This is a genomic window from Flammeovirga agarivorans (assembly GCF_012641475.1).
Classification (GTDB): domain Bacteria; phylum Bacteroidota; class Bacteroidia; order Cytophagales; family Flammeovirgaceae; genus Flammeovirga; species Flammeovirga agarivorans.
The window spans coordinates 197449-312791 of the sequence record NZ_JABAIL010000002.1 but is presented as its reverse complement, the minus strand read 5'-3'; the positions used below and the strand labels follow the sequence as shown (position 1 = coordinate 312791).

Here is a 115343-nt window from a genome sequence, read left to right as displayed (position 1 = left end):
ATGCCAAAGAAGACCCGTACGATGGGTTTGATTGTTCAGGATTTGTACTGTATGTATACAAACAATTTGGATTCGAGTTCCCTCATAATTCAAAGAGAATTGCCATGTTGGGAAAGTCAATTCCGTTAGGGCAAGTTCAAGAAGGGGATATTGTATGCTTTGGAGCAGAAAATGCCAATAATTATAAGGACGTGTATCATATAGGAATTATCTATCGCATAGAAAAGGAAGATGTGAAAATGATACATTGTGGTACAAGCACAGGGGTCGTTGTAGCAGACTTGAATAAAGGATATTGGAATGAGCAGTCTTTTTTTATTAAAAGACTAATGACTTTAGAACATGATATCTTTATAAAATAAAAAACTTACCGGATAAGTACCGGTAAGTTTAAGTAACTTTTCTACTGTGTTTTGAGGTATTAACCTCATTTGTGATATTGTGGTGTATATAAGTATTCTTTTGAATGTCATAAGAAGTCTCAACCAACGAATTGTTAATCAAAAAGCAACAAATAATTCGGTTAAATATTTTTCTCTATAGTAAGAGGATTGAGAATGGGGGAAAAGGGTCATAAGAAAACAAGAGCACAATGATTTGTAACTCGGGATGTGCCCTTGTTTTATGTAAATAGAGTAAAAGTTAGTAGGATAATTATACAATAAGAAATAGTAAAATTGGGGTTAGAATAAGGAGTCAACTATGCATCATATCAATGATGTTAAGTCTTCTGTTTACTTTGTCATACAAAATATGATTGTTAAAGAAGCTAGTCTAGTTGATGATCCTTTTTGATGTTTCTTTTAGTGTTTCAGGTTATGGTTTAAGTAACGAGAGGGGTTTTAAAAAGTTACAATTATTAACGATTCTCTAATATGATGTTAAAGAATTAGTAGTCTATTTGTTAATAAAAGGCGTTTTTAGAGCCAAAATCGATCAATTTTATTGTACTATTCTAAGATTGATGTTTTATTATTTTGTTAAATTGTATATTTCTAATAAAGTGTTGTAATAATTAAATAAAATAGAATTTTATCAAATTTCCTTAGTTCAATATTCTATTAACAGTGGTTTTCCTTTCGAGGATTTAATATATTGAATAACTATTCAATTATTTTCACGACTATGGAACGACTTATCGAATACTTTTCAACTATGCCATCAAGCCACAGAACTGTCTTATTAGTTGGTGGGATTACTTTTTTTTGGATGTTGGAAGGTTTATTCCCTCTTTTTAGATTCTCATATATCAAATGGAAACATGCTGCAACTAATATATTCTTTACGATAACTACAGCAATTGTAAATCTATCTTTGGCATTTGTAATGGTATGGACTTCAGACTGGGTAACAAATCATCAATTTGGTATCATGTCGTGGTTAGATTTCTTACCTACACCTATAGTAATATTAATTGGTTTGTTGTTTATGGACTTAATAGGTGCATATGGTATTCATTACCTTAATCACAAGGTAAAGTGGTTTTGGCTTTTTCACCTGATTCATCATACAGATACTAATGTGGATACTACCACTGCAAATAGGCATCATCCGGGAGAAAGCTTTCTTAGGTTGTTTGCGACAATATTAGCGGTATTTGTTGTTGGAGCTCCTATTTACATGATCTTTCTATATCAGTCTTTGTCTGTAATATTTTCTCAGTTTAATCATGCAAATATTATTTTGCCAGCAAAATTAAACGCAATAGTGGCTTGTTTTTTTGTCACTCCAAATATGCATCATGTACATCATCATTTTCAACAGCCTTTAACAGATACCAACTATGGTAATATATTTTCAGTTTGGGATCATGTATTTGGTACATATGCCAATGTAGATAATAAAATGTTGACATATGGAATTGATACTCATATGAGTCCACAAGAGAATGAACCCATCAAGAATCTATTACAGATTCCTTTTCAGGAGTACCGAGATATCAAAAAAATAGAAGAGGAAAAGGTAGACAACAGATCTTACTAATGCGAGTGTAATCACTTTGGTATGTTCAGTAATCTATTGTGTATTTTTAGAATGAAGTGAAATTTCCATTTCTAAGCAATCCAATAATTCGGTAATATAGATATCTTCTGGAGGTAGGTTAAATTCTTCCAAAACATGGTAGATCACTTTTTTCTTTGAAAGATTATCAATGTTCAGAATTCTTTCATGATCTCTGTAATCAACATTTCTAATCAATAGTACATTTTTAATCACTTCTTTCTGTGATTCCAATGTTAATTGATTTGAGAATGATGATATTAAATCTAAAATACTAATTGATGATAAAGTGTGTAACTTGTTGTTGCTCCCCTCATTCATAATGTAAACAATAGGTTGGAAATCGTTAATTGACAGTAGTTAGTATACGGTGTTTATTAGTATAAAGTCGCACACAATCAGTGGTTAAACTCGTTAATAAAATTTAGGTAACAATAGTTTGGTGAAAAGTTATTAAACTGATAGAATAAGTTGTGAGAAAATCCTAAAAATGAGAGAAAGAAAAAGCCTTGAAGGAAATATCCAACAAGGCTTCAAGATTATGAGAATGTTGATAATTAATTCCCAATTTATTTCTTTACATATTTTGTAAGTATCACAATCTGCTGACCGTTTACCTTACCTTCAATATGTTCGGGGTTGTCATGAACTAATGAGATATTGCGAACAGCTGTACCTCTCTTTGCTGTAAAGTTAGCACCTTTTACATTTAGATCCTTAATAAGAACAACTGAATCTCCATTTTCCAATGTAGCACCGTTGGCATCTTTGTGGATCACTTTGTCTTCATCAGAAATACCTTCACCTGTGGCTTCTGCCCATGCTTGAGTATCTTCGTCTAAATAAAGCATATCTAAAAGGTCTTGCGGCCAACCTTCACTTCTTAATCTTGTTAGCATTCTCCATGCAAGAACTTGAACAGCAGGATTTTCATTCCACATACTATCGTTAAGGCATCTCCAATGGTTCACATCCATCTGATCAGCATTATCAATTTGAGTTTGACAATTACTACATAAGTAAGCGTGGTCTGCTGTATCTTTAGATGACTTTGGTTCAACTAAGTAAGGAGATAAATTTTCAGTGGCACCACATAATTCACAGGTATTTCCACTTCTTTTTTCAAGTTCTTTATCTAAACTCATAATATATATTTGAATCTTTTTGAATGATAATCCGATCCTTTTTTAACAAAAGGTAAACAAATTTGCATAAAATTATTGAGGTAGCCTTTACTTGTAAACGATTATTAAAAAGACTATCTGAAGTAGTAGAACCATAAGTTATTTATTCATCCGTAAATGGGTTAGAAAACTTGGGGTCATTAAGGAAGGTTTCATCGGTTAACATTTTCAAGAAGCTTAATATAGCTTTCTTTTCTTTTTCTGTTAAATGCAATACGATTGGGTCTCCTGGAAAAATAGGCTCATTGCTTGCTTCTCTGATCAAAGGATCTAGTGTGGCACTCATCTCGATATGTTCATCGTAATGTTCTATAACTTCTTCAAGAGTCGAAAACCGTCCATCATGCATATATGGAGCTGTTACAGCAATATTTCTTAATGTTGGAGCTTTAAATTTGCCCTTGTCATAGATAGACCCACTTACCGTCATTAATCCATCTTTTAGTTCTTCATCATTGTCTAAACCATTATTGTGGAAACCACGAAATCCTTTGCCATCTCCAGAAGTTAGAATGTTTAGATGACAGTCACCACAGTTACCACCCCTTAAGTTCTGTGATGGTTCTGGGTGTGTGAAGAATAACTGTATACCCAATAATTCTTCTTCTGTAGGGGTATAGCTACCTTTTAGGTATTGATCATATTTTGAATTACTTGAGATTAATGTTCTTTCGAATTGAGCGATTGACATACCAATTCTTTCTTCTGTAATTTCTTCACTACCAAATACAATCTTAAATAGTTTAGGATATCTATCGTCAGAAGTTAAGCGTTCAATAACTTCTGGTAGTGTCATATCCATTTCCAAAGGATTTTCAATAGGTTCTAAGGCTTGTTGCTCTAAAGAGTTTGCTCTTCCATCCCAAAAGAATTTAGCTTGCCAAGGAGCATTTTGGATAGACATACTACTAAAAGTACCCACTCTACCGTGAATTCCTTCGGCTAATGCTTTTCCATCTGTAAATGCCAATTTTTGTTGATGACAAGTAGCACATGAAGTAGACTTATCTCTTGATAATTGGGTATCGTAAAATAACATACGTCCTAATTCAACACCAACAGTAGTTGTAGGGTTGTGATCTGGTAATGTATATTGTTTTCCAAAATGTGAAGGGAGTTCAAGAGGGTATGTTTCATTCTTGATCGCCTCTTTGTCTGATTCACAACTTGTAAGAAAAAGGAAAAGTATTAAAGAGTAACTACAGAATTTAATCGATTGCATGTTATTTAGGTTTGTAATCAATTTACAAAAAAATGCCGAAATATGATGATGAAGTTGAGCGTAATCATATTAATGGGTGAGACAGGAGTGTTAATGAATTGAAATTAATTGCTCGGAATAAATGTGTTTACTAAAATTGCACTGAAAACATCAAGAACCTTAAATGGTGCCAACCGAGCAAAGCAAGCCACGGTGGCAAAATCGATGTGGTCTGATTCTAAGACAAAATAAAAGCAGAATCCTCCCAATATCTTGATGTAGCTTGCAATTTAATACCACTTAAATGTGTAAACTAACATGCAAAAAGAACCTTTTGAATTGAATTTACAAGAATGCTATGCCATCTTAAAAGGAGGTTTTGTATCATCCTCTGAAGAAGTAAAGTTAAGAAGCTTAACGATGTTACAAGCTGAAAAACTATTAGGATTAAGAAATAAACAAGACCATTCTTCTCCTAAGTTTTATGGTAATTCACTTCTCTCTAAAATAGAAGAATACCTATCCAATAAGACTGAATAGGTATTTTTAGGTAAAGAAATATTTTTAAGTAGTCACACTATAGTATCTAATATTTTATTGGGTTTTTAAAACAAAAGTCTAATAGGCCGAAGATAGTCCTTTCGAACCTTACTGTCTGTTGACTGTGAGAATCGGTCGGATATATCTTGTGCAATAATTTGTATTTGATGGGACTTTCTCAGAAAAAGAATTCTTGTTTTAAAATACAAGGTTTTATTCTTACGCTTAAACCTTAATGTTGTATTCTGAGATAATCCTGTAGTTCTTGCTTTTTGGATTAAATCATAAAAAGAAGCATGATCCTCTTTTACAATTAAATCAGTGATCAATACTTTATTAGAGCCAAAGTATTGGGTCCAGACGATATTACTCAATTTAGTATTGTAAAAATCATCTATAGTGAGCATGATATCAAAAGCTGGAGATTCAGTATGTACAGAATAACTGTATACAGGTTGTGCTCTAGAAATATCTGTTTTATAGAAATTCTGTAGTATGATCTTTCTTAGTTCTCTGCATATAGGAGAAATTTCTAAAATAAAGTTCTTATCATAACCACTTTTTCTATCACATAAACCAATTAATCCAACTTGTCTGGAGTTATCATAGATAGGGATCAGTATATAAGAAAACCAAGACATTCCACTATTAAAACGTTCTTGATCGAAACTGAAAAATGGTACTCTTCTATGATACGATAATTTCAAATAACGATGTGCCTTTGATGGCGTTGATAATGGACCGTTCCCCATCATAGGGATACGGCCATGATTTTGGTTACATTCTATAAGTTGTTTATAGTTCGTTAAGTAATGTTGGTCTTCTACTAAACCTATGAAGCCATAACTACTCCCGGATAGCTTACAGAGTTGATGTATACTTTTGTGTAAGATCTCTAATTCGCCAACAGAATTGCTTCTGACCTGCTGAGAAATAGTATGTAGCATCTTCTTATACTGATCCTGAATAGTAGTGCTATAAGTCATAGATTGAATAGAATTTTAAAATTAGGTCTAACAGGAATTCACTTAAACAAACATCAATGTCTTATCAAAAGTTGATGGGGTAAAAAAAAGAGAAGTGAGGTTTCGTTACTTTTGTGATAATTTTAGACCAAATAATTATGACTTTTCATTTCATGTACTTTTTGAGTATGGTATTATTCTTATAGACAGTTGAATGATTTGTAATAAATAAAGAAAGTCACCCTTAGATTAGAGTGACTTTTGTGTTCTTGTCTAAATATTAAGACAAGGAAAATAATATGTATGATTCTTTTATATTATGAATTCAATCGTACGTTTTTAGGTCTGTTTGTTCCATCTTGTCCCATTCTTTTTTTCGATCTTTCAGCCCTTTTGAAACGAACTTCTTCAGATTCTTCTTGAGTCGATTTACTTACTGAAAGAATAATTCCGATGGTCATACCCGTAAATAATAAGGAAGTACCACCCATACTAATTAAAGGTAATGGAAGACCTGTTAATGGTAATAATCCAACGACTACGCCCATATGAACAAAAGATTGAAGTATTAAGCTAAAGGTGAGCCCCGATGCTAATAAACCACCGAATGCTTTTTGACTATTGGCAACGATAATCATTCCCCGATAAAGTAGAGTAAGATATAAACCAATGATGACTATAGCCCCAATCAATCCGTATTCTTCTACTACAATTGCAAAAACAAAATCAGAATAGGAGTGAGGTAGAAAGTTTCTTTGCGTACTATCACCAACACCTTTGCCCCATAATCCGCCTGTTGATATAGCTATATAAGATTGCTCAGCTTGATAAGGTACTTCTGTTTCACTCATAAATGAGGTAAGACGACTAACAGCAGTTCCACCTCTTTGACCAAATTGATAAACAAAAGCTCCTGCTAGAATACCGATACCTACTAACATCACTAAATACTTAACAGGTACACGTCCAATAAATAATTGAAGCATGATCGTTAGAAACAATAACGATGCAGTTGAAATATCTGAAACACCGATTAATCCACAGATAATACCTGTCCATACTAGTAGAGGTACTATGGCTTTATTGAACTCTCCAATATCTCGTTGCCTTTTCCATAGCATGGATGCCATATTGGTAATTAAGGCCAATCGAGCTAAATCAGAGGGTTGGAAAGTAAAGTTGATAAATGGAATACTGATCCAACGCGATGCACTGTTTATCTCAGAACCAAAGAACCATGTGAAAAGTAGAAGTGGAATAGAAAGAAGTAAGGCATATCTTGATAATCTAGAATAGAAAATATAATCTACCTTGTGGCATACGTAGGCACCAATCATCCCAATAAATACTAAAGTGGAATGTCTTAATAGGTAGTGTTCATTATCTCCATCGGCCTGCATGTATGCCAAAGAACCAGTTGCACTATAGACAACTAATATAGAGAACATGGATAATGAAATCATCACTGCCCATATTACTCGGTCTCCTTCTAATTTACTTAACAGTTTCTCCATCTGTTCTTATAGGTCAATATTTTTATAATTGATGAACAGCATTCATAAACTGTTCGCCTCTATCCATGTAATTTTTAAATAAATCAAAGCTGGCACAAGCAGGTGATAATAATATTACATCATCTTCATCTGCCATTTCCATAGCTAATTCTACTGCTTTATTAACATCAGTTGTTTCAGCAATTGGTTTATGCTCTTTAAATGCTTCAATTAATTTACTATTGTCAGTTCCTAAGCAGATCAAAGATTTTACTCTATGCTGAACTGTATCCTGAAGCATGGAGTAATCATTACCTTTATCTGTACCGCCAGCAATCCATATAATTGGTTTGTCAAAACTTTGTAAGGCAAAAAATGCTGCTTCAACATTGGTGGCCTTAGAGTCATTCACAAAAGTAACTTTGTTTACTACAGCCACTTCTTGTAAACGATGTGGTTCCCCAATGAACGATGGTAATGCTTTTTGAATTGAATCGGAACTACATCCTGCAGATAAAGCTGCTAGGATAGCAGCACTCATATTCCAAACGTTATGTGGTCCTTTTAAAGGAAGGTCAGTGAAAGTATAAGTATTTCCTTTAAAAGGTATTGCTAAGTGATCTTCCTTGAAAAATGTGTGATTAAATCCAATTGCCCATGGTACAATTTGATGCTTTTTCAATTGTAATTCCACCTGAGGATCGTCTTCTCCATAGATAAAAGTGCCTTCTTTATCCATGTTTTCAATAATCCTAAATTTCGATTGAGCATACTTATCAATATCGTAAGCATATCTATCTAAATGATCAGGAGTAATATTTAATAGTAAAGCGATATTAGGCTTGAAAGTCTCTATATCATCCAATTGGAAGCTGCTAATTTCAAGGACATACCAATCGTAGTCATTTTCAAGTACTTCTTTGGCATAACTAATCCCAATATTACCTGCTAAGCCAACGTTAAATCCAGACTTCTCTAATAAATGATGTATTAGTTTTGTCGTTGTTGTCTTACCATTAGTACCTGTAATAGCGATTACTTTTGCTTTTGAGTATTGGAAAGCAAACTCAATTTCAGAATATATTTTTGCTCTATTGGCTCTTAATTCTTGAACGATTGGTGCTTTATCAGGAATACCAGGAGATTTCACTACAACCTTAACTTCCCTTGGTGCTCGTTCATGAGTACCTTCTTCAAAAGGTATATTTTCAGCTTTTAAAACATCTTTCTGTGCTTGCGGAATAGTACCAAAGTCAGAAACAAAAACATCAAATCCTTTAGCTTTTGCCAATCGAGCAGCACCTACACCACTTTCTCCAGCACCAAGTATTAAGACTTTCTCCTGCATGACTATCTAATTTTAAGCGTTAGGATTGTAGAAATAGCTAATAGGATACTTACAATCCAGAATCTTGTGACAATTTTAGGTTCAGGAATATCTTTCTTCTGGTAATGGTGATGTAAAGGCGCCATTAAAAATACTCTACGTCCTTCTCCATATTTCTTTTTGGTGTATTTGAAATAGAATACTTGAATCATTACGGACAAGTTTTCTACTAAAAATACTCCACACAATAATGGTAGCATCAATTCTTTTCTCAATACAATAGCTAAACTTGCAATGACACCACCAAGTGCAAGGCTACCTGTGTCACCCATGAAAACTTGGGCAGGGTAGGCGTTGTACCATAAAAATCCGATACATGCACCCACTAAGGCAGTAGCAAAAATAGCTATTTCGCCAGAATATGGGATATACATAATATTTAGGTAATTCGAGAAAATAATGTTACCTGATAAATAGGCAAATATTGCCAACACAGTAGCTACAATAGCGGATGTACCAGCAGCAAGACCGTCTAATCCATCTGTGATATTTGTACCATTAGAAACTGCTGTAATAATAAATATGACTAATAGTACATATAATACATTAGATGCAGTTTCATTTGGAAGTAATTCGGAATAGTTGATTTCATTATCCTTTAAGAAAGGAATTGTAGTTTCTAAACTTTTAATATCCTGATAATTTTCAGTGCTCACTAGTTCAGAAACTGGTTTTGAAGAGGGTAAATTTGTATTGAACTTACGTACAGTTACACCTTCATTCACTAATAAAGTGAGACCAACAATAAGCCCTAAACCTACCTGACCTAAAATCTTAAATTTACCAGATAAACCATCTTTATTTTTTTTGATTCTCTTTAAGTAATCGTCTAAAAAGCCAATTGCTCCAGTCCAAAGTATTGTTGTAATCAATAATTGAATATAAACGTTTCTTAGATCAGCAAATAATAAAACAGGAAAAACGACTGCACCGATGATGATGATACCACCCATTGTAGGTGTGCCTGTCTTTTCCATCTGACCTGCTAGGCCTAAATTTCTAACAATCTCACCCATTTGCATTTTTTGCAATTGTTGGATTATGCGTTTGCCAAAAACAGCAATGAAAACCATAGAAAAAATGGTTGCAAGCATTGCTCTAAATGTAATGTATTGAAATAAGCCTGCTCCGGCTAAGTCGTATTCTTTGTCTAAGTAACTAAATAAATGATAGAGCATATTATTGTAGAAATATTATTGTCGTTATTAATGTAATTATTGTTGAAAAGCTTTATATAATTCCTCTTTGTCGTCAAAGTGTTCTCTGATACCATTTACTTCTTGGTAAGTTTCATGTCCTTTACCAGCGATTAAAATGATATCTCTTGGTTCTGCCATTTCTACGGCTTTTAGAATGGCTTCTTTACGATCAACAATAACTTGAGTCCTTCTAGCCTGTGTTGGTGATATTCCTTCTTGCATCTCATCAAGAATTTCATCAGGATCTTCAGTTCGAGGATTATCAGAGGTAAGTATGACTTCTTCACTAAGCATTGCAGCAGTTTTTGCCATAATAGGTCTCTTTGATTTATCACGATCACCGCCACAACCTACTACAGTGATGATTCTTTCACCATCTTCTTTAATATCCTTAATAGTTTCAAGAACATTTTCTAAAGCGTCTGGAGTATGGGCATAGTCAATAATTCCTCTAATGTTTTTGGGAGAAACTAACTGCTCAAAACGACCTCTGGCAGGCTTTAGCTCTGATAGAGCTTGTAAAGTACTGATCTCATCTTCACCAAGGCAAGATGCAGTGGCAAAAGCTGTCAGTACATTGTATGCGTTAAAAGAACCAATTAACTGAAACCATGCTTCATGTCCATTGACTTCCATCTGAATACCTTCAAATGTATTGTCAATAAGTTTGCCTTTAAAGTTGGCCATAGTATGTAAAGCAAACGAATAGTGTTTGGCATTACAATTCTGAAGCATCACAGGGCCTCTCTTATCATCAATATTTACAAGAGCAAAAGCACTCTTTGGAAGAGTATCAAACAATCGTTTTTTAGCGTTGATGTACTCTTTCATTGTTCCATGATAGTCTAAATGATCATGGCTTATATTTGAAAAAATAGCACCTGTTAGTTGAATGCCATGTAATCTACCTTGAACAATAGCATGAGAACTGGCTTCCATAAAACAAAAAGAACAGTTCTTTTTTACCATCTCTGATAATAAATACTGTAGAGTGACAGGGTCAGGTGTTGTTAATTTTGTTGGAATTACTTCATCATTGATTTTATTTTCAATGGTAGTAAGTGCACCAGTATTATATCCTAACTTGATAAATAAGTTTTGTAATAACGTAACTACAGTTGTTTTTCCGTTAGTACCAGTTATTGCAACAACCTTTATTTTATCAGAAGGATTATCGTAAAAATTGGCAGCAACTAAACCTGCAGCCTGTCCTGTATTATTTAATTTTATATAGGTGACCCCATCAACTAATGATTCAGGGATATCTTCAAGAAGAATTGTTTTTGCACCAAGTTCAATCGCTTTGGGGATGAAGCGGTGAGCATCTAGAGCATTACCTTTAATGGCAATAAAAAGGCTATTGTCTGTTAATTTTCTAGAGTCCAATTGAACATCAGATACTTCTTGTTGTAAGTTTCCTTGAACTAACTCAAATTCTAAGCCTTTTAAAAGTTGTGTGATATTTTTCTTTTCCATCACTGTAATTATTGTAATTTAAGGTAAACCTGAGTTTTACTATTGATTCTTCCGCCAGGTGTTATGGATTGTGTGACAACTCTTCCAGTTCCGTTTACAGTCACCTGAGCACCTTCGCTTTCGATCAAGTACATCGCATCCCTTAAAGTCATGCCTCGAACATCTGGCATAGTTCCTCTTCTAATTTTTGTGTCTACCCATGCAATTGTATCTCCTTTCACTCTTGTTCTAACCCATGGGGAAGTATTCTCAGATACCTGTTGGATGTCAAACGCATCTGAAAGGAGTAATAAATCGTTATAATTTCCTGCTTTTATATAAGGGAAAGCAGCTTCGTTTTCATTATTTACATAGTGAATATCTCTTTCTGTAGTTCTGTTGTAAACTACTTCTGCAATTTCTAAAAATACAGGAGCACAAACATCTCCACCATATTTAGCATTTCCTTTTGGTTCATCAATAGCTACAATCATTGAGTACCTTGGCTTATCGGCAGGGAAATACCCAACAAAAGAAGTAAAGTAATTTTTTGTATATCTACCTCCTTTAAGTTTTTGTGTTGTACCTGTTTTACCTGCAATACTAAAATCTGCTTTGTTGATTTTTCGAGCAGTACCACTATCTACCACTTTTTTCAACATCCCTTGAAGTGCTTTAATAGAACGTTCAGAAGCGATGCTTTTACGGATTACATTCGAATCATATTCTTTAATTACTTCATTTCCTTGTAAAATCTTTTTTACGATATATGGAGTAATCATTTTGCCCTCATTCGCGACAGCATTATAGAAAGTAAGTACTTGAAGAGGGGATACTTCTACCTCGTAACCAATAGAAATCCAAGGAAGAGAGCAACCACTCCAACTCGGGTCACCCGGTCTACTAATATTTGGTTTACCTTCACCTTCCATTTGGAACCCTATGGTTGACGTTAAATTATAACGGTCAAGGTATTTGAAAAACCTTTCAGGGTTCTCTCGGAAATTCTTAAAAACTAGTTTTGATATACCAATATTAGATGATTTTTCAATCACTTCCTCAACAGATAACATACCGAACCCATACTGGTGTGCATCTGTCATGATACACTCATCATAGAATTGGTATTTACCTTCACCAGTGTTGACAGAGTCTTTTATGTTAATATCAGATTCTTCCAAAACAGCCAACATTGAAGCTCCTTTAAAGGTAGACCCAGGTTCCATTACACCTTGAATAGCATAATTGAAATCCTCAACATAATTTCCTTCCTTATTTTGACCAAGGTTAACGATTGCTTTAATTTCACCTGTATGCACCTCCATCAATAGTACAGTACCAAAGTTTGCATCATGTTTAATAAGTGCATCTTTTAATACTTGATGTGCATGCTCTTCAAACTCCATATTTAGAGTAGTTTGAATATCGAAACCATTTTTTGCTCGAATCTGTGCACCATTATCAAGTGGTTTCCACTGGTTTCCTGATACTCTTTGGAATAAGGCTTCTCCGTCTGTACCTGCCAAATCTTGGTTAAAACTAAACTCTAAACCTCTACCAGTAAATTTTGCTTTGTCGTCTTTACGAATGAACCCAATTGTTCTTCTTCCTAGATCATCAAAAGGTTTGAAACGTTTTTCAACTTTATCGAAGATTACACCACCCTTGTGACGCCCTTCTCTAAAAATCGGCCAACGTTCGATATATTTCTTGTCTTGATGTTTTATCTGTTTATGGGATAAAACTAAATAACGTCTTTTCTTTTTTCGAGCAGTTCTTAAAAGTGAATCGTATTGACTTTTACTTTTTTCCTTGAAATATCTTGATAATTGGTAACTAAGAGAATCAACGCCCTTTAGGAAAACGCTGTCTGATGCTACCATTGGGTCAAATGCTAACTTGTAAAAAGGAATGGATGTGGCTAACAAACTGCCATCATCTGCTAAAATATTGCCTCTTGTTGCATCTACTCTTCTTATTTTAACACGGTTGGCAATACCTGCTTTTTCCCATCTGTCTTTTTCAACAAATTGTAAATCAGATATTCTAACAATAATTGCCACTGCGATGCCTAAAATAAAAAGGAATGCAATTCTAACTCTATTTAAAATGGAATGTCGAATTCCCATAATCTATGTCAGATATTTTTAGTTGTCTTCTAAATTTGGAACAGTAATAACAATAGGAGCATTCTCTAAAGGAACTAACCCCATATTCGCAGCCTTTTCTTCGATTTTACTTCTCTTACTTTCATTGATGAAATCATACTTTAGAGTACTATATTCTACTCTAAGCCGTTCTACAGATTTTTCCAGTTGATTGATACGTAAATGCGATTTTTCAGCTTGAAAACTATTTGCGATATATATGATTCCAAGAAAAGTTACGAAAACAACTTTTTGAATGTATTGGCTGTTCTCATCTTCCGCGTCATTAGATAAAAATTTCCATTTAGGTAAGTTGGCAAACCACTTTGAAAATGGGCTATCCTTCTTCACCTTTTTGGGTTCTTCTACTACAGTTTTATAAGTATTTGATCTCATCTAAAAACAAAAGTCTATTCATAAAAAAATGCGGAATGCGAATTTGCTAAAATTCTAGTATAATTTAGTTTATGATTCTTGAAAAAATAGAATTTTTAACCAAAAAATACGGATTATTGAATACTAAATTGGATTTTACCCAATTGATACCCTTCGCAAAAGACTTTTGCAGTATAAAGCCCCTTAGCAAGGAAAGATTTATTGCTGTATGTGATCTGTACTAATGACCCATCTTGATTGTCGTAATCAAAAGTAGAACGTACAGTATAAAATATTTTTTCTTCTGAATTAGCTAACGAAAATGATCTCGTTTCATTAATAGCATTATAAATTGTAGCACCGTCAGGATCGACTAAACACATGTAAGCAATTTTACGTTCACTTTCGGAAAGACTGTTTCTTGCTAATTTAAATTGTACCGTAATATCATTTACTTTTTTTGCTTTATAGGCGTCTCCCTTAATGATATTCCCTTTTTGATCTGTAATAAACGAAGTGAAATCATATGCGGTTAGAATCTTGGCAGCGTCCAACTCTTTTTCTAGTTCACCTTGCTGATTCCTTAGGTTATCAATTTTGCTTTTCAGATCTGTTTTTTCCTGTTTTAGGTGTGAGTTTTCAGAGATTAATGAATCGTTGACATGTTTTAGAGAAGTAATTTCGGTATTCTTTTCATTTAGAAATTCTTCATATACACTCACTTTAGATCGTATAGAGTGATACCTTTTCTCTTGAAGTAATTGTGCAGATCTTAATTCTTTCTTCTCACTTTCCAAACTATCTCTAACATGCTCTAATGAGGTAATGTCCTCATTCATATGAGTTAATATCTGGATCTGTTTGTTGAGTTCTGTTGAAATGGAATCTAGTTTAGCATAAGTAAGCACTAATTCGAAGTTTTTGCTTTGTACCCGGTCACTTAATCTGCTTTCTTCACCGGAACGCATAAATAATTGTAATAGGTTTAATGTCAGTAGTGTGATCACTAAACCTATTACAATTTTTCTTCTATTGCTTAAAGTATTGAAAAAGTTTTGACTGTTCATCATGTTTAGAATGTGCAAATTCCCTCTAATTTAATGTAAACAATCGATATTTTTCAATATTTTAAAATTGATTTTTCTCAATTATAGCTCCCATCCGAAACCGAATGTATACTGGAAATCGACTTCTTTGCCAGCTTCCGCAGGTTTACTATCGTAGTTCATATTGTAACCCATCTTGATGTAGAAGTCTAAAGGCAAATCATATTTGATATTTGCATTAACGTCAGCACGCCAACGGTCTTCGTTAGATAATGAACGATATCCTTTTGCTCCAGTGAAAAAGGATAGATCACCTGTATCAAAAAGGTTAACCTCAGTACCTAAATACCATTCTGCAGATGACCTAGGATCAGCAGTTGTACTTTGTCCAGTTGTTTCATCAGTAACCGGTGAAAAAGTTTCATTTAAGTACGATGCACCAGTAGAAAAACCCCAATAAGCTGTATTGGTATGAATAATATACTTACCAAAACCACCAGAGAATATTAAACGAAGATTGATGGATTGTTCTGTGTTGGTTAAGTAACCAGCAGATGCAGTAAAGTAGAAATCATGAGGTAAAAAGTAGTTACCGGTAAGGTTTCCTTCATTTCTTGCAATATCATCAGAATTATCTTGCGTTGATCTTAAGCTCGTACCTGTTAAGGTCGCACTCCAACGGTTCGAAGTATACCCTAGGAATGTTCCTAGGTTTAGTTGAGATAAGTTATTAGCTTTTGTATAACTATATCCTAAATCAATATTGGCGGATAACTTACTTAAGAATGATTGATTAACTGATTTTAAATAAACGATATCATTTGGCGTTACATCTACTGTGCCGTCTTCATCACTAATAATATGAAATGTTTCAGGGGTAGTAGAGGTGATATGTCCGTTATATCTTCGACCATCTGATAATGAAATTAGGAAGTTAGTATGACAGAACATTTTCTGGATACCACTCCATTCAATTTTAAAGTTGGAATCAGAGTAGTCTGTTTCAATTTCGACAACACCTCTATCCATACTTTTGATTTCACCAACTATAAGGTCACCATTGGTCATCACTAGGGAATCCAAATCCTGTGCGTTGGAAAATAAGGGTAGTGTAAACAAAAGCAGTAATGCTAGCCTTTTCATGTAATTAATTATTATTGAGTTATTAAAATTGTCTATGTAGTTTCAATTTGAGCGCCGCAAAGATATGAAAAATCTTTATTGATAAAACGCTTTTTTCTTACATGAATTTAACATTTTGTGGATAATGCAGCCTATTTTTAACGTTTTAGTGATATTTTATATAGGTATTATTCAATGAATTTTCACAGTGTTATTACATTATAGCTCAATAAAGCATATTGTGATAATTTTCAACAATTGCACCTGATTAAATTGCCAATTCATAAAATCAACATTGTTTAATATCTACCTATGTTCTTTTGTGAGAATTTAAATTTGATAAACTGAAGTTAAAGTATTGTTTCGTTTAAAATATTGTCTTTTACTTAAAATTTAAACATAAAATTTATAAATTTGTGATCATTGTAGACCCTAATGATTTAAGATGGAAAGCATATCACCAACTATTTTAGTGGTTATAACTCTATTAGTTATTTGTTTATCAGTGTTTATTACCTACTTCTTTTTAAGAAATAAGTATGCTAAAGCAATCTTACTTAATGAGCAATACCAGTTATCACAGCAAAAAATTGAGGAAGAACAAAATAATAGAAATAATCAGCTTCTTCAGTTGCAGTCGGAAAAACAACAATTGACTTCTTTACTAGCAGTAAAAGAATCAGAAGCAAATCAATTTCAAGAAAGATTAAATGAGGTAAGCCAAAAGAATAGGGTGTTAGATGATAAATATGCTCAATTAAACCAAGAGGCAGCAACCTTTAAAAATACAGCTTTCCATTCACAGAAAAGATTAGAACAGCTAGAACAGGATTTTGATGAGTTGAGAACTAAATATGCTGAAGAAATTAGAAAAGGAGTAGAATTATCAACTCTCAATCATACGTTGAATGAGAAAATTGAAAAGAGTTCTCATGAACTTACTCAATTACAGCAACAGTTTAAGACAGAGTTTGAAAATTTAGCAAATAGGATTTTCGAGGAAAAATCATCTAAGTTTGCAACCCAGAATAAATTGAATCTTGATGTGATATTGTCGCCTTTTAAAGATCAAATTGATGGATTTAAAAAGAAAATTGAAGACAATTATGGCAAAGAGTCCAACGAACGTCACTCTCTAAGAACAGAGATTGAGTTATTAAGAAAATTGAATGTAAAGATTGCTGAGGATGCTCAGAACTTAACGAAAGCATTAAAAGGAGATACAAAGAAACAAGGTGATTGGGGTGAAATGATTCTCGATTCTGTTTTAAGGAAATCAGGATTAAGAGAAGGATTTGAATACCTTGTGCAACCATCTTACAATAACGAGAACGGTGAAAGACAACGCCCTGATGTGGTTATCAATTATCCAGGAAATAAACAGGTAATTGTTGATTCTAAAGTTTCTTTGAATGCTTATGATAGATATGTTTCAGCTGTAGATCGCGAACAACAAGATAGAGAGTCTGCTTTACATGTAAATGCTATTAAAAAACATATTGATGATTTGTCATTTAGAGATTATCAGAATTTGCCAGCTATAAAATCACTGGACTATGTTCTAATGTTTATTCCAATAGAACCGGCCTTTTTATTAGCGTTACAACAAGATGAAACTCTTTGGGATTATGCGTATAAGAAGAAAGTGGTGATTGTTGGCCCAACAACGCTAATGTCAACTTTAAAAGTGATAGAAGAGTTATGGAGAAACGAAAATCAACAACAAAATATAGAAGAAGTTATTCGACAGGCTACAGCAATTTATAATAAGGCGAGAGGCTTTGTAGATACTTTATTGAACTTGCAGAGAAAAATAGGTGGAACAAAAGATGATGTCGATAAAGCCATCAAGCAATTGCACACAGGTAAAGGGAACTTAATCAAACTACTCTCTGATATGAAACTAAAAGGAGATATTAAAACATCCCAGTCTATCCCTGAAGAGTTAGAAGAATTATCAAACAAAAAAGGGGAGTTGACATAAAAATCAACTCCTCTTTTTTTAGAATAAATCCCAGTTTGCTTTACCATAATAGGTAGGGAGCACTGGATTATGAACGGTGTTTATTTCTACTTTGGTACTGTCAAAATCAATTAATGCTTTACCGAAAGTTGAGATAGAATATAACGCCTCTTTGTTTAGCCATTTCGTAGGTATATCATCTAAGTTGGCATGTCTGATTTTGCTTTTCATTTCATCTGATGACATATCTTTTCCTCCAACAATCCAACCCCATTCGCCTAAAGTAAGAATCTGATTATGCAAAGGCACAGTATTGAAATCAGCAGCTTGCATAGTCTTTTCAATACAATAAAAAGCTTTTGTTGCATAATAAGGACTTCCTGCTTGAGTGACTACAACACCATGTGGACGCAAATGCTTGTAACATTGTCTAAAGTTCTCAAGTGATTGTAGTCTTCCTAGTTCAATTGATTTTGGATCGGGAAAATCCAAAAGGATAACATCATAGAAATTGTTGTCTCTTTCTAAAAAAGTAAATGCGTCATCATTGATTACTTTTACTTTAGGGTTAGACAAAGAGTTATCATTCAATTTCCTGAATATTGGATGTTCTATGGCCAAGTTGGTTATCGCAGGGTCTAGATCAACTAATGTGATACTTTCTACAGAATTGAATTTTAAGACTTCCCTTGCTAAGCATCCATCTCCACCTCCAAGTATTAAAATATTCTTAGGTTGGTTATACAGCTTCATTGCCGGTATTGCCATGGGTTCGTGGTATAACCATTCATCAAATGTGCTTAATTGTAAGTGGCCATTAATATATAACCAATAATCTTCTTTCCATTGTGTAACTACAATTCGTTGGTAGGCAGTTTGCTCCTGAAAAACTACTTGATCTTTGTATAGCTTTTGTTCACCGTAGTTAATGACATCTTTTGCGTAATACATTCCTATGGCAATCACTGCGAATAAAGCAATACTAGCACTCTTTAGAGTTTTGACATACTTAGGGTGAATGATGTCGTCCAGTCTCCATAAAAGTAAAATAGCTACAAATAAATTGACAAATCCAAGGACAAAAGGAGTGTAGGTTAACCCTAGAAAAGGAAGACCTACAAATGCAAAGAATAAACCACCAAATAAGCTACCAAAGTAATCTTTCTCCATCACTGAAGAAATATTTACTTTAAGGCTTTCGAAAGAGTCATTTAATCTAGTGGCAAGAGGTATTTCAAGTCCAATCAGAAAACCAATTAGAATACTTGTGGTATAAATAACTACTCCATCAAGTGGTAATGGGAAAATCAATAAATGCTTTTTAAAACTAACATAGGCAGAAATCCCATAAGCGATTATTGAGCAAAATGATACTAAAAACGATAAAGTAAATTCTACCCAGATAAATTTTTCTAATAAATTTTTGTCGATGTACTTACTGTATCTACTTCCTAAACCCATAGCAAAAAGCATAAAGGATAGGGTTAGTGTCCACTGTAAAACGGAATTACCAAGAAAGTATGTAGCTAAAGTAGATAAAACATATTCTGCTACAATTCCTGATAGGCCTGTTGCAAATAATGCTAGTTTTAAAGTGTTAGATTTCGATAAAAACGAAGCCATGTTTGTCTATATAAAAAACAACCCCCAATAAAGATTGAGGGTTGATCATTTTAATTGTTCTTTTTTTTATTTGCCACCTCTAGATGAAGATCTTGAACGAGAAGAAGATCCGCTACTATATCTAGAGTTTGTACTCTTAGTCGTTGATGTTGATCTTGACCCTGCAGCATATTTTGCAGGAGATCTACTTACACTCTTGTTGACAGAGTTTCTGAAGCTACTGCTTTTGCTCATTCTGTTGGCAAAAGTAGGATTAGATTTCTTTACACCTGAGGAATAAGTTCCATATCTTGGAGATCCAGAACTACCACCATAATAATTTCTTCCACTTGAAGAGTATCTTCTATAATCAGTATATGATGATCTGTAAATCGGTCCATAATATGCCATATTAAATAAACTTCTCATCATAGCATATCTACCATAGAACTCCCAGAAACTTGTCCCTGTATTAGGGTTAGTTTTCCATTCACCGTACTGTGAGTTACCAACATAGCCTGAATAACCTGGAGGAGAAACTTGCTTGGAAACTTTTCCATTTACTTTTGAGGCGATTTCCATTCCAATGTCACCAGAGTGAAGCTGGAAAAACGAAGGAGAGACATCGTACCAATCCGTTTCCTTTGAAACAGGAATACTGTCAGCACCCATTGTTATAATTTTATATTTATGACGAAAGATATCTGCAGTAAATAGATGTTCTTCCGCATCCATATCTTGCAACAATATTGTGAAGTCGTTAACATCACTCATGTCGATAATAAATTGATCTACGGGATTCTTTTTGAAAGTTTCATTGGAGCTTGAGCAACCAATTAATATCAAAAAGGGTAGAAATATGGCTAATTTCTTCATTTTATTAGTATGGTAGTGTTTCTAATTAATTTGACTAAAATGTATTGTTTATAAATAAACGTAAATTTAGTCGTTTGTGTTTGGTAAAATATTAGTGAATTTATCAGGTTCTTCAACAACTCCTAAAGAAGCTTCAAATTCTTCATCATCGAATTGCTCAATGGTTAAGACGAACTTTTCAGAATCATCATAATATTCCCAACTCATATATTCTGAACTGTTATCACTTGAAGTGGTATGTACATTTCTCCAGAATCCAACGTTTTTGCTGTCCCTGTAATATGTCTTACCGTTGAAAGTAATCTTTTTAGGAGGTTTTCCTTTAGAAGTGATACCGTCTTCAACTTCGTCTGGTAATTTGCCCCACATAATTTTTTTATTGACAGTGCCTGTTAGAAAATCATCATCTTCAATACTTAAAAATACTGACTCAGTAGCACTTTGTAATTTATATTCCCAAGAGAATTCTCCGCCACCCCAATCGTATTCATATTCTTCTGTAACTTCCCAAGATTGTAAATCATAGTCTAATACATAACCTTTTCTTAGGTCGCGAATTGATATATTGGTAGGATCGTAATGAGGTTCCTCTTTTTTCTTTTTCTTGAAAAATCCGAATGGCATAATTATATAATTTATAGGATGAAAAGGGTCAGAAATTTAGATGACCTTGTACCCAATACGAATATACAATTATTTCATTTAGTCAGTTTCTATAATAGAAAATTTCTCACCTTCAATGGCTAATTGTGTATTCGGGAATTCCACTTGAGCTTCAGCTAATAATTCAGAGAGATCAGCGTATCGAGCTGAAAAGTGGCCAATAAGCAATTCGTTTACTTTGGCTTCTCTAGCGACTTCTCCAGCTTGTTTTGCTGTCGTGTGGAAAGTAACATTCGCTCTATCTAAGTGACGATTCATAAATGTTGATTCATGATATAATAAATCCACACCATATACTTTAGAAATTACGCTTTTACTGTATTTTGTGTCTGAACAAAATGCATATGAGCGAGATTTTCTAGGAGGCAACGTTACATCTTGATAATTAATTGGTTTTCCTTCAAACTCAATATTTTCACCTCTTTTTAGTGCTCTGAAAGCTTCAAAAGGAAGGCCTGAAGGAAGTTTTTCAGGGATAATACGATATTGCTTCTGTTTTTCTCTGAATAGAAACCCTGTACATGGTACTCTATGCGTCAGAGGGATGGTCTCGACAGTGATCTTATCATTCTCATAGATCACCTCAGGGAACATCGTTGGATTATCGTATAAAAAAACCTTGTAATTTAATTCGGTTTTAGAATGTTTGAAACTAGCTAACAATACCTCGTCTAATCCTCTTGGTCCGTGGATATATAAAGGTTCTGTTCTTCTTTGAAGGTGCATGGTTGATAATAACCCAGGTAACCCAAAGAAGTGATCGCCATGTAGATGACTAATGAAAATATGTTCAATCTTGTGAAGGCTTATACCTAAGTTTAAAAGCTGATGCTGTGTAGCCTCACCACAATCAATTAAAAATTGTTGATTACCAATACGAACATGTTGGGAAGTCATGTGCCTGCCTTTAGATGGAATGGCAGCACTAGAACCTAGTATAGTAATATCGAACGACAAGGGATAATACAGTGTTTGTAATCTAGTTTAACGGATAAAGCTCGAGTTCCAAAAGTTGAAACTCGAGCTCTAATTTATCTTTCAAAAAGAGATAAGAATTAATTATTTTCCTCGTCTCCTTCAATATCTTTTTCAATCTCGTGTAAGAATACAGAGTCAATCGCTTCTTGTACCGTTGGTAAAAGATTTAATACTGATTCTAATTTCGAAATTTTAATTAATTTCATTACATGCTCATTTAAGCCTGCTAATACTAAACGACCATTTACCTCGCTCGCTAATCTATTAGCAACAAGTATTGAGCTCAATCCAGATGAGTCTACATACTTTACGCTTGAAAGATCAATAATTAAATTTTCAGTACCTGATTGGAACATTGTAACTATCTCAGCTTTTAACTGAGGAGCCTTTAAAGAATCCAATTTTTCCTCTTCTGGAATAAGTACTGTATATTTTTCGCTTTTATTGACTGAAAATCTCATAATATCTTTATAGTCTTTTATTATTTTGGATGGCAATATAACAAAAATACTAGGGATCTTAGGTTTATCCTAATTGATTTTTGATTGATTTGAAAATTTCTTCTTCAATATCTTGATAAGAAGACTTTTCAAATTTTTCGCCAGTTATATTCTCAAAAAGTTCAATATATCTATCAGAAACAGATTTTACAAACTCATCTGACATAAAAGGTTGTTTTTGACCGTCTTTTCCTTGAAAGCCATTTTCGATTAACCACTGTCTTACAAATTCCTTAGATAATTGCTTTTGAGGTTCGTCTGCATCTTGTCTATCTTGGTAGCCGTCAGCATAGAAATATCTTGATGAATCTGGTGTATGAACTTCATCTATTAAGAAGATCTCATCATTGAATTTTCCAAATTCGTATTTCGTGTCAACAAGGATTAATCCTCTCTCGTTGGCAAACTCTTGACCTTTCGCAAACAATGCGTAAGTGTATTCTTCTAGTTTTTTATAATCTTCTTCAGAAACAATACCTTGCTTAAGAATTTCCTCTCTAGAGATATCTTCATCATGTCCTTCAGTAGCTTTTGTACTAGGTGTAATGATTGGGTGAGGAAGCTTGTCGTTTTCTTTTAAACCTTCAGGTAAAGGTACACCACAAAGCTCTCTTTTACCGTCACGATATTCTCTCCAAGCATGTCCAGCTAAATAGCCTCTGATAACCATCTCTACTGCAAATGCATCACACTTTTTACCGATGTGAACATTTGGGTGAGGAGCAGACTCAAACCAGTTAGGGACAATGTCGCTTGTCATTTTTAAGAACTTTTCTGCAATTTGATTCAATACTTGCCCTTTGTAAGGAATCGCTCTCTCAAGTATTACATCAAAAGCAGAAATTCTGTCCGACGCAACAATACCAATCTTGTCATCGAAGAAATATACATCTCTCACTTTACCTTTGTAGACATTTGTAGCATTCTCAAATGCTAAGTCTGTACTCTTAATTGCGTCCATATTTCAAAAAAATGATGTACTAAAATTATTGTTCTGTTAGAATAATGCTGCAAACATACATAGTATGTTGCATTTATTACAATTTTTTCAAAGAACAATTTTATTCAAAAACTGAGAAAGACGTAAATACAGGTATGCCATGTTGGTTTGATCATCGAAAAATCCAAGTTTATGAAAATAACTTGAAAAAATATAACAATTCGTTGAGTCGTAGGAGATTAGTTACTATATTTGTTAGGACTTTAATTTTCTCCTAGCAAATCAAATCAATACTTTACTAGAGGACTATTTTTATAAAGCTATTTTATTCTTATTAAACTACTTATCACAATAAATTATGGTAGAGCTTAAAGAGAACACACTATCAAAGGTAACTGGTTGTTATACTGGTAAACTTTTTAAAGTTGTCGATGATTTTAAGTATGAGGTGGATGCTCAAACATCAATTACCTTATCGGAAGGTAACACGCTGCATTTGGAAATTATTATGGATGGATGTGGAAGCGGTGAAATGAAATTACTTACTACACCTTTGGATGCAGACCTTTACGAACTTAATTGTTCTGAAGAGAATGAATCTTTATCAGGAAAACTTGATGTATTAAATAAAATGTTGAGTTTTAAAGTAGAAAGCCCTAGAAGCGGTGAAACCGAATTTGTTGGTTGCCTCTAGAACTTCCTTTCATTTTTTTACTTTATTCCAATTAATTCTTTTGCAGATTGAATTGCACCTTCACTAGGCTGCGATCCACCAATCATTTGAGCTATTTCTTGAACTCTACCTTCTTGGTTTAATGTTCTGATTTTACTCACTGTAGAACTTCCTTCATGGTCTTTGTAAACATAATAATGTTTAGAACCCAATGCAGCAATTTGTGGTAAATGGCTAATTGTAAATACCTGATGGTTTTTACCCATTTCTTCCATAATTGCCCCAACTTTAATGGCTATCTCTCCAGAAATACCCGTATCGATCTCATCGAATATGATAGTTGGTAAAGAAGTCTTACTTGCAAGAATATATTTAATGGCTAACATTAATCTAGAGAATTCACCTCCTGAGGCTACATCTCTTAGAGGTTGTGGCGCTCGTCCTTTGTTAGCTGTGAATAAAAGTTCAACTTCATCGATACCAATAACTGTTGGTTCAGTTTCTCGGTGTTCAATTACTATTTGACCGTTAGGCATTCCTAAATCGGCAAGTGTGCTGTTTAGTTCGTTAGCTAATGGTTCAATCGCTTTCTTACGGGCTTCCGATAATGTTCCAGCAATTTCCATCATTGCTTCATAAGCGGCTTTCTTTTCTGTTTCTGCAGCAAGAAGTGCTTCATCAAAGCTTTCAACTTTATCTACTTTAGAACGAATAGATTCTCGTTTCTCGATTAACTCCTGTAGATCATTTACTCTGTGTTTTTGTTGAAGTCCATAAACACCATCTAATGTTTCCTTGATCATAAAAATACGTTCTTGATCAAAGAAAAGATTATCTTCTTCACCTTCAACTTCAGTAATGATATCTCGGAGCTCAATATGACAGCTATCTAATCGGTCTCTAATCTCTTCTAACTTCTTAGAGTAATCGGTTAAACCATTTAATTCAGATATAGCTGAGTAGATCGATGTGTCTGCAGAAAAGTCTGAACGGGTAAGCGTTTCTAATACGGTATTTAGAGCTACTTTAATGTTTTCAGCATTTTCTAACATCTCAAGCTCTTTTTCTAACTCTTCCTGATTGACATCATCAAGGTTTGCATCATCTAGTTCTTTGAGTTGGAACTGATTGAACTCGAACTCTTCCTTGATTTGATTGTATTCGTCTAAAAGTTGTTGATAAGACTGAGCTGTCTTTCTGTATTCTTTATAAGCAACAAATACATGTTCAACTTTAGCCTCTAATTTACCATAAGAATCTACAAGGTTTAATTGATAGATATTAGAGCCTAATTGTAACGTATCATGTTGAGAGTGAATGTCCATCAGCTTCTCGCTCACCTTACGCATGACTTCTAAGCGTACAGGTGTATCGTTAATAAAAGCTCTTGATTTTCCACTCGGAGTGATCTCTCTTCTTAGAATGGTTACTTTTTCATAATCCAGCTCAAGATCTTTAAATGATTCTTTCAGCTTATATGATGAAATATCAAAGCTACCTTCAATTACACATTTTTTAGAGGTATCAAATAATGCTTTACTATCAGCTCTACCACCTTTAAGTAAACCTAATGCACCTAACATAATGGATTTACCTGCACCAGTTTCACCAGTAATAATATTTAAACCATTGTCAGGAGTAATTTCTGTGTGCTCAATTAGTGCGTAATTTTTTATCAGAAGATTCTTTAACATAACCTTTTGTGTTGTGTTTGAAGGTACGTACTTGTTTTAGTACGTTTGTACCGATTAATTCAAGAAAGAAAATCTATCATTTGGATCATTTTGTATGATCTAATGCCAAATTTAATAGAATTGTTTAAAAAATGAATAAAAAAATAATAGTTGCTTCAAAAAATCCTGTAAAAATTAATGCTTCACTAGAAGGAATGCAGAAAATTTTACCAAATGAGCAATTCGAAGTGATTGGGGTAGATGTTCCATCAGGTGTTTCTGATCAGCCAATGACATCTAAAGAAACTTGGCAAGGGGCATTAAATAGAGCAATGAATGCAAAGTCGGAAATTCCAGAAGCAGAGTATTGGGTCGGTATGGAAGGAGGTATCGATAAAGATGAAGATGGAAAAATGTATGCTTTTGCTTGGATGTGTGTGATAGATCAAAATGATGCGATAGGTAAAGGACAAACAGGAGTATTCTACCTTCCATCAAAAGTACAGCAACTTGTAGAAGAAGGTATTGAATTAGGATATGCAAACGATCAAGTATTTAATGAAAATGGATCAAAACGTAAAGGAGGGGCTGTCGGTTCCCTTACTTTTGGTGCTTTAGGCAGAACAGAATATTATGTCCAGGCATTAGTATTAGCCATGATCCCATTGGTAAACCCTAACCTTTATCCTAAGGAATAGAAAATAGACTTGTCAATGGTATATTCTCGAAGTAGCCCGAAGTACATGAGTTCATTTAATGTTCTTCTGGCTCTTCTTTCTGAAAAGTTGACCAATTTGCAATACCTTTTTAGTGTGATCTTTTCATTCTCATATAAATAAACCAATAACGACTTCTCTTGTCTTGATAATTTCCTTTTTAACTTAGCGAGTCTAGATGATGATTCTTTTTGAGCTAATTTTTGTGCCCGTTCAGACATTAATACACTATTGTCATTAAATCGAACATAGGTTCGCCATTCTCCTTTTTTGGATAAAGCTCTGTGGGGTTTGGTCGGACTATTAGGAATGGATAATTTAAGAACTGAACCGTTTTCTGTTTCAATGGTGTCGAAACGAACTTCGAGGGGAGGGTGAATATTAAACTTGATGATCTCTTCAGCGACGAACTGTTCTTCAAAAGGGTCAATTCCTTGTATGGAATGGTCATCATTTACCCCGACCAAGAGTATTCCACCTTTTGTATTAGCAATAGATGATACTGTTTTTGCGAAACGGTCAGGTTTTGTTACCCTCTGTTTAAATTCTAGGATGCGCGATTCTCCTTTTTTAATGAGCTGTTTTAACTGATATTCATTCATAACATATCATTTTAATAAGATTGTCACACTCTAATATATTCAAAACAAACGTTTTATGCTAAAATTAAAACAGGTTGAAAATGAATTTTGTTTAATATTTTCAATAAGTTCATCTCCCTTTACTTTTTGTTAATGATAGCATTGAGTGATTTTGATTTCTATACATATCACTTGATAAAACATCTAGTAAGTTTAAATTCTTTAATGACTTCTTGAAGGAGTTTCTTTTAAAAACAACTACCTTTGCCCTCAATATTTCAATATAAATTTTAAAAAATTGACTGAACGAGTTTTCTCAATGACCGCTAAAACCTTTTTTGGTTTAGAAGAGGTCTTGTATAATGAATTGATCAATATTGGTGCAAAAGATGTAAAAAAAGGCAGAAGAGCAGTTACCTTTAAAGGTGATTTGGAAGTTCTTTATAAGGCTAATTTACATTGTCGTACTGCTTTAAAAATTCTAATGCCGATTAAAGAATTTAAAGCAAGAAACGAACAAGACCTTTATGAGAAAGTAAAGAAAGTCAATTGGGCGAAATATATTGATAAAGACGGTACATTCGCTGTAGACTCTACCGTTTGGTCAGAAACATTTAGACATTCAAAATTTGTTGCTTTAAAAGTAAAGGATGCTATTGCAGACCATTTTATGGATGTGTTTAGGAGAAGACCTAACGTAGATGTAAAAAATCCAGATATACAGGTGCATATTCATGTAACTAAAAATGATTGTATTCTATCATTGGATAGTTCTGGAGAAGCATTGAATAGAAGAGGATATAGAACTGAACAAAAAGCAGCACCTTTAAATGAAGTGCTTGCAGCAGGGCTTCTGATTTTATCAGGATGGAAAGGTGATAGACCTTTCTTGGATCCAATGTGTGGTTCTGGTACAATTTTGATTGAAGCAGCTATGATTGCCTCGAATACACCTCCTGGTCTAAAGAGAAAGTTTGCTTTCATGAAATGGCCAAAATATGACCGTAGATTATGGAATCAGGTGTTTAGAGAAGGAAAGCGAGCAAGAAAAGAAATTGAGGTACCAATTGTAGGTTCTGATATTGATAGAGGAGCAATTGAAGTAGCGATGGCCAATGCGGGACGATCTGGATTAGATGAAGACCTAAGGATTTCTAAGCAAAGCTTCTTTGAGAGAAAAGCTATTGGAGACAATGGTGTAATCGTTTGTAACCCTCCATATGGTGAACGTATTGGTAGTGATATTGAAGAACTTTACAAAAAGATGGGAGACAAGCTAAAGCAAGATTTCACAGGGTATGATGCTTGGATCTTCAGTGGCAACATGAAAGCAATAAAATTTGTGGGGTTAAGACCAAGTCAGAAGATTGAACTATACAATGGTGCAATTGAATGTCGATTTGCTAAATATGAAATGTACAGAGGTGGTAAATAAAATTTAAGCCTTTAGTAATTGATAAATAAAAAGGGAAGCAGTTTGAAATGCTTCCCTTTTTTTATTTTCCTTCAATTTGAATCATTTTGACTTTTACAACTTCATCCTCGCCGCCCGTCATCTCTTCAGTTTTCTTTTTGATAGTTTTCTGAACGACTTGCCCATCAGATAGAAGGACTTCGGCATTGATTGTTGCTTCGTTGTTTTCAATGTCTACATTTATTGAATTAATGGATTTGATACCTTGTCCATATTCTTTCTTAATGATAGCAGACATTTCCTCTTCATATTCTTCAGATAGAAAAACACCATGTTCAAGTTCTTCTTCTGTGCCTTCTTGAGTTTTCCATAAGAACTGCTCACTATTGGCCACACTCTCAATATCAATTTCATTCTGAGCGTTTAATATAGCAAGTAACTTTTCTTTTGGTAATTCGATAGTTCTTAATGAGGTGCCTTCCGCATTTTTAACTTCTGCAGTAATACTCACATTTTCTCCTTTTGTAATGAAGTCTTTTACTTTTACTTCCACTACATCGTTGCCAAATTGTTTGTACAACCCATCATCTTTAGATTGTTTAAATTCTTTTCTAATGATGATCTTTTTCTCTACTTCTTTGTTTTGTTCTTGTTGACAAGAAAACAATGGTAGAAGTATTAACGTAGCCAATTTTAGTATGTGAGTATATTTCATAGCGAAATCTTTCGAATATGTCTATTGCAAAATATATGTAAAAAGTTGAAAGCGATAGCAAATAAATAATAATCGAAGTGATTTCAAAAGAATATTAGACTAGGGGTAAGGTCTTATGTTTTTTTGACAAAATTTCGGAACTACTAACACTTAACCAATTGTCTAACAGGTCAGCATAAACTGATCTAAAGTCTACCGAATGTATTAAGTCACCTCTATTTAAACTCTCCAGATTAGGGTTTTCATTCACAAATCCAGGTTGTTTTAAATTCTTACCAATTAAAAAGACATTGTTTGCAGCACCATGATCTGTACCGCCAGATGCATTTTGTTTCACTCTACGACCAAACTCTGAAAAAGTCATAATAACCGTATCTTTGAAATGGTCTGTTCTTTCTAATTCTTCAACAAAAGCACTTACAGAAGCAGAATAATCTTTAAGTAAAGAGTTTTGTTTTCCTTTTTGATAAGCATGAGTATCAAAACCACCTAAAGACGCATAATAAACTTTGCTATCCATTCCTGATTGAATCATCTCTGCAACGGATTTTAAATTTTTTCCGAGCTGACTTTTCGGGAAAGTAGATTTTGATTTGTAAATCTTACTATGTTCGTAGACATATTTGGCCGATTGATTTGCTTCAGCAAGTGTTTTATAAAGATACCCTTGGTTGTCTTCATTGAGCATGTCATCATCGGTGGATTTAGCTAGCGACTCGAATTGAGAAACATTTAGACTATTGTAAAAAGTCTGAGGGTTATCTACAGCAATTCCTTTTACCTTATTGCCTTTCATAGATAAGGACAGTGTATTGTCCATTTCAATTCCTTCTCTAGCAAAGGTGCAATAAGAATCTAAATATCTTCCAAGCCATCCTGTACTAATATATTCATCAGAATCACTTGCTGTATGCCAAATATCCATACTTCTGAAGTGCGATCGATTGGGGTTGGGATATCCTACATTATTAATAATGGAAACATAACCTTTATGAAACAGGTCAGCAAACCCTTTCATTTCCCCATTAATACCTAAGTCATTCGCAAGATTAATCACTTCTGCTTTCTTTAATGCTAAACTTGGTCGAGCATTATAATAGTTGTCATCCAAGAAAGGTACAATTGTATTCAATCCATCATTACCACCAGAAAATTGGATAATAACAACTCTTTTTCCTGTATATTCTTTGAAGTTTTTTCCTAATGTCTGTTGTAAAAACATTGGAGTAAACATTGTGCCTGCAGCAACTAATGAACTTCTTTTTAAAAATGATCTTCTTTTCATGATGTTAGCAAAGTTGGTATTCTGGAAGTGAAATAATTTGGATGATTCTTTCTTTGAAACTATCGTACTGATTGTCTTTCAAATATTGGGATGCTTGTTTTGACAATTCTCCTCGAACCATCATTTCTTCAAGTGTGCATTTTTTAGGATCTTCTTTAAAGTTATCTTCAATTTCAGACCAGCTTATGTTACACTTGAACTTTGCTATTTTTCTCATTTTTGTTCTGTCCTCATTAGGATCAACATCATAATCTTCTTTGAAGGCAAGAGGGATTTCTCCATTATTTAAAAGTAAAGATGGTAATCTTAACCTAAAGGCAAGGCGGCTACTGTCTATCCAGCTTTTGTCTCCGGGCCAACCTGCTACATTTGGTGGGATATATAATTCCTGATCGAGATTTCGTTGTAGAACAATCCAAGATTTCTTGTATAAAGGATCTAGTTGAAACGACTTTTTAAGGCCAACTAATAACTCTATTGGACTTTTAATTTTACAGCCAATGTTTTCATCTGAGTAAAACCATTTCGCGGAGAAAATATGATGCATTGTTTTTCCAATATCATAGTTATTGGCATACATCACTTCTGTTATCTCTTCGAGGTTTTTCTCGTTTATTGTTGGGTTTACAAATTCCTTATAGATTTTTGTTGAGATAAAACGAGCACATTGTTTCTTCTCGAGGATCATATTGATTACATCTTCACCTCCAAAGTTGCCTGTTTTTCCAAAAATTTCTTTTTCACCATTGTCGTGTTTCCTCTCATTGAAGTAAAAAGTAGTGGATTTTCGTTTAGTGGACCACCCTGTAAAACTTCTTGCAATTTCTTTTACATCTTGTTCTGTATATTCTTGATCTCTACCTAGAGTAAACAGTTCACAAAGTTCTCTGGCAAAATCTTCATTGGGTTTTCTTTTATTATTTTGTTTTAAGTGTAGATACTTGATCATCGCAGATGATTTGGAAACCCCCATGACAAGGTCCTTAAAATTACCCAAAGCATTTTCCCTAAGGGTATTTGTATACTGTATGGCATCGTACGGATTAACGATTCTGCAAGCGAAATGCCCATGCCAAAATAATGTCATTTTTTCTACTAAAGGATCTTTACCTTTACTCATTTGGTTGATCCACTCAATATTGATGTCTTTGGATAAAACACGCATTTGTTTACGCATCTCCATCTTTTTGTTTTCTTCCATCATGCCCATATTTCCTTCAGGGATTTCAGGTAGATCGAACTTTAGAAGCTCAACATCTTCAATATCAGTTAGTGGTGAGATCCAATTGTCAGTGTTGATGATACGGTCGGCGTCAGTTTTATTGATCCCAAACCCAGCTCTTGCATGGAGGTGGAATAATTTTTTATAATTTTTTTTCATGTGTTGGTGATATAAGTAATCTTAGTCTGTTCACTTTGAAAACTACTAATAAATGTTCTTTGCTGAAAATTTTTTACAGAAAAATAGTTCTGAATTTGGAGGCAAGTGTATATTTGCGGTTATCATTAGAATATAATTCAAAATCAGGCAATATGAGAAGGAACTTTACAGCTGCGGGCGAATCATTGGAAACATTACTTGCTGATACTGAAAAGCAATGCAATTATTTTAAACCCAAGGTTTCTTCAAGTAAACTTGAAATAGCAATACTAACTCCTCCAACAAAATCTCCATTAGGTGCTCTAGAAGTAGCTCAGGTGATGGAAATGGTAACAAAATTTTTCCCAGAAGCAGAAATGGATTTTGAATTTGCAGACTGCCAGGGAATGGACTATTGTGTTGAAGTAGCTTGGTAAAAAACTTATAAAACAATCTAAAAATTATAGGATGCCAAAGAAGATTCTTATCATTGATGATGAAAAAAGCATCCGCTATACTCTTCGTGAAATTTTGGAGTTTGAAAACTACGAAGTAGATGAAGCGAAAGACGGAGAGGAAGCGTTAGAGAAGCTTGTTGTGAATAACTATGATGTTGCTCTATGTGATGTGAAAATGCCAAAGAAAGATGGTATTGAAGTACTAACAAAAGCAATGGAAATGGGTAAAGCACCTCAGTTTATCATGATTTCTGCTCATGCAAACATTGATATTGCTGTAGATGCAACTAAAAAAGGTGCCTTTGACTTCATTTCAAAACCACCCGATTTAAATAGACTTTTATTAGCTGTTAGAAATGCTTTAGATAAAAACTCTTTAGTACAAGAAACTAAAGTATTAAAGAAGCAAGTAGCTAAGAAGTACGATATTATAGGTGAATCTGACTCAGTAGTAGCAATGAAAGATACTATTGAGAAAGTAGCACCAACTGAAGCTAGAGTATTGGTGACAGGACCAAACGGTGCTGGTAAAGAGCTTGTAGCTAGATGGATCCATGGTAAGAGCCCTCGTTCAAAACAACAATTAGTTGAAGTGAACTGTGCTGCAATTCCTTCTGAACTGATTGAATCAGAATTGTTTGGCCATGAAAAAGGATCGTTCACATCAGCCCACAAACAAAGAATTGGTAAATTCGAGCAAGCCAATGAAGGAACTTTATTTTTGGATGAGATTGGTGATATGAGCCTTTCTGCCCAAGCAAAAGTATTAAGAGCACTTCAGGAAAATCGTATTACTAGAGTAGGTGGAGATAAAGAAATTAAGGTAAATGTAAGAGTTGTTGCTGCAACCAATAAAGACCTTAAAGCAATGATTAAATCAGGTGATTTCAGAGAAGATTTGTATCACAGATTAAGTGTTATTGTTATTAAAGTTCCATCTCTTTCAGATAGAAAAGAAGATATTCCATTGTTAGTGAAGAAGTTCTTAAAGGATATTGCCGGTGAATACGGTAAACCTGAAACGAAGATCACAGAAGAGGCCCTTGAAAAAATGAAAGAGCCAGAATGGACAGGAAATATTCGTGAATTAAGAAATGTAGTGGAACGTCTGACGATTATGAGTCCGACAGAAATTACTAAAGAAGATGTAGAGCAATTTGCCTTCTTATAATCTTAATCGATTAAAATAAATAAAAGCCTTTAGGTCATAAATTTAGATCTAAAGGCTTTTTTGTTTTTAGTGTTGAAATTACACAATTATAATCCTGAGAGATGAATAATAGTGAATGTTGTTGACTAAATGTTAAATACTTTAATAACAATCCGTTGCAAACTAAAATAGGGACAAAAATCACCAAACTACACCATGAAATTACTTGTTCCGATACCTAGAAAGTGTAATTTTGTGGAATCTTTGGAGCCTATGATGAATGGGTTCCATTTTTTAAGATATGTAACTGAAATAATATTAATAATATCATGTTGAAACAAGTTAATCCTACATCAACAGCGGCTTGGAAAGCCCTAGAAGCACACTTCAACTCTATGAAAGATGTGCACATGAAGGATCTTTTTGATACAGACGCTTCGAGAGCAGAAAAATTCTCTCAAACTTTTGAAGATATATTTGTTGATTACTCTAAGAACATCATCAACGACGAAACAATGAAGTTGCTTTTGGATCTTGCAAAAGAGACAGGAGTTGCTGAAGGTATTCAAAGCATGTTCAATGGTGAGCACATCAATGAAACTGAAGATAGAGCCGTATTCCATGTTGCACTTCGTAACCAATCTAACCAACCAATGAAAGTGGATGGTGAAGATGTTATGGTAGAGGTGAACCATGTACTACGTCAAATGAAGGAATTTACTACTAAAGTAATTTCTGGTGAGTGGAAAGGTTACTCTGGAAAATCTATTACAGATGTAGTAAACATCGGTATTGGTGGATCAGACTTAGGTCCTTACATGGTAACTGAGGCATTAAAACCTTATGCTACTGATGTTAATATTCACTACGTTTCTAATGTAGATGGAACTCATATTTCTGAGACATTAAAAGGGTTAGATCCTGAAACTACAATGTTTATCATTGCTTCTAAGACGTTTACAACGCAGGAGACAATGACTAACGCTAACTCAGCTAGGGAGTGGTTCCTTAAAGCTGCAAAAAGCGAAAATCATATCATGATGCACTTCGTTGCTTTATCGACAAACGAAGAAAAAGTACGTGAGTTTGGTATTGCTCCAGAGAACATGTTCCGTTTCTGGGACTGGGTTGGTGGCCGTTACTCATTATGGTCAGCTATTGGTTTATCAATCGCATGTAATATCGGGTATGATAATTTCGAAGAAGTATTGAAAGGTGCTCATGCCATGGATAACCACTTTAAAACAGCAGAGTTTGAAGAAAACCTTCCTGTAATTCTTGCTGTCTTAGGAGTATGGTATAACAACTTCTTTGGTGCTGAATCTCATGCATTATTACCATATGATCAATACATGCACCGTTTTGCAGCATATTTCCAACAAGGTGATATGGAGTCGAATGGTAAGTATGTAGATAGATCAGGTAAGCCCGTAGATTACCAAACAGGTCCTATTATTTGGGGTGAACCAGGTACAAACGGTCAACATGCATTTTATCAGTTAATCCACCAAGGTACTAAATTGATTCCTGCAGACTTTATTGCTCCTGCAGTATCTCAAAACCCAATTGGTGATCACCATCCAAAATTATTATCTAACTTCTTCGCTCAGACTGAAGCATTAATGACAGGTAAGTCTGAAGAAGTAGTAGTCGCTGAGTTTAAAGCTGCAGGTAAATCAGATGCTGAAATTGAAAAGTTAAAGACTTTCAAAGTGTTTGAAGGAAACCGTCCAACAAACTCAATCTTGATGAAGAAACTAACACCGTTTACTTTAGGTGCATTGATCGCTATGTATGAGCATAAGATCTTTGTTCAAGGTGTAATGTGGAATATTTTCTCATTTGATCAATGGGGTGTAGAGTTAGGTAAGCAATTAGCTAACAAAATTCTTCCTGAATTGACTAATGAAGATAAAGTAGAATCACATGATTCTTCAACAAATCAGTTGATCAACAAATACAAAGAAATGAGATAATCTCATTGATTTATATATTGAACCCGGTTGCATAAATGCAGTCGGGTTTTTTTATGTCATACAATTTGTTTAGAAGTTCTTTATCTGCAATGAAACTTTTATATTGGGGCAAATTATTTTAATTTCACTAACCATATACCTCACTCAGGTAGTCCAAACGTACAAAACGATCATATCATTATGTTTAGAAAGATACAATCTAGTATATTTTCTTATTTTTTTACTATCGTCATTATTGCCTTATTTTTTCTAATTGTTGTGATCAATACGATCATTACAAAAACTGAAAAGAAGGCTGTAGAAAGCAGATTAGAAGTCGTAGCATTAGCTATCTCTGATTTTATAAAAACGAATTTTTCAGAAAAAGAAGCTGCAGCAGTAAGCTTATCTCAAACAATAACAGACAAAGAACTAAACGGATTAAAGAAACAACTACTAAAGGTTAAAGATGATATAGTTGCACCAAAAGCCTATCAGAAAAATTATGATAGAAACTATGCTCAATTTGGTAAAATCAATAATGGGAAATTTGATGCTAAAGCACTCTCTAAATTAATGGAAGATAGTGAGTTGGATAAGTCTGCCTACCTATACCAATTATGGCTCAATGATAAGCGTAATGAAAAAGATGTTGCCTATTGGAAATTCTACAAATTAAACAACACACTTCAAAAGTTCAATAAAATATTAAATGCCAAGGAGGCCTATATTATCGATACTGCAGATGGTAAAGTAATCGCCTCCTCAACCAACTTTGTAGAAATTGGTCAGTCTTTCTTTTCTACGTTGTTTACTACCAAGGATGGAGATAAGTTGGTTAGAATGTTGGCGGAAGGCAAGAGAAACCATTATTGGATAGATGTATCGCCAAGTAAACTGAATCTTGGTAAGTTAAGAGGTTACCTTCTGACTAAAACATCTGCTACAGGTAAGTATGTTATCGCATATAGTTATTCCCCTGGAGATTGGGAAATGATGTCTCCAATTGCTTCTAATAATACAGATATTTATCTAGTCGGTAGTGATGGAAGAATAAGAACAACAAGTAGGGAGTTTAAGGAAAACCCTTCTGCTGTGTTATTGAGAATGTCACAGGAAGGATACTCTTTAGATGATCTAGAAGTTGCTAAGAAAAACAACTCAGTGATTGGTCTTCAAAAGGTAGATAGTACACTGTGGAGAAATCTGGGTAAAGAAAATAAGATTTTAGAGGTGAGTTCTGTAAATGGTATCAACGCATTGGTTGATGTTGTTGCATTGAAAAGAGCTGGTTTGGATTGGTCTATCGTCGTAGAATGGGATAGAGATATTGCCTATTACGAATGGGATACGTTAAGAATTTATGTCAATGCCCTTTTGGCGATTATTGCTGCATTTTTCTTGTTAGGTGTAATTTATGGAGGGAGAAAGCTCGCTAAACCTATTTATGCCTTGAAAAGGGCATTGGAAGATTTGGTAGATCAGCCATTGACTTTCTTAGCTAAGAGTCATCAGAATAGTGGAATAACTGATGATATGTTGCAGAAGTTGGAAATTATCAGCGAGGAAGTGAAAACCCTAATGTCTGATAAAGAACACTTGCAAAAGCAATTGGAAGATTTGGCAGGGCAAATGGAGGTTTCAACAAAAACTATTGCACACCAAACGGAAGAACAAAAGAAACTACATGGAATAAAAGATGAACAGCATAAGGTCATTGAAAAGCAGGAGCATCAGTTGGATGATGAATTGAAGTCTGTGAAGAGAGTACTTAGGACTCCACTCTTTGATAACACAATGTTCAATTCGAGTGTTGAAGAATTTTTCCATATCCATAGTGCCAAAAATGATATATCAGGTGATTTTATTTGGTACCATGAAAGAGACAGTAGAGTATTTTTCTTTTTAGGTGATACAGGGAAGTCAGATATTGATGCTGCATTATTAAGAATGATATTAACGTCATTGATCAACGAAACTGTAAAGGTGAAAAAGATTTCTAGCCCAGATAGAATTCTTGAGTCATTGAACAAATCATTATTAGAGATTACAAAGAAAGGAGATAAAGTATTTGATAGTGCTGTCAATTTATCGATATGTGTTTGGGATCGTCAGAAACAAATGATGGAATTTGCAGGAGCGAATCACTCTGTCTTTGTAGTTAGAGATGATGTGTTGGATGAACTAAATGGAGATGCTTATGGTATTGGAGGTTTAGGTGCAGACACAACTCTTAAATATAATACTCATTATCTACCATTAAACAGAATAAAACAATGTCGTTTATACCTGTTTAGTGATGGCTTTATGAAGCAAAAGAACGTTGAAAATGAGATGTTCACTCATGAGAGATTTAAAGAACTATTAATTGATATGCAGATAGAGTCTATTGAAAATCAGAAAGATTATATTAATAGAACGTATATGGAGTGGAAAGGAGACGGTATTCAAGACGATGATACCACTATTTTGGGACTTAAAATACTGTAAGTTTTTAAACTAAGAAAAAAATCATATTTTTGAACATTCTCATTTATGTAAATCTGTAATTACTACCAACAGCCTAACTAACGTCAGAGGTATGAACAATGGAAGTTTAAGAGGGAGAATTCTTACCGCATTTATCTCTTTTTCAATATTATTTAGTTGTATATCTTTTATTACTTACAAATACATTCATAGAAGCGAAGAACTCGATCAAGTAAAAGCTTGGTTAATGAGTATGGAGGTGAGTGTTTTGGACTTAATAAAAGAAGACGCTACAGAACTGTCTGCTGAAAATCATCCATTTTCATCATTATCTTCTGATCGATTGGAAGACCTATTGATTAAGCGAGAAAATAAAGTGGAACTCATCACTGTAAGTATCGATAAGCTGATCAGCCATGAACAAATTCATGAGTGGAAGCTAGAAAATGATATTGTATTTATCGATAGCTTAATTAAGAAATACAACATTACTGTACAACAATTAATCAAAGCCAAGAAACAGTTGGGTTCTGAAACCTCAGGTTTGTATGGTGAACTTTACAAAAGCATAAAAACCTTATCGGGATTAAAAGAAGAAAGATATGTGAAGCTGTTTAACGAGATGCAGTTGAACGGAATGAAATATCTTTTAAACCCAAAAACATCCTATGTACTAAGAATAAATAAATCATCTGAGCAGTTACTTGATTTACTCCAAAAAAATAATGGATACAAAAAAGAAAGCGCTGCTGCAGAGAAGTATTTAGCTATTTTTAATGACATTGTTTTACTTCAATATAAGATTGGTAAGAATAATCAAGAAGGATTAAAAGGGAAGTTACATAATACGGCAGCGTATATAGAATCGGAGTTTGATTCACTAAGTACAGATGTCTCAAATAGGTTTGTTACCCTAATGTGGAAAATAAAACTTTCTTATTTGTTAATTAGCTTAGTAGCAGTACTATTTACCGTTTTAGTAGGTTATTATACAGCCTCAAGAGTTTCTTTCCCTATTACTGTTTTAGAAGATAGAACCAGAAGAGTCATTGAAAGTGGTTATATGCAATCGGGAACACCTATTGATTTTAAATCGCTAAAGAGACCTACAAAAGAAGTAGCCGCATTAGCCAATTCTTTCCAGGAGATGTACGATATGATTCAAAATCAATTTGAAGAATTAGAGCAGGGCAATGAAAAATTGATGAGTTCTAAGAAGAAATTGATGGAATCGAATAAGGTTAAGGATCAATTTTTTTCTATCATATCTCATGATTTAAAAGGCCCTATTAATACGCAAATAGGTTTCTTGAAGATACTGATGGAAAGATCAAATGCGTTTACAGCTGATGAAATCAAAATGTTAGCAAAAGATATGCATGCCTCTATGAAGAATATTATGGGGTTGATGGATAATCTATTGTCATGGTCAAGATCTGCCTCAAATTCTATCAAAATTGATCGCAAGAAAAATAGATTGAATACACTGGTTGAGAAAAATGTCAATCTTTTATCCGGAATAGCAAAAGAGAAAAATATTACATTAAGCTACCAATTAGAGGAAGACTATTATTGTTATATAGATAATAATAGTATGGATTGTGTTATAAGAAATCTAATGTCTAATGCAATGAAGTTTACAAAGAATGATGGCAACGGACAAATTAGGATTTCCACTAAAAGAATTGGAGATAAAGTAGAATTGTTGATCGAAGACAATGGTGTTGGGATGACAGAAGGAGAGTTGAAGAAACTATTAAACCCTTCTGTACAATATTCCACAAAAGGTACAAAAAGTGAGAAAGGTGTTGGTCTAGGAATGATCCTAGTACAAGACTTTATAAAAAGAAATAATGGACTATTAAAAGTAGAATCAGAAAAAGGATATGGTACAAAATGCTTTATCTTATTTGATCTTTTATTAGAAAATAACCAAAAGCAAAAAGAGCAGTTACCCTAAGGCAGCTGCTCTTTTTATTCTATCATTCATTGCTCTTCCAAGTCCTTCTTCAGGCATCCATTCACCAAGAATAAAGGATGGATTAAGCTTATCTATAGCTCTTAATGTTTTAAATAAGTTTCTTGCTGCTTCTGATAAATCACCGCTTTCTGATAACTTAAATTGTTTCTCTTCTGAAACAGTAGGAAAGCTTTTATTAAATGACATCGTAACAAAGTTTTCGTCTTTGTATTCCTCAATCATTTCATCAATATTCCCAAGTAATAATTTTGCATTGGGAGCATAGTGTCTATGTAACATTCCCGGAGCCTGTGGTTGTGAAGAAGATTGAGCATTCACTTTCACTTGACCGATTACTCTTTCGATTTCTTCAATAGGAATACCACCTTTTCTGTAAATAGTTGGAACTCCTTCTGGAAAACCAACGATAGTGGATTCCACACCAACCTGACATGGGCCTCCGTCTAAAACATACTCAATTTTATCCCCTAGTTTATCATTTACATGTTGAGCAGTAGTAGGGCTAATATATCCAAAAGGATTAGCACTAGGTGCTGCAACAGGGTAATCTAATTGAGAAAGTAAATCCAATGCCAAAGGATGATTAGGTACTCTTACTGCTACCGTATCTAATCCTGAAGTGATCAAATCGTGAATCTTTTCAGAACGAGGTAAAACCATAGTTAAAGAACCTGGCCAGAATTCGTCTGCTAATTTTTTTGCTTCTTCTGGTATGTCTTTGATAAATGGTGATAGTCTTTCAAGAGAGCTACTATGTACAATCAATGGGTCAAAGCTTGGTCTCGCTTTTACCTCAAAGATACTAGAAGCAGCTACTGGGTCTAGTGCATTTCCTGCAAGACCATAAACTGTTTCCGTTGGTAAACCGATTAGTCCACCCTTATCTAATATTTTTTTAGCTTCAGCTACTGATGTATCAACAATTGCCATAACTATATTATTTTCCTTCTTCTTTTTTCTCCTCTTCAAAACCTACTAATACTTCTTGCATCTCAAAACCAGTGAACTCTTTCACCCCTTTGATGAGATACATTAATGCTGCCATCATCACAATTGTAGAAGGAAGTGCAATGACAACCCAACTCCAAGCAGTCATTTGCCCTAGTTCTTTAGTGAATTCAATAGTATGTGATTCACTTTTGATAATAATTTTTGCTAGGATATAATTTAATGCAGAGGATAAGAAGAATGAACCGGCCAACATAAACGAAGTGTTTCTAAGTCTTTTGTTGAAAAGTTCTTTCGTATTTCTGAATTTTAATTGTGTTTCAATTTTATTGATATCAAGAAGTGTATCATTATAAAGTAGTTTCTCGACTAAAGGGTACTTTGTGAATGTAGAGATGAAAACAATAATACCAATAAGTCCAGGTACAGCAGCTTCTTTAATCGCAATAAGGTCAGAAGGAAGATGCAATAATTTAATACCTCCAGTTAGTGCTACATTGACAAGTCCAAGAACCGCGATAATACTTATTTCTTTACGGTCGAAGAAATCATAAATACCATAAACTATCGGGAATGCGATGGCAATAATTACTGAATTTACATCGCCAAGGTATTCAGGATCGCTTAATTTTGACATCACTAAAGAAGGGATGACAATGTTAAGTAATATACTTAAAATGGGTGATTCCTTTTTCTTTTGTTTTTTATCTACTTGCATTTGCATCTTTTGAGGTATGAAGTTTGTTACTTCTTAATTACTTTATAACTACATCTTTGCATGTCAAGAGCAATTTATTAGTTGTCTTGAGATACACAGACTTGCTTATAGAACGTGCAAAGATAAAGAATAATAAATCCCTTTAAAATTCGCAGTGTGAATAGACGTCAAATTTTTATTTTTTTCGTATTGATTTTGGCAACACTAACAGCCAACTCACAAACAATTTTCCCAGATGAATTTAATCAGGAAGGCAACGAACGTTTTCCTAGTATTACTTCGGATGGAAAGACATTACTCTTTGCTAGAGAAAATTCTGAAGGTTTTGACTTTTACTTATCCAATAAAGTCGATGGTAAATTTATGCCTCCAACTCAATTAGTTATCCCTAAGGATATGCCGTACCCTACAAGTCCAATGATCAGCTATGATGGTAGATGGATTTATTTCTCAGCCATTAATGGAGAAAATGGATCGGATTTGTATAGAATAAAGCGTTGGGGTAGAAGGTTGGGTAAGCCGGAGTTATTACCTGAAATAATCAATTCAGGTGGTTATGAAATGTTTCCTTCAATTACCAAAAATGGAGATGGCCTTTACTTTACTAGACTTAAAGAAGGATCAGATCCTATGAATTTACAATATGCTATCTACTATGCATCTATTGATAAAAAGGGAAATTTTGGAGAGCCTGTAAAACTTCCTGAACCAGTAAACCTTTACAGTGAGAAAGAACCGAGAATAATGCCTGATGGTAAAACGTTGGTTTTTTTATCTAAGATTAGTGATGAAAGCTTCGATTATGAAGTAATGTATGTGACTAAAAGTGATGATGGCTCTTGGTCTGATCCAATGCCAATGGTTGCTCTAAATAATGGAGGAAGCCCTCATTCTCCTTGTATTGATGGTATTGCGAAAAAGGCATATTATTCTAAAGATGGCTCTTTGGCATACATCGATATGTCTAAAGTATTTACTTCAGGGTTGAAGGAAGAGGATCAGATGGGTGAAGCACATGCATCCGTTGAAAAAAGTCGTAGTGGAGACCAAGCGGATGAAAGCAAGACTGCAGAGCAACAAAAGCAAGAAGATACACAGCCAAAAATCTCACCTTTCTCTGATTTAGGTTTTGATATTGTTGAATATAAACCACAGCCTGTATATAGAGCTGTTATCATAGGTATCAATCAATATCAGGATGAGAAAATAGCTAACTTAGATAAACCAGAAGGAGATGCTGCCTCTATAGAAGAAATATTAGTTTCAAACTATACTTTCCCAAGAGAAAATGTAATCTCTTTAAAGAGCCCTACGAGAGAGCAGATTATTGAAACATTAGATAATTTAATGGAGGTTTCTACTGAAAATGATCATATTCTTATCTTTTATGCGGGGCATGGTCATTGGGACCCAAGAAGAAAAGCAGGGTATTGGTTGCCATCTGATGCTAAGGCAAAAAGTACAGCAAATTGGGTAAGAAACTCAACAATTAAAGAATATATCGCTTCATATAGAGCCAAACATGTTTTGTTGGTTTCTGATGCTTGTTTCTCTGGAGGTATTTTTAAAACTAGGGCAGCTTTTGATGATGCAGAGAAATCGATAAAAAGTTTGGAGAAGTTGCCATCAAGAAAGGCGATGACCAGTGGAACCCTTAAAGAGGTACCGGATGAAAGTGTATTTGTAAAGTATCTACAAAAACGATTGCTAGAAAATACCGAGAAATATATCAGTGCAAGATCATTGTTTGATAGTTTCAGAGTAGCGGTAATGAATAACTCCGAAAATGTACCTCAATTTGGTGTCATTAATTCTACAGGGGATGAAGGTGGAGATTTTATCTTCATCAAAAAGTAAAACAAAAAAGGGTTAACTATCGCAATGATAGATAACCCTTTTTTAATTGTTAAAGGTAGTGAGACATCGTTAAATGTTTCACACTCCTAATTAACAAAATGCTTCACATATTAACAAATAATATATGACTATTTTTGATAATACTATGAAGATAAAAATATGTAATTCAATAAAAGAGAGTTAGTTAATAGAGCTCTCTACATTATGCTTTACCTTTTTGCCAAATTTTTCGATTCCAGACGGTTCAAATTTATTGTAGGCAATAGCCGCTAAGATTACGATAGCTGCAATTACTGCTAAACGAATGACTGCTTTGGCAACTTTAAACAATACAAATAGGATAGCTACAACAGCTATAATAAGTGTGTATTTCTGTTCTTCAGAAAGTACAGCGAAAAACTCTTGAATTTGGTCCATCGTCAAAAAAATGAGTATCAAACTCTTGTTTTAAAATTGATAATAATGTTCGATTCTAGCTTATTCAACTAAAATATAAGTATAGATACATTTAGTTTTTCAATAATCATACAAAATCGAGTGAAATTGTTATAAATCTAGTTATTGAATAGAATTAATATAGCTATTTATGATTATCTTATATACTTTAGCGTTGAACTATATATAATTTATAAAAACGATAGACTAAATATGTTATCCAAAAAGACAAAATATGCACTCAAGGCATTGCGATTTTTGGCTTCTAAATATGGTGACGGACCGATTCTGATCTCTGAAATTGCTAAGAAAGAACATATCTCTCAAAAGTTTCTAGAAAGTATCTTACTAGAACTAAGAAAAGGTAGAATCTTAAGCAGTAAGAAAGGAAAAGGTGGAGGATATTATCTAATTAAAGACCCGCAAGAGGTAACCCTTTGTGATATACATCGAATGATTGAAGGTCCAATTGCTCCTTTACCATGTGTAAGTCTAAATTATTATGAGCCTTGTGAAGACTGTGACGACGAAGTGAACTGTACGTTGAAAGCAGTAATGCTTGATGTTCGAGATGCTCAATTAGAAATTTTAAATCAGAAAACAATTCTCGATTTATTACCCGAGAATTATAATTCCGATATCAAAATAGATGCATAAAAAAATCCCTTACCATTTCAATCTGGTAAGGGATTTTTTTGTTAGCCTTCCATCGCTTCCATCCTTTTTAATAATGGTGGATGTGAGTAGTGCATTTTTACATAGCTTTCATGCGGTGTTAGATTACTAAGTGAATCTACAGATAGCTTTTTCAATGCCTCAATCAATGATGAACTCGAAGAAGTATCTTTAGCATATGCATCAGCCTCAAATTCATTCTTTCTTGAGAAGGCATTCACCACTAAGCCTGTAATCATTGAAATAGGGCTATAAAGCATAGAGAATGCGACCAAGTTTAATGGTGATAAGTAGCTTCCTGTTGTTCCTCTAAAAAAACTGCTTGCTTGAGCAAAAGTATCCGCTCCCATTGCAATTTGAAGCTCTTTAGAATCAATAAACAGACTTAATAACCATAAAGTCACAAACATATTTACAGCAGTGATCAAGAACATTTGTAAAGTGTGCTTTCTCTTATAGTGTCCAACCTCATGGGCTAAAACAGCAACAATCTCATCAGTAGATAATTTCTCTACTAGTGTATCATATAATACAATATTTTTATTTCCACCTAAACCACTAAAGAATGCATTTGCTTTAGTTGAACGTTTAGATCCATCCATAATCATAATTTTACCTAAAGGGAAATCTACTTTTTGTGCGTAGTTGTTGATCGCAGTAAGTAGTTCGCCTTCTTCTAAAGGAGTTAATTTATTGAATAATGGTAAGATAACGTTCGCATAGAACATTGTTGCGCCCAACGCAAAAAGCATAAAGACAACCCATGCAATTACCCAATAAGTATCAGGGAAGTTAGAGTAGAATGAAACAAAACCCCAGATCAATAAGCCTCCAATAGCCCCACCTAGAACATAACCCTTAAGTTTATCCATTATAAAGGTAGAAACCGTCATCTTATTGAATCCGAATTTTTCTTCAATCTTAAATGTATTGTATAATTCAAAAGGTATACTGATAACATCAGAGATCAATGCAATAATGGCAAAGAAGACCAATACTTCCATAGTATTTGATGAAAATGAGTCTCTTGCGAACTCATCAATCCATGCATATCCTCCTGATAGTAATAAAACCATTGTTAAAATATAGCTGGCAGCACTACTATATAAACCTAATCGATCTTTTTCAGCTTGATAATCTTGTGACTTTTTATATTCGGCAGCATCATACAAGCCTTCTAATTTAGAAGGGAGTTTGTTGCTCATTGCCTTGATATTGAGGTAACTTAGCGCTCTTTCTAATACAAATTCTCCTGTTAGAATTGCAACTATAATAATTTTAATAGTTTCTCCACTCATTGTTATAATGTAAAAAATTCTCACAAATCTAATAAATCAATGCAGATGATTGTAGAAATTGGGTTGAAAAGTTAACCGTTGTTTTAGATCTTAGTAGTTCTAATGATAGAAAGTCATTTTTTTCAAATGAAATAAAGACAAACAAAAGTTCCCTATTTACTTTTGTGATCGCATTGGATAACTCATTTTCTTTTTAAAGACTTTTCAGTAAATATTTAGGTTTTAACATGCAAAAAACTTACAACTGCTTAATTGTTGATGATGAACAATTAGCGAGAAACTTATTGTCGGTATATGTTCAGAAGATACCCTATCTTCATGAAGTAGCGAGTTGTAAATCTCCATTGGAAGCAATGGAAATAATGCAAAAAGAACAAATAGATATTTTGCTGTTGGATATTCAGATGCCAGAACTTTCTGGGCTCGATTTTGTAAAATCTTTACTAGTTAAACCTGTTGTGATTTTTACTACGGCATATTCTGAATATGCAGTGCAATCCTATGAATTGGATACAGTAGATTACCTGTTAAAGCCTTTTTCTTTAGATAGGTTTATTAAAGCTATCAATAAAGGAGTAGAAAGAATTGAGATGAAGTCCAGTCATCAGCAAGGAACTGCTGAAGTAGAACCGGCTCATTTGTTTGTTAAGGGGGACAGTAAGACACATAAGATATTACCAAATGATATTTTATATATCGAAGGACTAAAAGAGTATGTTTCTTACTTTTTGGAAGATCATTCAAGAATTATATCCCTTAACTCATTGACTAAACTAGAAAAGGAACTGAACCAATATGGTTTTATGAGAGTGCATCGCTCATATATTGTCAATGTCAGTAAAGTGACAGCATTTGAAAAACATATGCTTTGGATTGGAGAGCATGAGATTCCAGTCGGTAAAACATATAGAGAGATGGTGAATCAAAAAATGACGACCCAAAAATAATCATCACAAAGAGGATTCATTATTACGCAAAATGATAAGTAAGAACTTTAAGATATATAGATCTTCGGCAGGAGCTGGAAAGACATTTACATTAGCAAAAGAATACATTAAAATAGCTCTTCAAATCAATAAATTTGATGAAGAGTTTGACCCTGAATATTACAAACACATTCTTGCTGTAACCTTTACCAATCTGGCTACAGCGGAAATGAAAGAAAGGATCTTATCTCAACTGAAAAACTTTGCGAATGCCTTTGATAAAAATTCTGATGATATGCTTAGAGCCATTGTCAATGAATTTTATGGTGTAAAGGAAGATGATCCTAATCCAGAACAAGAGGCTCATCCGGATGAAAAAGTTCTGTTTAATAGAATTAAAAATAGATCCTCACAAGTACATCAAAGGATCCTTCATGGATACTCTAATTTTTCGGTAAGTACTATTGATGCATTTAGTCAGAAAATTGCACAGGCTTTCAAGCGAGATTTGAACTTCCCGTTTAATTATGAGCTAGTACTTGATGCCGATAGCTTATTAGAAGATGCTACTTATGTACTGATGGATAAGTTAGGGCAAGAAGAACACTTGTTGTTAACTGAGGCATTAGAAACTTTTTCTATCAAAAAAGCAGAAGAAGAATCGAGTTGGAATGTTGTTCCTCAGATTAAATCATTTGGTAAAGCATTATTCGATGAAGACCAAAGAGGGATTATCAATAAACTTGGAACCAATCCGGTGACAAAGACTGAAATGAATATTGAAGAATATTCTAAGCTTGCCAAACGTTTAAAAAAGATTATCTATGAGGATAATCAGACGAAGAAAGATGAACTTCTGGAAAAGCTAAAATTGGATCTGTCAAATGCAGGGGCACCTGTAGAAGACCTTGCAAAAAATGTTGGAGGCTTTTTAAAACGTTTTGAAGGAGATATTGCGAAAGTAAATACCAAACTTACAAATACAGTAATAAAAGCGCTTGAAGGAGATACCGGCAGGGCAATCGCTACAGCACCTAATTACAAGAAGGCACCCGCAGGATACGATGCAGCTTTGCCAATTTATCAGAATGGTATTGAAGAACTATTGAAATTAGTTGGAGATACTCAGTTGATTAAAAATGTTTACGATAAAATCTACCTTTTAATTACTGCCCAAGTATTGAAAGAGGAGATGGCAAACATGAAAGAAGAGCAGGGGTGGGTGCATATCTCTGAGATTGGTGAGAACATCAATAAAATTGTTGAAGAATCTCCGATGCCCTATTTGTATGAGCGCTTAGGTGAAAAGTATTTTCATATTTTGATAGATGAGTTTCAAGATACTTCAAAAACACAATGGCATAATTTGATACCATTAGTGGCCCATTCGTTATCAATGTATGAGGGTGAATGTTTGGTAGTAGGAGATGCAAAACAATCTATTTACCGTTGGAGGGGAGGAAAGGCTGAGATGTTGGTAGACCTTCCTGAAATACCCACCGCAAAAGGTACAGCTCTTGAAGAAGAGGAATATGTCTTAAAGCAAGATGGAGATCCCAAGAAACTAGGAAAGAACTATAGAAGTAGCCCCAATATCATTCGTTTTAATAACTCATTGTATGAATTTATTAGAACACAGAAAAATGATGAGCTTTTGTCTAAGTTTTATCTTGGGGGGGAGCAAGGAATTGTAAAGAAAGTTGGTGGTCAAGTAAGGTTGACAGCCTGTCAAAAAGATGGGAATAAAGATTTATATGAAGCCCCTTCATTACAAAGGATTACAGATGAAATTGAACACCTAGTCAATGAAAAAAACTACGACTATAAGGATATTGCTATTCTAGTACGTTTTAATAAACATGGTGCTGCGATTGCTGAAAAATTGGTTCAGGAAGGTATTGAAGTAATATCATCCGAATCGTTATTGGTGAATTCTGCTCCATCTGTACAATTTATTGTGAATATGATCCGACTTCTAGTTCGTAGAGCTGATAAGATTTTATTCATGAAAATTGCCAGATTCCTGTATGCTCATTACAATGATGTGAAATCACTGCGTTGGGAAACTGTGAATCAAGCGCCTACTCAAATTCATGGAGATGAATACGCTAGAATTGGAGAGGCGGTAGCTGAATGTGCAACACATCAGAACTTTGAAGAATTTATCAAAAAAGAGTTTGATGTTGAATTTTCGGTATCTACGTTTAGAAGGAAAACGTTATTCGATCAAATTGAATTTTTGATCAAAACTTTTAAGTTAAATAAAAGAACAACGGAGCAGGCGTATCAAATGAAATTTTTGGGGACTGTGCTTCAACATTCTACCAGAAATGGTAATAGTGCTCAAGAATTTCTAAGTAAATGGGAGTTGCTTAAGGAAAAAGAGGCACTAAGTGTTCCTGAAAATATAAATGCAGTACGAATATTTAGTATTCATAAATCGAAAGGTTTAGAGTTTCCAGTCGTCTTATTACCCTTTGCAGATTGGTCAACTACTCCACGTACTAATGATTCCAAGTGGTTCGATTGGGAAAATAATAATCTAGTACCTGAGTTGTCAGCGGTTCAGTTAGGTATATCTTCCAAATTAGAAGGGACAGATTTTGAAGAAGGTTACAATCAAGAAATAAGGGATGTATATATCGATGCTATCAATATGTTGTATGTTGCTACAACAAGAGCAAAAAACTATCTCCATATTTTCTTAAATGAAGACCTTAAGAAGAAAACAGCATCGTCAGTAGCCAATCCTATGATAGACTTTATATCGTTTGCAACAGGTCAAAGTGATTTTGATGTTCTAGAAGAGGCTTCTACCACGATAGATGAAATTGTATTCAAAGAATTTAGATTTTTTGAAGACGAAAAAGTTGTGAATAAGGAAAAAGCCGCTGTTGAACCTGAAAATCGTAGAGAAATTATCCATACTGATAATACGGATAAGCTTCGTATGAAAAGTGGATCACTTGAAATAGGTGAAAAAGTAATTTCTCTAGAGGATAGGTTGTTGGCAAAAGATAAAGGTATTTTACTTCATAAAGCATTCGAAAAAATCAGATTTGCTGAAGATGTAGAAGATGCCATCGCCTTCTTAAAGTCGAAAGGATATATTGACAAAGAAGATGTTACAGATTACCGAGATCACATACTACAGATTATCAATGATGAAGAAATAAAACAATATTTTGATGGTAATAGCGGGTATATTGTTTTAAATGAGTCAGAAATAGTTTCTCCAAAAAAAGAATTAATGAAAGCTTCTGTGATTGATCGCCCAGATAGACTATTGTTGAAAGGAGAGGAAGTAGTGGTGATTGATTATAAAACAGGTTCTTTTAATAAAGAGCATGAGGAACAAATTAAAAGATATGGTAGAACTTTAAAATCTATGGGATTTAAAGATATCAAACTTATATTGTTATATACTGAAAACATTAAATCACATCAAGTAGACCTATAACCTTATGAAAACTATTCAAACCATAATAATATTCTTATTGTTGACATTCACTGCTTTTGGGCAAAAAGGAAAAATGTTTCCTAAAATGGAAGGAGTTTCCTTGGTAGATAAAAATGTTATTTTACCAGATGCTGTAAAAGGAAAGATTTCTATTGTGGGAGTGGCTTACTCAAAAAAATCACAAGCCAACTTAGAGACATGGATGCAGCCATTTTACAATACGTTTATTAGTCCTCCTAGCTCAGATCTATTTGGAGGGTCAACAACATACGATATAAACCTTCAGTTTGTCGCTTTAGCGAGAGGTATTGCTAAAGCAGCGGAGAAAACTCTGAAATCTTCCATGAAAAAGAATATCGATAAGAAGTTGCATGATAATATTGTCATCATATTAGGAAGTGTAAAAGAATACAGAGAAAAATTGAAGTTAGGTGATAAAGATGATCCGTATTTTTTTATTCTTGATGCGAACGGAAAAATTCTTCATGTAACTAGTGGTAAATATTCTAGTTCTAAAATGGAGTCGATTGAAGATGTTTTATATGATTATACAGAATAAAAGGTTGTTAAAGTTTTAAAAATAATACAATAGGTAACTATTCATAATATAAAATAGTAAGCAGTTTTTTAGATTTGCGATACTCTTGAATATATCTTGGGTGTTGTAGAAATCACACAACAAAATATGAAGAAGCTAGATAAGCTATTATTAAAACAATACATAGGTCCATTTGCATTAACATCAGCAGTGGTACTTTTTATTTTTTGGTCACAGTATATGATCTCTAAATTTGTCTATTTTCTAGGCAAAGATTTAGGTTATGATGTGTATGCTGAGTTATTCTTTTGGTTTGCACTAGCGTTAGTTCCTGTATCATTACCGCTTGCTGTCTTATTAGCATCGTTAATGACTTATGGTAGTTTAGGGCAACATTCAGAGTTAACAGCAATTAAAGGGGCAGGTATATCATTACTTAGAGTACTTCGTCCAGTTTTCTTTTTCACTATTGTCGTTACGCTTTTCCAACTAATTTATAACGATACAGTAGTACCTCACGCCAACTTAAAGGCCTATAGCTTACTTTATGATATCAAACAGACAAAACCAACAATGAACCTTAAAGAAGGTGCATTCTATGATGGTTTGGATGGTTACAGTATCAAAGTAGCTAAAAAGGATGAAGATGGTATTGGTATTCATGATGTGATTATCTACAAACATGAAGGGCACCGCGGTAATAAAGAAGTTATCCTTGCCAATCATGGTAAAATGGAATTAATCAATAATGATTCTTATCTAATGCTGACACTATTTGAAGGTAACGCATACAGTGAGGTAGAGGATAAGAAATCAAAAGCAGATATTCAATACGTTCATTCAGAGTTTGATTCATCAATCTTCTATTTCAGTATGGATTCCTACGCAATGAATGAAACTAGAGAAGATTTATTTATGGGACATAACCTAATGAAAACAAGCTCTCAACTAAAAGTAGAGCAGGATTCATTAGAAAAAGCAATGGTGGATTATAGTTCTATGCTTGCCAAAAATGGGGAGACTCAGTTCTACTACCGTCATACATCTCATAAAAATGAGCACAATGCTGATAAGGTAACGAAGAAAAAATATGATCCAAATACAAAGGATAATAAGCTTCGTATTGCGTCTTCAGCTTACAACAGTGCTTCAAGTTTCTACAATGTTTTAAAATCAAATGCATCAAGACATAAGAATCAGATTAGAGAGGATGTTCGTTATACTATTGACGTTCAAAAGAAAATCTCTACAGCTGTAGCGATCTTATTGATGTTTATGATTGGAGCACCATTAGGAGCGATTATTAAGAAAGGTGGTTTAGGTGTTCCTGTATTGGTTTCAGTATTTTTCTTTGTGATTTACTATATCTTGACTATTACAGGAGAGAAAATGGCCAAAGAATTATTAATTGATCCAATTTTAGGTACTTGGTTGTCAAATATCTTCTTACTTGTGTTTGGTCTTTTCTTTACATTCCAAGCGAAGAATGATGTTAAGTTATTTGATACTGACTACTATACAGTAATGATCCAAAGACTGTTCAAGAAGAACTAGTTGAAAATATATTATTGCGAAAACCCTATACAGTCCACCTGTGTAGGGTTTTCTTTTGTATATTTATTTCTGATCTATTCATAGGTTACAAAGACAAAAAATCAAATGGAGAAAATTATTATAGCCCTTGACGGACATGCCGGTTGTGGAAAAAGCACAACAGCAAAGGCGGTAGCAAAAGAATTAAATTATGTTTTTATAGATACGGGTGCTATGTATCGAGCGGTAACTCATAACTTCCTAACTAACGAAGTAGACATCGCAGATATCAATGATGTAAACAAAGCCTTGTCAAAAATATCTTTGAAATTTGTATTGAACCCCTCTACAGGAATCGGCGAAGTACATGTAAATGGTCAAAATGTAGAGCCATTTATTCGTAACATGGAAATTACTAGTAGAGTGAGTGATGTTGCTGCGATAAAAGAAGTAAGAGTATTCTGTGTAAAGGAGCAACAAACGATGGGAAAGGATAAAGGAATAGTTATGGATGGTAGAGATATCGGTACTGTAGTTTTTCCAAATGCCGAGCTGAAAGTATTTATGACTGCAGATGTAAAGGTGAGAGCGAAGCGTCGTTTAAAAGAAATGGAGTCAAAAGGCGTATCAACTTCTTTAGAAGATGTTATTGCTGATATTGAGAATAGAGATCATATCGATTCGACAAGAAAAGAAAGCCCTTTGAAAAAAGCAGATGACGCTGTGGTAGTTGATACTTCAGGCTTAACGATAGAAGAACAGGTTGCAAGTATATTAAAGCTCGCAAAAGCTAAAATAGGAGCATAATACAAGCATTAATAAACAAAAAAGAGAGTGATTATTTAAAATCACTCTCTTTTTTTTTATTCTAGTAAGTGCTAGCTATTAGTTAGCCGCAACTTCTTTTTTCTTTGTTGTGAACAATGTAGGCTTGATTACTAAGCCCATCCAACCCCAGTTGTTAAACTTGTTAGGGTCACCAGCATTGTTTTGTGCTGTAGAGTAAACCATCGAGTCAGTAGCAAACATACCTGACCAACCACCTTGGATTGTGATATATTTGTTGAATTTATAATTGATGATCAAATCAATTTCACTACCTAAACCACTGTCAAGTTCATTTCCATTGTTATCTGCAATTGTTGCGGCTGAAGCAAAGTAGTGGTATCTACCATATACATTCCAATCTTTATCGAATTTATACGTAGCACCAACATATAAGTCAGTTAAACCACCTCTTGGCATTCTGCCACCTACATAGAAGTAATCCATGTGACCGTTGAATTTGTGGTTTGTACCATAGAATGGGTTAAATGTCATATATGTTTCAGTCTCATCATATGCAGTACCAGATAACATTTCACCACCTACGATAAATCCTAACTTTTCATTTGCATTGAATAATAACTCAAGTAATGCATTGTATGCTGAGATATCTTGTTTTGCAGCTCCAGTTTTACCGAATTGATAGTAGAATGATGCGTTTAAGCCAAATTTACCTGGTCTCCACTCACCATGAGCACCTAAAGTCTGAGAATATACTGTTTCGAAATCTGCAGGTTGAGGTGTAGCTGCGTTTGTAGTGTTTTGCTCTACACCATTATTAAGGAATAAACCTGATAACTTGAAGTTTTCAAAATCTTTATGGAACCATAAGTATTGCATTGCTTTGTAAGCATTGCCATCGTTTTCAATGTAGTAGTTAGACTCTCCAAAAGTAGAGATTGCAAAACCTGCATGAAGTTTAAAGCCTTTTTCATATTTGAAAATTGCAGCATCATGGCTTCTTGCTTGTTGCGCCCAATCCACAGCACCAAAAATCCTTTGATCATCATAAGAAATTTCTTGGCGACCTACCTTTACTGAAAAGGCGTCTGTGAATAATAACTCACCCCATGCTTCATGGATGTTGAAGTTACCATTGTCTTTAGAATCAAAGTTTCCGATCTCACCCCAAGTTCTTACATCTTGCATGGAGAAGCCCATTCTGAATTTTTCACTCTTATCGTTGAATAACATTCTGATTCTTGTTCTTTGGGAAACAAAATCGGCAGGACGATCGGCGTTATTGTCTGTAGGGCGTAATTGGCCAAAACCATTTCTATGTTCGTAACGAGGTTTTACTTGGGCGTCGATACTAAAGTCTTGTCCGTAAGTAGTACCATAGAAAGATAGTATGGCTAGAATTGCTAGTAATCTTTTTAACATAAGTAAATTAAAAATAAGTTAAATACGAATTTATTTAATATAAAATTATCCAAAAATTTATGACATGCAATATTAAATTTTAAAAACCGGACGAAGACTAATAAATATTACATTTCATAGGTGACTTATGTCATTAAAGACTATTTTTATTGTGTATAGTATTACAAATTGAATTGCAAAATTGTATTTTCAATTTGAGTTAGATAAAATAAATAAGAAAAGGAACTCATATTAATCGGAATTATTAAAAAACACTATTGTCAATGAGTGAGAAAAAAGATGACTTAAGACTCTCTAGACGAGATTTCCTGAAACTAACAGGTGGTACTGTAGCTGTAGGAGGAGCAGCATTAAGTGGATGGGGATTAACTGAATTAATCGTTGATGAGGGACCAGTAAAATCTTGGCATAAATCTGTTTGTCGTTATTGCGGTACAGGTTGTGGCGTGATGCTGGGTATGAATAAAGATAAATTAGTAAGGGTTAGAGGTGATCAGGAAGCTCATAATAAAGGAGTGATCTGTATCAAAGGCTCAATGCTTGATAAAGTAATGAAAAGCCCTGAAAGATTAAAAACCCCAAAAATTAAGAAAAACGGAAAATTTGTTGAAGCATCTTGGGATGAAGCAATGTCATTAATGACAAAGAAGTTCAAAGAAGCTATGGCTGAAAGTGGCCCAACAAGTGTCGGTTTCTATGGCTCTGGTCAACTATTAATAGAAGAATCTTATACAGCAAATAAGTTATTTAAAGCAGGTTTAGGTTCTAACAACGTCGATGGTAATCCAAGACTTTGTATGGCATCTGCAGCTGTAGGTTACACTCAGACTTTTGGTAAAGATGAGCCTCCAGGGGCTTATGTAGATATAGATCATGCAGAAACATTCTTTTTAATTGGTTCTAATGCGTACGAATGTCACCCACCATTATGGGAGCGTATTATGTTGCGTAAAAAGGCTGATAAGAATGTAAAGATCATTGTTGTTGATCCAAGAAAAACAAAAACAGCAGAACATGCAGACATATATGTACCTGTATTGCCAGGTAAAGATATGTTGTTAATCAACTCTATGTGTTGTGTAATTGCTGAGTTGGATTTAATGGACATGGACTTTGTTCAGAAGCATGTTAATTTCAATGATGGCAAAAACAAAATGTCATTAGAGGAATACAAGGAATTCCTGAAGGATTATAGACCTGAAAAGGTAGCTGACGAACTAGGGATTACTCCACGTCTTATTAGAGAAGTAGCTTATCAATTTGCTGCATCTAAAGCGACAATGTCACTTTGGACAATGGGTATCAACCAAAGAGTTCAAGGTGTATTCTTAAATAATACATTAAACTCTCTTCACCTTATTACAGGTCAGATCTGTAGACCGGGAGCAACTCCTTTATCTTTAACAGGTCAATCAAATGCTTGTGGTGGTGTTCGTGATACGGGTTCATTAGCTCACTTGTTGCCAAACGGTCGTTTGATAGCTAAAGAACAACATCGTAGAGAGATGGAAAAACTTTGGAAAGTTCCAGAGGGAACCATTGCGCCAAAACCAGGTCGACATGCATTAGCCATGTTTGATGGTATGGTGACAGGGGATGTGAAGGCAGCATTAATTATGTGTACTAACCCTGCACAGTCTCTACCAAACAATAGATACTATAGAGAAGGAATGGAAAAAGCTTTCTTGGTAGTTTCTGAAATTTTTGCTGATACTGAGACAGCAAAATATGCTGATATCTTATTACCTGCAGCTTTATACATCGAAAAAGAAGGTGTTTATGGTCAGACAGAAAGAAGATATCAATTAATTGAAAAATTAAGAGAACCAGTTGGTGAAGCTCGTTCAGATTTCGATATCCTAGTGGATTTTGCAAATCGTATGGGTAAAGGAGATCTAATTTCTTACAAAACATCTGCAGAATGCTGGGATGAGTATAGAACAATCTCTAAGGCTTCAAAATATAACTTCTATGGTATCACAAGAGAGAGGCTGAAAAAGGAGAGAGGTATTCAATGGCCTTGTCCTACAGTTGATCACCCTGGTACAGTAAGAAGATATATCCCAGGAGATCCATTCGTTCCGCAAGGAAAAGATGTTTACTTCTATGGTAAACCTGACGGTAAAGCGGTTGTTTTCGCAAGACCATACAAAGCAGGTAAAGAAGATGTGTCAGCAGAAAGACCACTATTCCTAACTACAGGTAGAGTTATTTCTCAGTGGCATACAGGTACAATGACATTTAGGGTTCCAGAATTAAAACATTCTGCAGGGCCAGGTAGATTTGTTTTCCACCCTCAAGATGCAGGATTACATGATCTTAAGAAAGGGGATAAAATTGAAGTGGATAGCTCAAGAGGTAAGATGCAAGGAATTGTAGATGTCTCTGAACATGAAACTCCGGGAGTTGTATTTGCAGCTTTCTACGATGCTAAGTTCATGGTGAACAATGTAGTATCTGATGATCATGATCCAATTTCAAAAGAACCTGACTATAAGGTGACAGCAATTAGTGTTAGAAAATTAAGTTAATCTTCATCGATAAATGGAAACAATATTAGATATTTTAGCAGTAGTGATCCTTATCGTTGAAGTGATCTTACTGTATAAACTCAGAGAAAACAGGTTCAACGATAACCTTACTGGCGCAGTTAGAGGAATGGTATTGGTTGGGATTGTGCTATTCCCAATCTTGGCAATTCTTCTTGGTAATTACCATGTATTTGTATCAACAAAAGAGTCTACCGCTTGTCAAAGTTGTCACGTAATGGCACCAATGGCAAATGACATGATGTTTGATCAAAAATCTCAAACATTAGCTGCTAGACACTATCAAAACGGTTGGATTGCAGAACATGAATGTTACAGCTGTCACGCAGATTATGGTTTTCAAGGAACCATGAAAGCAAAATTAGATGGTTACCGCCACCTAATGAGATATGTAACAAAGACATATGAGGAGCCTATCCGATACAGAGGTGAGTTTAACTCAATGAACTGTTATGGATGTCATGAAGGTTCAAGAACATTTGAGGCCGTAGATGAACATCAGCCGGTCGTTGAAAACTTGAAATCAGATGATCCATCAATTTCTTGTTTAAACTGTCATGGTAGAGCCCATCCAGAACCATCAAGAAGAACTCCTGGACACAAAGATTACAAATGGTTGGCAGATCCTAAAGTAAAAGAGGTGATGTCAGTAAGTAATCCAGAGGAAATTAAAGAATATATTTCAACTCTTGCAGTTTCAAAAAATTAATCTAGAAAGAAATGAGAAAAGTATTTATAGAAGCAATGCTTGTGATTGTGGGGTTAGCGATTTCAATTCCATATGTCATATTTCAAGGACCCTATTTAATGTTCTTGTTCGTATTTGTAGCTCAGCCTTGTATTGCTGTAGCTGTGATACTCGTTCTTTGGGAAGTTTATAAGGACCTTACAAAGTCCAATTTGTTATAATTGTTGAATCAATCAACTGAAAAAAGGCCTTGTAGATGATATCATTTACAAGGTTTTTTTATTATTAGTATCTTAGCGTTATCAAAACAAGAATATGCTAACAGATAAATTCGATAGAGATATAAAATACGTTCGTTTGGCCGTTACAGATAGATGTAACCTTAGGTGTACCTATTGTATGCCTGAGATGATGAAGTTCGTGAATAAAGATCGTCTACTTTCTTTTGAAGAGATGCTTCGAGTAGTACGAATTTTGGCTGAAAATGGAGTAGAAAAAGTTAGAATAACAGGTGGGGAACCATTTGTAAGAAAAGGCCTGATGGATTTTCTTACAGAATTAGTGAAAATCGAAGGCATCAAAAAAGTAGGTATCACTTCAAACGGAGTTTTATTAGAAGAATATCTTGATCAATTAATAAATATAGGTATTACAGATATAAATCTAAGTTTGGACGCCACAACTCAGCATAAATTTTTTGAAATAACAAGAAGAGATGATTTTGATAAAGTTTATTCTTCTTTAGAACAAATGATTACCAAAGGATTTAAAGTGAAAATCAATATGGTGGTCATGGAAGGAAAGAATACAGAGGAGATAGTACCATTGGCGAAATATGCCTTAAAATGGCCAGTAGAGGTGAGGTTTATTGAAGAAATGCCTTTCAATGGAACAGGTAAGGAGGTGTCTAAATCTTGGAATCACCTTGATATAGAAAAAGTACTTATAGATTCATTTATTGGGCTTGAAAAAGTAAATTCTCATAAATCGAATACTGCTCAAATTTATAAGAGTTCCATTTTAAAAGGGTCGCTAGGTATTATACCAGCCTTTAGTCGTACTTTTTGTGGTACTTGTGACCGTTTAAGAATTACCTCTCTTGGTGAAATTCGAAATTGCCTATATTCAGAGAGTGGATTAAATGTTCGAGATTTATTAAGGTCTGACTTGGGTGATCAAGACATTGCCGATAGTATTCAAGGGCATTTGCTCCTAAAGAAAAAATCTGGTTGGGAAGAAGAAAAGAAAAATAAAAATCTAGACTCTATGTCAATGATTGGAGGATAAATAAAATGCCGATAAACGTAAGCTTATCGGCATTTTTATTATTTACTGTTCAATAAAAGGTTTAATAGTTAATATTTTTAAGCCTTTCTTTATTCTAGCATTAGGAGAGTCTTGTTCTTCAAAAGGATCTTCTCCTAAAACAAAACGTTGACAAGATCCTGCTTCGATCGTTAATGAATAACCTTCTAAACCTGTAAACCAAGCACCTTGAGTGTCGTCAGAATCAGCTTCAACGGCATAAACATTATAGTTTCCAGCCGGTAGATCAATGGTAAAGACGTCATTGGCAGTTTCAAGTCCACAATCTGGGCTGTTTGCATATTGTCTTAATACTCCTCTAGTGACCTCATCATCATTTTTATCTGTTATAGTAATTGTGATAGGTTGTTTCGAAAAGCCAACAGAACTATTAGCAAAAAATGTAACGTTGCCATTTAAAATTTCCTGTTCAAAGTCGGCTTCTCCTAATGAAATCAAAGTACAATCATCTGTTGAAATGTTGAAGCTTGTACCATTTTCATTGCCAAAAATATAACTCTTATTATCCTTGTAAGCCACTAACTTGTAGCTGCCAGTTGGTAATTGAACTGAATACACACCGTTATTTGATGGAGTATTTTGACAATCAATTACTTCTGTTAATTGATTGATAGAGCCTGATTGTATTGTATCTTTATTTGATACGATTCTTAATTCTATTACCTCACCATCAGAATAACTTGTTAAATCACTTATATGAATTGTTACTGTACCTACAGTATTTGGCTCTTCTGTTGTTTCTGAACATGAATGAAGTATAAAAGTTAAGCCGATAAGACTTATAATAATAGATAATTTTGAAATGAACTTTCTCATGATTGTTTGAGATTAATTAAATTTGCTATCAATTAAACTTTATTAGTATTGTAAATCAATTATATATAGGTAATTGATGTTATTGTTGCATAGAATGATTTACATTCTGACAATTAATTTAAGAAATAGGACAAAATAAAATGACTTCGAACGCTAAGAATTTTGATGATTTAGTACAATCAAGAAGGTCTGTTAGAATTTATGATCAGGATGTAGAGTTCGATCACGGTGCTGTAAAACGTAGTTTAGAGAGAGCAACATTGTCTCCAAACAGTTCAAACATGCAGATGTGGGAATTCTATAGAATTAAATCTGACGATTTGAAAAAGGAAGTTGCTAACTTATGTATGAAACAGAAGGCAGCTTCAACAGCTCGTGAACTAGTTTTATTTGTAGTTAGACCAACTCTTTGGAAAGAAAGAGCTTCGTTTAATTTAGAAAAAATGAAGTCTTCTTTTGACGAAAAGCCTAGTATGGACGATAAGTCTAAGAAAAGAGCACTTAGTTATTATGAAAAATTAATTCCAACACTTTACAACAATGACAAGTTGGGTTTAAAAAGTGTAGGGAAGAAGATATTTGCTTGGGCAATCGGAACCAAAAGGCCAATGGTAAGACAAGTGACGAAGACTGATGTAAGAGTTACTCTACATAAAAGTGTTTCTTTGGCGGCCATGACCTTTATTTATTCTATGAAAGCAGAAGGTTATGACACTTGTCCTATGGAAGGCTTCGATAGTAAACGAGTGAAGAAGTTATTGAAGCTTCCAAAAGATGCGGAAATAAGTATGATTATCGGTTGTGGGCCTGCTGCTGAAGGTGGGATCTACAATGAAAGGGTAAGAGTACCCAATGATGATGTGATCTTTGAGCTATAAAAAATAAAGGGAGTTTATACTCCCTTTTTTATTGACTAATTATTCAGCAACTACTTCTTTATCTGCTGTAAATGGAAGGTACTTTACCTCCAATTTTTGCTGCTGATGTGCAGGATGGAATAAAGTTTTCAAATCAATTGTCCTACCATCGTTATTTAGTAAGATTCTAAATAAGGCGTGGTTGCTTGGATTGTCGTTGACCACCCATAAATATTTGAAGTCTTTTAGGTTGATTGGCTCATCGTCCACAGTGTTAACGTAGGGTACTTCAGAAATACAAACTTCTCTGTTGTCGAAATCCCAAGTAATTAGATGAGGGTTTTGTAAAGATTGGTCTAAAACCTTGACAAAGTGAAGGTTGTGTATAGTTATGACATCTTTTCTATGCTTGATCTGATCCCAGATAGCAGCAATCTCAGTATTATTCACCGTTTGCATATTTAGTTAGGTTTGATGACTGTTTTTTATATATAACGTAACAAGATACCTTTTTTCGTATAACAAAAACTACAAATATTTTGTTAAAGTAATCAATCTTATCAATGTTATTCAGTAATTTTTAGAATTTCATATAAAATCCGTGCCGTTTTAAGTTTCATGGCAAATTTGAATTTAGTAAGTTTGCGAAGAAAATTATAGGAGCGTTTACTCTGTCACTCGATAATATCCGATGTCTAATAACGTGAGATTAAAACAAGGGTTTGATATCAACTTAGTGGGCAAAGCTACTGAAAGCATTGCCAAAAACGTTGATGCACCCAAAAAGTACGCCTTAAAACCAGAAGACTTTCCGGGCATGATTCGTCCGAAAGCTGTGGTTAAGGTAGGCGCAAAAGTTAAGGCAGGTGACCCAATCTTAATTGATGGGAAACTAGATTCAATAAAATATACTTCACCTGTAAGCGGCGAAATCGTTGAAATTCAACGAGGAGAACGTCGTAAGTTGCTTGCTGTAGTTGTGCAAGCTGACGGTCAAAATGAATACAAAGAATTCCCAGTGAAGCCTGTTGATCAAATCAGTGCTGACGAGGCGAAGGAAGTGATGTTAGAAAGCGGTGTTTGGCCACTTTTAGTTCGTCGTCCATACGCAATCGTTGCTGATCCTTCCGATCAACCAAGAGCAATCTTTGTATCTGCATTCGATAGCCATCCATTAGCACCAAATTATGAGTTTACTTTAAAAGGACAAGAAAGCTACATTCAAGTAGGTATCGATGTACTTAAGAAGTTTGCTTCTAAAGTTTATGTTGGTCAAAATGGAGCAAAACCATCTCAAATATTTGATGGTATTGTAGGTGTTGAGAAAAACAAATTTACTGGTCCTCACCCAGCAGGTAATGTAGGTGTTCAAATTCACCATACTGCACCAATTGCTAATGTGAACGACGTAGTTTGGACAATCTCACCTGAAGGTTTAGCTCAAATTGGTAAACTTTTCAAAGATGGAAAGTATGATGCAAAGAGAGTTGTCGCTGTTGCAGGACCAAAAGCTGATCAACCAGAGTATGTAGAAACATATGTAGGTGGATGCGTAGATACAATCGCAGCTGCGAAAATTAAGGGAGATAATGTTCGTGTAGTTTCAGGAAACATCTTAACTGGTTCTAAAATTACTAAAGATGGTTTCTTAGGTTTTTATTCGAACATGGTAACTGCTCTAGAAGAAGGTAACAAATCTCGTTTCTTCTTATCTGATGGGTGGTTAGCACCAATTACAAACCGTTTATCTTTCCACAAAGCATTTGGTTTATTAGGATCAACTAAAAAAGAATATGCTTTAGATACTAACACAAACGGTCAAGACAGACCATTTGCTGTTACTGGAGCATTTGAAAAAGTGGTTCCTATGGACATTTACCCAATGTATTTGTTGAAGGCCATCCTAGCTTACGATTATGAGAATATGGAAGCTTTAGGTATTTATGAAGTTGCAGAAGAGGATTTAGCTCTTTGCGAATTTATTGATGTATCTAAGCATGACATCCAATCAATCGTTCGTCAAGGTTTGGATACAATGCGTTTGGACTAATTTAGGTGCAAAATTATTAAGTATAAATAGCTTAAGAAGTAATGAAATTTTTACACGATCTCTTAGAAAAACAAAAGCCTTTATTCGAAAAGGGCGGTAAGCTTGAAAAGCTTTACTATGTTTTCGAAGCAGGTGAAACCTTTATGTTTACTCCTCCGGATGTAACAAAATCAAAAGGTGTTCAAGTTCGTGACGCTGTAGACTTAAAGCGTGTTATGTTTACAGTAGTTATCGCTCTTTTACCTGCAATTATTTTTGGTATTTGGAATGTAGGTTACCAGCATTCAATTGCCACTCAAGATCCTGAGACAGCATCATTTGTTTCTCAATTCTTATTTGGTTTGAAGTTGGCTTTACCTTTAATTATAGTTTCTTATGCTGCAGGTGGTGCTGTTGAATCAGCATTCGCAGTATTTAGAAATCACCCAATTACAGAGGGTTTCCTTGTAACAGGTATCTTAATTCCTCTAGTAGTTCCAGCTTCTTTACCTTTATGGCAAGTTGGTTTAGCATCTGCTTTTGCAGTGTTAATCGCTAAGGAAGTTTTTGGGGGTGTAGGTATGAACATCTTGAACGTAGCATTAACTGCTCGTGCATTCTTATACTTCGCTTATCCTGCTCAAATCTCTGGTGATAAAGTGTGGATCGAATTAGGCGAAGGTCTTTCAACTGTTGACGGTTATACTGGTGCAACTTTCCTAGGTTTAGCTGTAGAAGCTCAAAACACAGGTACTGCTGTTGCTGATTTTGTTGCGAATAATGCGCATTGGGTTCAATCTCCTGCAGAGTTGGCAATGACTTCATTCATCGGTTTAATCCCAGGTTCTATTGGTGAAACTTCTGCATTAATGTGTTTGATTGGTGCTTTAGTATTAATCTGGACTCGTGTTGCAGATTACAGAATTATCGTTTCTGGTATCTTAGGTGCGTTAGCAATGGGTGTTTTATTAAACGTTCTTGCTCCAGAAGGTGCTACTTACTTACAAATGCCTGCATACTATCACTTAATTGTTGGTGGTTTTGCTTTCGGTATCGTGTTTATGGCAACAGACCCAGTTTCTGCTTCTCAAACAAACACAGGTAAGTGGATTTATGGTGCGTTTATCGGTGTAATGACGGTAATTATCCGTGTGTTAAACCCGGCGTACCCAGAAGGCATCATGTTAGCTATTCTTCTTATGAACGTTTTAGCTCCATTGATTGACCATTATGTAGTAAATGCAAACAAAAAACGAAGATTAAAACGTGCAACAGTCTAACGGTTATGTCATCGGTTTTGCAGTAGCAATGACGATTATCCTTGGTGGTGTATTGTCTTTTACTGCAGTTTCTCTTAACGAGAAGCAAAAAGAAGAGATCGCTTTGGATACTAAAAAGCAAATTATGCTTTCAGTACTTCCAGAAATGAGTGAGTCTCCAAAGTCAGAAATTGCTCAAGTTTATGATAACCGTATCCAAGTGGTAGGTATCAACGGTAAAGCAATTGATGCAGCTGTTCTTCAGAAATTAGATATTTCAAAAGAATGGAAAAAATTAAAGAAAGGTCAAGACGCAATTTTACCTATTTACAAATTCATGAGTAAAGATGGTAAGAGTGTTGATAGCTATATTTTACCTATGTATGGTTACGGTCTTTGGAATGACATCTGGGGTTACTTCGCGTTAAACTCAGATCTTCAGACTGTAAGAGGTGTAGTATTCTCTCACAAAGGTGAAACTCCAGGTTTAGGAGCTAGAATCGGTGATAAGGAAGTACAAGACCGATACATTGGTAAAAAGATCTTTAATGGTGGTAAGCTTACACCAATCTTTATGGTTAAAGGTGAAGGTCATGCAGATCTACCTAACTATGAAGTTGATGGTTTGTCAGGTGCAACTCTTACTGCAAATGGTCTAAACGAAATGGTTGACAGATACTTGAAAGAGTATAAGCCATTTTTAGAAAAAGGTGCTTCTGCGGTTTCTATGGCCCAGTAGATCGAAATTTGTTAATTTATAAAACAGCAAAAAGCGAAAGAAATGAGCACAGAAACTGTAGCAGCAAAAAAGTCAGAAGCTTTATTCTCTAAGAGAAGAAAAGCGATCGTGACTGATCCTTTGGATGACGATAACCCAGTAACAGTACAAGTATTGGGTATCTGTTCAGCTTTAGCGGTAACATCAAAATTAGAGCCTACGTTAGTAATGTCAATTGCCGTTACATTCGTAGTAATCTTCTCTAACTTAATTGTATCGCTTTTACGTAACGCAATTCCTCAACGTATTCGTATCATCGTTCAGTTGGGTATTGTAGCATCACTTGTAATTATTGTAGACCAAGTATTGAAAGCTTACTTATATGATGTATCAAAAGTAGTAGGTGTATATGTAGGTCTAATCATTACAAACTGTATTGTAATGGGTCGTTTGGAAGCTTTCGCCATGGCGAACAAACCTTATGATTCAATTCTTGATGGTCTTGGTTCTTCATTTGGATATGCATGGGTTATCTTGATTGTAGCTTTCTTTAGAGAGTTATTAGGATCAGGAACTTTATTTGATATCCGTGTTTTACCTGAAGCTTATGTGAACAATGGTTTAATGACTTCACCAGTAGGTGCCTTCATTATCATCGGTTTAATCATTTGGGTTCAGCGTTGGAGAAACGGTTACGTAGAAGAGGCTTAGAACAATCATCTTAAAAAAACGATCACAAAATGGATTTATTAAATCTGGCAATCAAGTCGATCTTTATCGACAACATGGTGTTCGCCTATTTCTTAGGAATGTGTTCTTATTTGGCCGTATCTAAGAAAGTGGACACAGCATTAGGTCTTGGTGCTGCGGTAACATTCGTATTAACGATTACTGTACCACTAAACTGGTTAGTTTATAACTATATCTTAAAAGAAGGTGCTTTATCTTGGTTAGGTGAGCAGTATGCAGGCGTAAGCTTGGACTTCTTAACATATATCTTATTCATTGCTGTAGTAGCTTCGACTGTACAGTTAGTGGAAATGATTATTGAGAAATTCTCTCCATCACTTTATGGTTCACTAGGTATTTTCCTTCCTCTGATCGCGGTAAACTGTTCGATCTTAGGTGCAGCATTCTTTATGGTGCCAAGAGAATATACTATTGTTGAGGCAGGTGTATATGGTTTCTCTTCAGGTATCGGTTGGTTAATTGCAATTATTGCATTAGCAGCGATCCGTGAGAAAATGAAATACTCGAATGTTCCAGATCCATTAAAAGGATTAGGTATCACTTTCATCATCACTGGTTTGATGGGATTAGCATTCATGTCATTCATGGGTATCTCTTTATAATCTTAAGAGAAAAGATTTTAAAAGGCATCTACTTCGGTAGATGCCTTTTTTTTATTATAAAAACTTGTGACTGAACTTATTTGTCACAAGGAATATGCTTAATTTTAAGTATGAAAATTTTATTATTTGGTATCGCTAAGGATATCATTGGTGGTAATATTCTAGACTGGGAATTGTCACAATCAGAACAAACTTCTAGTCAATTATTAGAAGAGCTAAAAGTAAAGTATCCAGAATTGTCCAAACTAAGATCTATTGCTCTTGCTGTCAATGGCGAGCATGCTGATGGTACCGAAAAAGTGACGAGTAATGATGAGGTGGCTTTAATTCCACCAATGTCAGGGGGATGATATAAATAATTGACAAGACTATGATTGAGTTAAAAGAGACAAAAGAAATAAATGTAGCTGAGATAATAGATAGTGTCAAATCGGACTATTGTGGAGCGATTGATGTATTTATTGGAACAGTAAGAGATAATCCAACAGGAAATAAAGTAACAAAGCTATTCTTTGAATCTTATACACCAATGGCCATTTCAGAATTGGAGAAAATTGCTAATAGTGTGAAAGAAAAATATCAGGCAGATAAGGTAAGTATAGTTCATGCTATCGGTGATTGCCTTGTAGGAGAAATCGCAGTTGTGATTGCTGTGTCAACACCGCACAGAAAAGCGAGCTTCGATGGCTGTCAGTATGCTATAAATACTTTAAAAGAAACAGTGCCTATTTGGAAGAAAGAATATTTTGAAGATGGTTCTCATTGGGTATTTTCACATCCTTAGGATATGAGAGATTTCAAATCTATTGAATATTTGTCGAAAGGGAATTCCATTCAGCAAGCTTCATATAAGGTGTTATTGAAAAGTAAAATCGTACATATTTTAAAAGATTTTGATATCACCTTAGCTGGTACTATACCCATTGAAATAAATTTACCTGAGAGTGATCTTGATTTAATTTGTGAAGTAAAGGATAGGCAACGGTTTATACATTTACTAAATGAAAACTTTCAATCCCATCAACATTTCAAATTAGAAGAGAAAGACCAATTTATTCTATCTTCTTTTGAGTTTGAAGGATTTCAGTTTGAGATATATGGAGAAGATAAACCTGTGTCTTTGCAAAATGCCTACAGGCATATGTTGATAGAGTATTCTATTTTGAAAGAAAAAGGAGAGGACTTTAGGCAGGAGGTATTAGCTTTGAAAAAGTTAGGTATTAAAACTGAACCCGCTTTTTCAAAGTTATTGGGAATAAAAGGAGATCCATATCAAGGATTGTTAGATTATGGGGTATTAAAAAAGCACTTGTAAATAAATACAAGTGCTTTTTTAATTTATTGTGGCATTTCAATTTCTTGAAATGATTCTTTGTCAGCATCACAAGTTGGACAAGTAAATGAGCTTGGTAAGAAATTAAATTGTGTATTTCTTGGTATTCCTTCTTCAGGCATTCCTAAGCTTTCATCATAAATGCTTAAACAGTTACTACATTGATAAACTTTTACAGTTTGAGAAGTATTTGTCTGTTTTGGTTCATCGATATCATAATTACTATTGTCTAGCTTCTCATAATATAGATGACTTAACTCGATTAGAATTGGAGGAATGGCTTCTTTTGGTACTCTTTTGACAAAGGTGATATACTTAGGCTCATTACAGTTAAAATCCTTTGCATAAAGAATATTATAAGTACTTCCATTACTAGAGTCAATACTTTCAATGACTACCGATGTAAATAAAATTACAGGCTTCGTCTTGATGGTAAATGTTAAGCCATATGTACTAATATCTTGCTTGTCTAAAGCTCGAACTAAGTAATTCTTTAAGTCAAGAGCCTCTTGGTCCAATACGGGTAAGTGCCAGTTAAGTTCTAATGAAGAGTGTCTAACATTAATACCAAACTTACCTAGTAATTTTTCCCAATTAATGATATGTTTATTGTCAATACCTTTTACAATAAACGATTTCCATGGAGTTAATGTGATTTTACCAATACCTGTTTTTAGGCAAAGCTCACACATTTGTTTTAGGAAAGGAATATCGAATTTATTATTTCTCCAATATAATCCTAACCAATATTTTCCACTGATCATTCTATGCATACCTTCATAGTAAGGGAAAGGTCCAGTAGGAAGCTTCAACTTATCACCTTTTGCAAGGGTGTTAATATCTAAGCTACTAACAATAGTCTTCCATACTTTAGCACTATCAATGTTCTTACCTGGTACATATAACCCTTCAAAGGCTTTTACCACCTTTGCAATGTCATAGTTGTAGATTAGGTTAGGACATTCCCATAATACTTCAGCATTTTCCTCTTCTCTAATGTATAAATGCCAATACCCGTCTTTCTCGGAAGCAATAAAATTTAATTGCCCTGTAAATAGAGGTACCATAGTTTGAGAAGGGTCCGTGATATTGACTTTCAGTTTTGGTTGAAAGTCGAAAGTATCAAGGATATAATGATATGTATGTGCAGCTAACCAAGATGTACTAGGAATTACATCTAATGCTACATAAGAAGTAACAATATTTTGATACGACTCCCCATCACAATCATATGTGGTTTTAATAGAGTCGAAAGTTTCTCTTAATTTTGCTCTACTGATATTAGGAGAAGCAAATAATATATCTTGTCGAGATCCAAAGTGTAAGTGTTCAACACCTATTTCTTCAGCGACTTGAATAATTTGAAGTAAATCACCTGGAGAAGATATTCCACCTTTAATAAAAACGCGTACAAGATCTTCTTTTACTAATGTCGTGTTTTCTACTTGATCTAACATTTGTTGATTTAATTTAGTGGATTACAAAGTAAGTAATTTTTCTTCATGAGTTTTAAGAATACTCTGAAGTTCTGTTTTACAGCTACCACAACCAAGTCCAGCACCTGTTGACTCACACAGTTTATTTAGTGTCGTACAACCATTGTTTAGTGCTTTTTCTATATTTCCAGAGCCAACATTACCACAAGAACAAATTACTTCACCCATTAAAGGTTCAGCATCACTCTTGCCTCTTAGAAGTTCTGTTCTACGATCTCCAAGCTCAGTTTTTAACTCAATAAGTTTTTTGTAATCTGCAAACTCAGATTTATCTCCAAGTAATATTGTTCCTACTAATTTATCATCTTTAATGATACATTTTTTGTAGAAAGCTTCAGCTTTATCTAGTAAAATTACCTCTTCGTAAGATTTATCTTTTCTTGGATAATCAACAATACCTAAAGAACATAAAGAAAGATCTGAGAATTTAAGGATGTTCATAGGAAGAGTACCTGAGTATCTACTCAATAAATCACCAGAAATAAATCTTGCACAAGAATCTGCTTGCTCTTCAGCACCTGCAGTTGTACCGTTTAATTGACCTTCAAATTCTGCAATCTCACCCATTGAGAAAATAGATGGATCAGAAGTTTGAAGATATTCATTAACTAATAATCCTCTCGATGTCTTTAATCCTGCCTCTTTACCAAGTTCAACATTAGGTCTTGTACCAATCGCATATACAATAGCATTGCTTTCGATGGTTCTACCACCTTTAAGTTTTGCTTTGTAAGCTTTGTCTCCAACTTTTTCTATTGTTTGTACCTGGTCGTTAAGAAGTACCTCAATTCCTTTATCTTCAACGTGGTTTAGTAGAAGTTCACTGGCAATTGGGTCTAATTGACGGTCCATTAATCTTGATGCTAACTGTACAATTGTAACATCAATATTTATTTCTCTTAAAGAAGCGGCTAATTCAAGTCCAAGTAAACCACCACCAACAATTACAACAGAACCTTTACCGTTCATGTATTGCTTCAGCTTATCTGCGTTTTTCTTGTTACGCATTGTGAATACCCCTTCTAAATGAATTGGCACATCAGCTGGAACAAATGGACGGCTACCAGTAGCGATGATTAATTTGTCATAGTTGTATTTGTCTCCAAATTGATCTATAATTTCTTTTTCATCTCTATTAATACTTTGAATCGATTTACCTAAATGTAGTTTGATATTTAATTCGTCGAATTCCGTGAGATCATCAAACTTTTGTAAATCTTTCCACAGTAATGTTTCATTGACATATTCTGGTAATAGTACCCTGTTATAGAATGGTGTACTTTCTTTAGAGAATACCTCGATCGTATCTTCTTTGTTTATATTTCTATAAGTATAAACAAATCTGTAAGCAGCAGCACCGGCACCAATAACAAGAATCTTTTCTGGTTGTTTTTTGAATTTAACGACCTGAGCAGAAGAGAACTTGAAATCTGGTTCTTTAGAAATAGGGTCGATATGATTAGCAGTCAAGTTATTTGTTCTACCAAAAATCTCATTGCTTATCTTACCCCAGTGCATTGGCATAAAGATGACACCTTTTTTAATGTCTTGAGTGATATTTACGTTTACTCTACACTCGCCTCTATGCGTTTGAATTACTGCAGTATCTCCATCATTGATGTTTCTGCTTTTAGCATCATCAGGGTGGATTTCTAAGAATGGTAAGCCAATATGTTGATTCAACTTATTCACTTTACCCGTTCTTGTCATAGTATGCCATTGATCCCTAATACGTCCCGTCGTGAGTACTAGTGGATAATCAGGGTCAATGGTGTCTGATTCATTTTGTGGACCGTTTGTAAGGATCTGAGCCTTATTATTGGGTGTATAGAATTTATTGTCTGTGAATAGACGATCTGTTCCTTTACCATTAATATAAGGCCATTGTACTGAACGTTCTTTCTTAAGTATATCATAAGTAAGTTCAGCGATATCGATATTTGTACCCTTCGTTAAAAGAGCATGTTCTCTGAAAATATCTTCAGTAGATTGGTAATCGAAACCATGGTAACCCATTTTCTGAGCAAAACGACAGAAGATCTCTGTGTCCGGTAGTGCTTCGCCGGGAGCAGGGATTACTCTTTCTAAGTGACTAATTCTTCTTTCAGAGTTAGTCATCGTACCTTCTTTTTCCAACCAACCTGCAGCTGGTAAAATAAGGTCAGCATGTTCAATGGAGTCTGCTTTACCTGAGATATCCTGAACAATAACAAATTTTGCTTTCTTTAAAGCCTCTTCAACTAATTTTGAATCTGGTAAACTTACCATAGGGTTGGTACATACAATCCAGACTGCTTTCATCTCGCCTGAAGCTAAGGCTTCAAACATTTCAGTAGCAGTTTTACCAGGCTTTTCTTGGATATGATCAACACCCCAATAATCAGCAACTTTTTGTCTGTGTTCTGGATTTTTAAGGTCGTGATGAGCAGCCAATAAAGAAGCCATACCACCAACTTCTCTACCACCCATTGCATTAGGTTGACCCGTTAATGAGAAAGGCCCTGCACCAGGTTTACCGATTTGACCTGTAATAAGGTTAAGGTTTAGTAAAGCTAAGTTTTTGTTTGTTCCTTGAGCAGATTGGTTTAGACCCATCGCCCACATGTTAATGAAGGCATTGGCATTGCCAATATATCTAGCTGCTAATTTGATATCATCTATAGTAACTCCTGTAATCGCAGAAGCTTCTTTGAATGTTCTCGACATTACTTCTTTACGGTAGCTGTCGAAACCATCTGTATTGTTCTTAATAAAGTCCCAATCTAAATCACCTTCTTCAATGATCGCTCTACCAATAGCTTGGTAAAGTACGATATCTGTACCAGGGTTTAGTTGCAAATGTAAATCTGCAAGAGCACATGTTTGAGTTTTTCTTGGATCTACAACGATTAATTTTGTATCAGGGTTAGCTTCCTTATGTGCTTCTATTCTTCTAAATAATATCGGGTGACACCAAGCTGGGTTGGCACCTGCAATCATAAAAGTATCGGCCAACTCAATATCTTCATATGAAATAGGTACAGTATCTTCGCCTAATGTTTTCACATAGCCAACTACTGCCGAACTCATACAAAGTCTTGAGTTGGTGTCGATATTGTTTGTTTGGAAGAAGCCTTTTGTTAGTTTGTTTGCTAAATAATATTCTTCAGTTAAACATTGTCCTGATACATACATACCGACAGCATCAGGTCCATGTTTTTTGATAATCGATTTAAAAACGGCTGCAGCTCTTGTGAAAGCAGTATCCCAATCCACTCTTTGTAAATCATGTTGCTTACTCCATCTCATCTGAGGATATAATAATCTGTCAGAAGTATCTTGTACAACATAATGTAAGTTCATTCCTTTTGAGCAAAGTTTACCTTTATTGACCGGATATGTAGGATCTCCTTCAACCATCAGTTTTCCTTTGCTGTCTTTGTGGACATCAATTCCACAACCAACACCACAGTAAGAACAAGTAGATTTATACGTTGAGATTGTTTTCATCATCTTTTTCTGCGCTTTTTGTTTAAAAATGGGGGAAGGAATCTTCCCCCTAAAGCATGTGTTTGTTTTAGTACACTACAGTTTGTGTTTCTTGTTTATAAATAATGTGGGATTTTTATAATCAGAATACTTTACGTAATGTCTTAATTCAAAAGTAAGTATTATTACGTAAAAATACGTAATAATGGGCCCGTTAATTTTCAGTTAAACAAAAAAAAAGTGGATTTTCTTATTATTAGAGATAAAAAAAGCCTTTTCGATACCGAAAAGGCTAAGTATTTACGTAGTTTCTTAATGTTATAAAGCTAATTCTGCTTTTAAAGTAGGTAATTCGTTGATTTTAGCGATCAACTCTACAGCACTTTTTACTTCCATTTTTTTCATGATATTAAATCGATGTGTTTCAATCGTTCTCACACTTTTATTAAGTGTTGCAGCGATGTCTTTGCTACTTTTTCCTGCAGCTACATATTTAAGGATTTCTTTTTCTCTCTTTGTAAGGTCAAAAGTTTTCTCCTGTTCAGTATCACTAGTAGTGGTAGAGGCAGGATTATTTTTTATGTTTAAGTATCCTTCTACTAAAACCTTCGAGATATCTCCACTAAAGTATTTCTTTCCTTGATGTACTGTTTTGATAGCTTTCAAGAATTCGTCACTATTAGAATCTTTTAATAGATAACCACTAGCTCCTTTTTCTGCTGCATCCAAAATGTATTCAGCATCATCATGCATGGAAAGGATTAAAACCTGTGTATTGGGGCTGTATTCCTTCACTTTGGAAGTAGCCTCAATTCCGTTCATTACAGGCATTCTAATGTCGATCACTAAAACGTCTGGTTGCAGTTTTTTACAAAGATTTAATGCTTCTTGACCGTTAGCTCCTTCTCCAATAACATCAATTTCATGGCTATTTTCTAATAATAGCTTAATGCCGTTACGTACAACTACGTGATCGTCAGTTAATACTACTGAAATTTGACTCATTAAAGTAAAATATTTGATGTGAGGTGTTTATTTTTAATGCAATATAAAAAAATTACTTAGACTTCTTCAATAGGTACTTCTACTGAGATCGTAGTACCTTTTCCAATTGAAGAGGTTACCTCTATACTACCGCCAACGAATCCGGCTCTTTCTTTCATGTTTAGTAGTCCATTGCCACCACCATGAATTTCAATATTATCAGTATCGAAGCCATCGCCATTGTCCTTGATTGAGATATATAACATTTCAAAATCATGTATCAAATCTATTTCTACTTGTGCAGCTTTTGAGTATTTGATAGCATTGTTGACCGCTTCCTGGACGATTCTGTAGATATTAGTTTCAATATGTCTCTCGAACCTTTTATTAAAATCCGATTTATTATTAAAAGTGACATTTACATCAGATAATCTACTTGTCTCGGATGCGAATCGAGTTAATACCGCATTAATGCCGTAATCACCTAAAGTATTTGGTGAGAGGTTGAAGGATACTCTTCTTACTTCTCTGATAATATTCTTAAGTAGTTTTTTCGATTCCTTTAATTTTTGAGAAGATAATTTTGCTTGAGCTAGATTAATGGATTCTAAACTAAACTTTAATGCAGTAAGTAGTTGTCCAATGCCATCATGAATATCTTTAGAGATTCTACCTCTTTCTTCTTCTTGTCCCTTTAATATTAATAAAGATCTCGACTTCTGGGTTTCTATATGTTTATCAATTTCTTCCTGATTAATCTCTTTTGATCTTTCTTCTGACTCTTTTTGATCTGTAGTGTCTCTCCCTACAATGAGTATTTCAGGTTTGTCCTTATGAACTTTTGTGATAATAATTTCTATCCAAACAAAATCACCATCCTCATCAGTTACTTTCAGATTGCCCATCCAAGTTTCTTCATTTAAAGCAGAATCAAGGATCTCTCTAATCATTTCTTCTTTATAACCTTCAGGAATTAACCAATGGAAGATATTTCTTGGTGTTTCATTTTCTTCAATCTTCAGGATGTCTATTAAGTTCTCAGAAGTTTCTATGAAGTCTCCTTCATCATTTACTTTTCCTAATACGACATGTAGATTCTCATCCGTTTCTTTCGATTCCGATAAATGTTGATACGCTTGACCTAAAGATCGATAGAGTTGGTCAACCTCTTGAATTTTTTCATGATTGATATTCTTTGTTTTTTCGAGTTCTTGGATAGTTTTTTTAATTCTTCTAGCAGTAGGTCTAAATACATAAGCTAATTCGAAGAATAAAATGGTGAGTGTAATTAAGAAAAGTAGGAGGGAAGTATTTTGTACTACATTTAACTTTTGATTCGCGTAGTCAGAATATACACCTACTAACTGATCCATATAGATCAAATAGTACGCTTCATTATCTAAAACTTCTTGAGTTAATGTTGAGTCAGTTTCATTATTTAGTAGTTTATGGGCATTTTCAAATACCTTTTGTTGAAAGGTATGCATTTTACTATATAGCTCATCAGCTTCAGCTTTAACAATAGAGTTCTGAATTTCATCATTGTGTCTACCTAGTTCAGTATGAGATAACTCCCATTCATTTAAGGCAAAGGATAATTCTTTCTTATAACTACCTTGTTTATCTAATTGAAATAAAAGAACACATTTTGTAATCTTCTGACTTAGCATTCTTTGTCGACCTGCCTTATTGATTATATCAGCATCGACGCTTTGCCTTTCTGAAAAAGAATAATTAATTACCTGCGAAAAGGTGATCAATAAAATGATTACAGTAATGGCAATAAAATACAAAGACCATAATTTATTGATACTTAGTTTTTCAATTTTGGACGTAAGGGTACTTTGAGAACTATCTTGTTTTGTCATGAAGCTAAATGTTAGTTTAGAATGCACATGTTATTACAAATAAAATCACTTCCGTTGAATAATGCTTTCAAAATGTAATAATTCTTATGATTAAAATTTGATATTTATTAATCACAATTTGATAGTTATCACAAATTAATGACCGTTTATTTGATAGTATGAAATCAAACATTATTTCTAAGTAAACATCATCATTAGTTATCATGAAAAATCACTTTATAATCATCGTTGCATTATTACTGACTTCTGTTTCGTTATCTGCACAAACGAATTATAATATTGAAGAAAATTCTAGTACCGAATCTCAAACTGTTAGTGCTTCGGACAGTTCTTCTGGAAATACAGTACCAACAACATCTATTTCTAAAAGTATTGGTCTATATGTTTTTCCATCGAATAATCAAGATCAAGCGACAATGGATGCCGATGAAATGGCATGTTATAAATGGGCCATTGAACAAACAGGTTATGATCCATTAAACCCAACAGTTGTTCAAGCAAAAAAGGCAGATACCTCTGCGGACGGTTCTATGGTAGTAGGAGCTGCAGGCGGTGCAGCAGCAGGAGCTGCAATTGGTGCTATTGCAGGTGATGCAGGAAAAGGTGCGGCTATTGGAGCTGTTGCAGGCGGTCTAAGAGGAAGAAGAGCAAAAAAATATGGTGATGCAGTTGAGCAAAAACAAAATAATCAAGCTGCTGCAACACAAAATGCAGAAGCGAAAGAGAATTTCTCTAAAGCGTTTTCTGCATGTATGGAAGGAAAAGGATATACAGTAAAATAAAATTATGGAAACAAAAAAGCGGAGAATGTTAGCATTCTCCGCTTTTTTTTAGTCTGTGATAAAGAAAATCTTTCCTTCATAATGGAAATGAACTTTCACTTTTTCACCTGTAGTATCGTCTTCATGACTTACTTTGTTTACTTCGTAAACAGCATCAATGATATACGTTTTATCTTTTCCTTTTGAGATGTTGAATCGATCAATGGTTAGTCCTTCATCATCATGATTTTTTAAGAATAAAGTGAACTCTCCATCAATTTCTGTAGTTGCACCAGCAAATTGAACAGCATAGTCTGGGGCAGTAGTAGCATCCTCATTATCTTCCCAATCTGAACCTTTACTGTAATCTCCAGCTAGTTCTTTTGGAGTATCTGCAGAAGTTGTGATTCCTAAAGAAACCATATTTCCTATGAAATCATCTCCTTCGTACTCTTCCAATTCATCAAGAACACTAATGTCTTCCATAAATACCAAGTCAAAGAATCTACCTGAAGAATCATTTTCGAATACTTCATTTTGTCTACCTGCAGCACCTCGAATCTTGAAAACTTCTTCTCCATCGATACTGAAAGTACCATGGCCTGCCATTTCTGCAGGAACAGCATAAGAGTGATCTTCACCAAATCCTTCCATATTCTCTAGAAACTCTTCATAATCTGCTCTAGTCATGTTTATGGTTTGAGTAAATGTAGAATCATTTTCTTCGAAGTTTAACTCAATTGTAAAGTTTTCTTCAGTAAGTTCAACGACATCTACTCTATAAATATCATCTTCGATTTTAACTTTTAAAGCTTCCTCACTGTCATCAATCCATTCCCAGATACCGCTTCCATCACTAGTAAGTAATGCACCATCTTTTGTGAAATATACGTAATACCCTTCTTCATCTTTCCAGATATTGGATAAGAAAGCAGTTTTTTCAGAATAAGTAGTGTTGTCTAGTGTGGCGTATAAGCTTATTTTTTCTTCCGGGTTATCTTCTTTAATAAGTTCAATTTCTATGTTTCCATCCACATTTAAAACTTTGATGGTGCCATATCCTTCAAGATCAATAATTGTATCTGATTGTACGGTGTAACCGCCATAAAAAAGTAAATCTTTTTGTTCTACTAAAGTTCTAGAATTTGATGCTGTTCCTTGGACTGTAGCTAATCCATCGGATGTAAATGCCATACTAGAAATTGCTCCTCCAGAACTAATATTCCATGTTGCTTCAAAATATTCATTAGCAGTAATGTCAGTATTTGTGTCATCACTATTTGAAGGATCTAATGTGTTTTCTGTATCACAAGCGAAAAATAAACAAGGTAATGTAAGTAGTAGAATTAGGTGTTGTATTTTCTTCATAGCTTTTATAATTGGGTTATTTTAATGTTGATAGTACTTACGGGCTTGTTTGTAAATGTTTTCAAAATATTAGAATAGTACAATGAAATACATTATAGAATGATAGTCTTTTTAATATCAAAGGGTAATTTGGGTTATTTTATTCGAAAAAGCGATGATTTCTTTCTCGTTGTAAATACATTATATTTGAATCGAAAAACATGTAGCCTATAAATAAGAGAAAACACCTCCATTCGGAAGTGTTTTCAATCAATTTACTTTTCACCTATTTTTTCTCGTAAAGTCCTACGAATACTGTATCGTTCTCTATTTTTATGGGAAATGTTTTAATAGAGTCCTCGCATCCGTTTAGATTCTCTCCAGTCTCTAGAGAAAAAGTTTTCTTGTGATATGGGCAAGCAACTTTAGGCGTGTCCCCTTCAGTACCAAGCATACCTCTTGAAAGGATCATTTGCTTTTTGTGGGGACAAAGATTTTGAGTAGCAAACCATTTATTTAAATGTGAGAAATTGAAAATTGCAATTTGTTCACCTTCATAAAAAATGGATGAACCTCCATCTTCAGGGAAGTCAGAAGTTGGGCCTGCGTTAACCCAAACTTTAACTTCTTCTATTGTATTTGTTTCAAAAATCATAATAATATCTTTTTAATAGGCTGCTTTTACACAGCCAATTGTGATGTATCAATTACCAAGCAACAGGGAATCTTTGGTCTCTCTCTCTTTTGAACTTTTGTGTTGGATCGTCTTGATCCGAGTTGCTAAAGTGAGCGAAACGTTTACGGATTTTAGGATTGTTGATTGCTTCTTTCCATTCACAACTGTAATTGGCAATCAATACCTCCATATCAGATTCTAGTTGTTCTCCAATTCCTAAAGAGTCTTCTACTACTACTTGCTTTAAGTAATCGATGCCTCCTTCTAATTTTTCTAACCAAGGAGCAGTTCTTTGTAAAGGTTCTGCAGTTTTGATGTAGAACATTAAGAATCTATCAATATATTTTACGACTTCTTCTTTAGTGATATCTCCAGCTAATAAGATGGCATGTTTAGGGTTGGCACCGCCATTACCACCAACATATAGGTTCCATCCTTTTTCTGTAGCAATAACACCAAAGTCTTTACCTCTTGCTTCTGCACACTCACGGATACAACCAGATACACCACCTTTTAATTTATGTGGAGATCTTAAACCTTTGTATCTGTTTTCAATTTCAATAGCAAAACCTACTGAGTCATGAAGACCAAATCGACACCATGTACTACCGACACAACTTTTTACAGTACGAAGTGATTTACCATAGGCGTGACCACTTTCAAAACCTGCTTCAATTAGTTTTTCCCAGATTAATGGTAAGTCGTTTAATGTTGCTCCGAATAAGTCAATACGTTGACCACCAGTGATTTTTGTATAAAGATCGAATTCTTTGGCTACTTCACCGATAGCAATAAGCTTATCAGGAGTGATTTCACCACCAGCGATTCTTGGGACAACTGAATATGAACCGCCCTTTTGGATGTTAGCCAAGAATCGATCATTAGTATCTTGGATCGTAGCTTCTTTTAGGATTAAATCGTTCCAAATTGAAGCCAATAAAGAGGCAACGGCTGGTTTACAAGTTTCGCAACCTGAACCTTGACCATATTTATTTAATAACTCTTTATATGTTTTGATTTCGTTGACCTTGATTAGATCGAATAATTCTTGACGACTGTATGGGAAGTGCTCACAGATTTCTTTTCTAATTGTCGCGCCCATTTTCTTAAGTGTATCCTCAAGAATGTTATTTACCATTGGTAAACATCCGCCACAACCAGTACCTGCTTTTGTTGCTTTCTTAATTCCATTGATGTCAGTAACACCATCGTCTTTAATAGCACAACAAACATCACCTTTAGAAACATTTTCACAAGAACATACTTGTGCAGTGTCTGGTAAAGCATCTACTCCAATCGCAGCACCACTATCTCCACTTCCTTTGGCAATTAAATCTACAGGATGAGGAGGTAGTGCCATCTCATTTACACACATTTGGTGTAGCATATTGTAGTCTTCAGCGTCGCCAATTAATATACCACCCAACAATGTTTTGCCGTCTTCACTCACATTAATTCTTTTGTAGATTCCAGCTTGTGTGTCTGAAATTGAAATAGGAGAGTGAGGAGTATTATCACAGAATGGATCACCAAAACTTGCAACGTCTACACCAATTAGTTTTAATTTAGTAGACATATCAAATCCGTCGAACTGATATTCATCTGTGTTGTGTACAAGTTGTTCAGCAACTACCTCGGCCATATCATAACCAGGTGCTACTAAACCATATATCATATTATTATGAGAAGCACATTCTCCAACTGCAAAAATAGATGGGTCGTTGGTCTGCATTAACGAGTTAACAACAAAACCACCTCTCTCTGCAACTTCAAGACCTGCTTCTTTACCTAATTCGTCTCTTGGTCGAATACCAGCAGATATAATTAACATATCGACATCTAATTTAGTGTCGTCTGAGAATTCCATCCCTGTCATCGTTCCTTCTCCAGTGATCTGAGAAGTTGCTTTATTTAATAAGATTTCAATACCAAGATCTTCCATCTTTTGCTTTAAAAGGTTTCCACCTTCTTCGTCGATTTGTCTTGGCATTAATCTAGGAGCGAACTCTACAACAGAAGTTTTTAGGTTCATGTCTAATGCTGCTTTTGCAGCTTCAAGACCTAATAAACCTCCACCTAATACAGCAGCAGATGAAGCTTTTTTACCATAAGCCATCATCATTTCTAGGTCTTCAATAGTTCTATACACAAATACACCTTTCTTGTCTACCCCTTTAATAGGAGGAACAAAAGCAGCACTACCCGTAGCTAATACTAAGTAGTCATACGCAAATGTATTATTGTTGTGCGTAGTAATTTCCTTCTTTTCTCTATTAATTTTTGAGACTTTTTCTGAAGTAATAAGATCGATACCATTTCCCTCGTACCAATCTCTTGAAGCCATAGATAGTTTGTCTGCATTCGCGTCTTCAAAATATGCACTAAGATGTACTCTATCGTATGCAGGACGCGGTTCTTCGCCTATGACAGTGATAGAAGCGGTAGTATTTTTTTCTACAAGCTTTTCGCACAGCTTATAGCTGACCATACCGTTCCCTACGATTACTATTTTTGTCATAATTGATGTCGTTTAAGTGAAATTTTAAGTAAAACTACGTAATAATACTGAAAAGTCAAATTTCAAATGAAAAAAATGCGTAATTAATCTTGTTTTGAATCATTATAAATAAGTATGTATCCATATATTTCTATATATATTATAAGTAGTATGATATTTGTGTAGGTATATATAAACATCTGATTTTACTTCAAATATCTATGTTGACAATGATTTATTTTGAAAATTAAGTAATAGTACGTAGATTTGAATTATGAATTAACTAAAAGAATTTACTTATGACACCTACTTTTTACTTAATCGGAGCTGGACCAGGAGATGCTGAGTTATTGACACTTAAGGCATTAAGATTACTCAAAGAGAGTAAAGTAGTACTTTATGATGCTTTAGTATCAGAAGATGTATTAGCATTTATTCCTTCACATGTTGAAAAAATATTTGTAGGTAAAAGAGCTGGAGCACATTACTTAAAACAAGAAGAAACAAACGAGCTTATTGTTGAAATGGCATATAAGTATGGTTCTGTTACAAGATTAAAAGGTGGAGATTCATTTGTTTTCGGTAGAGGACAAGAAGAAATTGAATTCGCAAAGAGTAAAGGAATAAACAGTGTGGTTGTTCCAGGTATTTCTTCTTCATTAGCGGGGCCTACTCTTGCAGGAATTCCAGTTACTAAAAGAGGAATTAATGAAAGCTTCTGGGTAGTGACTGCAACTACTTGTTCTGGTGGTTTATCAAAAGATTTAACTCATGCTGCTGCATCTACTGCAACAATCGTTGTATTAATGGGTGTTGGTAAATTAGAGTTGATCTCCCAATTGTTTACTATGTATAGAAACGAAAACGAACCTATTGCATTAGTACAAGATATTTCACTTCCTACTCAAAAAGTAGTTATCGGAGACCTAAGTAATATTGTCAATAAAGCCAATGAGGCAGGTATCAGACCTCCAGCAATTATTGTAATTGGTGAAGTAGTTAAACTTGGTACTGAAACAGAAATAGTTGAGCATTGTATCAACCACCAATAATAAAGACTATCTAATACGAATAATTTATATATCTAAAGAGCTGCAATTTTGTAGCTCTTTTTTTGATCTACATCAATTTTAAATAGTTTGACAACTAACATCTTTGTGGTGCTTATTATTACAAATAGAATAAATAACTACGAAGATGAAGAAATTAACTTTACTATTAAATGTAATCATTGCCATCTTAATTTGGGGATGTTCCTCAACAGATGAAGAAGTATCTCCGGAAGGAGGTTACCCAACATTGATATACAAGTTCAATTTTGATTTACATGATGCCGATCAAGCTTTAAGAAGTAATCTTAGAGAGCTGTCTGGCGAATATGAATTAGATGGGGAAGGAAAACAAACAGGAAGGATAATGGGAACATGTACTTATACTTTAGAAGTATGTACATTCTATTATACAGCACCTGAAGTGGAAGGTACAGCAGGAACTTTTGTGATTAATTCATGTGAGGGAACTGAGATTAAAACAGAGTTGATAGAGTTATACCAAAATGGGAATGAGATAGAAAGCCTGTTACATCATTGTGGAGAGTAATTAATTTCCGATGATGAAGCCGCTCAGTAAATTATTTACTGGTCGGCTTAAATTATCTCACGTCAATTTATTTGATGTTAACCGTTATTAATTTTGTGCTATCAACTTAAAAATTACAATAATGAAACTACAAAAGATTTACCTTACCTTCTTTGCTTTTACTTTAAGTATAATTGCCTTGTTGTATGGAATTATGCCACAATGGTTTGCCAATACTTTTTTAGGACTTAATCATGTTATCCCTACTGATGCCTCACATATATTACGGGCAGTTTCTGGATTATATCTAGGGTTGGTGGGATTTTTTATTTACGGAATATTTGAAGAGCGATATACGAATGCCGCTATTATAGTCACAGCAATTTTTTGTCTTGGACTGGCAATAGGACGTACCATTAGTATGATTACTGATGGTCTTCCGTCTCCAATATTAATTCTATATGTTTTGATGGAGTATAGTATTGTTCCTCTAGCATATATGCTGTTACGATACACAAATAGACAAAAATTAGCTTTGCAGAATACGTAATTCTTCTTTAATGACCACTTTTCATATTTGGTGAAAAGTGGTTTTTATTTATAAGTATTGCTGCATATAAGCTCTAGGGGACAACCCAAATTCCTTCTTAAAAGTCCTAGAAAAATGAGGTAAATCAGAAAACCCTAAGTGATATGCAATTTCTTTAGCACCCATTTCTTGTGAAACTAATAAATCTCTTCCTTTTTGAATTCTTTGTTTGAGATGATATGCCGGTATACTATGCCCAAATATGATTTGAAAATTTTCTTCTAATTCATGTGAGGTCAATTTAAACTCTTTTGATAATTCATAAACATCAGGTTTTTCATCAAGCATTGTCCTTATTTTATTTTGAACCTGAATTATTTTATTAAGTAGATTTTTATTGGAACCGATAATTTTTTGATTAGAGTGATCTAGATAATCACTTTTCCTTATGATATATTCAAGTGCCATTCCTAACAAAGCAAATGATAGGTTTTCTTGAACTTTATATTTTACTTCAGATATGTATGAAAAAGTCTGTCTCAATGCATTTCGTAAGAGTATTATATCATGATGTTCATCAAAGAAGTGGAATGATAATTTAGATAATGCCTGGTATGCGTTTTCCCCAAATTGTTTTTTGATAGCTTCTGAGGAGAGTAAAAATGAGATATGATGAGCGTTTCTTCCTTGCAAAAAATCTACATTAATATTAAAATCGGCTTTCATGACTACAAATCCATGTGCATTCGCAATGTTATGCTCATTATCATCTGAAGTTGTAAAGCTTAAACCTTTTAAAAAGAATATGACTATATAATCGATGTTGTATTCTTCAGAAAACTCCAATAATGCATTCTTACCCCTATGGTAGTTCAGAACATTAAATATTAAGCTGTAAATACCTTCCTGATGTTGGTAGTGGTAAATCTCTCCTTCTTGTAAATCCAGATAATTTTCCTTTTCTGATTTCGCTGAAAAAAGTTCTGAAAGTACCTTAATATGTTTCTGAAATGAGGTGATGGTATGATTCATAATTGTGAAGAAGTAGTAAATATTATAACAGGTTTCAACTTTTAGCATTGATTATTCAACTAAATGGATTGGCATATCTATGATATTTGTAATGTCAAGAAATTGATAATCATGATATTAAAATAAATAATCCAAACCTTAAATAATAAAATTATGAGTGCTAAATTTTGGAAATTCTTCTTACATTTCTCTGGTGTTGCAACATTGTTAGGTCCTTTACCATCTATGATATCGCCAGTTAGTGGAACGCTTTTAACTTTGAAATTGGATATATCATCAGTAAATGGTTTAGCTCCAGTAATTGGCCATTGGGGAATAATGATTGTTGGAATTGGTGTATTAATCTTTCTATCAGCATCACAAAAAGAGATTAGAAAGACGACTCTTTTGTATGCAATTGCAGAGAAAGTTTATATGGTCTCTGGTGGAGTTTATACTTTGATTACTTTACCTGAAGTAGGGATGAATTTTATACCTGTAATTATTTCAGATACGATTCAAATTATTGGTTTTACCCTTTACTTTGCATTTGAAAAAAGACGACAACAAAAACATAAAAGTAGATTAGTCGTAGCTCAATAAGTGATACCATAATGTGGATTTACAAATTATAGTTTCTTTAAAAACCCTTCAAAACATTACATTGTTGTAACAATCAAATAATAAGAAATAAGTATATTGCTTTAAATAAAAAACTATCTGTTATGAAAACTTTAAGCACTACTTTATTATCAATACTCTTATTATTTATCTCATTTTCCTGTAAAGATGCTGTAGTAGACCCTTCATCAATTAATAATATATACTTTGAAACAGATGAGGAAATTATGGTCGGTTTACCGGGTTATGATACAACATTAATGTCTGTTCAGCTATTATTTCAGGCGAACGAACAACGTTTGAAATCTGTAATTACTGGAGATGTTGCATTGCCACCTGATGCTCAGGTTTTCGGAGAATCTGCCAATATGATTATTGAATTGGAAGTGCAAATGTCTGTTGTTACTCAGAATACAGACTTTGACTATTCGTTTATTGTTGAAGATACTGATAATATAACGAGGAGAGTTACTTTAGAAGACTCTGATTTGGGAGTAGAGTGTCAGGAGATCGACAATCAGTCGAGAGCTTTTGGAAGAAGGGTAGAAGGTGTTGAGTCTATTCAATGGGATTCGGATTTAGAAAAGTATTATATCACTTTAGATTTACTCTCTGATCTATTCCCAGGAGCAACAACGGCAGTAGATCGGATATATCAAAAGGAGGGAGTTTTAACGAATCCTTGTCAATAATAGAAAAACACTTTGTGAGATAAATCATGAAGTGTTTTTTTCATTTATAAAGAATCTATTGTGATTGAAAATGAAATATCGTTAATAGAATTGACTGTAAATGGAAATAGAATTACCATTGTGAAGCTAAAAATTATTACCAATTTACTTTAACCAATTTAATGAGATTGTACTAACCTTTTGATTATTAGAACCTAATTTTAACTCAAAACCTAAATTATGAAAAACTGTTGGAAGTATGCACTGATGCTTGGTGCTACCTTAGCATTCTATTCATGTGACGAAGATGAAAACGGAGATGTGGTTAATCCAGAAGAAACCACATCAATTTATTTTGCTACAGATGGAGATGTATCAAAGACATTTACTTTAGAAGGAGCGAATTCATCCACTGAAATTACAATTGGTCCTATTAACGTTCAAGTTCTTTTTGATGTAGAAAACAAGAAGATGAGAATGGTGTCTAAATATGAAGACGAATATGAAACGTCTCCAGGCGTGGGTGTAGACACAATGTATGTAGATGATATCACTGTAGGGTTAACGACAGTTGATCAGAGTGATGATTATGATTGGTCATTTACTTCTAATGAGGATGAAGCTTTAACTTGGTCCTATATGTTCGCTTCAGATTGTAATGTGATAGAACAATCTGAAGAAGGAGAAACCTCAGGAGAAACGGTAGATGTAGATGACTTTATCCATTGGAACCCAGATTCTAGTAATTATTATATATCTCTAAGAGAATTATCGGAAATGTTGGGGGATGATGATGATGTTGAACACCCCATTGATCATACGAGAAGTGCTTTAAGAGCTTTTGATGATGATCCGGATAATCTACCAGAAGAATTTGATATAATCATCTGGGCCAAGGATGGAGCAATCAAAGATTGTTCTGGCCTGTAAGATATAAGTTGCTAAAGAAGTCAGTATTCGTACTGGCTTTTTTTATTACGAATAGAATTTACTAAAACACGAACAAAACTTATTAATAACAGATAAGTAGAAATTCGTTTTATTGATTAATGAAAATTACAAAACATTAAAAGATGAAAAAGAATATACTACTGTTATTTACTTCTTGGTTCATGATCATAGCCAATTGTATTCATGCTCAACAAAAAGATATAGAATACCAAATTATGGTGCAAAGGGCCTCACAAGCAGCCATATGGGCAATGCCTGCTGTAGGTTTAGTAGATTTCAAAAAAGCGACTAGGAGAGATTTAGGTGGAGACCTGAATGATGTGGTTTACTTGACCAAACCATTTGATTCAAAACATGGATTCCTTACAGCCAATGACGTAACTGCATATGGATGGGGAAATATCGCTTTGGAAAATGGACCAATGGTAGTTGAAGTACCTGCAGCTTCTGATAAAGTTAGTTATTTTGGTTCGTTTCTGAATGCTTGGCAAGTACCTATTGAGGATATAGGTCCAGCTGGAGCAGATAAAGGTGAAGGAGGTAAATACCTATTAGTGGCTAATGATTACAAGGGAGCATTACCTCAAGAAGGGTATATCATTAGATATGTTGATACTTATAGAGTGGGTTTTTCTTTTAGACCAAGACTTTATAATGGGGCAACAGATAAAGATGCGGCAGAATATGCTCATCAGGTTAAAATTTATCCATTATCTGAAGAATCAAACCCAAAAGAAACAAACTACTTAGATGCCACTAATGTAAGTTATAACTGTTTGCCAGTTTATGATTTCACATTCTTCCAAGATATCAATGATGTGATTCAAAATAATCCTGTTCGACCTCAGGATAAAGCCGTGATGGGAATTCTAAAAAGTTTAGGAATTGAAAAAGGAAAGGAATTTAATCCTTCAGACAAACAAAAGAAAGCAATGGAGGAAGGTCTAGCTTTGGCTTATGATTATATGCAAAGTCTTTTTACAACACCCGGAAAAGTGATAGTAGAGCAATGGCCAGGAGAGTCGAATTGGTATAGATGGAATTTCACATCAGGTCAACCACAATTAGGTTTTCCTTATGAGACCGACAATGAAGTGTTAATTGATGGAAGAGCAGGTGCTTATTTTTATATCACCTATCTACCTAAATATTTGGGGGGAGGAACATATTATCTGACGGGTTTAAGAGATAAAGCAGGTATGTTCCTTAATGGTGAAGACACTTATAAATTAAGAGTACCTAAAGATACTCCTGTAAAAGATTTTTGGTCAGTTATTGTATACAGTATGAAGACAAAAGGCTTTATACAAGGAGCTGAAAAAGTAGGGTTGTCCTCTCGACAGATTGATGAATTGAAAAAGAATAAAGATGGATCTGTTGATATTTATTTTGGACCAAAACCACCAAAAGGTTTAGAGTCAAATTGGATTCCAACAGGAGAAGACTTCTTTTTATTATTTAGGTTATATGGGCCATCGTCAAAAGATTTTTATAAATCTTGGTCTTTAGATGATATTGAAAAAGTGAAGTAATTCATTGAAAAAAATACTCAGGGAGAAATCTTTGAGTGTTTTTTTGTACTAATCTAATTCAGATGATTAACTTTATTATGATATAGTATTACAGATTATTGTGATACTTAGCGTCCATTCTTCAACTATTGATTACCTACAGATATTCTTGTGGGTATACTTTCTAACTCTATCAAACTATATGAGACTTCTCTTCACTACACTTTTTATTACGATACAATCTTGTCTTCTTTTTGCCCAGGGAATTGATTCTACAGCAGTAGAAAAGAAGAAATACCCTTATATTTTTCCTATTTGGGGTCAACAAGTACAAGACCGAGGAATAGATTTTCCATTTTCTGCTGGGGTGAGCCTAAACTATGTTTTTAATGAGATGTATCTTGATATTACTCAATTCAGTATGAGCATAGGAGGCATTCCGATGGATGATATCCTAAATGAAGAAACTCTAGGTTTTAAGAAAACAAGAGCTTTTACAAATGGTGGGAACATTAGAGCTGATTTATTCGCATTACCTTTCTTAAATGTGTATGGCTTATTCTCATATTCTCAAGGGGGAACTGAGGTGAGTTTACAACCTCAATTCGAGAATGTTACTTTCCCGGAGTTTGGCTCAAAGGTGGTGTTTAACGCTCAAACCTTTGGTGGAGGTATGACGCTACATTATGCTATAAAAAAGTACTTTGTAAGTGTTGATGCTAATTATTCATCTTCACAATCAGCATTATTGGCACAAAGGGTTGGTTTGATTACTTCTTCAATGAGAATGGGTAGACGATTTCAATTTAAGAACAAGACGAAATTGGCTTTTTATATAGGGGTGATGTATAGAAACTTCACAAATAATAAAGGTAATAGCGGTAGTCTAACTATTGGTGAAGCTTTACCAGGGTTAGAAGATGGTTTAAACAATTGGTATGAAGGTTTAACTGATGCTCAAAAAAGAGTAATTGATCGGGTGCAAGATAGAATTGATGAAAGGTTGGAGGATACTCCTTACGAAAGCATTAGTGATTTAGATATCCAATATCAAATCAAGAAAGATTTGATAAAGAAATGGACTTTCCAGTTCGGAGGAAATTATGAAATAAATAAACATTGGATGATACGTGGTGAATATGGCGTATCTGATTATAGTAAATTCTTATTGACAGGTGTAAATTATAGATTTGGTGTTTAATCATCTTCTAATTTTAGCATCACAAAAGCCTCTTCAAAAAGTTTCGTTTGAAGAGGTTTTTTCTTTATTTTTATGTTAATGAATTTTAATCTTTTAGAAAGTACTATTTCCAAGAAATTTTATTTTCAAATAGTCCATTACATAAAATACAAAAGTTGTTAATTGCGACATATTTTAAAATGTGTTGACTACGTACAACTAATCTCTTGAAATGAAGAACAAAGAACAATTAAAAAGAATCCTAGCAGTGTGGCTAATGTGTATGCTGGGACTGACCTCATTTATCAACGCTCAATCAAAAATCACTGGACAAGTAATTGAAAAAAATCAAAATGCACCCATTGAGTACGCAACAGTAGCTTTATATAATCAGGCCGATAACTCACTGGTTACAGGGGTGGTATCAGCAGGTGAAGGAAAGTTTACTATCAACAAAGTAAAAGAAGGTACATATAAAATCACTATTGGTTTTATGGGGTTTGAAACTTTTACCAAAGAGAATATCTCTGTTGTAAAAGGTAGTAATGTCAATTTAGGTCAGGTGACATTAAATGAAGATAGCCAAATGCTCGACGAAATTGAGGTAAAAGGAGAGCAGTTAACTGCTGTTACAAAAGTAGATCGTCAGGTTTATGATGCAACAAAATTTGAAAATGCAGCAGGTGGTACAGCAACAGATGTACTTAAAAATATGCCTTCTGTAAGTATCAACGCTGAAGGTGATCTTGCAGTAAGAGGATCATCAGGATTTGTAGTATTATTAAACGGAAAACCTATCCAGTCTGATGCAGCTACAATTCTGAACCAACTTCCTGCAAACTCTATTAAAAATGTGGAGGTGATTACTGCTCCTTCTGCAAAATATGATTCAGAAGGTAAGGCGGGTATTATTAATATCATTACAACTAAGGGTGCTTCTGACGGAATGTATGCACAAGTGAACGTTCGTTATGGATTACCAAGTATCGAAAATTATGATAATGCCAATAATCCGTTGAGATACGGTGGAGACTTTACAATTGCTCAGCAAAAAGAAAAATTCAATTGGGCATTAGGAGCTTCTTACCAAAGAAATGATAAATCAGGAAGAAGAGAAGGTGATGTTTGGACACAAATTGATGATGATCCGAAGTTTATATTCCCATCAGATGGTGAGCGTTCATATGTTGAAGAAAACTACTCTGCGAACCTTTCATTAGGCTTTGATCCAAATGATAATAATAGTTTCAATTTTGCTGCAATGGGTGGTATTAGAGATAAAACTCGTTTAGCAGATATCTATTATTATGATAATCATTTCGAAGGTGATCCAGAGTCTTTTCAATACTATAACCACAACTCTAGAAATAGACAATCAGACTTCTTCGTTACAAGTTTGGATTATGCTCATACTTTCCAAAACTCGTCAAAATTATCAGCGTCTGTTCTTTACGAATATACTTTGTTAGGCGGACCAACTTTTAACGATAACCAAAAGTACGATTTTTCAACACCTGCAGATCAACAGTATTATTATCTAAAAGAAAGAAATACTAACGAGAACCCATTACATGGTTTCAGAGCAAATATTGATTATAGCTTTAAGCCATCAAAGTTAGGGCAATTTGAAGTAGGGTATCAGTTTAGAACATTAGATCATAAAGGTGATTTCTTATACGAAAGAGAGGTAATTGATCCTGAAACTGGTAAAGCAACAGGTGAATGGGAAGTAGTTGATAATTACTCTTCAAACTTAAACTTATCGAGAAATATTCACTCAGCGTACGGTCAATTGGCTGGTCAGAAAGGTGATTGGACTTATGGTGTAGGTGTAAGAGCAGAATATATGGATCGTCAAGTAGATTACTTAGGCTATCAAAATGGTCAGTTAGAACCTGAGTCAAATAGAGAGGTGAAGAACTATGACTACTTTAAGTTATTCCCATCAGCAAATTTACAATATCAAGTAAATGATGGTTTAGCGTTAAAAACAGCCTACAGTAAGCGTGTTGAAAGAACAACAACTTTCAAGATGAACCCTTTCAAAGAAAAAGAACATTCAGAAACTTTAGAACAAGGTGATGCAGATCTAGAGCCTGAATTTATTGATTTGGTTGAATTAGGAGCTGTACAAGAAATCGGTGATCATACGATCTTCTTAACAGGATATTTCAGAAATACTCAAAACCTAATCAACAGAACAAATACTTTCGATAGTGATTCGGTGTTAAACCGTATTTATACTAATGTAGGTACTAGCAAAGTTTTTGGTGTAGAAGTAGGAACATCATTGAAATTGACTGATTGGTGGGATTTTTATGCAGGTGGTAACTTCTATCATCAACATATTTCTGGAGAATTTAATTATGATGATACTGATAATGATTGGGTAATCAATATCCCTGTAGATACAAAAGCATGGCAATATAGCTTTAACTTAAACACTACATTTAAGATTACTCCAACGTTGTCAACGAACTTCTCATTCAACTACTTATCAGAAAGAGTTACCGCTCAAGGTGAAGATTCAAGATTCTATACACCAAACCTTTCTGTGAAGAAAACATTTATGGATAACCGTTTAACTGTTAATGTGCAATGGTTGAATATGGATATGGGATTGTTAAACACAAACGAACAACGTATCACAACAAGAGGAGATTATACAGCAGTATTGGCTGATGGTTCTACACAAAGACAACAGTTTTATACTACTACAAACTATGTTTATGAAGTTGATCAAATCATGATCAATGTGACATATAACTTCAATAGTTTGAAGAACAAGTCTAAGAAGGTGAAATCAGAATTTGGATCTAAAGAATTCTAGAACCAATGTGTTTTTAGTCTGAAAAGAAAAAGCCTTGAGTATTTGATGTACTCAAGGCTTTTTTTTATTTCAACTTGGCTTTTATCTCATTAAAGTCTTCTTTAGTATTTGCATTCACCATTTCTTCTTCTTTATCAGCAATTAAAAGCTCAATATCAGAATTGATTAATGCTTTTCGAGGACAAGAATATCCCCAGCTTAAATATTCAAGAAGGGTTCCATAGGCTTTTGGTTCCCAAATACATATTAAAGGTTCAGGAAAATCCATTGTTGGGCTTTTGAAAGATGTAGCTACCTTATTGCTATTTCTATTACTAACTAGTTGATCTAACGAATGCTCAGAAAGTAATGGTAGGTCACAAGCGATAACTAACCATGCTGCATTAGGGTCATTTTGAAAAGCAGATAATATACCTCCCATAGGACCTAGACCGACGAATTTATCAGCAATTTGTGATGCTTCTTGGTATGTATCACTTTCTGAAGCAACAGAAACATGAACTTCACTACAATATTTTTCCAGCAGTTCTTTTGCGTATTTCCATTGTGGTTGACCATGGTAATTAAGTACCGATTTATCTTCACCCATTCTAGTACTCTTACCTCCTGTTAGTACCAAACCTTTTAATGGTGGTGTGGTAAACGTTTTGTCTAGAAATGTTTCGATACTATCCAGTACATCTTCATCGTCTAAACTATAATGAGGAAGGTTCTTCAACTCAGGTTTTTCTGAAAGAAGTTCTTCGGGAATCTCATTAACTCCTTTTGAAAAGATAACACCTATAGGATTGGTAATCTTAGCCAGCTTTTTTATTAATGGTTTTCTGTCATCAATAAATAATAGCTGTTTAGCTGCCTTATAGTGATTACCATTTACAAAAACTAAGTCATTGTAATGAAAGAATTTCCTTTTCTCAAAATCATTGTACGCATGTAAAGCATCAATTCTGTGGAAGTTGATCTTATCAGTGACTTGTGTTGTAGCATCGCCAAGAATAGATTTGTTCAATTCTTCCTCATCACTTTTATGGTCCATATCTAAGAAGGCAGGGTTTCTTCTAGATAATCTATGCGTAAGTTCTCCTACAAAACTCTTGATATCACCGCAGGTTGTACCCATTATTGCTACTTCATTTGGAGCAAAGTTGCCCATCGTTCTACGGTTCATTTTAGCATGTTTTTGGTGCTTCATTATCTATCGAAATCTGTTTTTCCTCCTGATTTGTGATATAACTTGGTTTCTTTAATTACAATATCCTGTGATAATGCTTTACACATATCATAGATTGTTAAAGCAGCCACTGAAGCACCTGTTAATGCTTCCATCTCTACACCCGTTTTTGAAGTTACTTTTGCAGTACTTTTAATTGTTAATTGAGTTTCTGAAGTCCATTCGATCTCAATTTTACACTTATCAAGTGGAAGAGGATGGCAAAGTGGGATTAATTCTGATGTTTTTTTTGTTCCCATGACTCCTGCAATAATCGCCGTTTGAAAAATAGAACCTTTTTTCGTAAGATTATCCTGTTTTTGGATAGTCTGTGCTACTTCCAAAGGAAATTCAACGATGGATTGTGCGATTGCTACTCGGGTAGTTATATTTTTATCACCAACATCTACCATAGAAGGGTTGCCTTCTTGGTCTAAATGTGTTAGCGTAGATTTTTGTTCGTCTTGATTTTTCATAAAAAAGTATACTTAAAAAGTAATCAGGCTTCAATTTCTCAATAAACAAACTACAATGCAAAATCAATTGATAGAACCTTCACTTGTTGATGAGATTATTTCTAAAGTAAGCTTAGCGATAGGTACAGAAAAAGTAAACTTACAAGAGGCTTTAGGAAAGACATTAGCAGAAGATATACATGCGGATAGGGATTTTCCTCCATTTAATAGGGTAGCTATGGATGGTATTGGAATCCACGACTCAATGTTGAATCCAAATGGGAATACATTTTTAGTAGAAGGTGTACAAGCTGCAGGAGCACCTCAACTTACATTAAAAGAAAATACGAACTGTATTGAAGTAATGACGGGTTCTATGCTTCCTGAGGGTGCAAATGTAGTCATCCCTTACGAATGGACTGAAAAGCAAGGTGATAAAATTACAGTGTCAGACTTTAAGCATGCTGAGTTCATGACGAATATTCATCAGCAAGGAGTTGATCAGAAAAAAGGAGATGTGATTTTATCCAAAGGACAACAAATTACTTCAGCAGAAATTGGTGTTTTAGCTACTGTTGGGTATGATCAAGTAGAAGTTATAGCAGCTCCTAAAATTGCAGTGATTGCAACTGGAGATGAATTGGTAGCAGTTAATGAAGTACCTAAGGATTATCAAATCAGAATGTCAAATTGCTATTCGTTACAGGCTACTTTAAAAGACAATGGGTGTCAATCGGATATATATCATTTAGTTGATGAATATGATTTGTTGAAAACAAAAATAGAGAACTTATCTAATGAGTATGATATACTCGTTTTTAGTGGGGGAGTTTCTAAAGGTAAGTTTGATTACTTGCCTAAAGTCTTTGATGAATTGGGTATAGTAAAACAGTTTCATGGTGTGAAACAAAGACCTGGAAAACCATTCTGGTTTGGTATCACAAAAGATGAAAAAGCGGTATTTGCTTTACCTGGAAACCCTGTTTCAACATTTTTATGTTCAAATCGTTATTTGTTGCCATGGTTGACTCATCAATTGAAAAATAATCAAGATAATCTCCCAACAAAGGCGTATCTTGATGTTGATTATTCATTCAAAAAGCCATTGACCTATTTTCTTCAAGTAAAGACCTATTTTGATGAAACTGGAAGACTAATGGCTCAGCCTGTAACAGGTGGTGGTTCTGGTGATTTATCGAACCTTACTTCAGCAAATGCATTTTTAGAATTGCCAGCTGATCAGGATAACTTTGAGAAAGGACAACAATTACCGATTTGGTTTTATAAAAAATAGATCATGAAATTAAGATTATTAGACAACAGTATCAGACTTCGTTTAAATAAAGAAGATATTGACGAATTATATAGAGAAGGTGAGGTATGGACAACTTCTCAGTTGGGAAAAACTTCTTTTATCTATGGAGTGAAATCTATCGAAAGAGGAGAGATGCATGCTGAGATGGATGGGAATAGATTGCAATTCTTATTAAATGTCGATCAAGTAAAAGAATGGGTGGATACTAATACTGTTGGTTTCTCATCTGTTCAGAAAAATGATGATAATTCAGAATTAAAACTCTTAATCGAAAAAGATTTTAAATGTCTTACTACCCGAGATGAGGACGAAAGTAAAAACTTTGAAAATCCGAATTCGACTTGTTAAGATAAAACAGGAATAAATAAAAAGGCGTAAGTAACTACATAAAGTAATACTTACGCCTTTATTATTTAATTATTATTTCAACTTTTGCTTGGCATTTTTTACATGATCCAAGATGATGAATAATACGTTCTTTATTTGGGAAGTTTGGATGATATAATGCTTTTTTAATATCTCTTATATCAGGGCATTTCCGAATTTTGAAAATGTAGTATCCTCTTGCAATAACAGTACACAAGAAGATATAGATTAGTATTTGAAGCATGATAGGTAAAAATAGTTTGCTAAAAAATAAAGTTAAGATCTAAGCTTGTAATCACAAAAACTTAAATCTTAACTTTAATAATTTCCAATACCAATACTCAATTACTTGTTCTCGTAGTCGATAGAGTAATGCAATCCTATATTTTCATGCCTTTCTTTAGCTCCGCTGATCACTAAATAACAAATAGTAATCATATTACGAAGCTCACAAAGAGGCTGGGAAATAACTGTTTTTTTGTATAGATCTTCTGTCTCGTTATAGATTAATGCAGTTCTTTTGAATGCTCTATTTAAACGTTCATTGGATCTGACAATACCTACATAATTAGACATTACTCTTTGTAAATCACTTCTTGATTGTGAAATCAATACCATTTCTTCAGGTACTGTGGTTCCATCCTTATTCCAATCAGGAATTAGCTCTTGCCACTCTGTAGTGTCTATAAGTTGTAGAGCAGTTTCAAAAGCTTCATGAGCATATACAGCGGCTTCTAACAAAGAATTAGATGCCAAGCGGTTTGCTCCATGTAAACCAGTACAAGTACATTCACCACAAGCCAATAAGTTCTTGATAGAAGTTTCTGCTTTTGTATTTACTACAATTCCACCACATAGATAATGCGATGCTGGAGCAACTGGAATAAAATCTTTCGAAATATCAATCCCTTGCTTCAGGCAATGTTCGTAAATAGATGGGAAGTGGCTCTTTAACTCTTTTTCATCGATAACAGAAGCATCTAACCAAACATGGTCTTTACCTTCTCTTTTCATTTCAGAGTCAATTGCTCTAGCAACAATATCTCTTGGTGCTAAAGATCCTCTTTCATCATATCGTTTTACAAAATCTTCGCCCTTACTATTTCTAAGTATAGCACCAGCGCCACGCATAGCTTCTGTAATTAAAAAAGCATTGCCCTCATGACCTCGCTGATACATGGCAGTAGGGTGGAACTGTACAAACTCCATTTGTGCTACATGACCTTTTGCTCTATAGGTCATAGCAATTCCATCACCTGTAGCTACACTTGGGTTAGTGGTTGTTTTATATACTTGTCCAATACCACCAGTTGCTAATAATGTAACTTTAGAAAGGATGGTTTCTACCTCACCAGAGACTTTATTTAAAGCATAAACGCCATAGCACTGGGTGTCTTTTCTGTATCTTGTTACATCCTGACCTAAGTGATGTTGTGTAATTAAGTCAACAGCAAAATAGTCGGAAAGAATTTCAACATTGTCATATTTCTTGATGGCATCAAGTAAGGCGCGTTGAATTTCTTGTCCTGTAACATCTTTAAAATGTAGGATACGGTGATCAGAGTGCCCTCCTTCCTTGGCTAATTTATAGTCGCCATCGTCCGACTTATCAAATTGGGTGCCCCATTCAATAAGTTCTCGGATTCTATCTGGTCCGTTTTGAACTACTAATTTTACGACTTCTTCGTTATTGATATGAGACCCAGCAACCAATGTGTCATTGATGTGCTTTTCGTAAGAGTCATCAGAGTCAATAACCGCAGCAATACCGCCTTGAGCGTATCTTGTATTGCTTTCGAAAGGTTCATCTTTAGTAATGAGACAGATCTTTGGGTGGAAAGACTTGTCTTGAAAATGTTCGCAAAGTTTTAATGCATAACTTAGTCCTGCAATGCCAGAACCTACGATTAAGAAATCAACTTTTGCCATTGAAATTTGTGATGATAAGTTGAAAAAAAATGCTGCTTCTTTATCGTAAACTTCAGAAACAGCATCTTGTTTTCATTTATGATAATTCAAACATTCTTTCAATTGAGCCAATCGCTTTAACTCGAATGTTTTCTTCTACGTTCACTTCAGGATATTCGTATTGTAAACAGTTGTATACTTTTTCTAATGTATTCATTTTCATGAAGTGACATTCTGAACAAGCACAAGTGTTATCTTCTTTAGACGGAGCAGGGATTAAGTTCTTATTAGGAACCGCTTCTCTCATTTTATGTAAAATACCGGCTTCAGTTGCAACGATATAAGCATCTCCTTCATCTTCCTGTACAAATTTTAAAAGTGCTGCTGTTGAACCAACAAAAGAAGCAACTTTTAATAGTGGCATTTCAGATTCAGGGTGTGCTATAATTTTAGCGTGAGGATTTTCCTTATGTAAATCTAAGATTTTTTCTAAAGCAAAAGCTTCATGAACTACACAAGCACCGTCCCAAAGTAACATATCACGACCAGTCTCCTTCATGATATATTTACCAAGATTTCTATCTGGTGCGAAGATGATTTTTTCATCTTCTGGTAAACTGTTGATGATTTTTAAAGCGTTTGTAGATGTTACAGTGATGTCTGTATACGCTTTAACTTCTGCTGAAGAGTTGATGTAAGTAACAACAGTATGGTCTGGGTGCTGTTTTACAAACTCTGAGAATTCCTTTGCAGGAGCTGCTTCTGCTAATGAACAGCCAGCTTTAAAGTCTGGTAAAATTACTTTTTTCTCAGGATTGATGATTTTTGCAGTTTCCGCCATAAAGTGTACACCTGCAAATAAGATGATGTCTGCGTCAGTTTCTGCTGCCTTTTGTGCTAAAGCTAAACTATCACCAACAAAATCAGCAAGATCTTGGATCTCTGCATCTTGATAATAGTGTGCTAAAAATACGGCGTTTTTCTCCTCCTTTAAGCGAGTTATTTCTTTTTTTAGATCGATAGGCTCATTTTCCATAACGTCAATGAAACCTAATTGATCTGCTCTATCTTTAAGCTCTTGTGTAAGCATCTTTATTTTTTCTCTTCTACGATTACAAAAGTTATCGCAAAGTTAATCAAAGTTTACTAAATCAAATGCTTTTATCAAGAATGAAATATATAAGGAGACTAAATTTTAGGACATTTTTTACAATGTTTTCCTTTGCGTTTATATTTTTTACAGCAATTCTTTTTCTTGCAAGTAACCTCTTCTGTAAACTCTTCAGAAGGTAATGCTAACATCTCTAGAAGTTTGCTGCTAGTTGTCGATACAAAAAGTGGATCTTGAAAATTCATGACCGTTTGTTTATTTAGACTGATTCTATATTGATTGCAATATAATAGCTTAATTGGATTAAATCTAAATTAACTAGAGTTTTTTTTGTTAATCCATTTTCAGTACTGCAGTTTCAAAGGATTTAATTTCATTTTTCACAAAAAAAAAGTCAGTCTTTGTAGTAAGACTGACCTTTTTATGGCTAGAACTAAAGAAGCTTATTCAGGAGCTTCATCTTGTTTCATATGAACCACTCTTTGAGGGAATGGAATTTCAATACCGTTATTATCTAAAGCAATTTTACATGCTTCTAATGTTTCAAATAAAAACTCCCAATAATCTTCTACTTTAAGATGTACCCTTAATTGTAGGTCTACTGAACTATCACCCAAGTTTGTTACCCAAACAACAGGCTTTTCTGGATTTTGAAGTACTCTTTTGTCATCTTTAATAGTGCCCAAAAGAACCTCTCTTGCCTTTTTTATATCCGAGTCGTAAGAAATGCCAATAGGCACATCACATCTTACAAAACCTTCTCTTGTAAAGTTTTTAATGACACCACCTGCTAATGCACCGTTAGGAATAAAAACGTGACGTCTATGTGGTGTAATGATAGTTGTTGCAAATAAACCGATTTCGTCTACCGTACCGATATATCCTTGCGCTTCAATAAATTCACCATTCTTAATTGGACGAAGGGTAAGTAATAAAGCACCACCTGCTACATTGGCTAATGAACCTTGAAGTGCTAAACCAATTGCTAAACCAGCTGAACCAAGCATAGCAATAAACGATGTTGTTTCAACACCAGCCATTCCAATGGCACCAACTATGATGATTACTTTTAGGCCTATTTTTGTTAGTGCAGTAACAAAATCGATCAAGGCATGGTTGTCTCTTGATGTTTTTTTGATTTGCTCGTTGACTAAATGGGCTACTTTATTAGCGATGTAGAATCCGATGATAAGAAATAAGAGACCTTGTCCGGCTTTAACTCCGTAAGTAGAAAGGAAGTTAATGACATACTCTTGCAACTGGGAAGTATTTTCCATTTTGAGTTTTTAAATTTGAATAAGAATGTTTGGTTAATAATTATAAATTTAGAAAGAAATTTTAGTTTTTTGTATCAGTAAAGGCATTTTTGTAAAATAATTAATCAAGTAATTTAATTAAAAATTAGAATGACGGATTTTAACTCCCTAATTATAGGTGAATTGTTAGAGGCTCAGCAAACATTAGAAAAATTTCTATCTGATGAGAGTACAATCAAGTCTATTGAGGCTGCTGCAGACTTATTGGTAGATTCATTTAAAAATGAAGGGAAAGTGATGTCATGTGGTAATGGTGGTTCACATTGTGATGCCATGCATTTTGCTGAAGAATTAACGGGTAGGTATAGAAATGACAGGCCATCAATTGGTGCTATTGCTATATCTGATCCTAGTCATATTTCTTGTGTAAGTAATGATTATGGCTTCGAATATATCTTTTCGCGCTACTTACAAGGAGTAGGAAGGAAAGGAGATGTCCTGTTTGCATTAAGTACAAGCGGTAATTCTCAGAATATCATTAACGCTATTGAAGTGGCTAAAGATAAAGGAATTAAGGTTATCGCTTTAACAGGCAAAGATGGTGGTAAAATGGCAGGTCTAGCTGATATCGAAATCAGAGTTCCTCACTTTGGTTATGCCGATAGGATTCAAGAAATACATATAAAAGTGATCCATATTATAATCCAACTAATTGAGTTGAAATTAGGATACTAGAAATACTTAGATATTAATCAGAAGAAAGGGGGAGTTGTATTGTAAATGTAGCTCCTCCTTCTTTATTATTAAATGCATTGATTAGTCCTTTATGACTAACAATAATATCCTTACTAATAACTAAGCCTAAACCCAAGCCTTCTTTCTTTGTGGTATAAAACGCTTCAAATAAATGGTCCACGTCTTTAATACCTCCTCCATTATCAGAAACACTAATTCCTACTTTGTTGTCTTTTAACTTCTTAGTAGAGATCTTGATAAACTTATTTTCAAGATTTTGTTCTTTAAGTGCTTGGAATGCATTATCGATGATATTGATAAATACTTGAGATATTTTTCCTCCTAAACAAATAATATTAGGAAGTTTTTCATCGAGTTCTAACGTTACATCTATATCGTCGTACTTATATTTTTTTGTTAATAGGTTGAGTGTTGTATTGATACTATCATTTACGTTAAATTCTTGAGGTACACCATGGTTGGATTTTACGGCATTCTTTAAGTCCTGAGATATTTCTCTGATACGATTGACTCCATCATCAATACCTTGTAAAAGCAAAATAGACTCCTCAACATCTTCCAATAATTCTTCTTTATTTTCAAATTCTTGTTCCTTCACTAAGGTTTTAACCTCCATCATGTTTTCTGTGATAGGAATGATATTATTGATAATAAAATTGATGGGATTATTGATCTCATGAGCTACCACGGCCATCATCTGACCAACAATAGCGAGCTTTTCAGAGCGAACTAATTGCTCATGTATTTTCTTGGTTTGGATTAGATTATCCTCAAGTTCTTTATTTTTTTCAGTGAGCTTTTCGTTAAGTTCTAGAACCTCCACTACCTTTTCACCAATGATGAACTTCTGGTCTTGGATTTCTTTTGTCTTACTTTTTAATGTCTCACTAAACTCTTTAAACCTTTTCGTTTTTTGATTCAATAAGAACAAGATAATGCCTAGCAGTAAAAAGACTACGGATAAAAAGATCAATGCATATTCTCTGTTATCAATCTTCTCCTGAGAAAGGTCGTTTTGTTTGCTTAGTTTATTAATTTCTTCTTCTTTCTCTGCTATTGCCATTGTATTTTCAAGCATCTGAGCTCTCTGCAATTTCTCTTCATCTTGATATAAATGGACATAGTAGATGTATTTCCTTAGAACAATAGCCTCGTTTTGAACATCACCTCTTTTTTTATAAGCTTTTGCTAAAATATCTGTAAGGATAAGGGCCTCCTGTAAAGCGGGTAGTTGTTCTGCTATTTCAAGACCTTTATTTGCCGCTTCAATTGATTTTGAAATACGGTTTTGGTCTAGATATACTTTTGCAATTTTACCCAGTACTCTAGCTTGTCTCAAAGGTTGTTGTAAATCAATAAACCCTTTATAGGCATCACCATAATATTTTAAAACAATTCCTAGGCTATCCTGTGAACTATTGTAATAAGTTTCACCAATTAACGCCTCGACTGTATGTTTTAAGCTTTGATAATCAGTTTTCTGTGCTAGGTCGAAGACTTTAAGGAATTCTTGCCTCGCTAAATAAGGATCACCTGCAGCCAAATAAGCTTCACCAATATTCAGGTGTGCTCCAGCAATCTTTTGAAGATTATTATCGAGTAACCTGTTTTCAAGCATTTTTTGGAAATGCATAAGTGCTAGATCATATTTTCCTCTTGAAAGCTGAATTTTTCCGATCATCTCATTACAATAGCCAATCATTTCATTGTCTTGTAATTGATCAGCAATTTTTGATGCTTCATTTAAATTTTTCAGCGCTTCAAAATGATCTCCCTCAAATTGAAAAAGAGTACCAATATTGATGTAAGAATAACCTTTTTGTTGTAAATCATTGTTGATGTCTGCTTGTAGCATTGCTTGTTTAAAGTAGTCAAAAGCAGTACCGTAATCGCCTTTATTTCTAATTGCGACACCAATAAGGTTCAAAACTTTAGCTCTTTCTCTAAACTTAGGATTGTCTTCAGTAATTTTTAGTAATAATTCACCATATACTACAGCAGTATCAGGATACAAATCTCGAGATTCCCAAACGAGATTTATATAAGTTTTATATAATTTATTTCCTTTTTGTTTTTCTATTTCTTCTTTTAAACTATCGATTTTAGCTTGCTGAGAGAAAGAAGGGGAGCTAAAGATGACAAGAAGAAAAATAGATAAAGTAATATATATTTTCATCACGAATAAGTGCTTCTGTGATTGGTTTATTCAACTAGTGTATTTCAAACAGATAGTATACCTTAAATAAAATAATATATGAATATACTAACTTATTTAATTACTTATGAATTTTAATCGTTAATCGAATTAAAGTTGATAACATATTTATTGCTTCCTGAATTATAAATTAACAACTCATTGTCGTTTAAGTTGTTGATATTGTGATTGTAACTAACAAATTGCCTAGTATTCTGCTCTGCATTCCAAATAAATGGAATTGACTTGATATTTTGCATTAATTGAAAGCCTAGTTGCGCAAAACTCTTACCATCAGACCAATCATTGTCAGTATAGGTCATGATATCATCTGGTGAGTAGTCAATAATAAACTGCTTCAAGACTTTACTTATACCTCCCATTATTGTAAATCCATTTTTATTGCAATACCGAATTAACTCATAGGATTCATGGCCAATATTTGTTTTGGTCATTTTCCTTTTGCCACTAAATGAGGCGACACCTACGAGTTGATCTTTAAGAAATAAGCCATACTTAATCTTAGCATTTGTAGGATCGTTGGTGTGGTTCTCTTTTAAAAATGAATCTAAGGTAGGCTTGTCAATTTTTTCAACAGTAATTGATCGTCCATAAATAGTTTTTGATATTCCTAATGCCCCATTTATCCTCGAAAGACAAGCTGCTGTATTATGGAAATAAACGTCAGACCACAATTGAATCACCTGATAGTTAGGGAAATTATCTTTAAACTTTATCAAGCTCTCTGCATCATTATGCCATTGACTGTTTTTTTCTGAAATGAATAAGAGGTGTATGATAATTTTTTGATGATTAACATGAATGTAAGGGTATGGAGAAACTTTTATATTTTCTTCAACCTTATAGTCAATGGAATGATCGTCTAAATGCTTTAATAAAGATGTGTAGTGACCCATTTGAATATTTATACTCTTATTGTTAATTATTTTAAATACTATTAATAATTGAAGTGTTTATTTATCATTTTGATCATGGTTTTCTTAATTTTTTTTGAAAATCTTTGTAATAGATGACCGTTACTATATATTTGCCTACTAAATATATAGGGTAATGGAATTTATGTAAATTATACACAATTACTCTAATCAATAAAAGTTATGAGCGAAGCTACGAATATTCATCCTATTTTTAATTCTATTCTATCAAGAGAGAAAAAAGAAGGATTATTAAAACAGAACGGAGTAGTACTTTGGATGACTGGTTTATCAGGTTCAGGAAAAAGTACCTTAGCAAGAGCATTGGAGTTTGCTTTACACGACCTTGGTTATTTTACAATGCTATTGGATGGTGATAACCTTAGAACAGGAGTGAATAGCAACCTTGGTTTTTCAGAAGAAGACCGAAAAGAAAATGTGAGAAGATCAGCAGAAGTGTCAAAACTTTTTGCTTCTGCAGGAATCATCACTATCTGTTCTTTAATTAGCCCAACAGAGGAAATTAGAGATGCAGCCAAAGAAATCATTGGCGAAGAAGATTTTAAACAAGTATTTATTGATGCTCCTTTTGAAGTGTGTGCAGAACGTGATGTAAAAGGACTTTATAAAAAAGCATTGGCTGGCGAAATTAAAAACTTTACAGGATTAGATTCTCCTTTTGAGACACCTGCAAATCCTTTCGTAAGAATCCCAACTGCTGAACAGAGTTTGGAAGAAAGCTTAAAGCAACTTCTTGAAGCTGTTCTACCAATAATTAAATTAACAGAAAACAAATAATTTTTTATGTCTCATACACTGACACACCTGAAACAGCTTGAATCCGAAGCTATCTATATTTTTAGAGAAGTAGCGGCTCAATTTGAAAGACCAGCTATCTTATTCTCTGGTGGAAAGGACTCTATTGTCATGGTACATTTAGCAAGAAAAGCTTTCTGGCCAGGTAAAGTTCCCTTCCCTTTAATCCATATCGATACAGGACATAACTTCCCAGAAGCTATTGAGTATAGAGACTGGATGGTTAAAGAATTTGACCTTGATTTGATCGTAGGTTCAGTGCAGGGCTCTATCGATAAAGGTACTGCAGTAGAAGAAAGAGGGGTAAACCCAAGTAGAAACGGTCTTCAGGCAATTACTTTATTGGAAACATTAGAAGAGTATAAAGTAGATGCTGCCTTTGGTGGAGGACGTCGTGATGAGGAAAAAGCAAGAGCGAAAGAGCGTTTCTTCTCTCACCGTGATGAATTCGGTCAGTGGAATCCAAAAAATCAAAGACCTGAATTGTGGAGTCTTTATAATGGACACTACAATGAGGAAGAGCATTTCCGTATTTTCCCAATTTCAAACTGGACGGAAATGGATGTATGGCAATACATTGCATTAGAGAAAATTGCATTGCCTTCTATCTACTTTGCTCATAAGAGAAATATTGTTGAACGTAATGGAATCCTATTGGCAGAGTCTCCATGGAATACACTGTTGGAAGGAGAGAAATACGAAGAAAGATTAATTAGATACCGTACACTTGGAGACATGACTTGTACAGGTGCTGTATCTTCTGATGCAGATGATTTGACAGGTATTATTCAGGAAGTAGCTTCTTCTAAAGTGACTGAAAGAGGTAACAGATCGGATGATAAACGATCAGAAGCGGCAATGGAAGAACGTAAACTTCAAGGGTATTTCTAATCTAACTAACAACAAAAGCATGAGCGAAGTATTAAACAATCCGAGCATAAAAAGAGAAGATTCTACAGCAGCTGTAGATCAGGCATATATGAATATGGACTTGCTCCGTTTCACTACTGCAGGTAGTGTTGATGACGGAAAAAGTACATTGATTGGTCGTCTAATGTACGACACAAAACAGATCTTTGAAGATCAGTTGGAAGCAATTGAGAAGTCTTCAAAATCAAGAGGTGACGAAAATGTTAACCTTGCATTATTAACAGATGGCTTAAAAGCCGAAAGAGAGCAAGGTATTACTATTGACGTAGCCTACCGTTATTTTGCCACTCCAAAGCGTAAGTTTATTATTGCGGATACTCCAGGTCATATTCAGTATACTCGTAATATGGTAACTGGAGCTTCAACAGCGAACTTGGCCATTATTCTTGTAGATGCAAGAAACGGCGTAGTAGAGCAAACTAAACGTCATACTTTTATCGCATCATTGCTTAAAATTAAGCATATCGTTGTAGCGGTAAATAAGATGGACTTGGTAGACTATTCAGAGGAGCAGTTCAACAAAATTGTAGAAGACTTCAAAGCATTCTCAAGTAAAATTGGTATCGACGATATTCGTTTTATTCCTATCTCAGCATTGAAAGGAGATAACGTAGTGGATGATTCAGAGCGTACACCATGGTACAAGGGTGGTTCTTTATTGACCAACCTGGAAAATGTTGAAATCGATTTGGATTATGATTTGGATAACCCTCGTTTCCCTGTTCAAAGAGTAATTGAAGTAGAAGAAGGTGAAAAAGCTGGATTTAAAGGTTTCGGTGGTAGAATTGACGGTGGTATCTTCAAAGTTGGTGATGCTGTGAAATCATTGCTTACTGGCGAAGAATCAACCATCAAATCTATTGAGACGATGACAGGTCAGTTGGAAGAAGCATTCCCTCCAATGTCAGTTGCTCTTACATTAGAGGCTGATTTGAAGTTGGAAAGAGGTGATATGTTGGTGAAAGTGGGAAACACTCCATCAAATGCCAATGAATTCAGTGCTACTGTATGCTGGATGAATCAAAATGCTTTAAATGTTGGTGACGCATTCCTTCTTAAGCAGACAACAAAAGAAACTACAGCTGTAGTTAGTGAAATTGTTGAGAAGTTGGACATCAATACAATGGAGCATATTGATGAAAAAGAGACATTAAAAATGAATGAAATTGGAGTTGTGAAGATCAAAACAGTAGATCCAATCTTCTTTGATGAATACAAGAAAAATAGAAATACAGGAAGTTTAATTCTTATTGATAAGGATTCTAACGAAACTGTAGCGGCAGGTATGATCAAATAGTTGTCCTTTATTTTTCAAGAAAAGCACCTTAGAATTTAATTTTAAGGTGTTTTTTTTATGCTTTTCAAAAGTTAACGAGTTATCATCTTCTACTTAAGGCATTAATTCCGTTTTTTGTACCTTTGTGAAAAGTCGTAAATAATCTGTTAAACACCGTGATTGTAGTTGATAAAGTTGTTCTTAGTGATGACATGATGGCAAACGAATTCGTTTGTAATTTAGATAAATGTAAAGGAGCTTGTTGCGTTGAAGGAGATCTTGGTGCTCCTCTAAACGAAGACGAACTAGAAAAAATTGAAGGTGTATATGAGGCTGTAAAACCTTATATGTCTGAAGAAGGTATTGCTGAAGTTGAAAAACAAGGTAAATATATCAAGGATTTCGAAGGAGACTTCTCTACACCTACAATTGGAAATAGAGAGTGTGCTTATGCGATCTATGATGAAAAGAAACATTTGCATTGTGCCATCGAAAGAGCATATTTAGATGGTAAAATAGATTATAGAAAACCAATTTCTTGTTATCTATATCCAGCAAGAATTACAAAATACGAAGCATACGATGCTGTAAATTACGATCGTTGGGAGATTTGCTCTGATGCTTGTGTATTAGGTAAGGAATTAAAAGTGCCTGTTTATAAATTCCTGAAAGAACCATTTATTTACAAATATGGAGCTGAATGGTATGCAAAATTAGAACAGGAGATTAAAGACATGAAAGAAAATCTTAGATAGTAGTTACTTAGAACTACTACATATAATACCAAACAAAAAGAATGTTATATCCGAAGAATTTAGAAGAAAAACTTGGTTTTGATAAGCTAAGAGAAATTTTAAAGGATAAATGTAATGGAGAAGTAGGACGTAGTTACGTAGATAAAATGCGTTTTACTTCTGATGAAAGATTTATTAGACAAAGAGCTGCTCAGGTAGATGAGTGTGTAAGAATATATGCATCTGGGGAGTCTTTTCCTCATTCAGGATTTATTGATGTATCTAACTTTTTAGATAAATCAGAGATCATCAATGCGTTTCTTTTAGAAGAAGAATTATTTGATTTAAAAACAGCATTATCCACTTTAAAGGAGTGTTTGCAGTTCTTCAACGCTTGTGATCCAACCTTATACCCCGAACTGGTTAAAATCAGTGAAAATATAGAATTCAACCCAATGATCTTATCACAAATAGATATGATCTTGGATGATAAAGGTAAAATTAGAGATAATGCTTCTCCTGAATTGGTGAGTATTCGTCAGCAGTTAAACAAACAGTTGAACAGTTTGCGATCAAAAACAGCATCTGTTCTTCAGTCCATGAAAAAAAGTGGATATGCTAAAGACGATGCAAAACCAACCTTAAGAGAAGGAAGAATTGTTGTTCCTGTACCTGCAGAACACAAACGTCATGTTACTGGTTTCGTTCATGATGCTTCTTCAACAGGTCAGACCGTCTATATTGAGCCTCAAGAGTTGTTAGATCTAAACAATAGTATTAAAGATCTAGAATTAAGAGAGCGCCAAGAGGTGATTCGTATCTTAACGGAGATTACAAACAAGATCCGCCCTGAGGTTCCGGGTCTTAAAAAAGGAAACAACTATTTGGGTATCATTGATTTTATAAATGCTAAAGCAAAATTTGCTATTCAGCAAGAATCAATAAAACCAGAAATAGTTAATGAACCTCTTATTGCATGGTATCATGTGGCTCATCCCATCCTACTATATTCGTTTACTGAACAAGGAAGGAAAGATGAGGTGGTGCGTCAGAAGATCGAATTAGATGAAGAAAGAGGACGTTTATTATTGATTTCGGGACCAAATGCTGGTGGTAAATCAATTGCAATGCAGACCGTAGCCTTAGTTCAATACATGTTCCAATGTGGTATGCTAGTCCCTATGATGGAAGGTTCCAAAATGGGGGTATTTACTGATATCATGATGGACTATGGTGATGACCAATCTTTAGAAAATGATCTTTCTACATATTCATCGCATTTGACGAACATGAAAGCGATGCTTACAAAAGGTAGTGAAACATCATTGATCCTAATTGATGAATTTGGGTCAGGTACAGAGCCAGAACTAGGTGGTGTAATTGCAGAGTCTATTTTGGATGAGATGAACCATAAGAAAATGTGGGGAGTGATTACTACTCACTATGCTAACTTAAAGTTTTTTGCTGAAAAACAAGTTGGTCTTCAAAATGGAGCAATGCGTTATGATGTTGACAACCTAAAGCCTTTGTATAAGTTAGAACAAGGACAACCGGGTTCATCATTTGCATTAGAAATTGCACAAAAAATTGGGCTCCCTAAGAAAGTATTGAATGTGGCGAGAAATAAAGCTGGCCGTAAGAAAATCAATATGGAGGAATTGCTTAGAAACCTTGAAACGGAGAAGAAAGAACTTCACCAAAAAAATCAAGAAATTAAGCGATTAGAGCAAAAACTTAAATCTTCTGTTGAGAAGTATGATAAACAATCTATTGAGCTAAATAATAAGAAGGCTAAAATTATGAATAAGGCCCGAGAAGAAGCTCAAAAAGTATTGGATACTGCAAATAAGAAGATCGAGTTAACAATTAAGGAGATCAAAGAAGCGAAAGCAGATAAAGAAAAAACAAAGCAACTACGTCAGAATATAGAAAACTTTAGAAACTCGAATCAACCAAGTAAAAAGAATCAAAAACCAGAAGAGGAAGTTTATGAGGTAATTGGGGGTACAATTGTAATCGGAGACGCAGTTAGAGTAAAAGGTCAATCTACAATTGGTGAAGTAGCAGCTTTATCATCACGAGAAGCTGAAATTTTAGTTGGAGAATTACGAACTAAAGTGAAGCTTAATAGATTGGAGAGAATCAGTAAAAAAGCATTTAGAAAAGAAGTGCGAGAAAAGCATTCATCAAACAGTGCTTCATCTAACCTTACTCAGAAAAGAATTGATTTTAATACTCAATTAGATTTAAGAGGTAAAAGAGCAGAAGAAGTGATGTATGATCTTGATGATTTTATGGATTCTGCCATTATGCTTGGAGAAACTGAAGTAAGGATCGTTCATGGAAAAGGGACGGGAGCTCTTAGAGAAGTAGTGAGGAACCATTTAAAATCATTCAGAGGAATTAAGAATATTTCTGATGATCACCCAGATCGAGGAGGAGCAGGTGTTACTGTAATTACATTACGCTAGATGAAATAGCCTTTTGAGAATCTATCTTGAAAGGCTATTTTTTTGTACTCTTTTAATAATTTATTTCAAATATCTTAAAATTAACGTTTGTTAAGTGTTAGATTTTGTTCAACATTGTTTGTTAATAGAAGAATGTTTATATATTTGATAGTACCAAAAGGTAAGATATTGTCTTACTCCTTTGGACTTCATAGCTGGTTGAAATCGTAAATGTAAAAGTTTACGTGCTTTATGTTACTACATAAAGTAAAACGCCCACCTTCGATTTAAAGAAGTTGGGCGTTTTGTGTTTTTAAAGGTAGAAGACTTTTTAGATCTTAATACCGAATTTATCTTTCATATGAGATCTGTAAACCTCAAGGCTTTCTTTCATGTCTTTGCGAAGAATTAGAATACCAATAAGGTTTGGAATCGTCATCAAGGCAATTGTAATACCTGATAGAGTCCAGATAATAGTTGTATCTGCGAAAGAACCGACAAAGAATGCAAATACGTAAACTGCTCGGTAATAAATAACAGACTTGGCACCTAGTAGGAATGTCATCGCTCTGTCACCATAGTAAGACCAAGATATTGCAGTAGAGAAAGCAAAGAGTAATAGACCGATGGATACTATGTACTTACCCCATTCTCCAAAGTAACTTCTAGTAAAGGCAATACTTGTAAGTGGAGCACTATGTACTAACGATTTTCCTCGAATAGCCATTTTCTTTTTCCATTCTACTTTACCTTTTACCACATTCAGTGTACCTGTATATGCTTCACCGTCGATGCTTACTTTAACATCTTCAGCTAAAGATCTTGCATGAAGAAGAGAAACAGTATTTGTAATTTTTCCATTAATTACATTTAAAGAACCAGTGTATGTAGGAAGTTCTTTATCACCACTAATATGAGCAGCTAACAATTCTCTGTCATTATTAGGGTTGGCTTTAGTATCGTCGTATCTGATACTCAAAACTTCTAAATCTGTTCTTTGGAATTTGTTCTCTATTTTTTCTCTCCAAACATTGGAAGAAAGTAATGCTAAACCAGTTAATGAACAAATTACGATAGTATCAATAAATGGTTCTAATATCGCTACCATACCTTCAGAAATAGGCTCTTTTGTTTTTGCGGATGCATGGGCAATAGGTGCAGAACCTTGTCCAGCCTCATTGGAGAATAAACCTCTGTTTACACCTCTATTAAATGCATATGCTAGAGAAGCACCAAGGAAACCACCAGTTGCTGATGTCCCACTAAATATATCTGAAGCAATTCTTTGAATCGAATTTGGAATATTTTCGAAGTTGTAGAAAATTACAGCAACACAACCTATAAAATAGATTAAGGCCATAATTGGTACCAGTTTTTCAGTTACAGAAGCAATTCTGCTAATACCTCCTAAGATTACAAAGGCAAGTAAAACAGATAAGACAGCACCTGTGATATAGTTTTCTAACCCGAATGTAGCATTGATAGAAGAGGCGATACTGTTTACTTGAGGTAAGTTACCTGTACCAAAAGAAGAGAGTACTGTGGCAATCGCAAATAAAACAGCCATCCATTTCATGTTTAATTTATTCTTCATGAAATACATTGGGCCACCAGCCATAGTGCCATCTGCGGTTTTTTCTCTGTATTTGTGAGATAATGATACCTCAACAAATTTTGTTGTCATACCAAAGAAAGCAGTAACAATCATCCAGAATAAAGCGGCAGGGCCACCTAAGTGAATCGCTAATGCAACACCGGCAATGTTACCAGTTCCTACAGTACCAGAAAGAGCAGTTGCCAATGCTTGAAAGTGTGATGTGTCTCCTTCGTCGTCTTGTTCGTCGAATTTTCCTTTGACTACATCAATGGCGTGTTTAAAGAATCGTATTTGAGGAAACTTTAAGTAAACTGTGAAAAATAAGCCTGTTAGCAATAATAAAGCAACAAACCAATCAGAACCCCCGATATAGCTGTCGATAAGACTTAATATCTCGTTTAATTGTTGCATTTCGATAGATTATGAAATTGTAAAGTGTTTATGAGACATGCTTGAAATTCATTTTTTAGTTTATAAATGATCAGTAATTACCATTCACGACTACACAAAAAATTAGTGATATATCAATGAAAAAATCGTTTAGACTTAAATCGTCAAAATTGAACATTTGTCGTTAGAAAAATCATTTCAAACTTCCTGTTTATAGTTTAATATCTTGCGAATTTATTAAAACTTGTGACTAAAACTATAATTTTTCCGATTCTCTGATTTTTTTTCAATAAATGTTAAGGCTCAGAGCTACAAAATAAATGAACAGTTTTTTGTTGATAAACGAATTATAAAAATTGGATTTTTCAATAAATACTTAGTATTAAAAATTCAATAATTTAAACTCCTTTATATTTATTCTATCTGTAATTGTGTGTAAAAGACAAGTAAAAATTGTAGCTTGCACCCCGAAATTCTCACAGCAAAACTTGTGGTCAGTTGTAGGGGCACAAATGGGGGGATTATAATTTAAATTTATATACCACAATGATTAAAATTACATTACCGGATAATTCGGTAAGAGAGTTCGAAAGCGGAGCGTCTTCATTAGATGTAGCAAAAAGCATCAGTGAAGGATTGGCTAGAAACGTACTAGCAGCAGAAGTAAATGGTGAAGTTTGGGATGCTACCAGACCATTGACCGCAGACTCAAATGTAAAATTATTAACGTGGAATGACACGGACGGAAAGTCAACTTTCTGGCACTCTTCAGCTCACTTAATGGCCGAAGCATTAGAAGCTTTATACCCTGGTGTGAAATTGGGTATTGGTCCTTCTATCGAAAATGGATTCTACTATGACGTAGACTTCGGCGATCATGAATTCTCTTCAGAAGAATTAGGAAATGTAGAGAAGAAGATGAAGGAACTAGCGAAGCAAAAAAATATCTACGCACGCGAGGATATTTCTAAAGCTGATGCTGTCAAATACTTCGAAGAAAAAGAAGATCCTTATAAATTAGACCTTTTAGAAGGTTTAGAGGATGGTCAGATCACTTTCTACAAGCAGGGTGAATTCACAGATTTATGCCGTGGACCTCACATTCCTCATACAGGCTTTATTAAAGCAATCAAATTAATGTCTGTAGCAGGTGCTTACTGGAGAGGTGACGAGAAAAATAAAATGTTGACTCGTATCTACGGTATTACATTCCCTAAAGCAAAGGAATTAACAGAATACTTAGAGAGATTAGAGGAAGCAAAGAAAAGAGATCATAGAAAAGTAGGTCAAGAATTAGACTTATTCACTTTCTCTCAAAGTGTAGGCCAAGGTTTGCCATTATGGTTGCCTAAAGGAACAACATTAAGAGAGAGATTAGAAGGTTTCTTAAGAAAAGCACAAAAGAAGGCAGGTTATCAACAAGTAGTTACTCCACATATTGGAGCAAAGGACCTTTATGTTACTTCTGGTCACTATGCAAAATATGGAGAGGATTCATTCCAACCAATCCATACTCCACATGAAGGTGAAGAGTATTTATTGAAGCCAATGAACTGTCCTCATCACTGTGAAATCTACAAAGCTAGACCTCGTTCGTATAGAGATCTACCTGTAAGATTTGCAGAATTTGGTACAGTATATAGATATGAGCAATCAGGTGAATTACACGGATTGACAAGGGTGCGTGGCTTTACTCAAGATGATGCACATATTTTCTGTCGCCCAGATCAGGTAAAAGAAGAGTTCAGTAAAGTAATCGATCTTGTTCTTTATATTTTTGGATCTTTAGGATTTGATGATTACACTGCTCAAATCTCATTACGTGACAAAGAAGATAGATCAAAATATATCGGTAATGAGGCAGATTGGGATAGAGCAGAAAAAGATATCGAAGAGGTAGCGAATGAAAAAGGTCTTAATACTGTAGTTGAATACGGTGAAGCAGCTTTCTATGGTCCTAAATTAGACTTTATGGTGCGTGATGCTTTAGGTAGATCTTGGCAGTTAGGTACTATTCAAGTGGATTACCAATTGCCTCAACGTTTCAAGTTAGAGTATAAAGATTCTGATAACTCAATGAAACAACCGGTAATGATCCACAGAGCACCATTTGGTTCAATGGAACGTTTTATTGCCATTTTAATTGAGCATACAGGAGGTAACTTCCCATTATGGTTAGCGCCTGAGCAGTTTACTGTTCTACCAGTATCGGACAAGTATAACGATTACGCTTACGGTGTGATGAGTAAATTGGAAGAAGCAGGGTTTACAGGAACTGTAGATGCTAGAGCAGAGAAAATCGGTCGTAAAATCCGTGATGCTGAGGTTCAAAAAACACCATACATGTTAATTGTAGGTGAAAAAGAAATGGACGGTAATGCAGTCTCTGTAAGAAAGAAAGGCGAAGGAGATATTGGTACTATGCCAGTGGATGAATTCGTAGAGCTATTCAAAAAGGAAACAACAGTATAACTACTGTACAATAATATTAGGACAATGAGTTGTGACAAAGTTGCAACTCATTGTTTATTTACAAACTAAATAACATACAAGAGAATGGTGTATGATGTAATCATTGTCGGTGCAGGTATCGTTGGGATGGCATCCGCAATGAAAATCAAACAGCAGAAGCCAGACTTGAAAGTTCTTGTCCTGGAAAAAGAAAATGATGTAGCCAAGCACCAAACAGGACATAACAGTGGAGTAATTCACTCTGGTTTATACTACAAGCCTGGAAGTCATAAAGCATTAAATTGTATTGACGGTTATAACCAACTGATTAAGTTCTGTGATGAAGAAGGTGTGAAATATGATCTATGTGGTAAAGTTGTTGTTGCTACTGATGAAAAAGAGTTAGACAACTTAAATACTCTTTACGAAAGAGGTGTTGCCAATGGATTGAAAAACCTTCGCAAATTAACAGCTTCAGAAATTAAAGAGTATGAGCCGTATTGTGCAGGTATTGCAGGCCTTTATGTTCCTCAGACAGGTATTATCGATTACACAGAAGTAACGAAGAAATATCAAGAGATCTTTGAAGATAGACTTGGTGGTGAAGTAAAGTTCAATAATAAAGTAGAAGATGTTAGGTTAGGAAGTATTGGTGTAGAAGTGATCACTAATAAAACTACTTATAGATCGAACTTGATTGTGAACTGTGCTGGTCTCTATAGTGATAGAGTGGCTCAATTAGCTTTAAAGCAATTGGATGTCCGTATTATTCCATTTAGAGGGGAATATTATGAGATAAAGCCAAATAAACATCACTTGGTGAAAAACTTGATTTATCCTGTGCCAGATCCTGCTTTCCCTTTCTTGGGAGTTCATTTTACAAGAATGATTCATGGTGGAGTTGAGGCAGGGCCAAATGCTGTGTTGGCTTACCAAAGAGAAGGTTATACTAAATCTGATATCAATGTAGGAGAGTTATTCGAGTCTCTGACTTGGAAAGGGTTCCTAAAGGTAGCTTCTAAATACTGGCCAACAGGTTTAGGAGAAGTGTACCGTTCATATTCTAAGAAAGCTTTCACAAAAGCATTACAAAGGTTATTACCAGACTTGAAAGAGTCGGATCTTAAACCAGGAGGTTCTGGTGTTCGTGCACAAGCATGTGATAAGAATGGTGGCCTAATTGACGACTTCTTATTTGTTGAAGAAGGACGTATGATTAATGTACTTAATGCACCATCTCCAGCGGCAACATCTAGTATGTCGATTGGTGATACGATTGCAGAAAAAGTAATCAAACGTTTGTCAAAATAGATGAAACAGCATCCGGCGATGAAAATTTGATAAAAATTTCATTTTCTATCCGGTTGAATTTCAAGGAGGAGGTATTTTATTTGATTTTTTTTACATTAGAATGTTTGTCATTAAAATATCTCCTCTTACCTTTGCACTCGCAATGACACAAACGGTGTCTAGGAAATATAATTAATGGGATGTTAGCTCAGTTGGTTTAGAGCACCTGCCTTACAAGCAGGGGGTCATTGGTTCGAATCCAATACGTCCCACCATATTACACAGAAGGTGTAAATGGGGTGTTAGCTCAGTTGGTTTAGAGCACCTGCCTTAC

General features: G+C 34.4%; 98 protein-coding genes, 1 tRNA gene and 1 riboswitch (1 of these 100 running past the window's edge). Of the genes, 53 read left to right on the top strand and 46 right to left on the bottom strand.

Going from position 1 to position 115343, the window contains the following annotated elements:
* A protein-coding gene (locus HGP29_RS06065) for a C40 family peptidase (protein ID WP_168881476.1) crosses the window boundary here: on the top strand, positions 1-362 show its 3' end. It extends 604 nt beyond the left edge of the window; 362 of the gene's 966 nt are visible here — the last part of the coding sequence; its start codon lies beyond the left edge, outside the window; it ends in the stop codon at positions 360-362.
* 763 nt (positions 363-1125) lie between these two features.
* On the top strand, positions 1126-1983 hold the full coding sequence (locus HGP29_RS06060; RefSeq protein WP_168881475.1) for a sterol desaturase family protein: 858 nt from the start codon (positions 1126-1128) through the stop codon (positions 1981-1983).
* A 33-nt stretch (positions 1984-2016) separates the two neighbouring features.
* Here the strand turns inward: HGP29_RS06060 and HGP29_RS06055 are convergent, their stop codons facing one another.
* From HGP29_RS06055 to HGP29_RS06045, 3 genes are all read right to left on the bottom strand, one after another.
* Entirely contained in the window at positions 2017-2235 is a 219-nt protein-coding gene (locus tag HGP29_RS06055) for a hypothetical protein (protein WP_168881474.1), read from the bottom strand.
* 335 nt (positions 2236-2570) lie between these two features.
* Complete coding sequence (locus tag HGP29_RS06050) at positions 2571-3146, bottom strand: PhnA domain-containing protein (protein WP_168881473.1); 576 nt, start codon at positions 3144-3146, stop codon at positions 2571-2573.
* 142 nt (positions 3147-3288) lie between these two features.
* Positions 3289-4407 (bottom strand): cytochrome-c peroxidase, encoded by a 1119-nt coding sequence (locus tag HGP29_RS06045; RefSeq protein WP_168881472.1) that lies wholly within the window; start codon positions 4405-4407, stop codon positions 3289-3291.
* A 142-nt stretch (positions 4408-4549) separates the two neighbouring features.
* A riboswitch (SAM-I-IV-variant riboswitch) is annotated at positions 4550-4647 on the top strand.
* A 57-nt stretch (positions 4648-4704) separates the two neighbouring features.
* Between HGP29_RS06045 and HGP29_RS06040 the strand changes: the two genes are divergently transcribed.
* Positions 4705-4926: a hypothetical protein gene (locus tag HGP29_RS06040; protein WP_168881471.1), complete on the top strand. Its 222-nt coding sequence runs from the start codon at positions 4705-4707 to the stop codon at positions 4924-4926.
* Between the two features lie 65 nt (positions 4927-4991).
* Here HGP29_RS06040 and HGP29_RS06035 read toward each other — a convergent pair whose 3' ends face one another.
* The 9 genes from HGP29_RS06035 to HGP29_RS05995 all read right to left on the bottom strand — a co-directional run bounded on the left by HGP29_RS06035 (position 4992) and on the right by HGP29_RS05995 (position 16136).
* A complete protein-coding gene (locus tag HGP29_RS06035) occupies positions 4992-5912 on the bottom strand; it encodes a GAF domain-containing protein (RefSeq protein ID WP_168881470.1) in 921 nt (306 codons plus the stop codon).
* 296 nt (positions 5913-6208) lie between these two features.
* Positions 6209-7405, bottom strand: coding sequence for an FtsW/RodA/SpoVE family cell cycle protein (locus tag HGP29_RS06030; protein ID WP_168881469.1), 1197 nt, complete (start codon positions 7403-7405; stop codon positions 6209-6211).
* Between the two features lie 22 nt (positions 7406-7427).
* Complete coding sequence (gene murD / locus HGP29_RS06025; protein ID WP_168881468.1) at positions 7428-8732, bottom strand: UDP-N-acetylmuramoyl-L-alanine--D-glutamate ligase; 1305 nt, start codon at positions 8730-8732, stop codon at positions 7428-7430.
* Between the two features lie 2 nt (positions 8733-8734).
* Positions 8735-9949, bottom strand: coding sequence for a phospho-N-acetylmuramoyl-pentapeptide-transferase (mraY, locus tag HGP29_RS06020; protein ID WP_168881467.1), 1215 nt, complete (start codon positions 9947-9949; stop codon positions 8735-8737).
* A gap of 36 nt (positions 9950-9985) precedes the next feature.
* Positions 9986-11446 (bottom strand): UDP-N-acetylmuramoyl-L-alanyl-D-glutamate--2,6-diaminopimelate ligase, encoded by a 1461-nt coding sequence (locus tag HGP29_RS06015; protein WP_168881466.1) that lies wholly within the window; start codon positions 11444-11446, stop codon positions 9986-9988.
* Between the two features lie 8 nt (positions 11447-11454).
* Positions 11455-13554, bottom strand: a complete 2100-nt coding sequence (locus tag HGP29_RS06010) for a penicillin-binding protein (RefSeq protein WP_168881465.1) — start codon at positions 13552-13554, stop codon at positions 11455-11457.
* Between the two features lie 18 nt (positions 13555-13572).
* Positions 13573-13968, bottom strand: a complete 396-nt coding sequence (locus tag HGP29_RS06005; protein ID WP_168881464.1) for an FtsL-like putative cell division protein — start codon at positions 13966-13968, stop codon at positions 13573-13575.
* A 113-nt stretch (positions 13969-14081) separates the two neighbouring features.
* Positions 14082-15017, bottom strand: a complete 936-nt coding sequence (locus tag HGP29_RS06000; protein ID WP_168881463.1) for a hypothetical protein — start codon at positions 15015-15017, stop codon at positions 14082-14084.
* Between the two features lie 78 nt (positions 15018-15095).
* Positions 15096-16136, bottom strand: a complete 1041-nt coding sequence (locus HGP29_RS05995; RefSeq protein ID WP_168881462.1) for a DUF481 domain-containing protein — start codon at positions 16134-16136, stop codon at positions 15096-15098.
* A gap of 424 nt (positions 16137-16560) precedes the next feature.
* Here HGP29_RS05995 and rmuC point away from each other — a divergent pair, with 424 nt between their 5' ends.
* Positions 16561-18099, top strand: a complete 1539-nt coding sequence (rmuC, locus tag HGP29_RS05990; RefSeq protein ID WP_168881461.1) for a DNA recombination protein RmuC — start codon at positions 16561-16563, stop codon at positions 18097-18099.
* Between the two features lie 18 nt (positions 18100-18117).
* On the opposite strand, the gene HGP29_RS05985 is transcribed toward rmuC, so the two are convergent.
* From HGP29_RS05985 to HGP29_RS05960, 6 genes are all read right to left on the bottom strand, one after another.
* Positions 18118-19701: a polyamine aminopropyltransferase gene (locus tag HGP29_RS05985; RefSeq protein WP_168881460.1), complete on the bottom strand. Its 1584-nt coding sequence runs from the start codon at positions 19699-19701 to the stop codon at positions 18118-18120.
* 66 nt (positions 19702-19767) lie between these two features.
* The gene (locus HGP29_RS05980) at positions 19768-20556 is read right to left on the bottom strand and encodes a hypothetical protein (RefSeq protein ID WP_168881459.1); all 789 of its coding nucleotides are present in this window, start codon (positions 20554-20556) and stop codon (positions 19768-19770) included.
* 66 nt (positions 20557-20622) lie between these two features.
* Complete coding sequence (locus tag HGP29_RS05975; RefSeq protein ID WP_168881458.1) at positions 20623-21180, bottom strand: DUF4178 domain-containing protein; 558 nt, start codon at positions 21178-21180, stop codon at positions 20623-20625.
* Between the two features lie 78 nt (positions 21181-21258).
* The gene (locus tag HGP29_RS05970) at positions 21259-22176 is read right to left on the bottom strand and encodes a ribonuclease Z (RefSeq protein WP_168881457.1); all 918 of its coding nucleotides are present in this window, start codon (positions 22174-22176) and stop codon (positions 21259-21261) included.
* A 98-nt stretch (positions 22177-22274) separates the two neighbouring features.
* Positions 22275-22658 carry an STAS domain-containing protein gene (locus tag HGP29_RS05965; protein WP_168881456.1) on the bottom strand — a complete coding sequence of 128 codons (384 nt, stop codon included), beginning with the start codon at positions 22656-22658 and terminating at the stop codon, positions 22275-22277.
* 64 nt (positions 22659-22722) lie between these two features.
* On the bottom strand, positions 22723-23658 hold the full coding sequence (locus HGP29_RS05960; protein ID WP_168881455.1) for a phosphoribosylaminoimidazolesuccinocarboxamide synthase: 936 nt from the start codon (positions 23656-23658) through the stop codon (positions 22723-22725).
* A gap of 337 nt (positions 23659-23995) precedes the next feature.
* On the opposite strand from HGP29_RS05960, the gene HGP29_RS05955 reads away from it, so the two are divergent.
* Entirely contained in the window at positions 23996-24331 is a 336-nt protein-coding gene (locus tag HGP29_RS05955; protein WP_168881454.1) for a hypothetical protein, read from the top strand.
* Positions 24332-24348: 17 nt separating this feature from the next.
* Here HGP29_RS05955 and recN read toward each other — a convergent pair whose 3' ends face one another.
* Positions 24349-26004, bottom strand: a complete 1656-nt coding sequence (gene recN / locus HGP29_RS05950) for a DNA repair protein RecN (protein ID WP_168881453.1) — start codon at positions 26002-26004, stop codon at positions 24349-24351.
* Between the two features lie 131 nt (positions 26005-26135).
* On the opposite strand from recN, the gene yjjX reads away from it, so the two are divergent.
* Positions 26136-26681 (top strand): inosine/xanthosine triphosphatase, encoded by a 546-nt coding sequence (gene yjjX, locus HGP29_RS05945; RefSeq protein ID WP_168881452.1) that lies wholly within the window; start codon positions 26136-26138, stop codon positions 26679-26681.
* On the opposite strand, the gene HGP29_RS05940 is transcribed toward yjjX, so the two are convergent.
* Positions 26666-27301 (bottom strand): ATP-binding protein, encoded by a 636-nt coding sequence (locus HGP29_RS05940; RefSeq protein ID WP_168881451.1) that lies wholly within the window; start codon positions 27299-27301, stop codon positions 26666-26668. The genes yjjX and HGP29_RS05940 overlap by 16 nt on opposite strands.
* Before the next feature lie 298 nt (positions 27302-27599).
* On the opposite strand from HGP29_RS05940, the gene HGP29_RS05935 reads away from it, so the two are divergent.
* A complete protein-coding gene (locus HGP29_RS05935; protein ID WP_168881450.1) occupies positions 27600-28715 on the top strand; it encodes a THUMP domain-containing class I SAM-dependent RNA methyltransferase in 1116 nt (371 codons plus the stop codon).
* 61 nt (positions 28716-28776) lie between these two features.
* Here HGP29_RS05935 and HGP29_RS05930 read toward each other — a convergent pair whose 3' ends face one another.
* The 3 genes from HGP29_RS05930 to HGP29_RS05920 form a co-directional block, all read right to left on the bottom strand.
* A complete protein-coding gene (locus tag HGP29_RS05930; RefSeq protein ID WP_168881449.1) occupies positions 28777-29409 on the bottom strand; it encodes a hypothetical protein in 633 nt (210 codons plus the stop codon).
* 94 nt (positions 29410-29503) lie between these two features.
* The gene (locus HGP29_RS05925) at positions 29504-30694 is read right to left on the bottom strand and encodes a DUF1501 domain-containing protein (RefSeq protein ID WP_168881448.1); all 1191 of its coding nucleotides are present in this window, start codon (positions 30692-30694) and stop codon (positions 29504-29506) included.
* A 4-nt stretch (positions 30695-30698) separates the two neighbouring features.
* The gene (locus HGP29_RS05920; RefSeq protein ID WP_168881447.1) at positions 30699-32075 is read right to left on the bottom strand and encodes a DUF1800 domain-containing protein; all 1377 of its coding nucleotides are present in this window, start codon (positions 32073-32075) and stop codon (positions 30699-30701) included.
* Between the two features lie 152 nt (positions 32076-32227).
* Between HGP29_RS05920 and HGP29_RS05915 the strand changes: the two genes are divergently transcribed.
* The 5 genes from HGP29_RS05915 to HGP29_RS05895 all read left to right on the top strand — a co-directional run bounded on the left by HGP29_RS05915 (position 32228) and on the right by HGP29_RS05895 (position 40046).
* A complete protein-coding gene (locus HGP29_RS05915) occupies positions 32228-32491 on the top strand; it encodes a hypothetical protein (RefSeq protein WP_168881446.1) in 264 nt (87 codons plus the stop codon).
* Positions 32492-32522: 31 nt separating this feature from the next.
* A complete protein-coding gene (locus HGP29_RS05910; RefSeq protein WP_168881445.1) occupies positions 32523-33683 on the top strand; it encodes a sigma-54-dependent transcriptional regulator in 1161 nt (386 codons plus the stop codon).
* A gap of 308 nt (positions 33684-33991) precedes the next feature.
* Positions 33992-35638, top strand: a complete 1647-nt coding sequence (gene pgi, locus HGP29_RS05905) for a glucose-6-phosphate isomerase (protein ID WP_168881444.1) — start codon at positions 33992-33994, stop codon at positions 35636-35638.
* Positions 35639-35818: 180 nt separating this feature from the next.
* The gene (locus tag HGP29_RS05900; RefSeq protein ID WP_168881443.1) at positions 35819-38107 is read left to right on the top strand and encodes a PP2C family protein-serine/threonine phosphatase; all 2289 of its coding nucleotides are present in this window, start codon (positions 35819-35821) and stop codon (positions 38105-38107) included.
* Between the two features lie 91 nt (positions 38108-38198).
* Positions 38199-40046 (top strand): HAMP domain-containing sensor histidine kinase, encoded by a 1848-nt coding sequence (locus tag HGP29_RS05895; RefSeq protein ID WP_168881442.1) that lies wholly within the window; start codon positions 38199-38201, stop codon positions 40044-40046.
* Here HGP29_RS05895 and HGP29_RS05890 read toward each other — a convergent pair.
* Positions 40038-40997: an L-threonylcarbamoyladenylate synthase gene (locus tag HGP29_RS05890; RefSeq protein ID WP_168881441.1), complete on the bottom strand. Its 960-nt coding sequence runs from the start codon at positions 40995-40997 to the stop codon at positions 40038-40040. The genes HGP29_RS05895 and HGP29_RS05890 overlap by 9 nt on opposite strands.
* A 7-nt stretch (positions 40998-41004) precedes the next feature.
* Complete coding sequence (locus HGP29_RS05885; RefSeq protein ID WP_211093214.1) at positions 41005-41733, bottom strand: VC0807 family protein; 729 nt, start codon at positions 41731-41733, stop codon at positions 41005-41007.
* Positions 41734-41928: 195 nt separating this feature from the next.
* On the opposite strand from HGP29_RS05885, the gene HGP29_RS05880 reads away from it, so the two are divergent.
* Positions 41929-43590: a caspase family protein gene (locus HGP29_RS05880; RefSeq protein ID WP_168881439.1), complete on the top strand. Its 1662-nt coding sequence runs from the start codon at positions 41929-41931 to the stop codon at positions 43588-43590.
* 180 nt (positions 43591-43770) lie between these two features.
* Here the strand turns inward: HGP29_RS05880 and HGP29_RS05875 are convergent, their stop codons facing one another.
* The gene (locus HGP29_RS05875) at positions 43771-44007 is read right to left on the bottom strand and encodes a hypothetical protein (RefSeq protein WP_168881438.1); all 237 of its coding nucleotides are present in this window, start codon (positions 44005-44007) and stop codon (positions 43771-43773) included.
* 231 nt (positions 44008-44238) lie between these two features.
* Here HGP29_RS05875 and HGP29_RS05870 point away from each other — a divergent pair, with 231 nt between their 5' ends.
* Entirely contained in the window at positions 44239-44682 is a 444-nt protein-coding gene (locus HGP29_RS05870) for an RrF2 family transcriptional regulator (protein WP_168881437.1), read from the top strand.
* A 41-nt stretch (positions 44683-44723) separates the two neighbouring features.
* Here HGP29_RS05870 and HGP29_RS05865 read toward each other — a convergent pair whose 3' ends face one another.
* Positions 44724-45998: a M48 family metallopeptidase gene (locus HGP29_RS05865; protein ID WP_168881436.1), complete on the bottom strand. Its 1275-nt coding sequence runs from the start codon at positions 45996-45998 to the stop codon at positions 44724-44726.
* 227 nt (positions 45999-46225) lie between these two features.
* Here HGP29_RS05865 and HGP29_RS05860 point away from each other — a divergent pair, with 227 nt between their 5' ends.
* The 5 genes from HGP29_RS05860 (at position 46226) to cmk (ending at position 53262) form a co-directional block, all read left to right on the top strand.
* On the top strand, positions 46226-46945 hold the full coding sequence (locus tag HGP29_RS05860; protein WP_168881435.1) for a LytR/AlgR family response regulator transcription factor: 720 nt from the start codon (positions 46226-46228) through the stop codon (positions 46943-46945).
* Between the two features lie 31 nt (positions 46946-46976).
* Complete coding sequence (locus HGP29_RS05855) at positions 46977-50384, top strand: UvrD-helicase domain-containing protein (protein ID WP_168881434.1); 3408 nt, start codon at positions 46977-46979, stop codon at positions 50382-50384.
* Positions 50385-50388: 4 nt separating this feature from the next.
* Positions 50389-50943, top strand: a complete 555-nt coding sequence (locus HGP29_RS05850) for a hypothetical protein (RefSeq protein ID WP_168881433.1) — start codon at positions 50389-50391, stop codon at positions 50941-50943.
* A 126-nt stretch (positions 50944-51069) separates the two neighbouring features.
* Positions 51070-52476 carry an LptF/LptG family permease gene (locus HGP29_RS05845; protein ID WP_168881432.1) on the top strand — a complete coding sequence of 469 codons (1407 nt, stop codon included), beginning with the start codon at positions 51070-51072 and terminating at the stop codon, positions 52474-52476.
* A 105-nt stretch (positions 52477-52581) separates the two neighbouring features.
* Entirely contained in the window at positions 52582-53262 is a 681-nt protein-coding gene (gene cmk, locus HGP29_RS05840) for a (d)CMP kinase (RefSeq protein WP_168881431.1), read from the top strand.
* A gap of 78 nt (positions 53263-53340) precedes the next feature.
* On the opposite strand, the gene HGP29_RS05835 is transcribed toward cmk, so the two are convergent.
* Positions 53341-54663 carry an alginate export family protein gene (locus HGP29_RS05835; protein ID WP_168881430.1) on the bottom strand — a complete coding sequence of 441 codons (1323 nt, stop codon included), beginning with the start codon at positions 54661-54663 and terminating at the stop codon, positions 53341-53343.
* Between the two features lie 263 nt (positions 54664-54926).
* Between HGP29_RS05835 and HGP29_RS05830 the strand changes: the two genes are divergently transcribed.
* From HGP29_RS05830 to moaA, 4 genes are all read left to right on the top strand, one after another.
* Positions 54927-57194, top strand: coding sequence for a molybdopterin-dependent oxidoreductase (locus HGP29_RS05830; RefSeq protein ID WP_168881429.1), 2268 nt, complete (start codon positions 54927-54929; stop codon positions 57192-57194).
* Positions 57195-57207: 13 nt separating this feature from the next.
* Positions 57208-57921, top strand: coding sequence for a NapC/NirT family cytochrome c (locus HGP29_RS05825; RefSeq protein WP_168881428.1), 714 nt, complete (start codon positions 57208-57210; stop codon positions 57919-57921).
* A gap of 11 nt (positions 57922-57932) precedes the next feature.
* Positions 57933-58121 (top strand): hypothetical protein, encoded by a 189-nt coding sequence (locus tag HGP29_RS05820; protein WP_168881427.1) that lies wholly within the window; start codon positions 57933-57935, stop codon positions 58119-58121.
* 94 nt (positions 58122-58215) lie between these two features.
* Positions 58216-59187, top strand: a complete 972-nt coding sequence (moaA, locus tag HGP29_RS05815) for a GTP 3',8-cyclase MoaA (protein ID WP_168881426.1) — start codon at positions 58216-58218, stop codon at positions 59185-59187.
* A 42-nt stretch (positions 59188-59229) separates the two neighbouring features.
* Here moaA and HGP29_RS05810 read toward each other — a convergent pair whose 3' ends face one another.
* Positions 59230-60042 carry a hypothetical protein gene (locus tag HGP29_RS05810; RefSeq protein ID WP_168881425.1) on the bottom strand — a complete coding sequence of 271 codons (813 nt, stop codon included), beginning with the start codon at positions 60040-60042 and terminating at the stop codon, positions 59230-59232.
* A 140-nt stretch (positions 60043-60182) separates the two neighbouring features.
* Between HGP29_RS05810 and HGP29_RS05805 the strand changes: the two genes are divergently transcribed.
* On the top strand, positions 60183-60920 hold the full coding sequence (locus tag HGP29_RS05805; RefSeq protein WP_168881424.1) for a nitroreductase family protein: 738 nt from the start codon (positions 60183-60185) through the stop codon (positions 60918-60920).
* Between the two features lie 39 nt (positions 60921-60959).
* Here HGP29_RS05805 and HGP29_RS05800 read toward each other — a convergent pair whose 3' ends face one another.
* On the bottom strand, positions 60960-61358 hold the full coding sequence (locus HGP29_RS05800; protein ID WP_168881423.1) for a hypothetical protein: 399 nt from the start codon (positions 61356-61358) through the stop codon (positions 60960-60962).
* A 244-nt stretch (positions 61359-61602) separates the two neighbouring features.
* On the opposite strand from HGP29_RS05800, the gene HGP29_RS05795 reads away from it, so the two are divergent.
* The 8 genes from HGP29_RS05795 (at position 61603) to HGP29_RS05760 (ending at position 67572) form a co-directional block, all read left to right on the top strand.
* Positions 61603-62949 carry a Na(+)-translocating NADH-quinone reductase subunit A gene (locus HGP29_RS05795; RefSeq protein WP_317169937.1) on the top strand — a complete coding sequence of 449 codons (1347 nt, stop codon included), beginning with the start codon at positions 61603-61605 and terminating at the stop codon, positions 62947-62949.
* Positions 62950-62990: 41 nt separating this feature from the next.
* Complete coding sequence (locus HGP29_RS05790) at positions 62991-64208, top strand: NADH:ubiquinone reductase (Na(+)-transporting) subunit B (RefSeq protein ID WP_168881421.1); 1218 nt, start codon at positions 62991-62993, stop codon at positions 64206-64208.
* Complete coding sequence (gene nqrC / locus HGP29_RS05785; RefSeq protein WP_168881420.1) at positions 64195-64926, top strand: NADH:ubiquinone reductase (Na(+)-transporting) subunit C; 732 nt, start codon at positions 64195-64197, stop codon at positions 64924-64926. The genes HGP29_RS05790 and nqrC overlap by 14 nt, the downstream gene beginning before the upstream one ends.
* Before the next feature lie 42 nt (positions 64927-64968).
* Entirely contained in the window at positions 64969-65616 is a 648-nt protein-coding gene (locus tag HGP29_RS05780; protein ID WP_168881419.1) for an NADH:ubiquinone reductase (Na(+)-transporting) subunit D, read from the top strand.
* A gap of 29 nt (positions 65617-65645) precedes the next feature.
* Positions 65646-66257, top strand: a complete 612-nt coding sequence (gene nqrE, locus HGP29_RS05775) for an NADH:ubiquinone reductase (Na(+)-transporting) subunit E (protein WP_168881418.1) — start codon at positions 65646-65648, stop codon at positions 66255-66257.
* 110 nt (positions 66258-66367) lie between these two features.
* The gene (locus tag HGP29_RS05770) at positions 66368-66607 is read left to right on the top strand and encodes a MoaD/ThiS family protein (protein WP_168881417.1); all 240 of its coding nucleotides are present in this window, start codon (positions 66368-66370) and stop codon (positions 66605-66607) included.
* Between the two features lie 20 nt (positions 66608-66627).
* On the top strand, positions 66628-67041 hold the full coding sequence (locus HGP29_RS05765) for a molybdenum cofactor biosynthesis protein MoaE (RefSeq protein WP_211093213.1): 414 nt from the start codon (positions 66628-66630) through the stop codon (positions 67039-67041).
* Between the two features lie 75 nt (positions 67042-67116).
* A complete protein-coding gene (locus tag HGP29_RS05760; protein ID WP_211093212.1) occupies positions 67117-67572 on the top strand; it encodes a DUF4269 domain-containing protein in 456 nt (151 codons plus the stop codon).
* A 23-nt stretch (positions 67573-67595) separates the two neighbouring features.
* On the opposite strand, the gene HGP29_RS05755 is transcribed toward HGP29_RS05760, so the two are convergent.
* The 4 genes from HGP29_RS05755 to HGP29_RS05740 all read right to left on the bottom strand — a co-directional run bounded on the left by HGP29_RS05755 (position 67596) and on the right by HGP29_RS05740 (position 75406).
* On the bottom strand, positions 67596-69047 hold the full coding sequence (locus HGP29_RS05755; protein ID WP_168881415.1) for a rubredoxin: 1452 nt from the start codon (positions 69045-69047) through the stop codon (positions 67596-67598).
* Positions 69048-69068: 21 nt separating this feature from the next.
* Complete coding sequence (locus HGP29_RS05750) at positions 69069-72578, bottom strand: molybdopterin-dependent oxidoreductase (RefSeq protein WP_394354070.1); 3510 nt, start codon at positions 72576-72578, stop codon at positions 69069-69071.
* Positions 72579-72872: 294 nt separating this feature from the next.
* Positions 72873-73559, bottom strand: a complete 687-nt coding sequence (locus HGP29_RS05745) for a response regulator transcription factor (protein WP_168881414.1) — start codon at positions 73557-73559, stop codon at positions 72873-72875.
* A gap of 56 nt (positions 73560-73615) precedes the next feature.
* The gene (locus HGP29_RS05740) at positions 73616-75406 is read right to left on the bottom strand and encodes a sensor histidine kinase (protein WP_168881413.1); all 1791 of its coding nucleotides are present in this window, start codon (positions 75404-75406) and stop codon (positions 73616-73618) included.
* Positions 75407-75609: 203 nt separating this feature from the next.
* On the opposite strand from HGP29_RS05740, the gene HGP29_RS05735 reads away from it, so the two are divergent.
* On the top strand, positions 75610-76188 hold the full coding sequence (locus HGP29_RS05735) for a YMGG-like glycine zipper-containing protein (RefSeq protein WP_168881412.1): 579 nt from the start codon (positions 75610-75612) through the stop codon (positions 76186-76188).
* A 48-nt stretch (positions 76189-76236) separates the two neighbouring features.
* On the opposite strand, the gene HGP29_RS05730 is transcribed toward HGP29_RS05735, so the two are convergent.
* The 3 genes from HGP29_RS05730 to nirB all read right to left on the bottom strand — a co-directional run bounded on the left by HGP29_RS05730 (position 76237) and on the right by nirB (position 80708).
* A complete protein-coding gene (locus tag HGP29_RS05730) occupies positions 76237-77535 on the bottom strand; it encodes a hypothetical protein (protein ID WP_168881411.1) in 1299 nt (432 codons plus the stop codon).
* Between the two features lie 265 nt (positions 77536-77800).
* Positions 77801-78169: a nitrite reductase small subunit NirD gene (nirD, locus tag HGP29_RS05725; RefSeq protein ID WP_168881410.1), complete on the bottom strand. Its 369-nt coding sequence runs from the start codon at positions 78167-78169 to the stop codon at positions 77801-77803.
* Positions 78170-78221: 52 nt separating this feature from the next.
* The gene (nirB, locus tag HGP29_RS05720; protein ID WP_168881409.1) at positions 78222-80708 is read right to left on the bottom strand and encodes a nitrite reductase large subunit NirB; all 2487 of its coding nucleotides are present in this window, start codon (positions 80706-80708) and stop codon (positions 78222-78224) included.
* A 278-nt stretch (positions 80709-80986) separates the two neighbouring features.
* Between nirB and cobA the strand changes: the two genes are divergently transcribed.
* The 3 genes from cobA to HGP29_RS05705 all read left to right on the top strand — a co-directional run bounded on the left by cobA (position 80987) and on the right by HGP29_RS05705 (position 82815).
* Entirely contained in the window at positions 80987-81739 is a 753-nt protein-coding gene (cobA, locus tag HGP29_RS05715) for a uroporphyrinogen-III C-methyltransferase (RefSeq protein ID WP_168881408.1), read from the top strand.
* Between the two features lie 145 nt (positions 81740-81884).
* The gene (locus tag HGP29_RS05710; protein WP_168881407.1) at positions 81885-82286 is read left to right on the top strand and encodes a hypothetical protein; all 402 of its coding nucleotides are present in this window, start codon (positions 81885-81887) and stop codon (positions 82284-82286) included.
* 121 nt (positions 82287-82407) lie between these two features.
* Entirely contained in the window at positions 82408-82815 is a 408-nt protein-coding gene (locus HGP29_RS05705) for a DUF4345 domain-containing protein (protein WP_168881406.1), read from the top strand.
* Positions 82816-82863: 48 nt separating this feature from the next.
* On the opposite strand, the gene HGP29_RS05700 is transcribed toward HGP29_RS05705, so the two are convergent.
* Complete coding sequence (locus tag HGP29_RS05700) at positions 82864-83826, bottom strand: helix-turn-helix domain-containing protein (RefSeq protein ID WP_168881405.1); 963 nt, start codon at positions 83824-83826, stop codon at positions 82864-82866.
* 153 nt (positions 83827-83979) lie between these two features.
* Here HGP29_RS05700 and HGP29_RS05695 point away from each other — a divergent pair, with 153 nt between their 5' ends.
* The 6 genes from HGP29_RS05695 (at position 83980) to HGP29_RS05670 (ending at position 91569) form a co-directional block, all read left to right on the top strand.
* Complete coding sequence (locus HGP29_RS05695) at positions 83980-84408, top strand: hypothetical protein (protein ID WP_168881404.1); 429 nt, start codon at positions 83980-83982, stop codon at positions 84406-84408.
* A gap of 122 nt (positions 84409-84530) precedes the next feature.
* On the top strand, positions 84531-85118 hold the full coding sequence (locus tag HGP29_RS05690; RefSeq protein WP_168881403.1) for a hypothetical protein: 588 nt from the start codon (positions 84531-84533) through the stop codon (positions 85116-85118).
* A gap of 219 nt (positions 85119-85337) precedes the next feature.
* Positions 85338-86027, top strand: coding sequence for a hypothetical protein (locus tag HGP29_RS05685; protein ID WP_168881402.1), 690 nt, complete (start codon positions 85338-85340; stop codon positions 86025-86027).
* A gap of 143 nt (positions 86028-86170) precedes the next feature.
* Positions 86171-87580, top strand: a complete 1410-nt coding sequence (locus HGP29_RS05680; protein WP_168881401.1) for a DUF1254 domain-containing protein — start codon at positions 86171-86173, stop codon at positions 87578-87580.
* 181 nt (positions 87581-87761) lie between these two features.
* Positions 87762-88760 carry a hypothetical protein gene (locus HGP29_RS05675; protein WP_168881400.1) on the top strand — a complete coding sequence of 333 codons (999 nt, stop codon included), beginning with the start codon at positions 87762-87764 and terminating at the stop codon, positions 88758-88760.
* A 211-nt stretch (positions 88761-88971) separates the two neighbouring features.
* Positions 88972-91569 (top strand): outer membrane beta-barrel family protein, encoded by a 2598-nt coding sequence (locus HGP29_RS05670; protein WP_235958264.1) that lies wholly within the window; start codon positions 88972-88974, stop codon positions 91567-91569.
* A gap of 64 nt (positions 91570-91633) precedes the next feature.
* On the opposite strand, the gene HGP29_RS05665 is transcribed toward HGP29_RS05670, so the two are convergent.
* Positions 91634-92761, bottom strand: a complete 1128-nt coding sequence (locus tag HGP29_RS05665; protein WP_211093211.1) for an NTP transferase domain-containing protein — start codon at positions 92759-92761, stop codon at positions 91634-91636.
* Complete coding sequence (gene moaC / locus HGP29_RS05660) at positions 92761-93255, bottom strand: cyclic pyranopterin monophosphate synthase MoaC (protein ID WP_168881399.1); 495 nt, start codon at positions 93253-93255, stop codon at positions 92761-92763. Before moaC ends, HGP29_RS05665 begins: the two co-directional genes overlap by 1 nt.
* 55 nt (positions 93256-93310) lie before the next feature.
* Here moaC and HGP29_RS05655 point away from each other — a divergent pair, with 55 nt between their 5' ends.
* Both HGP29_RS05655 and HGP29_RS05650 read left to right on the top strand, forming a co-directional pair.
* Positions 93311-94528, top strand: a complete 1218-nt coding sequence (locus HGP29_RS05655; RefSeq protein WP_168881398.1) for a molybdopterin molybdotransferase MoeA — start codon at positions 93311-93313, stop codon at positions 94526-94528.
* 3 nt (positions 94529-94531) lie between these two features.
* Positions 94532-94897, top strand: a complete 366-nt coding sequence (locus HGP29_RS05650; protein WP_168881397.1) for a DUF7009 family protein — start codon at positions 94532-94534, stop codon at positions 94895-94897.
* Positions 94898-95260: 363 nt separating this feature from the next.
* Here HGP29_RS05650 and nadB read toward each other — a convergent pair whose 3' ends face one another.
* The 3 genes from nadB to HGP29_RS05635 all read right to left on the bottom strand — a co-directional run bounded on the left by nadB (position 95261) and on the right by HGP29_RS05635 (position 99211).
* Entirely contained in the window at positions 95261-96844 is a 1584-nt protein-coding gene (gene nadB / locus HGP29_RS05645; protein ID WP_168881396.1) for an L-aspartate oxidase, read from the bottom strand.
* 76 nt (positions 96845-96920) lie between these two features.
* Positions 96921-97859: a quinolinate synthase NadA gene (nadA, locus tag HGP29_RS05640; protein WP_168882073.1), complete on the bottom strand. Its 939-nt coding sequence runs from the start codon at positions 97857-97859 to the stop codon at positions 96921-96923.
* A 518-nt stretch (positions 97860-98377) separates the two neighbouring features.
* On the bottom strand, positions 98378-99211 hold the full coding sequence (locus HGP29_RS05635; protein WP_168881395.1) for a mechanosensitive ion channel family protein: 834 nt from the start codon (positions 99209-99211) through the stop codon (positions 98378-98380).
* A 129-nt stretch (positions 99212-99340) separates the two neighbouring features.
* Here HGP29_RS05635 and lpcA point away from each other — a divergent pair, with 129 nt between their 5' ends.
* Complete coding sequence (gene lpcA, locus HGP29_RS05630) at positions 99341-99925, top strand: D-sedoheptulose 7-phosphate isomerase (RefSeq protein WP_168881394.1); 585 nt, start codon at positions 99341-99343, stop codon at positions 99923-99925.
* Between the two features lie 13 nt (positions 99926-99938).
* On the opposite strand, the gene HGP29_RS05625 is transcribed toward lpcA, so the two are convergent.
* Positions 99939-102122: a tetratricopeptide repeat-containing sensor histidine kinase gene (locus HGP29_RS05625; RefSeq protein ID WP_168881393.1), complete on the bottom strand. Its 2184-nt coding sequence runs from the start codon at positions 102120-102122 to the stop codon at positions 99939-99941.
* 113 nt (positions 102123-102235) lie between these two features.
* Positions 102236-103057, bottom strand: a complete 822-nt coding sequence (locus HGP29_RS05620) for a hypothetical protein (RefSeq protein WP_168881392.1) — start codon at positions 103055-103057, stop codon at positions 102236-102238.
* 201 nt (positions 103058-103258) lie between these two features.
* Here HGP29_RS05620 and cysC point away from each other — a divergent pair, with 201 nt between their 5' ends.
* The 5 genes from cysC to HGP29_RS05595 all read left to right on the top strand — a co-directional run bounded on the left by cysC (position 103259) and on the right by HGP29_RS05595 (position 109302).
* Positions 103259-103873, top strand: coding sequence for an adenylyl-sulfate kinase (gene cysC / locus HGP29_RS05615; protein ID WP_168881391.1), 615 nt, complete (start codon positions 103259-103261; stop codon positions 103871-103873).
* A gap of 6 nt (positions 103874-103879) precedes the next feature.
* A complete protein-coding gene (gene cysD, locus HGP29_RS05610; RefSeq protein WP_168881390.1) occupies positions 103880-104782 on the top strand; it encodes a sulfate adenylyltransferase subunit CysD in 903 nt (300 codons plus the stop codon).
* A 19-nt stretch (positions 104783-104801) separates the two neighbouring features.
* Complete coding sequence (locus HGP29_RS05605) at positions 104802-106118, top strand: sulfate adenylyltransferase subunit 1 (protein ID WP_235958263.1); 1317 nt, start codon at positions 104802-104804, stop codon at positions 106116-106118.
* A 155-nt stretch (positions 106119-106273) separates the two neighbouring features.
* Positions 106274-106852 carry a DUF3109 family protein gene (locus tag HGP29_RS05600; RefSeq protein WP_168881389.1) on the top strand — a complete coding sequence of 193 codons (579 nt, stop codon included), beginning with the start codon at positions 106274-106276 and terminating at the stop codon, positions 106850-106852.
* Between the two features lie 41 nt (positions 106853-106893).
* Complete coding sequence (locus tag HGP29_RS05595; RefSeq protein WP_168881388.1) at positions 106894-109302, top strand: endonuclease MutS2; 2409 nt, start codon at positions 106894-106896, stop codon at positions 109300-109302.
* A gap of 310 nt (positions 109303-109612) precedes the next feature.
* Here the strand turns inward: HGP29_RS05595 and HGP29_RS05590 are convergent, their stop codons facing one another.
* Positions 109613-111289 (bottom strand): alanine/glycine:cation symporter family protein, encoded by a 1677-nt coding sequence (locus tag HGP29_RS05590; protein ID WP_168881387.1) that lies wholly within the window; start codon positions 111287-111289, stop codon positions 109613-109615.
* 525 nt (positions 111290-111814) lie between these two features.
* Here HGP29_RS05590 and thrS point away from each other — a divergent pair.
* From thrS to HGP29_RS05575, 3 genes are all read left to right on the top strand, one after another.
* Positions 111815-113740 (top strand): threonine--tRNA ligase, encoded by a 1926-nt coding sequence (thrS, locus tag HGP29_RS05585; protein ID WP_168881386.1) that lies wholly within the window; start codon positions 111815-111817, stop codon positions 113738-113740.
* Positions 113741-113827: 87 nt separating this feature from the next.
* Positions 113828-115030, top strand: a complete 1203-nt coding sequence (gene lhgO, locus HGP29_RS05580; protein ID WP_168882071.1) for an L-2-hydroxyglutarate oxidase — start codon at positions 113828-113830, stop codon at positions 115028-115030.
* 176 nt (positions 115031-115206) lie between these two features.
* Positions 115207-115284, top strand: a tRNA-Val gene (locus tag HGP29_RS05575).
* Positions 115285-115343: the final 59 nt, after the last annotated feature.

Bases quoted from the DNA above. Each gene is read 5' to 3' on its own strand.
- HGP29_RS06060 (WP_168881475.1), top strand. From the start codon at position 1,126: ATGGAACGACTTATCGAATACTTTTCAACTATGCCATCAAGCCACAGA.
- HGP29_RS06050 (WP_168881473.1), bottom strand. From the start codon at position 3,146: ATGAGTTTAGATAAAGAACTTGAAAAAAGAAGTGGAAATACCTGTGAA.
- HGP29_RS06045 (WP_168881472.1), bottom strand. From the start codon at position 4,407: ATGCAATCGATTAAATTCTGTAGTTACTCTTTAATACTTTTCCTTTTT.
- HGP29_RS06040 (WP_168881471.1), top strand. From the start codon at position 4,705: ATGCAAAAAGAACCTTTTGAATTGAATTTACAAGAATGCTATGCCATC.
- HGP29_RS06035 (WP_168881470.1), bottom strand. From the start codon at position 5,912: ATGACTTATAGCACTACTATTCAGGATCAGTATAAGAAGATGCTACAT.
- HGP29_RS06030 (WP_168881469.1), bottom strand. From the start codon at position 7,405: ATGGAGAAACTGTTAAGTAAATTAGAAGGAGACCGAGTAATATGGGCA.
- murD (WP_168881468.1), bottom strand. From the start codon at position 8,732: ATGCAGGAGAAAGTCTTAATACTTGGTGCTGGAGAAAGTGGTGTAGGT.
- mraY (WP_168881467.1), bottom strand. From the start codon at position 9,949: ATGCTCTATCATTTATTTAGTTACTTAGACAAAGAATACGACTTAGCC.
- HGP29_RS06015 (WP_168881466.1), bottom strand. From the start codon at position 11,446: ATGGAAAAGAAAAATATCACACAACTTTTAAAAGGCTTAGAATTTGAG.
- HGP29_RS06010 (WP_168881465.1), bottom strand. From the start codon at position 13,554: ATGGGAATTCGACATTCCATTTTAAATAGAGTTAGAATTGCATTCCTT.
- HGP29_RS06005 (WP_168881464.1), bottom strand. From the start codon at position 13,968: ATGAGATCAAATACTTATAAAACTGTAGTAGAAGAACCCAAAAAGGTG.
- HGP29_RS06000 (WP_168881463.1), bottom strand. From the start codon at position 15,017: ATGATGAACAGTCAAAACTTTTTCAATACTTTAAGCAATAGAAGAAAA.
- HGP29_RS05995 (WP_168881462.1), bottom strand. From the start codon at position 16,136: ATGAAAAGGCTAGCATTACTGCTTTTGTTTACACTACCCTTATTTTCC.
- rmuC (WP_168881461.1), top strand. From the start codon at position 16,561: ATGGAAAGCATATCACCAACTATTTTAGTGGTTATAACTCTATTAGTT.
- HGP29_RS05985 (WP_168881460.1), bottom strand. From the start codon at position 19,701: ATGGCTTCGTTTTTATCGAAATCTAACACTTTAAAACTAGCATTATTT.
- HGP29_RS05980 (WP_168881459.1), bottom strand. From the start codon at position 20,556: ATGAAGAAATTAGCCATATTTCTACCCTTTTTGATATTAATTGGTTGC.
- HGP29_RS05975 (WP_168881458.1), bottom strand. From the start codon at position 21,180: ATGCCATTCGGATTTTTCAAGAAAAAGAAAAAAGAGGAACCTCATTAC.
- HGP29_RS05965 (WP_168881456.1), bottom strand. From the start codon at position 22,658: ATGAGATTTTCAGTCAATAAAAGCGAAAAATATACAGTACTTATTCCA.
- HGP29_RS05960 (WP_168881455.1), bottom strand. From the start codon at position 23,658: ATGGACGCAATTAAGAGTACAGACTTAGCATTTGAGAATGCTACAAAT.
- HGP29_RS05955 (WP_168881454.1), top strand. From the start codon at position 23,996: ATGGTAGAGCTTAAAGAGAACACACTATCAAAGGTAACTGGTTGTTAT.
- recN (WP_168881453.1), bottom strand. From the start codon at position 26,004: ATGTTAAAGAATCTTCTGATAAAAAATTACGCACTAATTGAGCACACA.
- yjjX (WP_168881452.1), top strand. From the start codon at position 26,136: ATGAATAAAAAAATAATAGTTGCTTCAAAAAATCCTGTAAAAATTAAT.
- HGP29_RS05940 (WP_168881451.1), bottom strand. From the start codon at position 27,301: ATGAATGAATATCAGTTAAAACAGCTCATTAAAAAAGGAGAATCGCGC.
- HGP29_RS05935 (WP_168881450.1), top strand. From the start codon at position 27,600: ATGACCGCTAAAACCTTTTTTGGTTTAGAAGAGGTCTTGTATAATGAA.
- HGP29_RS05930 (WP_168881449.1), bottom strand. From the start codon at position 29,409: ATGAAATATACTCACATACTAAAATTGGCTACGTTAATACTTCTACCA.
- HGP29_RS05925 (WP_168881448.1), bottom strand. From the start codon at position 30,694: ATGAAAAGAAGATCATTTTTAAAAAGAAGTTCATTAGTTGCTGCAGGC.
- HGP29_RS05920 (WP_168881447.1), bottom strand. From the start codon at position 32,075: ATGAAAAAAAATTATAAAAAATTATTCCACCTCCATGCAAGAGCTGGG.
- HGP29_RS05915 (WP_168881446.1), top strand. From the start codon at position 32,228: ATGAGAAGGAACTTTACAGCTGCGGGCGAATCATTGGAAACATTACTT.
- HGP29_RS05910 (WP_168881445.1), top strand. From the start codon at position 32,523: ATGCCAAAGAAGATTCTTATCATTGATGATGAAAAAAGCATCCGCTAT.
- pgi (WP_168881444.1), top strand. From the start codon at position 33,992: ATGTTGAAACAAGTTAATCCTACATCAACAGCGGCTTGGAAAGCCCTA.
- HGP29_RS05900 (WP_168881443.1), top strand. From the start codon at position 35,819: ATGTTTAGAAAGATACAATCTAGTATATTTTCTTATTTTTTTACTATC.
- HGP29_RS05895 (WP_168881442.1), top strand. From the start codon at position 38,199: ATGAACAATGGAAGTTTAAGAGGGAGAATTCTTACCGCATTTATCTCT.
- HGP29_RS05890 (WP_168881441.1), bottom strand. From the start codon at position 40,997: ATGGCAATTGTTGATACATCAGTAGCTGAAGCTAAAAAAATATTAGAT.
- HGP29_RS05885 (WP_211093214.1), bottom strand. From the start codon at position 41,733: ATGCAAGTAGATAAAAAACAAAAGAAAAAGGAATCACCCATTTTAAGT.
- HGP29_RS05875 (WP_168881438.1), bottom strand. From the start codon at position 44,007: ATGGACCAAATTCAAGAGTTTTTCGCTGTACTTTCTGAAGAACAGAAA.
- HGP29_RS05870 (WP_168881437.1), top strand. From the start codon at position 44,239: ATGTTATCCAAAAAGACAAAATATGCACTCAAGGCATTGCGATTTTTG.
- HGP29_RS05865 (WP_168881436.1), bottom strand. From the start codon at position 45,998: ATGAGTGGAGAAACTATTAAAATTATTATAGTTGCAATTCTAACAGGA.
- HGP29_RS05860 (WP_168881435.1), top strand. From the start codon at position 46,226: ATGCAAAAAACTTACAACTGCTTAATTGTTGATGATGAACAATTAGCG.
- HGP29_RS05855 (WP_168881434.1), top strand. From the start codon at position 46,977: ATGATAAGTAAGAACTTTAAGATATATAGATCTTCGGCAGGAGCTGGA.
- HGP29_RS05850 (WP_168881433.1), top strand. From the start codon at position 50,389: ATGAAAACTATTCAAACCATAATAATATTCTTATTGTTGACATTCACT.
- HGP29_RS05845 (WP_168881432.1), top strand. From the start codon at position 51,070: ATGAAGAAGCTAGATAAGCTATTATTAAAACAATACATAGGTCCATTT.
- cmk (WP_168881431.1), top strand. From the start codon at position 52,582: ATGGAGAAAATTATTATAGCCCTTGACGGACATGCCGGTTGTGGAAAA.
- HGP29_RS05835 (WP_168881430.1), bottom strand. From the start codon at position 54,663: ATGTTAAAAAGATTACTAGCAATTCTAGCCATACTATCTTTCTATGGT.
- HGP29_RS05830 (WP_168881429.1), top strand. From the start codon at position 54,927: ATGAGTGAGAAAAAAGATGACTTAAGACTCTCTAGACGAGATTTCCTG.
- HGP29_RS05825 (WP_168881428.1), top strand. From the start codon at position 57,208: ATGGAAACAATATTAGATATTTTAGCAGTAGTGATCCTTATCGTTGAA.
- HGP29_RS05820 (WP_168881427.1), top strand. From the start codon at position 57,933: ATGAGAAAAGTATTTATAGAAGCAATGCTTGTGATTGTGGGGTTAGCG.
- moaA (WP_168881426.1), top strand. From the start codon at position 58,216: ATGCTAACAGATAAATTCGATAGAGATATAAAATACGTTCGTTTGGCC.
- HGP29_RS05810 (WP_168881425.1), bottom strand. From the start codon at position 60,042: ATGAGAAAGTTCATTTCAAAATTATCTATTATTATAAGTCTTATCGGC.
- HGP29_RS05805 (WP_168881424.1), top strand. From the start codon at position 60,183: ATGACTTCGAACGCTAAGAATTTTGATGATTTAGTACAATCAAGAAGG.
- HGP29_RS05800 (WP_168881423.1), bottom strand. From the start codon at position 61,358: ATGCAAACGGTGAATAATACTGAGATTGCTGCTATCTGGGATCAGATC.
- HGP29_RS05790 (WP_168881421.1), top strand. From the start codon at position 62,991: ATGAAATTTTTACACGATCTCTTAGAAAAACAAAAGCCTTTATTCGAA.
- HGP29_RS05780 (WP_168881419.1), top strand. From the start codon at position 64,969: ATGAGCACAGAAACTGTAGCAGCAAAAAAGTCAGAAGCTTTATTCTCT.
- nqrE (WP_168881418.1), top strand. From the start codon at position 65,646: ATGGATTTATTAAATCTGGCAATCAAGTCGATCTTTATCGACAACATG.
- HGP29_RS05770 (WP_168881417.1), top strand. From the start codon at position 66,368: ATGAAAATTTTATTATTTGGTATCGCTAAGGATATCATTGGTGGTAAT.
- HGP29_RS05765 (WP_211093213.1), top strand. From the start codon at position 66,628: ATGATTGAGTTAAAAGAGACAAAAGAAATAAATGTAGCTGAGATAATA.
- HGP29_RS05755 (WP_168881415.1), bottom strand. From the start codon at position 69,047: ATGTTAGATCAAGTAGAAAACACGACATTAGTAAAAGAAGATCTTGTA.
- HGP29_RS05750 (WP_394354070.1), bottom strand. From the start codon at position 72,578: ATGATGAAAACAATCTCAACGTATAAATCTACTTGTTCTTACTGTGGT.
- HGP29_RS05745 (WP_168881414.1), bottom strand. From the start codon at position 73,559: ATGAGTCAAATTTCAGTAGTATTAACTGACGATCACGTAGTTGTACGT.
- HGP29_RS05740 (WP_168881413.1), bottom strand. From the start codon at position 75,406: ATGACAAAACAAGATAGTTCTCAAAGTACCCTTACGTCCAAAATTGAA.
- HGP29_RS05735 (WP_168881412.1), top strand. From the start codon at position 75,610: ATGAAAAATCACTTTATAATCATCGTTGCATTATTACTGACTTCTGTT.
- HGP29_RS05730 (WP_168881411.1), bottom strand. From the start codon at position 77,535: ATGAAGAAAATACAACACCTAATTCTACTACTTACATTACCTTGTTTA.
- nirD (WP_168881410.1), bottom strand. From the start codon at position 78,169: ATGATTTTTGAAACAAATACAATAGAAGAAGTTAAAGTTTGGGTTAAC.
- nirB (WP_168881409.1), bottom strand. From the start codon at position 80,708: ATGACAAAAATAGTAATCGTAGGGAACGGTATGGTCAGCTATAAGCTG.
- cobA (WP_168881408.1), top strand. From the start codon at position 80,987: ATGACACCTACTTTTTACTTAATCGGAGCTGGACCAGGAGATGCTGAG.
- HGP29_RS05710 (WP_168881407.1), top strand. From the start codon at position 81,885: ATGAAGAAATTAACTTTACTATTAAATGTAATCATTGCCATCTTAATT.
- HGP29_RS05705 (WP_168881406.1), top strand. From the start codon at position 82,408: ATGAAACTACAAAAGATTTACCTTACCTTCTTTGCTTTTACTTTAAGT.
- HGP29_RS05700 (WP_168881405.1), bottom strand. From the start codon at position 83,826: ATGAATCATACCATCACCTCATTTCAGAAACATATTAAGGTACTTTCA.
- HGP29_RS05695 (WP_168881404.1), top strand. From the start codon at position 83,980: ATGAGTGCTAAATTTTGGAAATTCTTCTTACATTTCTCTGGTGTTGCA.
- HGP29_RS05690 (WP_168881403.1), top strand. From the start codon at position 84,531: ATGAAAACTTTAAGCACTACTTTATTATCAATACTCTTATTATTTATC.
- HGP29_RS05685 (WP_168881402.1), top strand. From the start codon at position 85,338: ATGAAAAACTGTTGGAAGTATGCACTGATGCTTGGTGCTACCTTAGCA.
- HGP29_RS05680 (WP_168881401.1), top strand. From the start codon at position 86,171: ATGAAAAAGAATATACTACTGTTATTTACTTCTTGGTTCATGATCATA.
- HGP29_RS05675 (WP_168881400.1), top strand. From the start codon at position 87,762: ATGAGACTTCTCTTCACTACACTTTTTATTACGATACAATCTTGTCTT.
- HGP29_RS05670 (WP_235958264.1), top strand. From the start codon at position 88,972: ATGAAGAACAAAGAACAATTAAAAAGAATCCTAGCAGTGTGGCTAATG.
- HGP29_RS05665 (WP_211093211.1), bottom strand. From the start codon at position 92,761: ATGAAGCACCAAAAACATGCTAAAATGAACCGTAGAACGATGGGCAAC.
- moaC (WP_168881399.1), bottom strand. From the start codon at position 93,255: ATGAAAAATCAAGACGAACAAAAATCTACGCTAACACATTTAGACCAA.
- HGP29_RS05655 (WP_168881398.1), top strand. From the start codon at position 93,311: ATGCAAAATCAATTGATAGAACCTTCACTTGTTGATGAGATTATTTCT.
- HGP29_RS05650 (WP_168881397.1), top strand. From the start codon at position 94,532: ATGAAATTAAGATTATTAGACAACAGTATCAGACTTCGTTTAAATAAA.
- nadB (WP_168881396.1), bottom strand. From the start codon at position 96,844: ATGGCAAAAGTTGATTTCTTAATCGTAGGTTCTGGCATTGCAGGACTA.
- nadA (WP_168882073.1), bottom strand. From the start codon at position 97,859: ATGGAAAATGAGCCTATCGATCTAAAAAAAGAAATAACTCGCTTAAAG.
- HGP29_RS05635 (WP_168881395.1), bottom strand. From the start codon at position 99,211: ATGGAAAATACTTCCCAGTTGCAAGAGTATGTCATTAACTTCCTTTCT.
- lpcA (WP_168881394.1), top strand. From the start codon at position 99,341: ATGACGGATTTTAACTCCCTAATTATAGGTGAATTGTTAGAGGCTCAG.
- HGP29_RS05625 (WP_168881393.1), bottom strand. From the start codon at position 102,122: ATGAAAATATATATTACTTTATCTATTTTTCTTCTTGTCATCTTTAGC.
- HGP29_RS05620 (WP_168881392.1), bottom strand. From the start codon at position 103,057: ATGGGTCACTACACATCTTTATTAAAGCATTTAGACGATCATTCCATT.
- cysC (WP_168881391.1), top strand. From the start codon at position 103,259: ATGAGCGAAGCTACGAATATTCATCCTATTTTTAATTCTATTCTATCA.
- cysD (WP_168881390.1), top strand. From the start codon at position 103,880: ATGTCTCATACACTGACACACCTGAAACAGCTTGAATCCGAAGCTATC.
- HGP29_RS05605 (WP_235958263.1), top strand. From the start codon at position 104,802: ATGAGCGAAGTATTAAACAATCCGAGCATAAAAAGAGAAGATTCTACA.
- HGP29_RS05595 (WP_168881388.1), top strand. From the start codon at position 106,894: ATGTTATATCCGAAGAATTTAGAAGAAAAACTTGGTTTTGATAAGCTA.
- HGP29_RS05590 (WP_168881387.1), bottom strand. From the start codon at position 111,289: ATGCAACAATTAAACGAGATATTAAGTCTTATCGACAGCTATATCGGG.
- thrS (WP_168881386.1), top strand. From the start codon at position 111,815: ATGATTAAAATTACATTACCGGATAATTCGGTAAGAGAGTTCGAAAGC.